116 protein-coding genes and 1 pseudogene (2 of these 117 running past the window's edge) are annotated in these 115343 nt (G+C 38.3%); 61 read left to right on the plus strand and 56 right to left on the minus strand.

The genetic code is table 11. From position 1 onward, the window contains the following. A protein-coding gene (locus CH364_RS16720; RefSeq protein ID WP_100744888.1) for a helix-turn-helix domain-containing protein crosses the window boundary here: on the minus strand, positions 1-934 show its 5' portion. It extends 383 nt beyond the left edge of the window; the window shows 934 of its 1317 coding nt (coding positions 1-934); its start codon is at positions 932-934; its stop codon lies off the left edge, out of view. Positions 935-1163: 229 nt separating this feature from the next. On the opposite strand from CH364_RS16720, the gene CH364_RS16725 reads away from it, so the two are divergent. From CH364_RS16725 to CH364_RS16740, 4 genes are all read left to right on the plus strand, one after another. Continuing rightward, complete coding sequence (locus CH364_RS16725) at positions 1164-1916, plus strand: ParA family protein (RefSeq protein ID WP_100744887.1); 753 nt, start codon at positions 1164-1166, stop codon at positions 1914-1916. Further along, on the plus strand, positions 1900-2721 hold the full coding sequence (locus tag CH364_RS16730; protein WP_100744886.1) for a ParB/RepB/Spo0J family partition protein: 822 nt from the start codon (positions 1900-1902) through the stop codon (positions 2719-2721). The genes CH364_RS16725 and CH364_RS16730 overlap by 17 nt, the downstream gene beginning before the upstream one ends. A gap of 375 nt (positions 2722-3096) precedes the next feature. Further along, positions 3097-3984: a helix-turn-helix domain-containing protein gene (locus CH364_RS16735; protein ID WP_100744885.1), complete on the plus strand. Its 888-nt coding sequence runs from the start codon at positions 3097-3099 to the stop codon at positions 3982-3984. Between the two features lie 50 nt (positions 3985-4034). Continuing rightward, a complete protein-coding gene (locus CH364_RS16740) occupies positions 4035-6545 on the plus strand; it encodes a discoidin domain-containing protein (protein WP_100744884.1) in 2511 nt (836 codons plus the stop codon). On the opposite strand, the gene CH364_RS16745 is transcribed toward CH364_RS16740, so the two are convergent. Further along, a complete protein-coding gene (locus CH364_RS16745; RefSeq protein WP_100744883.1) occupies positions 6531-7355 on the minus strand; it encodes a 1,4-dihydroxy-6-naphtoate synthase in 825 nt (274 codons plus the stop codon). The two genes, CH364_RS16740 and CH364_RS16745, sit on opposite strands and share 15 nt — an antisense overlap. Then, positions 7352-8530, minus strand: a complete 1179-nt coding sequence (locus CH364_RS16750) for an AZOBR_p60025 family cell surface glycopolymer formation protein (protein ID WP_100744882.1) — start codon at positions 8528-8530, stop codon at positions 7352-7354. Before CH364_RS16750 ends, CH364_RS16745 begins: the two co-directional genes overlap by 4 nt. A gap of 76 nt (positions 8531-8606) precedes the next feature. Here CH364_RS16750 and CH364_RS16755 point away from each other — a divergent pair, with 76 nt between their 5' ends. Then, a complete protein-coding gene (locus CH364_RS16755) occupies positions 8607-9410 on the plus strand; it encodes a hypothetical protein (protein ID WP_100744881.1) in 804 nt (267 codons plus the stop codon). Here the strand turns inward: CH364_RS16755 and CH364_RS16760 are convergent. The 11 genes from CH364_RS16760 to CH364_RS16810 are packed head-to-tail and all read right to left on the minus strand — an operon-like array spanning position 9400 to position 23091. Continuing rightward, positions 9400-11724: a sensor histidine kinase gene (locus tag CH364_RS16760; RefSeq protein WP_100744880.1), complete on the minus strand. Its 2325-nt coding sequence runs from the start codon at positions 11722-11724 to the stop codon at positions 9400-9402. The two genes, CH364_RS16755 and CH364_RS16760, sit on opposite strands and share 11 nt — an antisense overlap. 57 nt (positions 11725-11781) lie before the next feature. Further along, positions 11782-13614 (minus strand): molecular chaperone HtpG, encoded by a 1833-nt coding sequence (gene htpG, locus CH364_RS16765; RefSeq protein ID WP_100744879.1) that lies wholly within the window; start codon positions 13612-13614, stop codon positions 11782-11784. A 3-nt stretch (positions 13615-13617) separates the two neighbouring features. Continuing rightward, entirely contained in the window at positions 13618-15189 is a 1572-nt protein-coding gene (locus tag CH364_RS16770) for a BatD family protein (protein ID WP_100744878.1), read from the minus strand. Then, complete coding sequence (gene batB, locus CH364_RS16775; RefSeq protein WP_100744877.1) at positions 15173-16804, minus strand: VWA domain-containing protein BatB; 1632 nt, start codon at positions 16802-16804, stop codon at positions 15173-15175. Before batB ends, CH364_RS16770 begins: the two co-directional genes overlap by 17 nt. Further along, positions 16801-17757, minus strand: a complete 957-nt coding sequence (gene batA / locus CH364_RS16780) for a VWA domain-containing protein BatA (protein WP_100744876.1) — start codon at positions 17755-17757, stop codon at positions 16801-16803. The genes batB and batA overlap by 4 nt, the downstream gene beginning before the upstream one ends. Continuing rightward, positions 17757-18596, minus strand: coding sequence for an LB_053 family protein (locus tag CH364_RS16785; RefSeq protein ID WP_100744875.1), 840 nt, complete (start codon positions 18594-18596; stop codon positions 17757-17759). The genes batA and CH364_RS16785 overlap by 1 nt, the downstream gene beginning before the upstream one ends. After that, positions 18589-19407, minus strand: coding sequence for a DUF58 domain-containing protein (locus tag CH364_RS16790; protein ID WP_100744874.1), 819 nt, complete (start codon positions 19405-19407; stop codon positions 18589-18591). Before CH364_RS16790 ends, CH364_RS16785 begins: the two co-directional genes overlap by 8 nt. After that, positions 19408-20388 carry an AAA family ATPase gene (locus CH364_RS16795; protein ID WP_100744873.1) on the minus strand — a complete coding sequence of 327 codons (981 nt, stop codon included), beginning with the start codon at positions 20386-20388 and terminating at the stop codon, positions 19408-19410. It abuts the gene before it with no gap. Beyond that, positions 20379-21698: an LIC20035 family adhesin gene (locus CH364_RS16800; RefSeq protein ID WP_100744872.1), complete on the minus strand. Its 1320-nt coding sequence runs from the start codon at positions 21696-21698 to the stop codon at positions 20379-20381. Before CH364_RS16800 ends, CH364_RS16795 begins: the two co-directional genes overlap by 10 nt. Then, positions 21695-22237 carry a PaaI family thioesterase gene (locus CH364_RS16805; RefSeq protein WP_100744871.1) on the minus strand — a complete coding sequence of 181 codons (543 nt, stop codon included), beginning with the start codon at positions 22235-22237 and terminating at the stop codon, positions 21695-21697. Before CH364_RS16805 ends, CH364_RS16800 begins: the two co-directional genes overlap by 4 nt. Before the next feature lie 17 nt (positions 22238-22254). Continuing rightward, a complete protein-coding gene (locus tag CH364_RS16810) occupies positions 22255-23091 on the minus strand; it encodes an alpha/beta fold hydrolase (protein WP_100744870.1) in 837 nt (278 codons plus the stop codon). Between the two features lie 91 nt (positions 23092-23182). Here CH364_RS16810 and CH364_RS16815 point away from each other — a divergent pair, with 91 nt between their 5' ends. Together CH364_RS16815 and CH364_RS16820 are read left to right on the plus strand one after the other, a co-directional pair. Next, positions 23183-23611, plus strand: coding sequence for a hypothetical protein (locus CH364_RS16815; RefSeq protein ID WP_100744869.1), 429 nt, complete (start codon positions 23183-23185; stop codon positions 23609-23611). After that, positions 23612-23866, plus strand: coding sequence for a hypothetical protein (locus tag CH364_RS16820; protein ID WP_100744868.1), 255 nt, complete (start codon positions 23612-23614; stop codon positions 23864-23866). Here the strand turns inward: CH364_RS16820 and CH364_RS16825 are convergent. Genes CH364_RS16825 through CH364_RS16840 form a run of 4 tightly spaced genes read right to left on the minus strand, consistent with a single transcriptional unit; the run spans position 23852 to position 27338 of the window. After that, a complete protein-coding gene (locus CH364_RS16825; protein ID WP_100744867.1) occupies positions 23852-25123 on the minus strand; it encodes an NAD(P)/FAD-dependent oxidoreductase in 1272 nt (423 codons plus the stop codon). The two genes, CH364_RS16820 and CH364_RS16825, sit on opposite strands and share 15 nt — an antisense overlap. Then, entirely contained in the window at positions 25111-25599 is a 489-nt protein-coding gene (locus CH364_RS16830; RefSeq protein ID WP_100744866.1) for a low molecular weight protein-tyrosine-phosphatase, read from the minus strand. The genes CH364_RS16825 and CH364_RS16830 overlap by 13 nt, the downstream gene beginning before the upstream one ends. Further along, positions 25600-26274, minus strand: a complete 675-nt coding sequence (locus CH364_RS16835) for a M48 family metallopeptidase (RefSeq protein WP_100744865.1) — start codon at positions 26272-26274, stop codon at positions 25600-25602. A gap of 20 nt (positions 26275-26294) precedes the next feature. Further along, positions 26295-27338 carry a putative porin gene (locus CH364_RS16840; protein WP_100744864.1) on the minus strand — a complete coding sequence of 348 codons (1044 nt, stop codon included), beginning with the start codon at positions 27336-27338 and terminating at the stop codon, positions 26295-26297. A gap of 186 nt (positions 27339-27524) precedes the next feature. Between CH364_RS16840 and CH364_RS16845 the strand changes: the two genes are divergently transcribed. Genes CH364_RS16845 through CH364_RS16860 form a run of 4 tightly spaced genes read left to right on the plus strand, consistent with a single transcriptional unit; the run spans position 27525 to position 30384 of the window. After that, a complete protein-coding gene (locus tag CH364_RS16845; protein WP_100744863.1) occupies positions 27525-28451 on the plus strand; it encodes a ParA family protein in 927 nt (308 codons plus the stop codon). Continuing rightward, the gene (locus CH364_RS16850) at positions 28435-29139 is read left to right on the plus strand and encodes a ParB/RepB/Spo0J family partition protein (RefSeq protein WP_100744862.1); all 705 of its coding nucleotides are present in this window, start codon (positions 28435-28437) and stop codon (positions 29137-29139) included. Before CH364_RS16845 ends, CH364_RS16850 begins: the two co-directional genes overlap by 17 nt. 7 nt (positions 29140-29146) lie before the next feature. After that, positions 29147-29785, plus strand: a complete 639-nt coding sequence (locus CH364_RS16855; RefSeq protein WP_100744861.1) for a DUF1569 domain-containing protein — start codon at positions 29147-29149, stop codon at positions 29783-29785. Further along, entirely contained in the window at positions 29782-30384 is a 603-nt protein-coding gene (locus CH364_RS16860; protein ID WP_100744860.1) for an NADPH-dependent FMN reductase, read from the plus strand. Before CH364_RS16855 ends, CH364_RS16860 begins: the two co-directional genes overlap by 4 nt. Here CH364_RS16860 and CH364_RS16865 read toward each other — a convergent pair. After that, a complete protein-coding gene (locus CH364_RS16865) occupies positions 30326-31405 on the minus strand; it encodes an acyltransferase family protein (RefSeq protein ID WP_100744859.1) in 1080 nt (359 codons plus the stop codon). The two genes, CH364_RS16860 and CH364_RS16865, sit on opposite strands and share 59 nt — an antisense overlap. Before the next feature lie 109 nt (positions 31406-31514). Here CH364_RS16865 and CH364_RS16870 point away from each other — a divergent pair, with 109 nt between their 5' ends. Next, positions 31515-31955, plus strand: coding sequence for a Crp/Fnr family transcriptional regulator (locus tag CH364_RS16870; protein ID WP_002975769.1), 441 nt, complete (start codon positions 31515-31517; stop codon positions 31953-31955). On the opposite strand, the gene CH364_RS16875 is transcribed toward CH364_RS16870, so the two are convergent. Continuing rightward, positions 31956-32207: a hypothetical protein gene (locus tag CH364_RS16875; protein ID WP_100744858.1), complete on the minus strand. Its 252-nt coding sequence runs from the start codon at positions 32205-32207 to the stop codon at positions 31956-31958. A gap of 2 nt (positions 32208-32209) precedes the next feature. Then, the gene (locus tag CH364_RS16880) at positions 32210-33712 is read right to left on the minus strand and encodes an HDOD domain-containing protein (RefSeq protein ID WP_100744857.1); all 1503 of its coding nucleotides are present in this window, start codon (positions 33710-33712) and stop codon (positions 32210-32212) included. An 87-nt stretch (positions 33713-33799) separates the two neighbouring features. Here CH364_RS16880 and CH364_RS16885 point away from each other — a divergent pair, with 87 nt between their 5' ends. Continuing rightward, positions 33800-34327 (plus strand): hypothetical protein, encoded by a 528-nt coding sequence (locus CH364_RS16885; protein WP_243401431.1) that lies wholly within the window; start codon positions 33800-33802, stop codon positions 34325-34327. A gap of 457 nt (positions 34328-34784) precedes the next feature. On the opposite strand, the gene CH364_RS16895 is transcribed toward CH364_RS16885, so the two are convergent. Further along, entirely contained in the window at positions 34785-36062 is a 1278-nt protein-coding gene (locus CH364_RS16895; RefSeq protein WP_100744855.1) for an STAS domain-containing protein, read from the minus strand. Between the two features lie 177 nt (positions 36063-36239). On the opposite strand from CH364_RS16895, the gene CH364_RS16900 reads away from it, so the two are divergent. The 7 genes from CH364_RS16900 to CH364_RS16930 all read left to right on the plus strand — a co-directional run bounded on the left by CH364_RS16900 (position 36240) and on the right by CH364_RS16930 (position 42377). Further along, positions 36240-36545, plus strand: a complete 306-nt coding sequence (locus CH364_RS16900) for an HU family DNA-binding protein (RefSeq protein WP_100744854.1) — start codon at positions 36240-36242, stop codon at positions 36543-36545. 41 nt (positions 36546-36586) lie between these two features. Then, positions 36587-37039, plus strand: coding sequence for a VanZ family protein (locus CH364_RS16905; protein WP_100744853.1), 453 nt, complete (start codon positions 36587-36589; stop codon positions 37037-37039). An 87-nt stretch (positions 37040-37126) separates the two neighbouring features. Then, positions 37127-38743: an FAD-binding oxidoreductase gene (locus CH364_RS16910; RefSeq protein WP_100744852.1), complete on the plus strand. Its 1617-nt coding sequence runs from the start codon at positions 37127-37129 to the stop codon at positions 38741-38743. Next, positions 38743-39384 (plus strand): TetR/AcrR family transcriptional regulator, encoded by a 642-nt coding sequence (locus tag CH364_RS16915; protein ID WP_100744851.1) that lies wholly within the window; start codon positions 38743-38745, stop codon positions 39382-39384. The genes CH364_RS16910 and CH364_RS16915 overlap by 1 nt, the downstream gene beginning before the upstream one ends. Beyond that, positions 39384-40310 carry a diacylglycerol/lipid kinase family protein gene (locus tag CH364_RS16920; protein WP_100744850.1) on the plus strand — a complete coding sequence of 309 codons (927 nt, stop codon included), beginning with the start codon at positions 39384-39386 and terminating at the stop codon, positions 40308-40310. The genes CH364_RS16915 and CH364_RS16920 overlap by 1 nt, the downstream gene beginning before the upstream one ends. A 4-nt stretch (positions 40311-40314) precedes the next feature. Continuing rightward, positions 40315-41955 carry a glycerol-3-phosphate dehydrogenase/oxidase gene (locus CH364_RS16925; protein WP_100745051.1) on the plus strand — a complete coding sequence of 547 codons (1641 nt, stop codon included), beginning with the start codon at positions 40315-40317 and terminating at the stop codon, positions 41953-41955. After that, on the plus strand, positions 41955-42377 hold the full coding sequence (locus CH364_RS16930) for an acyl-CoA thioesterase (RefSeq protein ID WP_100744849.1): 423 nt from the start codon (positions 41955-41957) through the stop codon (positions 42375-42377). Before CH364_RS16925 ends, CH364_RS16930 begins: the two co-directional genes overlap by 1 nt. Here CH364_RS16930 and CH364_RS16935 read toward each other — a convergent pair. Continuing rightward, entirely contained in the window at positions 42370-43359 is a 990-nt protein-coding gene (locus CH364_RS16935; protein ID WP_100744848.1) for a P-loop NTPase family protein, read from the minus strand. The two genes, CH364_RS16930 and CH364_RS16935, sit on opposite strands and share 8 nt — an antisense overlap. Before the next feature lie 102 nt (positions 43360-43461). Beyond that, positions 43462-45480, minus strand: coding sequence for a protein meaA (locus CH364_RS16940; protein ID WP_100744847.1), 2019 nt, complete (start codon positions 45478-45480; stop codon positions 43462-43464). A gap of 224 nt (positions 45481-45704) precedes the next feature. Between CH364_RS16940 and CH364_RS16945 the strand changes: the two genes are divergently transcribed. Continuing rightward, on the plus strand, positions 45705-46913 hold the full coding sequence (locus CH364_RS16945; RefSeq protein WP_244280422.1) for a hypothetical protein: 1209 nt from the start codon (positions 45705-45707) through the stop codon (positions 46911-46913). Between the two features lie 13 nt (positions 46914-46926). Here CH364_RS16945 and CH364_RS16950 read toward each other — a convergent pair whose 3' ends face one another. The 3 genes from CH364_RS16950 to CH364_RS16960 all read right to left on the minus strand — a co-directional run bounded on the left by CH364_RS16950 (position 46927) and on the right by CH364_RS16960 (position 49467). Further along, positions 46927-47562, minus strand: a complete 636-nt coding sequence (locus CH364_RS16950) for a lytic transglycosylase domain-containing protein (RefSeq protein WP_100744845.1) — start codon at positions 47560-47562, stop codon at positions 46927-46929. 51 nt (positions 47563-47613) lie between these two features. Continuing rightward, complete coding sequence (locus CH364_RS16955) at positions 47614-47997, minus strand: response regulator (protein ID WP_100744844.1); 384 nt, start codon at positions 47995-47997, stop codon at positions 47614-47616. Between the two features lie 66 nt (positions 47998-48063). After that, positions 48064-49467, minus strand: a complete 1404-nt coding sequence (locus tag CH364_RS16960; RefSeq protein WP_100744843.1) for an aspartate ammonia-lyase — start codon at positions 49465-49467, stop codon at positions 48064-48066. A gap of 65 nt (positions 49468-49532) precedes the next feature. Between CH364_RS16960 and CH364_RS16965 the strand changes: the two genes are divergently transcribed. The 6 genes from CH364_RS16965 to CH364_RS16995 all read left to right on the plus strand — a co-directional run bounded on the left by CH364_RS16965 (position 49533) and on the right by CH364_RS16995 (position 52833). Further along, on the plus strand, positions 49533-49889 hold the full coding sequence (locus CH364_RS16965) for a hypothetical protein (RefSeq protein WP_207762302.1): 357 nt from the start codon (positions 49533-49535) through the stop codon (positions 49887-49889). Between the two features lie 37 nt (positions 49890-49926). After that, positions 49927-50607 (plus strand): SH3 domain-containing protein, encoded by a 681-nt coding sequence (locus tag CH364_RS16970; RefSeq protein WP_100744841.1) that lies wholly within the window; start codon positions 49927-49929, stop codon positions 50605-50607. 92 nt (positions 50608-50699) lie between these two features. Beyond that, complete coding sequence (locus CH364_RS16975) at positions 50700-51080, plus strand: TIGR04452 family lipoprotein (protein ID WP_100745050.1); 381 nt, start codon at positions 50700-50702, stop codon at positions 51078-51080. Between the two features lie 94 nt (positions 51081-51174). Next, positions 51175-51627: a Spy/CpxP family protein refolding chaperone gene (locus CH364_RS16980; RefSeq protein ID WP_100744840.1), complete on the plus strand. Its 453-nt coding sequence runs from the start codon at positions 51175-51177 to the stop codon at positions 51625-51627. A gap of 3 nt (positions 51628-51630) precedes the next feature. After that, positions 51631-52155: an RNA polymerase sigma factor gene (locus CH364_RS16985; protein ID WP_100744839.1), complete on the plus strand. Its 525-nt coding sequence runs from the start codon at positions 51631-51633 to the stop codon at positions 52153-52155. 390 nt (positions 52156-52545) lie between these two features. Continuing rightward, positions 52546-52833: a hypothetical protein gene (locus tag CH364_RS16995; protein WP_100745049.1), complete on the plus strand. Its 288-nt coding sequence runs from the start codon at positions 52546-52548 to the stop codon at positions 52831-52833. 79 nt (positions 52834-52912) lie between these two features. Here CH364_RS16995 and CH364_RS17000 read toward each other — a convergent pair whose 3' ends face one another. From CH364_RS17000 to CH364_RS17070, 15 genes are all read right to left on the minus strand, one after another. Further along, the gene (locus tag CH364_RS17000) at positions 52913-53599 is read right to left on the minus strand and encodes a sulfite exporter TauE/SafE family protein (RefSeq protein ID WP_100744837.1); all 687 of its coding nucleotides are present in this window, start codon (positions 53597-53599) and stop codon (positions 52913-52915) included. After that, on the minus strand, positions 53577-53774 hold the full coding sequence (locus CH364_RS17005; protein WP_100744836.1) for a cbb3-type cytochrome oxidase assembly protein: 198 nt from the start codon (positions 53772-53774) through the stop codon (positions 53577-53579). The genes CH364_RS17000 and CH364_RS17005 overlap by 23 nt, the downstream gene beginning before the upstream one ends. Beyond that, positions 53756-56218 (minus strand): heavy metal translocating P-type ATPase, encoded by a 2463-nt coding sequence (locus tag CH364_RS17010; protein ID WP_100744835.1) that lies wholly within the window; start codon positions 56216-56218, stop codon positions 53756-53758. Before CH364_RS17010 ends, CH364_RS17005 begins: the two co-directional genes overlap by 19 nt. Beyond that, complete coding sequence (locus tag CH364_RS17015) at positions 56215-56712, minus strand: FixH family protein (protein ID WP_243401430.1); 498 nt, start codon at positions 56710-56712, stop codon at positions 56215-56217. The genes CH364_RS17010 and CH364_RS17015 overlap by 4 nt, the downstream gene beginning before the upstream one ends. Continuing rightward, positions 56712-58031: a cytochrome c oxidase accessory protein CcoG gene (ccoG, locus tag CH364_RS17020; RefSeq protein ID WP_100744833.1), complete on the minus strand. Its 1320-nt coding sequence runs from the start codon at positions 58029-58031 to the stop codon at positions 56712-56714. The genes CH364_RS17015 and ccoG overlap by 1 nt, the downstream gene beginning before the upstream one ends. A 2-nt stretch (positions 58032-58033) precedes the next feature. Beyond that, positions 58034-58564 carry a c-type cytochrome gene (locus tag CH364_RS17025; RefSeq protein WP_004788022.1) on the minus strand — a complete coding sequence of 177 codons (531 nt, stop codon included), beginning with the start codon at positions 58562-58564 and terminating at the stop codon, positions 58034-58036. Positions 58565-58569: 5 nt separating this feature from the next. Further along, positions 58570-58719: a hypothetical protein gene (locus CH364_RS17030; protein WP_002991638.1), complete on the minus strand. Its 150-nt coding sequence runs from the start codon at positions 58717-58719 to the stop codon at positions 58570-58572. A 4-nt stretch (positions 58720-58723) separates the two neighbouring features. Then, the gene (gene ccoO / locus CH364_RS17035; protein ID WP_002975765.1) at positions 58724-59419 is read right to left on the minus strand and encodes a cytochrome-c oxidase, cbb3-type subunit II; all 696 of its coding nucleotides are present in this window, start codon (positions 59417-59419) and stop codon (positions 58724-58726) included. Then, a complete protein-coding gene (gene ccoN, locus CH364_RS17040; RefSeq protein ID WP_100744832.1) occupies positions 59419-60849 on the minus strand; it encodes a cytochrome-c oxidase, cbb3-type subunit I in 1431 nt (476 codons plus the stop codon). The genes ccoO and ccoN overlap by 1 nt, the downstream gene beginning before the upstream one ends. A 193-nt stretch (positions 60850-61042) precedes the next feature. After that, a complete protein-coding gene (locus tag CH364_RS17045; protein WP_425268523.1) occupies positions 61043-62047 on the minus strand; it encodes an LA_0442/LA_0875 N-terminal domain-containing protein in 1005 nt (334 codons plus the stop codon). A 177-nt stretch (positions 62048-62224) separates the two neighbouring features. Then, a complete protein-coding gene (locus CH364_RS17050; RefSeq protein WP_100787878.1) occupies positions 62225-63667 on the minus strand; it encodes a glutamate synthase subunit beta in 1443 nt (480 codons plus the stop codon). Further along, positions 63660-68237: a glutamate synthase large subunit gene (gene gltB, locus CH364_RS17055; RefSeq protein WP_100745047.1), complete on the minus strand. Its 4578-nt coding sequence runs from the start codon at positions 68235-68237 to the stop codon at positions 63660-63662. Before gltB ends, CH364_RS17050 begins: the two co-directional genes overlap by 8 nt. A 396-nt stretch (positions 68238-68633) precedes the next feature. Beyond that, positions 68634-69170: a shikimate kinase gene (locus CH364_RS17060; protein WP_100745046.1), complete on the minus strand. Its 537-nt coding sequence runs from the start codon at positions 69168-69170 to the stop codon at positions 68634-68636. A 39-nt stretch (positions 69171-69209) separates the two neighbouring features. After that, on the minus strand, positions 69210-70064 hold the full coding sequence (locus CH364_RS17065) for an HDOD domain-containing protein (protein ID WP_100745045.1): 855 nt from the start codon (positions 70062-70064) through the stop codon (positions 69210-69212). A 6-nt stretch (positions 70065-70070) separates the two neighbouring features. Then, positions 70071-70574, minus strand: coding sequence for a chemotaxis protein CheD (locus CH364_RS17070; protein WP_100745044.1), 504 nt, complete (start codon positions 70572-70574; stop codon positions 70071-70073). 60 nt (positions 70575-70634) lie between these two features. On the opposite strand from CH364_RS17070, the gene CH364_RS17075 reads away from it, so the two are divergent. From CH364_RS17075 to CH364_RS17085, 3 genes are all read left to right on the plus strand, one after another. Next, positions 70635-71858, plus strand: coding sequence for a TraB/GumN family protein (locus CH364_RS17075; RefSeq protein ID WP_100745043.1), 1224 nt, complete (start codon positions 70635-70637; stop codon positions 71856-71858). Between the two features lie 41 nt (positions 71859-71899). After that, positions 71900-72271 carry a hypothetical protein gene (locus CH364_RS17080; RefSeq protein WP_100745042.1) on the plus strand — a complete coding sequence of 124 codons (372 nt, stop codon included), beginning with the start codon at positions 71900-71902 and terminating at the stop codon, positions 72269-72271. Positions 72272-72349: 78 nt separating this feature from the next. Continuing rightward, the gene (locus CH364_RS17085; RefSeq protein ID WP_100745041.1) at positions 72350-72796 is read left to right on the plus strand and encodes a four-helix bundle copper-binding protein; all 447 of its coding nucleotides are present in this window, start codon (positions 72350-72352) and stop codon (positions 72794-72796) included. 83 nt (positions 72797-72879) lie between these two features. Here the strand turns inward: CH364_RS17085 and CH364_RS17090 are convergent, their stop codons facing one another. Further along, a complete protein-coding gene (locus tag CH364_RS17090) occupies positions 72880-73728 on the minus strand; it encodes an esterase/lipase family protein (RefSeq protein ID WP_100745040.1) in 849 nt (282 codons plus the stop codon). A 114-nt stretch (positions 73729-73842) separates the two neighbouring features. Here CH364_RS17090 and CH364_RS17095 point away from each other — a divergent pair, with 114 nt between their 5' ends. Genes CH364_RS17095 through CH364_RS18955 form a run of 3 tightly spaced genes read left to right on the plus strand, consistent with a single transcriptional unit; the run spans position 73843 to position 75876 of the window. Next, positions 73843-74208 (plus strand): hypothetical protein, encoded by a 366-nt coding sequence (locus CH364_RS17095; protein WP_100745039.1) that lies wholly within the window; start codon positions 73843-73845, stop codon positions 74206-74208. Between the two features lies 1 nt (position 74209). Next, complete coding sequence (locus CH364_RS17100; RefSeq protein WP_100745038.1) at positions 74210-75622, plus strand: UTP--glucose-1-phosphate uridylyltransferase; 1413 nt, start codon at positions 74210-74212, stop codon at positions 75620-75622. Further along, positions 75619-75876 (plus strand): LA_0364 family Cys-rich lipoprotein, encoded by a 258-nt coding sequence (locus tag CH364_RS18955; RefSeq protein ID WP_100745037.1) that lies wholly within the window; start codon positions 75619-75621, stop codon positions 75874-75876. The genes CH364_RS17100 and CH364_RS18955 overlap by 4 nt, the downstream gene beginning before the upstream one ends. 45 nt (positions 75877-75921) lie before the next feature. Here the strand turns inward: CH364_RS18955 and CH364_RS17110 are convergent, their stop codons facing one another. The 3 genes from CH364_RS17110 to CH364_RS17120 are packed head-to-tail and all read right to left on the minus strand — an operon-like array spanning position 75922 to position 79647. After that, positions 75922-78333: a fibronectin type III domain-containing protein gene (locus CH364_RS17110; protein ID WP_100745036.1), complete on the minus strand. Its 2412-nt coding sequence runs from the start codon at positions 78331-78333 to the stop codon at positions 75922-75924. Between the two features lies 1 nt (position 78334). Next, positions 78335-78976 carry an energy transducer TonB gene (locus CH364_RS17115; RefSeq protein WP_100745035.1) on the minus strand — a complete coding sequence of 214 codons (642 nt, stop codon included), beginning with the start codon at positions 78974-78976 and terminating at the stop codon, positions 78335-78337. Positions 78977-78987: 11 nt separating this feature from the next. After that, positions 78988-79647, minus strand: coding sequence for a MotA/TolQ/ExbB proton channel family protein (locus CH364_RS17120; RefSeq protein ID WP_100745034.1), 660 nt, complete (start codon positions 79645-79647; stop codon positions 78988-78990). A 106-nt stretch (positions 79648-79753) separates the two neighbouring features. Here CH364_RS17120 and CH364_RS17125 point away from each other — a divergent pair, with 106 nt between their 5' ends. The 6 genes and pseudogenes from CH364_RS17125 to CH364_RS17155 all read left to right on the plus strand — a co-directional run bounded on the left by CH364_RS17125 (position 79754) and on the right by CH364_RS17155 (position 85198). Beyond that, on the plus strand, positions 79754-81634 hold the full coding sequence (locus CH364_RS17125) for a hypothetical protein (RefSeq protein ID WP_100745033.1): 1881 nt from the start codon (positions 79754-79756) through the stop codon (positions 81632-81634). Between the two features lie 51 nt (positions 81635-81685). Next, a pseudogene (locus tag CH364_RS17130) lies at positions 81686-81928 on the plus strand (efflux RND transporter permease subunit); the annotation flags it as partial. 114 nt (positions 81929-82042) lie between these two features. Then, entirely contained in the window at positions 82043-82405 is a 363-nt protein-coding gene (locus tag CH364_RS17135) for a PilZ domain-containing protein (RefSeq protein WP_100745032.1), read from the plus strand. A 49-nt stretch (positions 82406-82454) separates the two neighbouring features. After that, positions 82455-83696, plus strand: coding sequence for a sensor histidine kinase (locus CH364_RS17140; RefSeq protein WP_100745031.1), 1242 nt, complete (start codon positions 82455-82457; stop codon positions 83694-83696). After that, positions 83693-84334: a response regulator transcription factor gene (locus tag CH364_RS17145; protein WP_100745030.1), complete on the plus strand. Its 642-nt coding sequence runs from the start codon at positions 83693-83695 to the stop codon at positions 84332-84334. Before CH364_RS17140 ends, CH364_RS17145 begins: the two co-directional genes overlap by 4 nt. 585 nt (positions 84335-84919) lie before the next feature. Then, a complete protein-coding gene (locus CH364_RS17155; RefSeq protein ID WP_004788263.1) occupies positions 84920-85198 on the plus strand; it encodes a hypothetical protein in 279 nt (92 codons plus the stop codon). Between the two features lie 32 nt (positions 85199-85230). On the opposite strand, the gene CH364_RS18895 is transcribed toward CH364_RS17155, so the two are convergent. Then, on the minus strand, positions 85231-85356 hold the full coding sequence (locus tag CH364_RS18895) for a hypothetical protein (protein WP_279306207.1): 126 nt from the start codon (positions 85354-85356) through the stop codon (positions 85231-85233). On the opposite strand from CH364_RS18895, the gene CH364_RS17160 reads away from it, so the two are divergent. After that, positions 85346-87175: an Lnb N-terminal periplasmic domain-containing protein gene (locus CH364_RS17160; protein WP_243401446.1), complete on the plus strand. Its 1830-nt coding sequence runs from the start codon at positions 85346-85348 to the stop codon at positions 87173-87175. The genes CH364_RS18895 and CH364_RS17160 overlap by 11 nt on opposite strands. A gap of 19 nt (positions 87176-87194) precedes the next feature. Here CH364_RS17160 and meaB read toward each other — a convergent pair whose 3' ends face one another. The 4 genes from meaB to CH364_RS17180 all read right to left on the minus strand — a co-directional run bounded on the left by meaB (position 87195) and on the right by CH364_RS17180 (position 92669). After that, positions 87195-88307 carry a methylmalonyl Co-A mutase-associated GTPase MeaB gene (gene meaB, locus CH364_RS17165; RefSeq protein ID WP_100745027.1) on the minus strand — a complete coding sequence of 371 codons (1113 nt, stop codon included), beginning with the start codon at positions 88305-88307 and terminating at the stop codon, positions 87195-87197. Between the two features lie 99 nt (positions 88308-88406). After that, positions 88407-90545 carry a methylmalonyl-CoA mutase gene (scpA, locus tag CH364_RS17170; protein WP_100745026.1) on the minus strand — a complete coding sequence of 713 codons (2139 nt, stop codon included), beginning with the start codon at positions 90543-90545 and terminating at the stop codon, positions 88407-88409. 2 nt (positions 90546-90547) lie between these two features. After that, positions 90548-92359: a methylmalonyl-CoA mutase family protein gene (locus CH364_RS17175; protein ID WP_100745025.1), complete on the minus strand. Its 1812-nt coding sequence runs from the start codon at positions 92357-92359 to the stop codon at positions 90548-90550. A 1-nt stretch (position 92360) separates the two neighbouring features. Then, positions 92361-92669, minus strand: coding sequence for a hypothetical protein (locus tag CH364_RS17180; RefSeq protein WP_243401445.1), 309 nt, complete (start codon positions 92667-92669; stop codon positions 92361-92363). Positions 92670-92734: 65 nt separating this feature from the next. Between CH364_RS17180 and CH364_RS17185 the strand changes: the two genes are divergently transcribed. From CH364_RS17185 to CH364_RS17200, 4 genes are all read left to right on the plus strand, one after another. After that, the gene (locus CH364_RS17185; protein WP_100745024.1) at positions 92735-93403 is read left to right on the plus strand and encodes a lysoplasmalogenase; all 669 of its coding nucleotides are present in this window, start codon (positions 92735-92737) and stop codon (positions 93401-93403) included. 58 nt (positions 93404-93461) lie between these two features. Continuing rightward, a complete protein-coding gene (locus tag CH364_RS17190; protein ID WP_100745023.1) occupies positions 93462-94229 on the plus strand; it encodes a ferritin-like domain-containing protein in 768 nt (255 codons plus the stop codon). Next, complete coding sequence (locus CH364_RS17195) at positions 94229-94711, plus strand: DUF2505 family protein (protein WP_100745022.1); 483 nt, start codon at positions 94229-94231, stop codon at positions 94709-94711. The genes CH364_RS17190 and CH364_RS17195 overlap by 1 nt, the downstream gene beginning before the upstream one ends. Before the next feature lie 69 nt (positions 94712-94780). After that, positions 94781-95620, plus strand: coding sequence for a DMT family transporter (locus tag CH364_RS17200; protein ID WP_100745067.1), 840 nt, complete (start codon positions 94781-94783; stop codon positions 95618-95620). 31 nt (positions 95621-95651) lie between these two features. Here the strand turns inward: CH364_RS17200 and CH364_RS17205 are convergent, their stop codons facing one another. Then, entirely contained in the window at positions 95652-96497 is an 846-nt protein-coding gene (locus CH364_RS17205) for an RNA polymerase sigma factor (RefSeq protein ID WP_100745021.1), read from the minus strand. Then, on the minus strand, positions 96497-96850 hold the full coding sequence (locus CH364_RS17210) for an antibiotic biosynthesis monooxygenase family protein (protein ID WP_100745020.1): 354 nt from the start codon (positions 96848-96850) through the stop codon (positions 96497-96499). The genes CH364_RS17205 and CH364_RS17210 overlap by 1 nt, the downstream gene beginning before the upstream one ends. Before the next feature lie 311 nt (positions 96851-97161). Here CH364_RS17210 and CH364_RS17215 point away from each other — a divergent pair, with 311 nt between their 5' ends. Beyond that, positions 97162-97566: a hypothetical protein gene (locus tag CH364_RS17215; RefSeq protein ID WP_100745019.1), complete on the plus strand. Its 405-nt coding sequence runs from the start codon at positions 97162-97164 to the stop codon at positions 97564-97566. A gap of 98 nt (positions 97567-97664) precedes the next feature. On the opposite strand, the gene CH364_RS17220 is transcribed toward CH364_RS17215, so the two are convergent. After that, positions 97665-98054 carry a DUF302 domain-containing protein gene (locus CH364_RS17220; RefSeq protein ID WP_100745018.1) on the minus strand — a complete coding sequence of 130 codons (390 nt, stop codon included), beginning with the start codon at positions 98052-98054 and terminating at the stop codon, positions 97665-97667. An 83-nt stretch (positions 98055-98137) separates the two neighbouring features. Beyond that, positions 98138-98578 (minus strand): hypothetical protein, encoded by a 441-nt coding sequence (locus CH364_RS17225; RefSeq protein WP_100745017.1) that lies wholly within the window; start codon positions 98576-98578, stop codon positions 98138-98140. 141 nt (positions 98579-98719) lie between these two features. Between CH364_RS17225 and speE the strand changes: the two genes are divergently transcribed. The 11 genes from speE (at position 98720) to CH364_RS17280 (ending at position 108729) form a co-directional block, all read left to right on the plus strand. Then, positions 98720-99565, plus strand: coding sequence for a polyamine aminopropyltransferase (gene speE, locus CH364_RS17230; RefSeq protein WP_004787861.1), 846 nt, complete (start codon positions 98720-98722; stop codon positions 99563-99565). Positions 99566-99571: 6 nt separating this feature from the next. Continuing rightward, positions 99572-100828, plus strand: coding sequence for a hypothetical protein (locus tag CH364_RS17235; RefSeq protein ID WP_100745016.1), 1257 nt, complete (start codon positions 99572-99574; stop codon positions 100826-100828). After that, complete coding sequence (locus CH364_RS17240) at positions 100818-101543, plus strand: hypothetical protein (RefSeq protein ID WP_100745015.1); 726 nt, start codon at positions 100818-100820, stop codon at positions 101541-101543. The genes CH364_RS17235 and CH364_RS17240 overlap by 11 nt, the downstream gene beginning before the upstream one ends. Beyond that, positions 101540-102409, plus strand: a complete 870-nt coding sequence (locus CH364_RS17245; RefSeq protein WP_100745014.1) for a hypothetical protein — start codon at positions 101540-101542, stop codon at positions 102407-102409. The genes CH364_RS17240 and CH364_RS17245 overlap by 4 nt, the downstream gene beginning before the upstream one ends. Next, entirely contained in the window at positions 102406-103233 is an 828-nt protein-coding gene (gene pyrF, locus CH364_RS17250) for an orotidine-5'-phosphate decarboxylase (RefSeq protein WP_100745013.1), read from the plus strand. Before CH364_RS17245 ends, pyrF begins: the two co-directional genes overlap by 4 nt. A gap of 26 nt (positions 103234-103259) precedes the next feature. Beyond that, positions 103260-104531, plus strand: a complete 1272-nt coding sequence (locus CH364_RS17255; RefSeq protein WP_100745012.1) for an NAD(P)/FAD-dependent oxidoreductase — start codon at positions 103260-103262, stop codon at positions 104529-104531. A gap of 8 nt (positions 104532-104539) precedes the next feature. Next, positions 104540-105340 carry a DUF1365 domain-containing protein gene (locus tag CH364_RS17260; protein ID WP_100745011.1) on the plus strand — a complete coding sequence of 267 codons (801 nt, stop codon included), beginning with the start codon at positions 104540-104542 and terminating at the stop codon, positions 105338-105340. Further along, positions 105297-106610 (plus strand): SAM-dependent methyltransferase, encoded by a 1314-nt coding sequence (locus CH364_RS17265; RefSeq protein ID WP_100745010.1) that lies wholly within the window; start codon positions 105297-105299, stop codon positions 106608-106610. The genes CH364_RS17260 and CH364_RS17265 overlap by 44 nt, the downstream gene beginning before the upstream one ends. 97 nt (positions 106611-106707) lie before the next feature. Further along, positions 106708-107163, plus strand: coding sequence for an SRPBCC family protein (locus tag CH364_RS17270; protein WP_100745009.1), 456 nt, complete (start codon positions 106708-106710; stop codon positions 107161-107163). Between the two features lie 57 nt (positions 107164-107220). Beyond that, positions 107221-107583 carry a PLU-1-like domain protein gene (locus CH364_RS17275; protein WP_100745008.1) on the plus strand — a complete coding sequence of 121 codons (363 nt, stop codon included), beginning with the start codon at positions 107221-107223 and terminating at the stop codon, positions 107581-107583. An 84-nt stretch (positions 107584-107667) separates the two neighbouring features. After that, on the plus strand, positions 107668-108729 hold the full coding sequence (locus tag CH364_RS17280; protein WP_100745007.1) for a DUF1574 domain-containing protein: 1062 nt from the start codon (positions 107668-107670) through the stop codon (positions 108727-108729). Here CH364_RS17280 and CH364_RS17285 read toward each other — a convergent pair. Continuing rightward, positions 108683-110056 carry a peptidase MA family protein gene (locus CH364_RS17285; RefSeq protein WP_100745066.1) on the minus strand — a complete coding sequence of 458 codons (1374 nt, stop codon included), beginning with the start codon at positions 110054-110056 and terminating at the stop codon, positions 108683-108685. The genes CH364_RS17280 and CH364_RS17285 overlap by 47 nt on opposite strands. A gap of 138 nt (positions 110057-110194) precedes the next feature. Here CH364_RS17285 and CH364_RS17290 point away from each other — a divergent pair, with 138 nt between their 5' ends. The 5 genes in view from CH364_RS17290 to CH364_RS17310 are tightly spaced (at most 34 nt apart) and all read left to right on the plus strand, a layout consistent with a single transcriptional unit that may run on beyond the window. Beyond that, entirely contained in the window at positions 110195-110839 is a 645-nt protein-coding gene (locus tag CH364_RS17290; protein ID WP_100745006.1) for a hypothetical protein, read from the plus strand. Positions 110840-110873: 34 nt separating this feature from the next. Then, positions 110874-112349 carry a nucleotidyltransferase family protein gene (locus tag CH364_RS17295; protein WP_100745005.1) on the plus strand — a complete coding sequence of 492 codons (1476 nt, stop codon included), beginning with the start codon at positions 110874-110876 and terminating at the stop codon, positions 112347-112349. After that, positions 112339-113379 (plus strand): NAD-dependent epimerase/dehydratase family protein, encoded by a 1041-nt coding sequence (locus tag CH364_RS17300; RefSeq protein ID WP_100745004.1) that lies wholly within the window; start codon positions 112339-112341, stop codon positions 113377-113379. The genes CH364_RS17295 and CH364_RS17300 overlap by 11 nt, the downstream gene beginning before the upstream one ends. 1 nt (position 113380) lies before the next feature. Then, the gene (locus CH364_RS17305) at positions 113381-114103 is read left to right on the plus strand and encodes a glycosyltransferase family 2 protein (protein ID WP_100745003.1); all 723 of its coding nucleotides are present in this window, start codon (positions 113381-113383) and stop codon (positions 114101-114103) included. Further along, on the plus strand, positions 114076-115343 hold the 5' portion of the coding sequence (locus CH364_RS17310; RefSeq protein WP_207762311.1) for a hypothetical protein. The gene runs 301 nt beyond the window's last position; the window shows 1268 of its 1569 coding nt (coding positions 1-1268); the start codon lies at positions 114076-114078; its stop codon lies beyond the right edge, outside the window. The genes CH364_RS17305 and CH364_RS17310 overlap by 28 nt, the downstream gene beginning before the upstream one ends.

The raw sequence follows: 115343 nt of genomic DNA on the forward strand, positions 1-115343 counted from the left end.
AAGTTTGCAATTTTAGTTTTGGAAGAAACCTTAGCGATGGTAGTACCAACGAATTTTTTCTCAAAAATCTTTCAAACTCAGGCAATAATTCTTGGCCCATTTCTTCCGGTCCTAACAAAAATAACGACCCGGAATGACCCGACTTGGACCACCAATCGGAGAGAATTTGTTGTTGCCCCAGATTCAAAGTGTGGATCCCTACTAAAACCAAACTCCCATTCCGAGATTCACTCCCCCAAGCAGAAAGAGCTTTTTCCAGTTTTCCAAAATGTTCAGGTAAAGATTCAATAACCAAAAAAGGAGCCCCCGGTAAATGGTTTTGGTGAATCCATTTGGCTAAACTTTTTTTCCCAGACCCGGGAGGACCAAGGATAGAAAGAACCTTCTGTTTAGAAAATTCGGATACTGCCAAATCCAGATTGGGGATTTCTTGGCGATAGAGGGCTTGCGAATTTTCTTGATTATTGAGGACCAACTGCGGTGTTTGAGGTTTTGTCCTTCCCCATTCCTTCCCAATTTTTTCAGAAAAAAGAGAGATAAAAATTCCAGCTGGAACCTCGGAGGATTCTTCAATTTCGACCAGAATAAATCCGATTTCCCTTTGCCCAGAGCGAATGGGAACTGCCATGGCATTAGTTTTTTTTCCAAACAATTCGAACTCAGTTCCAGAAAAAAACACTGGCTCTTGGGAATTCATAAGCTCTTCCCAATGTAAGGAATCTCGATTCAAAAAAGAATAATAAAAGCCGTCTTCGCCATAACCAAAACTGGAAGATTCATAAAAGGAATCTTCGTTCTCAGCTTTCAATACCACTACACCCGACGAAAACCCAAGCTCCGTACATAACCTTTCCCAGAGATTGGGAAGGACAGATTCCATCCAATCCTTGCCCGTAATTTCAGAGGCAAGTAGGGAAATGGCTTGGGAAGGCATGCTATGAAACTGTTTAAATTTAATCACTTTGTCAAGTACGTACCTATTTGAATGTCGGACGTCCGACCAAAAGAAAGGAGATAGTTTTTGCTAATTTTCAGTATGTCGGATGTCCGACAATGAAGGAAGAAAGTTCCGAAAAATCCTTTTTTTGGTGCTTTCTAAAAATACAATTGATCCCAAATTTTCGGCAAGAAAGCATACCATTTGGGAAGGGAAAAAGAGATAGATGATCACCATTGCAGTTGCAAACCAAAAAGGCGGAGAAGGAAAAACAACGACTTCTTTGAATCTTGCCATGGGATTGGCACGTCGAAATCTTAAGACCCTTCTCATCGATATGGATCCTCAGGCAAATTCCACAGGAATATTTCTGAATCCAGAGACGGTCGAAAAAGACCTCGCCCATCTTTTCCAAAACTCAGCCAATCTCAAAGAAATCATCGCACCTGCGTATAACGAGCATTTGTGGATAGCGCCGTCTAGCATGCGTTTGGCGGAAATGGAAACAGTATCCGTCAACTCTGTGGAGGCCCCCTATATTCTCAGAGACTCACTATCCGGAATTAAGGATTTTGACTTTGTCATCATTGATTGTCCCCCTTCTCTTTCCATTTTCACAGTAAACAGTTTAGTGGCTGCCAACTACGTTCTCATCCCTCTCCAAGCCGAAAAGTTTTCAATGGATGGGATCATGGGGCTACAGCAAACGATTTCTTCGATCAAAAAGAGAATCAACCCGGACCTGGAAATCTTGGGAGCTCTCATCACCCAACTAAAACCCCAGACCCTCCTGACAAAAACCATCCTCCCGGTTTTGACAAAATATTTCCGAATTTTCGACCACACCATTTCTGATGGAGTGGCGATCGGAGAAAGCCATCTTGCAAAAAAATCTGTTTTTGATTACAACAAAACTTCAAGGCAATCTCAAGAGTATGAGGGTTTTATCGAGGAGGTCTTAAATGAGCTCAAAAAGTAAACGACTCGGAACTCTTGCCGATATCTACCAAGCGGAAAATTTGGACGGAACCATTCGGACCATTCGAATGGACCGAATCGAACCATCTGAACACCAACCTAGACAAGAAAGAAAAAAGGGAATTGAGGAACTAGCCCAGACCCTTAAGGCCGATGGGCTTCTACAGCCGATCATCGTGTCCAAAGGCGAACGAGAGGGTTCTTACAAAATCATCGCAGGCGAACGAAGATACCATGCTGCAAAATCTTTGGGTTGGTCCGAAATCGAATGCAAAATCTTAAACCGTCCAGATAAAGAAATTTATAAATTAGCTGTCATAGAAAACTTACAAAGGGAAAATCTCTCCCCCTATGAAGAAGTAGATGCCCTTCTCTTTTTAAAAAATTCCCACAACTACACAGATCAAGAGTTAGGTGACCTTTTCGGGAAAAGCCGTAGCTACATGACGGAAGTCCTCTCCATCACCTCTATGTCAAAAGTTGATTTAGAAAAATGCAAAAAAAACGAAATCTACAATAAGAACCTTTTGGTGCAAGCTGCCCAAGCCGCCAAAAAGGGAAGTCTAGACGAATTTTTAACCCTCTTCCACAAGGGAGCTTTGAAGACTGTCCGAGATGCAAAGGACTTTAACAAACAAACAAAATCAAATGAATCCAATCCTACTAAAACTTCCCTACTTTCCGGGTATAAAATAAGAAGGTCTGGAAACGGAATCCAAATCCTTTCGGATGATGAAATCCTCCTTGGAGATATCTATAAATTCATCCGCAAAGAATTGGTCAAAAAATACGGCGACTCGGCATAACCCAAACACGTACTAAGCAGTCAAGTACTTAGGAAAAAAATTTATATGCTGCGAGTGGAAAAATGCTGTACGAACTTGACACCAGCCGGAATCCGACAATAATGTGACATAATAAAAGTGATTTGAGTTTGAGCAAACGTTTCTTGGTGATCAAGAGACGTGGGGTCTGTAGTATCCCAACCCGAAACATAAAAAAATTCCCCTGGTGTTCCAGGGGGTCGGGGTTTCCCGAAGGAATGTTGTTGGATGAGACATAATTAACATTATGTCAGATAATGTCAACTCCTTCGTAAAATTTGCTTAAATTTGGTTTAATTTTTGCAGAAAAGCGGAGGAGCTTTTGTGAGCGACCAGCGGCATCCCTATATCCGACTGATGACCGACATCATAGATTCTGGTGTTTGGGCGGGCCTATCCCATGCCGCCAAAACTCTCTACCCAGTTCTATTAAAATTCAGTGATTACAATTTTAAACCGGTATGGCCTAACACCGAGACATTGATGCGACTCACTGGCTTCAAAACCAAAAAATCCATTGTCTCTGCGAAAAAAGAACTCACGCAGGCGGGCCTACTCTACCAAGTTCCGGGGAGCGGCAGGACCTCAACCAGGTATCATTTTTCCTTCCACTATGAGGGTTCCAGGATTACCCCTCTGGGGGATACAAACTTCACCCCCAGAGATTCCGAGACGGGTACCCCTGAGGGTGCGAAACAGGCAGGTAAGGGGGGTGCAGATGGGACCCCTAACCATATTAATATAACTATATCTAATACAAACAATGTACCGGCAACGCCGGCTGCCTTGGAAATGGAGAGAGAAAAAGAAGGTAAAAAAGGATTCGAAAACCTTGTTGCCCTTTTCGGTCCTGAAATTGCGTTAGAAGCCTATAAAAAAGCAGTTTCATTGCATATGGAATCAGACAACACATACCTCCAGTCCCTCTGCCGAGAGTTGGTCTCTAAACAGCGACAAGAAGTGCTTAAAACTGAGCAAAAAATTCCAATGGAGGATGGCCTGTCTCACCCTGCTTCTTGGGCTGGATTTCTTTCTTGGGCGAGTAAGGAATTGACCCAATCTTCCTGGAACCAATTGGAAAGAATGCAGGTGCAGATGGATGGGAATGTCATTGTCATAGGCTCTCCCCTCCAAGGACATTTGCGCCAAATTGTACAAATGTATTTTACAGAGCGGGTCAAACCAACAGTCCTTGTTGTGTTTTCAGAAAAGGAAGAAGGCTCACGCCTCAGTGAAATTCGATAGACTGGATAGAAAAACGGTATTTTTTGGAAGGAATCAGCATCAAAAAGCGCATGAAAGATCATTTAATTCGCACAAGCCACCCCTACTCTTTACCCATCAAATCAGTATCCACTTCTGGAACCTTTGAAATCAAAAATGAAGAATTTTTATCCTTTTTCGAAGAAAAGGAACAGTCCTCCCTTTCCTCCATCATCTTCAAGTTTGATGACGTTGTGTATTTCAATGGGATAGAGCTTTTGCCAGGGAAAGACGGATTGGATTTTTTCCCTGACTCTTTCCGATTTGAATTGTCCCATGATGGAAAGTATTGGGAACCGATCTTACAAGAGTCTTCTTTTCGAAAATCCTTTAAAACTTCCGCAAAATGGCTATTTTCTCTCACTAGCGCCCGTTATGTGAAGTTTGTATCCAAAATTTCTAGAAAGGCAAGTAACGGAAAAAATCGGATTAGTTTTGGTCAATTGAAGATTCTTATCACTGGGGTTCAATCCATCCAGGCAAGTTCGGAATTGGATAGATTAGCTGTGAAAGAAAATCTTTTTGATACAAGGCCAGATTATGGATGGTCTTCTAAAAAGAAGGAAGAACCAGAAGACGAATATTTGATTTTGGATATGGGTTCCGTGAATCGCATTGAAGAGATGCGAATGCTGACTAAAAATGATCCAACAACAAATTTTCCGGAACGTTTTGTTACTTATTATAGCGAAGATGATATTACTTGGCACCAGTTGCATGAAGAAAATTTCTTTTTGTCGGAACCTGGCACTTGGTATAAATGGAGATTTTCTCCTGTTAACTTACGGTATTTGAAATTAGTTTTTTTTCAAGAGAAACAATCAAATAAAAAAGATTATGTGACAGAAGTCATCGAACTCGAGTTATATTCTAGTCCAGATAAAAAAGATTATGGTGGACCAGCAAGGGAACCTCTTCCTTATGCTTCAGTCCTACGTTCCGGGATCATTCGTTTGGCAGTAGATGGGGAAGTGAAAGAAGGTGTTGTGGTTCAAGCCAACGACAGAAGGTTGCGCGACGCCACTACCGAATACCGAGGAATTGTGGAATTGGCCTCAGACGGGGAAGAAAAACCTGGTGTTGCCGTTCAAGGAAATGATAAACGACTAAAAATCGCCACCGAACTAACACATGGTCTTGTAAGGTTGTCTCGGAGTGGCGAAGCAAGGCCAGGTCTTGTGGTTCAGTCGGACGATGAACGATTGCGGAGTGCCTCCACAGATCATCCAGGAATCGTGGAACTAGCATTAGATGGAGAAACTCGTCCGGGAGTTGCAGTCCAAGGTAATGATTCTAGATTGCGTGTGGCCACTAAAAAATCGGTTGGACTTGTTCAGTTGGCAGATGCAGGTGAAGTTGCTGTAGATAAAGTTGTGACAGGCGATGATCCACGATTAAGAGATGCGACAACCACTGCAAAAGGAATTGTACAACTGGCATCAAACGGTGGAGAAGAGCCAAACACTGTAGTGCAAGGGAACGACAAACGTTTGAAACATGCGAGTACCGAACTTCATGGAATTGTGCAACTCGCTCATTCAGGTGAAACCAAACCAGGCGCTGTGGTTCAAGGGAATGACAAACGTTTGGCGAAGGCTGGGTTTCAGGATGCAGGAATTGTCCTACTTGCGAACCATGGAGAAGCGGTTCCGGGTAAGGTAGTGTTATCTGATGATCCAAGATTGTCAGACAAACGAGATCCAAAACCTCATACTCATTCTTATGCAGAAAAAGAACATGATTTTAATTCTCATACAGGACTACTGAAAATCACAGGAGAGGCAGAAGCCTCCTCCAAAGGATTTGTCCCTCCTCAGGCAAATGATGCGATCATTTTTGGAAAAAATACTAAAGTGGGAGCTGGTGTAGTTGGAGTTTCTGTTGGCACAGGTGTATCTGGATACGGGGAATCTGTGGGAGTCTCGGGAATTTCTAAAGGACAGGCATCCAAAAAATCGGCAGGGATTTTAGGTGCCGGCACGACGGCACCAGGTGGTCGTTTCGTTTCTCAATCCGATTATGCATTGATCGTTGATGGAAAAGGGATTCCTGAAATTGAACTTTCTGGTTCTGGCAAAGCAATTTATGCCAATGGTGAATCTTTGTTTGAAGGGAATCTTCGCATTACAAGAGAAGGTGGCGAAGAGTGTATTGCTCGTTACTTTAGATTGGATGGCAAAGATGTGGTGACGGCTGGAGACTTGCTGATTGCAACAGAGGAACCGGGAGTTTTGGGAAGATCCAAACACCCCTATTCCACCAATGTCATAGGTGTTTGTGTGGCCAATGCACATGTGGTGTTTGGAAAACAAGAAAAGGCTGTGGAATACGTTCTTGTGGCCTTACTAGGAATGACTAAAATCCATGTAGATGCAACACAAGTTCCTATTTATCCGGGAGATCTTTTGGTATCAGGGCTTTCCTCTGGCCATGCTGTGAAAGCAGATCCGGCAAAACTGAAACCAGGAATGCTTGTGGCAAAAGCCATTGAAGCTTGTAAACGAGACAAAGGAAGTATCCTTTGTATGTTAACTTTCTCCTAAGAACAAAGGCTGGGAGGTGGGTTTTTTTATAAAACCTGCCTCAATCGCCCTTCTCAGTAAATACTCTACTGCCCCGTGCCCTTCATTCCCTAAGTTTTTTGTAAAATTATTTACATACAAGTTGATATGGGATTTGATCACCGCATCATCTTTGTTTTGTGAATTTGAGCGAATATAATCCATCATTTCTTTGGGTTCTGAATATGCTGCATTAAGGCTTTCTCTGAGATTGGATTGGAATAAAAGTGCCTCTTTGCGAGGTATATCTCTTCGAATTGCGATAGCCCCTAAAGGGATCGGGTATCCTGTTGATTTTTCCCACCATTCCCCTAGATCTACTACTTTTTCCATTCCTCTTTCTTCGTAGGTGAATCTTTCTTCATGGATGATGACACCAAGACTTTCTTCTTCACTCAAAACCTTTGGAATGATCTCATCGTAACGAAGTGCCGTTGGTTTTTGTGTTCCATTCGTGTATAAAGACAAAAGTAGGTTTGCTGTAGTAAGTAAACCTGGTATATACAATTGTTTGTAATTGTTTAAGTCTGTTTTGGAATTTTTTTTTCTGACAAGGATGGGACCACAACCTCTTCCTAAAGCAGATCCGGTTTCTAATAAAATGTATTTTTCAATGATATGGAAATAAGCAGCAAACGAAAGTTTTGTGACTGGAAATCTCCCTTGGAATGCGAATTCATTTAAGTTTTCCACATCGTATAATTCTTCCCTGACTGGGTAATTCGTGTTTCGAATCAAATGGTAAAAAAGAAATGTATCGTTTGGGCATGGGGAATAAGCTAAAGAAATCATAGGCTAAAAAAGAACTCCTTTGTGGGTGTGATCCAGATGATCCTTACAATTAAAAAAACAAACAAACTAAGAGAAATACTTAAAAATAAAGGTAAAAAAAGGTTTTTAAGCTTATTTTCTAATAACAAGGAAAATGGCAGTATGAGTGTAAACATTCGACTTAGGTTATCAAAGGATCGCCAATAGCCTTGTTCGGCAATAAGAATGACAAACAAACTTCCGAAAATTGGAACAAGTATATATATATCCTTTGAAAAATTGTTTTTTATCGATTGAAGAGAGACAATGGAAATAGAAAAGAATAAGATGAAAAATAAAATTTTTGGAAATTCTTTTAATTTGAACTGAAAAGAACCATGGTCTTGAAAACTTTTAAAAAAACCAAATAAAGGTAAGTCTGTCATGTCTCTGAAACCAAGGGGGTTTGTCCCCAAATGATTTGGCGGATGGATGAGTCCAAAAACTACCAAACATAAAAATGTGATTCCGGGAATTGAATAGGCAAACATATGTTTCCAGTTTTTTTCTATGAATGCTTTATAAATGATCGGAATTAAAAATAAAACCCCTAACTCGCGAGTGATCACCATCAGGAAAAAAAAGAAAACAGACAAACTGTGTTTTTTGTTTTTGAAAAAATAAAATGCAATGATTCCGAAACTAACAAATAGAGAATCGGCAACTAAAAGTAAATTGGCGTTCAGTGAAAATGGAGAAAACAAATAAAAAACAACAAACCACTTTTTGGTTTCTGGAAGTAAGGAATACAAACAAATAACAGAGACCAAAAAAGTAGAAAATAAAATGATGAGTGTGGTGATCGGGTAATAAGCAAACCCCAATAATTTTGAAGCGGCACCTGCAAACAGAGAAAGCCCTAAACGATGAAAGCGGAAATGATAAGAATCTACAATCAAATCCCAATCTGAGGAATCAAACAGATCTTTTGCGAGAAAGTAGAAAAATTGCCCATCATATCCGCCGGATTTGTAGATTACAAAATTTGTATCTACCAGGTTGGGATTGATTTCGTAAAACCCTTCCCAAATTCCAATTAATGCTGAAAGGGAATGGTCATAGGGTGCGATTTTGAAATAAATAAGTATCCCTACTCCCAAAATGTAGAAAACCAATAGAAAACAAAGTTGGTAGAGCTTCACACTTCCATTTTGCAAATTTTAACAGATTCGAAAAGGAATTTCTCTGGAATTTTATGAAGATTCTGACAGTTTGTATCCAAAGTTGGGGTAAATGAAAGAAGTTCTCGTTACAATCCAAAGTGTGTATCAATATTTAGAAAAACTTGGCCCCAAAAAATCCTTCCAGATTTTGAAGAATCTAGGTTATGAGAAGTTGCTTTCTTTGACGGGTAAGGTTCCCAAGGAGAGGTTGATCGTTCTTACTCAAAAATTAAGTGAAGATACGGTTGTGGAACTAGTCAAACAAATCCCTGAGAAGATTCTCGTAGAGATGATTCGAGAGAATGAGGATGATGATTTAGTTTATTTTATTCATTCCCTGCCTATGACAGATTTGGCCCTTGTATCTAGGAGCATTCCTCCTTATGATGTAGGGTTACTTGCAAAAACATTAGGTCGCGAAACAAGTGTTGAAATTCTAAAAACCTTAGGGATTGAAAAATCAATTGCGTTACTCAAAGAAATTCCAATGAAAGATTTCCTTTGGTTGGTAGATGAAATTCAAGTAGGCTCTGTCATTCAACTTGTGAGCGAACTTTCAGTTGCTGATTGTAAAAAATGGATCAAACAACGTGGTTTAGAAGAATTGCCTGTTCTTGTTAAGTTTTTTGGCGTAAACAATGCCATTCAGATTTTTAAAAAGTTGGGTATGAGTAAAGCACTTGAGATGATGTATTTATTGGGAACAAGGGAAATGTTGGAGTTGTCACTTTTACTCTCTGGTATGCAATTAGAAGAAAAAAATATGCCTGCGATTGTGATGTTGAAACCGAATGATTTATCTTCCAAAGCCAAAACAAAAGTAGCGCCGAAGAAAAAACAAATTCCCAAAAAGAAAAAAACTTCTAAACGGTAACGTTTACTTTAGGAAATAAAATTGTAAATTTACTTCCTTCGCCCATTGTGCTTTCGACAAAGATCTCTCCGGACATTTTGTCCACGAGTGATTTGACAATAGATAAACCAAGTCCTGTCCCCCCGATTTTTTTATTATCGGAAGATGGGATTCGAAAGAACCGATCGAAGATTTGATTTTTATAATTTGGATCAATTCCTATACCTGTGTCTTCTACAATGATTTCGATTTTTCCATTGATTTCTCGAATTGAAATTCCAATTTTCCCTTTAGATGTATATTTCAAGGCATTTACATACAAATTGGTTATGATTTGAGAAAATTCAAATTTGATTCCTCGAAGGAAAAAACCTTTTTTGAGTGATAAGTCCCACTCGATGGGTTTACCTTTTGCAAGATGCGAATTCATATGAATGACATCTTCAATTACAGGGACCGGATCAAATATTTCGATGACTTCGTCTTCTTTGTCTTTTTCTCTCGAAGTGGTTAGTTTGAGTAGGTTTTCGATTAAAAAGCTAAGTCTTTTTGCGTTTTTATCAATCACTTCTAACATGTTTTTATGTTCGGTGTTAAAAGGTAATGATGTGTCCGATTTAAAAAATTCCAAGTAACCTCTAATGTTTGTCATGGGGCTTCTGAGTTCATGGCTAACATTGGAGATAAATTCATGTTGTAATCTTTCTTGTTCTTTCTTTTCTGAGTTGGGGCGGAATTGAACCTGGTAACGTTTTTTTGGTGATAGAAGTATGGAAGTAAAACTGATGTCAACTTCTAGTTTGTTGCCATCTTTTAACATGATTTCTGCATCAGGTAAAGATAACATTGTATCAGAGGAAAGATCAGAGCCAAATCGGAGTTGCTTTGATACTTGGTTACCTAAAATTATATCTTCAATACTTAGTTTTGTGATATCGCCACGAGTGTATCCAGTAAGGGATCTAAATTGGTTGTTTGCTTCTAAAATACTCCCTGTGTCAGCATCAACGAGGGCAATGGCTTCTCTTGAAAATTCAAATAAATATCGATATTTTTCTTCTGAGTATTGTAAGTCAACGGCGGATCTATCTAATTTGATTTCTAAAATTGAGATTAAATTTTCAAGTTCTGTAATTTCTTCCCTTTGTAATTCAAGTTTTGCATTGAATGAATCTAACATTGAGTTAACAAGTACTTTAACTCGGTTGTCTAATTGTAATGTCTCATCTGAGTTGAGTCTTGAATTGTAGTTGCCTTGCAAAATATCTAAAACAACGGAGTTAACATCAACAATAAGATGCCGTACAGCATTAAGTTTTCTATAGTTGATTTGTGAAGGAGCATGCAGTTTTGTTTCTGCTGGCTCTTGGAAAGAATTTAACTTTCGAACATCAAAAACTTTTTTTGGTTCTAACGCAGAAAGGATTTCATCAAAATCGAACGCGGCTCTGACCGCATCAGGTTGGATTACCCTTCGTATGAGTCGAAAATATACATCTTTTAGGAGTGGGAATAGTGTAATTGAGTCTCCTTGATAAGAAAAGATTCCTTTTTGAATGAGAGGGTTTGAGTTTAAAAGATTTTTCGTCTCCCCTACTCTAAGATGTGGATAAAAATGAGAGAGTTGCAAGTCTTCCCATAAGTTTCCTGCACTGAGTTGGTTTGTGTTTTGCAAAAGATCAATTGCTTTTTTGACTGCAAGGAGAACGCCAGAAATCTCTCTTCCGGTTTTTAGAACTGCATCGCCGCTGAACGCAAGTAAGGTGGACGGAAAAAATGATTTAGTTTCGAGAATCGGTAGTTCCAGAGTATTTGCAAAGTCTTGAAAGTTTCGAAGAAATGGGCTGGAAAATGGATCAGAGACTAAACCTAAACAAGAAGGTTTTAAAAATTCTTTTTCCTCTAAAAACCCCGGAGTATCAATGTATCTTACTTTAACTGGATTTTTGGGAGCGTATTCTTCTAAAAATTTTTCTGCATAAAGTCTCTCTACTGAATATTGGTGAGGAACGGGAAGTATGTAAGCTTTATTTCTTGTGAGGTCTTCAGGTTTGAATTGGAATCGGGAATAAAATGATAAAGGTGAATGATAAAGATAAATCCCTTTGTAAATTCGTTTGAGTTTTGATTTTTTGAGAAAGCTGTCTTGTAAGTAAGCAATGGTTGGTACTTCTCCCGCTTCCACTCGACCAGCGTCCAGTAATGGCATGATGGCCTTATGGTGGGTATTTACATGGAGAGTGACTTTGACGCCAAATTCTTCGAAGTATCCCTTTTTATAAGCGACGACAACGGGTAATGAACTAAGACGACTTGTTATACAAATCTGGATCACATGGCAACAATCCCAAAAATAGGGATCGTTGCCAAATCTTTCTATTGCGTTTTGTCTTTAAGTAGAAAAAATCTCTTGGAGAAATTCGGTAGTTCTTTTGGTATACTCGGAAACTTCCTTTTCATCCATCACCTTTGCGGAGAGTAAAGCAAGGTCATAAATAGTCCTAGCCAATTTTTTCCCCTTTTCTGGGTTTACTCCTTCAAACACTTGTAAGGCGGATTTTACAAGAGGAGACTTGGAGTTTATCATAAGTGTATGTGATTTAAGAATGTTTTTCATGTCATCGCGGTTTAACATAGAGTTCATTTCCGACATCCTTCTCATAAACTCTGGCAACAGAATGACTCCAGGAACCTCCAAAGATTTGAGGGCTTCTACTTTAATTTCAACTCCTTCGGTTGGTAAGGATGATAAAAATAAATTTTGAATTCGTTCTGATTCCGTTTTGTTATCTTCGTTGACTAAATCTTTGGGAGCTTCTTTATCCACAACTTGGTCTGCTATTTCTGAATCAACTCTTTGGAACTTCCAATCCGGATTTTTCATTTCCAAATGTTGGATAAGATGGGAGTCAATTTTGGAGTCTACAAGTAAGGCTTCTAATCCTTGCGATTTTAAAAGTTCCATATAAACAGATCCCATTTCTGTTTCATTTGCATAAAAGATCTTGTTTTGATTTTTTTCCTTATTCTTTTCCCAATATTCTGAAGTTGTAGAATAACCACCTTCTGAATTTTTAAAAATGAGGTGATCTTTCATTGCCTCAAAAAACTTTTCATCCGTGAGCACACCATATTTTACAAATAGAGAAATGTCATTCCAGTTTGATTCATATTTTGGTCTGTCTTTTTTGAAATCTTCAATCAAACGGTCAGCGACTTTTTTAATGATATGATTTGAGATTTTTTTGACTAAAGGATCGTTCTGAAGGTAAGATCTCGAAACGTTTAAAGGTAGGTCAGGGATGTCTATTGTTCCTTTTAAAATCGTGAGAAATTGAGGGATGAGTTCACTTGCATTATCACTGACAAATACGTGATTACAAAAAAGTTTGATTCCATTTTTTGAAGCTTCTAATTCATGAGTTAACTTTGGAAAATATAATATTCCTTGTAAACGAAACGGATAATCAACGTTTAAATGGATATGGAAAAGTGATTCTCCTGAAAATGGGAATAGGTATGAATAAAAGTCTTTATACTCTTCCTGATTGATTTTGGCAGGTTCTTCCGACCATAATGGTTTTTCGCGGTTTGCTTTTTCGCCTTGGACATAGATTCCCACTGGTAAAAAATCACAATATTTTTTGATTAATTCTTTTAATTTCCATTTGTCTAAATATTCGCCAGACTCGTTGTCCAGATAAAGAGAAATTTTGGTTCCTCTGGTTTCCTTCTCAATGGGTGAAATAGTAAAGTCAGTTCCTGACTCGCTAGACCACAAAACAGCTGTTTGTCCTTTTTTGTATGATTTAGTTTCTATGGTTACTTTTTTAGAAACCATAAACGAGGAATAAAATCCTAGTCCAAAGTGGCCAATGATTTCTGCTTTGTTTTCAGCGTTTTGATATTGTTTTGCAAAATCTGTGGCTCCCGAAAAAGCGATTTGATTGATATATTTTTTGACTTCTTCGGTTGTCATTCCGACACCATTATCTTCGATACTTAGAATTCTCGCATCTACATCGAAGTTTAAATCAATTTTATAATCGTTTCCACCATCGAACTCTTCAGATAATGAGATTTTTTTTAGTTTCGTAATTGCATCACTTGCGTTTGAAACTAATTCTCTTAAGAAAATATCTTTTTCGGAATATAACCATTTTTTGATAATAGGAAAGATATTCTCTGTTTCTACGCTAATTTTTCCCGTTTCTTCAGCTGACATACATTACTCCTTTGTGTTTAATTGTTTTGCTATTTTAAAAACTTTTGTTTTGTCGGTTTTGGACAAAGATAAGAATGTTTTTTTTGGCGTTTCGGTATCCGATTTTTCAACCAGAAATATTAGAAATTGAATACCGTCCTCAGCCAATCCTTGTCTTTTTAGATAATCTGCTAAGAATATATTTCTTTTTTTTCCGAAACTTTGAACCATATCTGCAAATTCCTTTACCTTTTGATTCAATCGATACTTTCTATATCCCAGGTACGAAAGTATGCCAAATACGGCAAGAAAAACTAATACAAAAATTGAAGGTGGGTTCGGAGTTGCAGTGGGTGTAGATTCTTTTTTTAGTTCTTTTTTCTTTTCCGATAGAATCTGCAAAGTTGGGAATTGTATCGAGAGAGTTTTATACGTAGATTCTTTTAAAGAAAAGAAACTAAATCGGTATGGTTCCAATTGGAGTTTATTTGTTTGGTTTACTTGGTATCCATAAGAAAACCTAACAACAGAATAAAAACCATAATCACCAGAATCTAATTTTTTAAATGTTTTGGTTCTTGACTGTGAAATTAATTGGTATTCTGTTTTTGATTCAGGTGAAGGTGCGATTCCTTCATAGCCGCCCTCCCCTTCTATTGTAATTTCGAAATAAGCAGTTTCACCTTTGTTAACTTCTTTTGGAAAATTAGTTAGGTTTAATTGAAAATTTCCTATGGCACCTGAAAAACCAATGGGTGGATTCGGTGGAAGATTTAATACTGTGACTGTCGCTGGCATTGAATTTACGGTTTCTTGTAACGAGTTGAACCTTAAACTATCACCTGCAATGAATTTAGTTTTTCCTATTTTAAATTTCCCAGATTTAATTGGAGTTAATCCGTAGATTTCTTTATCATAAACTAAAGTTTTTTTTAGAACATTTTTTCTTTGGACTTCTGGTTCAATTTGTACGGAAACTTGTCTTAGAGTTTCTGAAAGGAAATAAGGAAATGATATCGATTGGTTTGGATCTCTTTCTAGAAATGGTTGTCTATATCCATTGTAGTAGAGTACAAAATAGCCAACGATGGGTTCTCCTTTGTAAAAAACATTTTTATTAGTGTGAAACACTACTTCTGGAGATCCTTCAGATGGAATTTCGTTTTCTTCGAGTTGGAAAGGATTAAAAAATTGATTTTGTGAATGTTTGCTTCTTTTGCTTACTTTGAATTGTATTGGCGGTGATTGATACTTTCGGTTGTCGTATTCTACTGTTACTTCTGGAAGTTGAAACGTACCTTCCGTCTCTGTATCTACATAAAAGTTAAGTATTTGTGCTTTTGAAACTTTAAAATTGATAATTTGTGTTTCTGTCCCACTTCCTGAAAACCGGATACGAACTCCGTTTTGTTTTATATTTGTTTGAATGGCTCTAAATACTTTATCACCGTGAGCTCTTACTTCTAGTTTAGCATTCTCCCCTAATGAAAATTCGTTTGGATAAAAATGAAATTCTACATCGGAAGGTAAAATAGCAGCAAAAGGAAATAAATAAAAGAGAATTAATATATGGCCTATCTTACCAAAATTTTTCATTATCAAATGAACCTCCTTTTTTATTTTTGAGAATAGAGTCTTGTGAAAAAGGATCTAATATCTTTTCTGCATCCGTTTTTTCTTCTTTTTTGGTTTGTTTTTCCTGTTTAGAAGGAGGCCCTCCTTTTGGTTCTTGTTCTTTTTGGTTTTGTTTATTTTGGTTTTCTGATTTTTTTGTTAAGTGTTCTATATTTTTTTTTGCAGAAAGATAGTTTGGGTCTAGTTCTAACGTTTTTGAATAGGATTTTAGAGCATTTTTTTTATCACCTAATTTTGAATAAATATTTCCTAAATTGAAATTTGTTTTTGCTTTTAGTTCATTGTCTGATTTGGGATTAGTTAATATTTTTTCAGCAATTTCTATTGCTTCTTTGTATTGTCCTAATTGATAAGCTGCGGCAGATTCATTGTATAATAACCTTGGATCGTCATGAATGTATTCTTTTGCTTTTTCAAATTCCTTTTGGCTTTCGTTATAATTTTTGTTTTGATAAGATTTTAACCCTCTTTCGATTGAATTGCCACCAGGATCTAATTCCCACGCATATACTTTTTGTCCCGCTAAGGTTAAAATAATAAATGCGAATGTAAAGATACCTTTGGGACTTTTTTGCAAAAATAGATTTAAGATTCGCTCAAAAAACAAAAAGAAGAATGCAGCAATTAAATATGGATGAGCACCATCTTCATTTTTATAGCGTTCTATTGTTTGGATTTTTCTTTTTTTTGCTGTTTTGACTGTGTCAATCAAAGCGTAAGCCCCGTCTGCTTGGAAGGAAACGTCATAGTAGGTTCCTTTATTTTGGTTTGCTATTGATTGCAACTTAGAGACGTTCATTTGTGAAATTACTAAATTAGGTGATGAGATGGATTCAGAAATCCCGGCATCCATTGTCACATAACCACCTCTTCCAGTGCTGGGATCGCGGTATTCGATGTTTCCTCCATCTTCTGTGCCAATTCCCCAGACTATCACATCGCCATCGATAGGTGGTATAGTTTGGTTTTGGTGGTCTTCACCATCAGAGACAATGATTGTGATTTGAGAAGAGAGGTTATTGTTTTTTTTTCTAATTTGTTTAACTCGGTTTAATGCAACTGAGAGGTCTGTGCCTTTGGCTCCGACCATTTCTACGCCCAATGCCTGAATGTAATCGGACACTGCTGCAATATCAGCGGTGAGTGGGCAAAAGGAAAAGGATTGCCCCGCGAAAACAACAATTCCAATCCTATTTCCTTTAAGGTCCGGAAGAATCCGTAATGCTAAATCCTGAAATCTTTTGAGTCGGTTTGGCCTTACGTCAATTGCGTTCATCGACAAACTAACATCGACAACAAACAAAATGTCAGTCGATTCAAATTCTTTTGTAGATTCTATTTCTGTTGATTTTACTTTAAATAATGAATAAAAAGCCAATAAAAGAGATAAAAGGAAACAAAAGATTCTTAAAGAATACATTCTTGTATTCGCTGTGAATATTCTGTTTTTTAAGTTGGAATGGGTCTCTTTAAAGAAATTGGCTTTAATATTTACGAATAGTTTTCCTGAAAATACAATTGTCCAGATAAAAATCGATATGATTGCAATTGTTGTTATGAGTTTAATATCTGTCATAGCTTTTCTGTTAGTGGGAAAATTAAAAAGAATCCTGCTAATCCTAGCGTGGCAAAAAAAACAACTAGTGCCGAAGGGAAATGTGTTTCGTGAATTTCCATTGGTTTTGAAGGTAGTTCGACAGTTTCTAATCCATTGATTTCGTTTAAAACTTCTTGTAAAACTTCGGGCGATTCTGCACGAAAGAATCTCCCGTTCGTACTTTCGGAGATTGTTTCCAACGATTCATAATTAACTTCATATTGGCCTTGCTCTTTTCCTATCCCTATTGAATATACTTTGATTCCATAGGCCTTCGCAGCAAAAGAAGCAGTTTCTGGATCCAATTTTCCTGTATTGGAAACTCCATCGGTAAGTAAAATAATAATTTTTGATTTAGCTTGTGAATCCTTTAATCGGTATGTGGAAAGTACAAGAGCATCCCCTACAGCTGTTCCTTGTTCCGTGATATCTTCATCTGAAGTTTCTGAAATCAATTCGTCCAATGCATATCGATCACTCGACAAAGGAGACTGTAGGTAAGCTGCTCCTGCAAATAATACGATTCCAATTCGATCATACATTCTTTTTTGAACAAACTCTCGTAATAGTTCTTTTGAGACGGTAAGTCTATTTTTAGGCAAAAAATCATAGGAATTAACCATTGAACCGGAGATGTCAAGTGCGATCATGATATCAATGCCACTGGTAATATCGGGTGTTAGTTTGTATTTTTCTCCGGGTCCAGCTGAGGCAATTACCAAAAATATTCCTGCGATATAAAAAAGTGTTTCTGAAAGTATTAAGAAAATAGTTCTAAGATTTTTGAAAATGAGGGATTGTTGTTTTTGAAATCGATCGGATTGGATGAGCAAAACTCCTCCAAGATTTTTCGTTTTCCATTGGTAAAGTCCCACTAATAGTAATGGGATGATTAAAAGTAAAAGATATGGTCTTTGGAACTGTTCAAACATTATAGTTCTAGTTCCTTTTTGATTTTTTCCCAAATGTCGATGGCTTCAATTCTTTGGAGTTTAGTATGGTTATGGTCGTACTTTGTTTTTCTAAAGTAAATTCTTAGATTTCGTAGTATGGATTCATCAATATGAGTTCTGTCGAAAAGTTCTACCAAAAATTCGGAATCAGTTTTTCCTAATAGGTTTTTGTTTAATCTTTTGGAATAAACCTCTTTCAGATACTCACTAATCTTAAATGCCAGTTCCTTTTCATAGATTAAGTCAGATTCTAGATAGATTTCTATCGTATGAAGGCGTTTAGTTGTTTCTTCTAAAGTTGGTTGTTTTTCCCATAATGCATCCACAATCTTTGGTTTTGACTTCCAGTATAAATAAAGAGCATATAGCAAGTATAAGTTGATCGCCGTGATAAGTAATATGATGGACAATCTAAATAAGTATGGTCCCGAAAAATTGATGGGAGGCTCAATGTCATCGATATCCGTTTCAGTGCCAAGGAGTTGTGATTTGACTTTAATCACTTTTGTGGATTTTTTTTGTTCGCCATTTTCTTCCCAAAACACAGGAAGAATATAATCGCCTGGTTTAAAAAAAAGAATGAACGCGCTGATTTTTGTGTTTTCTTTTTTTAGATTAAAAATTCTGAAAGAAGGCATTGTATCGTCTTCGTAGATTTCTCCTTCTTCCATTTGTAAATTACTATCGCTCTTATCAGTTGATTCTATTTGATAGTGTATTGTATCTCCTACGTAAATATCTTCTTCTAAAATTGTTTCTTTGGGGCTTGCGAGTAAAGAAACAGAAGAAACTAAAATTAGTAGAATGTATTTAGCCATTTCTTTTGATCTTGAATAGTGGTAAGATTTGATTCGAAAGTTTTGTGTTTGGATTAATTTGGATTAGGTTGACACCAAAAAAATTTTTAGCAGCTTTTAAATCATTCGGATACGTGGTATTTTTGTTTCTGAGATTTGGTTTTTCTTGTGAAATCCTTCCGAATATTTTTATCCAAAATGGAAATTGTATTGTATCTATTTCATCTTGAATCCAGATTCCGATTGGTTCCCAAATTTTTATAATTTTGTTTGTGTTCAGATAGTTCGAAAAATCAACAAAATCAGATATCCAATAACAGGTGGCAAATTTTGGGTAGAGTCTAAAAGCATATTGATTTGCATCGGAATAATTAGTTCCACCACCTTTTGATTGTTTTGCTATATTTGCAAATGCTGTAAAAACATCTGCTTCAGTTTTTAGCCATTTCCCTGGAGACTGGCAAGTGTCAGAAAATGTTACAAGTAAGATTCTGTTTCCTAGTTTGATATGAAATAATGCTAAAAATAAAGTAATTTGAAATGCTGTCTCTTTTTTTGAATCGCACATTGAATCACTTCTGTCATAAAAGAGTATAATCGAGGCATCTCGCTCTTCGTAATATTCCTTTGTATAAAGTTCGCCTGTCCTTGAAGTTACATTCCAGTCGATGTAACGAATATCATCTCCAAAATGATAGTTTCGTACTTCTTTGAAATCCAAACCACGACCTCTCTCGGTCATTGGCAGAAAACCTTGCCTAGTTGATGAAAACTTTTTTTTAGTTTCCCACTGCAAAACTTGGAGCATACGTTTCAGTTCTGGCAATAACATCTAAGGAACTTCCGTAACAGATAGGATTCGTTTGATAATTGAATCTGTGCTGATATCCTCGCTTATAGCATCTATGGTTAAGTGGAGTCTATGTTTTACAATTTCGGAAAAAAAGCGTTGGATGTCTTCAGGGATTACAAAATCTCTACCTTCCAAAAGAGCATTGATTCGACTCACTTTTAGCATCGCAAGACTTGCTCTTGGGCTAACTCCACGTTGGATAAAAGTTTTTAATTCATTGTCGATTGTGGTTTGTGGTCGTGTGTTTCTTGTTAAGTTAACTATATAAGCTTGTAGTTTTGGTTCAACGTATACTTGATTTGAAATTTCTGAAATCTTTTGGATTTCTTTAGGTTTCATTACCTTTTTTGTCTTTTTCTTTGCTGAGTTTAAATTTCCATGTTGGTTTAAGATCGCAACTTCATCCTCCATTGATGGATAAGTGACAATTACTTTGAACAAAAAACGATCCAATTGTGCTTCGGGAAGGGGATAAGTTCCTTCCTGGTCGATGGGGTTTTGTGTTGCGATTACAAAAAATGGAGGCTCAAGGTCAAATGTTTCATCCGCTATCGATACTTGTCTTTCTTCCATACACTGTAATAATGCTGATTGAACCTTGGCCGGAGCTCTGTTGATTTCATCAGCTAATAGCACATTGGTGAAAACGGGACCTTTTCTGATTTCAAAGGAAGAGGTTTTCGGGTTAAAGATATTTGTTCCCGTTAGATCTGCTGGCAATAAATCTGGTGTGAACTGCACTCTCGAAAACTTTGCATCAATGATAGAAGCTAAGTTTTTGGCGACCAAGGTCTTTGCAAGTCCGGGCATTCCTTCTAATAGAATATGCCCATTAGCAACAAGTCCTACAAAAAGAGATTGGATGACATGATCCATCCCTGAAATAGATTCTGACAATTCCGACCTAAGTAATTTTACTTGGTCGGATATTTCTGTAATTTGTTCTTTGTTTATTTGCATTGTGATGGAGTCATTTTTGGCATTGGTTTATCAATCATATAGTATTCAGTTTTACCTCCAATGGTCCAACATCCCATTTTTCTTCCTTGAGGTTCCACTGGCCCCTTGCCTATTTCTTTTCCTTCTTCTGAATATTCGGTTGCATCTTCTGTAGATCGAATGACCATACGTTTTTTCCCTGAAGGATAAAAGTATGTATACGGAATGCTTGGTTTATAGTTTAGTTTTAGATCTTGTGTTTCTTCGTCTATCTTTACTAGTGAAAAGAAAAATTTACCATCTCCAAGAATTTTACCAGTATTGTCATATACTCTAGCAGATTCCAACATACTTTCGTTTGCCATAATTCCGTGATAAGCTACTTGTCCATTTTTATAATAGAACTTCCATTCCCCGGTTCTTGTATGTTTTCTTGGACCAGTTCCAAATAGTTTTCCATCCGAGTAGTATTCTTTCCAAATTCCAGTTCTTTCATATTTAATGTCTAAGTTTTCAGAATTTTCTTTTTTGGAATAATTTCCTTCGGCAAGAATGTTTCCTTTTGCACCAAACATTTTCCATAAACCACTTCGGATGTCAGATGAATATGAACCTTGAGATTCCGCAGCCCCGTCTTTGTAATAGTTAATTTCTTGGCCATTCTTTAAGCCATTACTAAAGGAAACTTTTGTTTTTATTCCGTTCCCATCAGCACCAACGAAGTAATATGTCCACTCGCCGTCTTCTTCGTTATCTTTGAAGGATCCTTGTTCGACCCATTCCCCTTTGTTGTTTTTTCGATAATAAGGTCCATTTTTTTTATCATCAACATATGTTGTTTCAGATGTGACTGTTCCTTGTTTGTCAAAAGTTTTGGCAACTCCTTCCTTTTTTCCATCTACCCATGGTGTTTCAGCCAAAAATTTTTGCGGACTATCTGGATCAGGTTTTTTCCAAATACCGTTTTTTTTCCCGTCAACATATTCACCTACTTGGTCAAGTGTAGATTTGTATTTTGGATTTTCCGCTGTGGAACCAGGCTGTTCGAATTGAATGTATTCTTCCCAAGATCCATGTTTTGGGAGTGATTTAATTTTTGCAGGGGCAAACTTTGTTACTTGGTCGTCCGTACACTTTGTCCCTCCACACTCTGCCTTCACTTCACCGATAGCACGAATTCCGCCAGAGTTTTTAAATCTTTCAGTTCTGATCCATTTGCCTTTTGTTAATTTTAACTCAAACTCCTGGTCGCCTGATCCGTCTTTTATGGAAGCACCTGAACATTGTATGAGTAATGTAGTGATGAGTAAGTAAAGAAGTTTCGATTTCATGTTTCTATCCTATCAAAGAGATGTGCACGTTTCAATTTATTTACTGATAATAATTCATTCGCAATCGCAATTTTTCCGCCTGTTAATTTATCAGAAAAAAATCGTGGAGGAAGAATGTGGAAGGCGCCCTCCCCTTTTACGTATAAAATTTCACCGTCAAGTGAAGTGAGTTCACATTCTAAGAATACTTTTCGTTTTGCTTTTTTGATTGGCCAAGCACGTATTAGTAGTTCTTTTTCTACTGGAGTTGCTTTGTGAAATTTAAAACTCATTGTGTCGGTCATAACTATATAACCTAAATGGAAACAAAGCCCACCCATTGCCTCATCTAAAACTGTTGATAATATGCCTCCATGAACAAAGCCGGGTGCACCATTATACATTCTTTTGAAACTATAAGTAAAGTTTACTTCCCCGGTTTCGTCGTGAAATGTAAAATCCGCTACGAGCCCTAATGGATTTTCTTTTCCACATCCGAAGCACGTATCATGATGGATTTCATATCCATGTTTGGAAGGATTTTCTATAGGTTTGTTCATTCATAGTCCTTGGTTTTTTATTTTAAAAAATCGATGATGGCAGCAGAAACTTCTTCAGGAGAATCCATATGCAAATGGTGCCCTCCTGGCAAAATGACTTCCTTTATATTTTTAACAGCATCTTTTCTATTTTTATATTTTTCGGCGATTGGAAATCCTGATCTATCACCTAATATCAGTAAAGTTGGACAGTCGATTCTTTTGCAGAATGATTCAATTTGTTCTTCCGTATAACGAAAGAAAGAATTATAATGTAGTCTTAAATCTCTTCTTGGTTTAAACCCGTTTTGTGTTTTTTCAATCCCTCGTTCCATAAGAATTTCTGCTGATTCTTTTTTCATATCTCCAGCTTTCATTCGAACTCCCACTGCTGACTCCATATCAGGAAAGTAAGTTTCTTTTTTCCCTCTCGGATGAAGTATCTGTTTGATTGCTTCTGTAAGTATTTCTGGCGCAGATTCTGAAAGGTTTGTCAATGGGCCAAGTGATTCGATAAGTACTAATTTTTTGATTTTTAAAAGATTTGTTCCGGCAACTAACGTAGAGACAGCTGCACCCATTGAGTGTGCCATCAAAATAAAATTTTCTAGACCTAGCGCTTGGGCGATGGACACAACTTCCAAAGTGTATTCCGCAAAATAGTAAACTGTGTTTTCTGGTTTGTGACTAGATTTCCCATGTCCTGGAAAATCAATAGATATAAAGCGGTAGTTTGGAAAATATTTTGCAAGAGGCGCAAAACTATTTGCATTATCTAACCAACCGTGAAAAGCAAGGATTGGTATTCCTTGAGGATTCCCCCACTCAACTCCCTCGATGGTGTGGAATTTTGTGCGAATAGATATGGGCAACATAACCTAAGGCTTTTGGATTCCGTCCGATTGTAAACATTTATCTTTTGGATTTAGGCTTGATTCTTTTTTACTTTTTTAATTGAATTTGTTCATGAGTCGTTTTCTTTTTCTAACCTTTGTTTTTTCTTTTGGAATACTGCTAGCTGCAGAAATCAAACCCAAGTCTACTTGTAATAGTTTAACTGATTGTGAAGAAAAGGCGGGATCTACTGAGATTCACAGAAAAAAAATTAGCCTATTGAGTTTTGGTATTTCTGAATATGCCAGCAGTGCTACGATCCGTGACCTAATTCCATTGTATTTAAAACGGGTGAAGTCCATAATTTTGGAAGCTAATGGGGAGACTGGGTATAAAGGAGAAATTGTATTGAAAGTGACTCACAAACCTGAATACAAAATGACTCAACTCAAAAAAGCTGAAGAAGACATTAGTTTTCTTGAAGCCAACCAGAATTATTTATCCAAGGAAGAATCGAAAGAGTTGGAAAATTTAAAAGTTTTGTTAGGTGAATCAAAGTAAATGAGTCGAATTACAGTTGTTTTATTCTTATCTTTTTTAACCTGTGCACAACTCTCTCGTGAAGAACAATTCCGAGTTGAATGCGAAACCACTAGAAAAAGAAGTTACCTCTTTATGTTACCCATTTTAGAAAGACATACAACGGGAGGAAATACGGAACAAAACAGCTTGGTATGGATTGGAAATACTGAAATTGCCTATAAAAAATGTATGTCCGAAGCAGATAAAAATAAATTCAATCTAAGATCGAATTGAAAGTTCATCCATTTCTTCTTGGATTAGTCTTGATCCTGCACGGAACGTTAAGTAACTCCATACCCAACTAAGTAAGGTACTTACTTTGTTTTTAAATCCAACTTGATAAACGAGGTGGACAAACAACCATCCAAGCCAGCCAAAAATTCCTTTTAGTCGAATTTTTCCGAATTCAGCAACTGCATCGGTTCTTCCTATGGTTGCCATATTTCCTTTGTCAAAATAATGAAATGGAGAAATCATTTTCTTTTTTTCAGTTGATTCAATAACTTTTGCAACGTATCTCCCTTGTTGCATGGCTACAGGTGAAACTCCTGGTAATGGCCTAGTTAGTCCTGTGCTGTAATTTGCTGCATCGCCTATAACGAATACTTCTGGATATTCAGAAGTTCTGCAGTATTCATCTACTATAATCCTGTTCGCCTTATCTTTGTTAACTGGTAGATTTTTGGCAAGTTCTGAACCTTCCACTCCAGCTGCCCAAATCACAGTTTTTGATTCGATCGTTCTGTCTTTGAGGACAACACCAGTATCCGTGATGTCTAAAACTGGCGAATTTGTAAGAACTTCCACACCCCTATTCTCTAATTTTTCTTTAGTGAACTTGCTAGATTTTTCACTGAATGCAGTAAGTAGTCTAGGTCCAGCTTCAATGAGTGTCACCTTAGTCATTCCGGAATCAATATTTCTGAAGTCTTTTCTGATAATATTGTGTGATAGTTCTGCTATTGAGCCAGCAAGTTCAACACCCGTAGGACCACCGCCAATGATTACGTAATGCATAAAACTTTTTGCCTTTTCATAATTTCCGATTAATTCGGCTTGTTCAAAGGAAAGTAATATTCTTCTTCGGATAGCCAGTGCATCTTTGAGATTTTTGAGTCCTAGTGTTTTTTCTTTCCAACTATTGTTTCCAAAATAGCTAGTCCTTGCTCCTGTAGCTAAAATTAAATAGTCATAGGATTCTGAATTATTTTGAAATTTGACTTTTCTGTTTTTAAAGTCGACCTCAGTCACATCACCTAATAAAATTTTTACATTTTTATATTTAGTAGTAATAGATCTAGAGGGGATGGCAATGTCAGCTGGCGACAAAACTGCAGTGGCAACTTGGTATAAAAGAGGTTGGAAAAGATGGTGATTTTTTTTATCAACTACGGTAATTTCAAAAGAACTCTTGTTTGCAAGTGATTTGATTACCTGTAATCCGCCAAATCCAGCTCCAATGATTAAGATTTTTTTCTTTATTTGAGGCATTCTTCTACTCCTAAAAAATTTAGAAACCCAATGGAGCAGTCTTCCACAAGATCCTGGACCAACTCAAAAGCTGTTTCGTTTTTATAGTATGGATCTGGGACAATGGGCGGTCCTTTATCGCTTCTAAATTGACCAAACAGAAATAATTTCTCACGGATTCTAAGGTCATTTGTTAGACTGATTACATCTTGAAAGTTGTTCTCGTCCATAACCAATAAATAGTCAAAATAAGTTAAATCTTTCTTATTCAGTTTTCTTGATCTATGTGTTAAGTTGATTCCTCTTTTTTCTGCAATTTTACGCGTTCTAGGGTCAGCTAAGTCACCGTCATGATAACCTGAAGTCCCGCATGAATCTATCTCGAAGAATTCTGTTAAGTTTTTTGATTTTACTAAATTGTTAAATGCACCTTCAGCTGCTGGTGAACGGCAGATATTTCCTAAACATATAAAGAGTATTTTGATTTTTTGTTTCATTTAATTGAGGTAATAGATATATTTTTTCCCAACTTCTTTTAACCACTTCTCAGCCATTTTGTAATTTGGGTTTTGAGATTCTACAATCTTCCAAAATTTCGAAGAATGGTTATGTTCAATTGTATGTGCTATTTCATGTAATACTATATATTCAATGATTTGGTCTGGACAATGTACCAAACTAAGGTTCAATGAAATTTGGTTTCTAGAGTTACAACTTCCCCAAAGTGATCTCATTGGTTTTATCGAAATTTTTGTTACTTTAGTGTTTAAAGATTGGGTTATGCTTTGGACCATGGGTTCGATTTTTTTAAATAACAAGTCTCGAAAAGTCTGTTTTCCTTTTTGTATTTGTGACTTTTCACTGTTCGTTTTCGGAATTAGAATGGTCTCTCCGGGAACGCTAAATTTTCCTTTGGGCGCTAGTTGGATTGTCGTCAAATTTCCGAATAGATGTGTTATTTCGTTATTTTCGAATTTTAACTTTTTGGGGATGTCCTTTGGAAGTTGTTTTAGTTTGGTAAGAATCCATTCTCTTTTTTCTGAAAGGAATTCATCTAATTGTTTTTTGGATACTTTTGCAGGGTGTTTTAGTATAACTTTACCATTTTGATACACTACTAAAGATATATTTCCGCCTTTGCTGGGTTTTCGCTCTATTGTGATTTCTTCCATTATATGTTAAACTAAATTCACTATTCGGTATTTGTTTCTATTTTTTCTGCATTGCTTTTCGTTTGAAGCCAATCTATTTTATTTAAGGCTCCAATCTCAATGCTATAATCTTTGATATTGATATGTGATTTAAAGCCGCTGACTAAATTTGAAGCAATATCTTCGGCAGTTAAGCCACCTTGTGAAGTAAACCTACCTTCTGAAAAAAACCTGCGGTGATTAATTCTTAAGTAACTTAACCAAGTGGAATTAATTTTATATCCGACTTCAACTTTTGAAGCCCAGCCGATGCCATAATTCTCTGAGAAAAAATTGATGGATCTTTGTACGTGAAAATCTCTTGTTTTGATCCTTCCGATTGATGGCATAAAACTTAGATCAAGATAAAAATCACCTGATGAATAACGGTATCCGCCCCCGAAAAAAAACTCCCATAGATCGTTTGAAAAACTAAGACCATTCCCAATCGGGCCATAGAAAACGGGGCTCGTATCTATAAACTGATTTACGTCATAGAATAAATATTTGAAGTATGAGTACCTTGCGCCGGTGGAAAAGAAAAAACCTGACCCATTGGCCCAATAATTAGGATTTGCATTTTGGAAATAATAGCGACCATAAACTTCAGCTTTGTTTTCGTAAACGGTAGATTTTCCTTTGCCATCAGCGAAGTTACGGCTTCCTGAATAGATTGTTGCAGAATCTCTGTAACTCCATTCTCGTGTGGCAATTTTAGTGCCATTTTCTGTTGAAACAGATCCTAGTACAAAATCTTCATCTCTCGCTTCGCCAGATTTTTGATACCAAATAGTGGTTTTTAATGAACCACTGATTTCCCATCGCTCTTTTGTGAAAATTCCTTGGATTCCGAATAAAGGAAATGTTCTTGGAAAGCTGATTCTTGAGCCACCTCGTATTCCCGATAGATTTGGATACTTATTTCCTGTTTCGAAAATATACTCACCGCCTGATCTTTCTACTGTTGGTCCCCAGATTACTTCTGCAGAAACTGAAGAAAGACTCAGGAATAAAAAAAGTGTAGGTATGTGGAAAAATTTAGGCACCAACGTAGGTTCTATTCCACCTATAAGTTGTAAATTCCTAAATTATAACTTCAGGAGGGATCGATTGATGCTTCATTATGATTCGAATTGTCTGACGACTTGTCTCTTAGGGGTGAAATGATTTCACCCCTAAGAGACATAATTAAATTGACACTCTAGACGGAGCTAACATCATTTATGTAGGTTATGGGCAAATCAGATCCAATATTGACTGAAGAAGAAGCGGGTAAGTTTGTTGGTTTGAATTCGGAAGAATTCACTGCCAAGGCATCTGCCCTAAAGATTCCTGGATGGAAATCGGGTGAATTTAGACAATCTGTCCTACTTAAATACTTTGAACCAACTGATTCCGATGGTTTCGATAGTCATGTGATTGCTATTTCGAATCAAAAAGGAGGGGAGGGAAAAACCACGATAAGTTTGTATTTGGCTGAGGCACTTGCTGAAAATCATAAAGTGCTTTTGGTTGATTGGGATCCGCAAGCAAATGCTACTCAACTTTTTTTAAAAGATGATGTTCCTTCGGTTATGGACTATCTAGGGTATAGAGGAAAAAAAGCGCGAAATATTGAACCAGCGATTAAGGCTATTGGGGAAAATTTTGATTTACTACCTTCTACTTTGGAACTTGCAAATTTAACCACGCCATATGAAAGAGATGATTTTGAATTATTGAAAGAAGCCATTCTCCCTCTCCGGTCACGTTATGAGTATATAATTATAGATTGTCCACCATCACTTGGACTTATTCTCGAAAATGCGCTTATTTGTGCTGACTATATACTTGTTCCTATTCAAACACGAGCTTTTAGTTTGCAAGGGATTAAAGATTTGTATGAAACAATTCAAAAGATCCAGAGGAAAGCAAACCAAAGGTTAAAGTTGCTTGGTGCAGTTTTGAATCAGTATGAAGGCCAAAAGGCGCTTGCTGGATTAGCGGAAGGGGTAAAAAAATATTTTCCTGTTTTTGAAACAGTCATTCAGAGGCGCGAAGCAATCCCTCAGGCCCAGGCAAAGATGTCACTTCTTGCTAAAATTGATTTAGCAACTATGAAAAATTTTAGAGAACTTGCAATAGAGGTTAAAAACAAAATCGATGTCCAAAAAAACTGAATTTCAAGCTTTAGATCTAATCTCTGCCTACTCTGAAAAGAAAAAAAATCCGTCTCATTTAGAGTTAAGCCAGATTTTTCCAAATCCAACCCAACCACGGTTGATTGGCCGAGAAGACACAACCGACCTGTTACCTTCAATGGAAAGATTAGGATTGATTGAACCAATACTTGTTCGAAAGGATAAGGGAAAATACCTGATCGTCGCTGGAGAACGCCGATACCGAGCTGCCATCAAATTGGGTTGGAAAGAGATTCCTGCAATCATTACTGATGCAAATGAGGATGTTTGTTATGAAATGTCTCTTGCTGAAAACGAAAAGAGAAAGAATTTAAATCCTTGGGAAGTTGGAAAAGCAATTCAGTTCTTACGTAAAGAAAAACGCAAAACTGCCGAAGAAGTTTCGGAATTGTTGGGTTACAGTGGAAGGTATGTCAAACAACTTAGTAGTATCGCTCGATTGGATCAAAAATCAGTGATGGAACTAATGATTAGTGGAAAACCACTCTCAGTGAAAAATCTAGAAGAATTACTAAAACGTAAAGAAAACAGAGGGGGTGAAATGATTTCACCCCGGATTGGACCAGGCCGTATTAGTATCAATGTAGGCAAACTTAGTGGAAAAGTGAGAGATAACTTTTTGAAAGAACTAACCTTGCTCAAAAAAAAATACGGAATAAACGAATAGAGGAAAAATGAAATCAATTTTAAAACTTAAAACGATAGACGATATCGAGAGAGAGTTATCAATCATTGTTGCCTGTGAAAAAAAACAAAAGGCAGATATTAGTTTAAGTCAGGTGTATGATTTCTTAGCAGAATCAATAGAGTTATCAATTCAGAGAATTGGCACGACAAGTAAGAGGAATACGATCAATAAATTATTGGGTAAATATAAATTTGCAAAACTAATTTCTAAGGGAAATTATACAAAGGCCAATCAAATTCCAGGTTTCCCGTCGAAAGATTTGGGGGATGCTGATTCGGCTCTATTGCGATTAAAAACTTCATTAACTGCTTTTAAACTACATTCAGGACCCTTCGCTGAACATTCGGTTTTTGGTGAATTAGATAAAAAACAATGGGAGCGAGTCCATGGAATTCTTGCCGTTTTTTTATTTGGTTACATTCAGTTATTTGGGGATGAAAAGTTAAGATTTGTCAAAGATAGAGAACAAAGAAAGGAAAAGTCTTTCTCCGAGAAAAAACACCATCATCCCCAGAAGAAAAAGGAAGATCGAGATACGAAGCCGAACGGTCATAATAATCGTAAATGGAAAAACAAAAAAAAACCTCATCACAAGGGAAATAAAAACCAAGGTGGGCCTAAATGAAAATTTGTTTAGTTGCTGGTAGCCATAGAAAGAATTCCCAATCCTTAAAAGTTGGAAAATTTTTAGTTAAATCTTTGGAATCAAAAGGTATCGAAACAATACTTTTAGATTTAGGTGGTAACCCACTTCCTCTTTGGGAACCAGGGATGTGGGAAAAAGACTCTGAAATAAAAAAGTTTTGGACAACGTATAACAATGGATTAGGTAGTGCCGATGCATACGTTTTTCTTTCCCCTGAATATGCAGGTATGGCCAGCCCAGCATTAAAGAATTTTTTTCTCTATTTATCGAGTGGAGACCTTTCACATAAACCTGGACTAATCATCACAGTTTCTAGTGGAATGGGTGGAAGTTATCCAAATGCAGAACTTAGAATGTCAAGTTATAAAAACACTCGTATTGTTTATCTTCCTGATCATGTCATAGTGCGCCATGTTGAATCTGTATTGAACACGGACACACCAGAAGGTAAGGATGATGAATACATCAGGTTGAGACTAAACTATGTGTTAAATGTTCTCTTAGAATATGCGAAGGCTCTTAACCAGGTACGCCAGAGCGGAGTGATCGACTTAAAAACTTACCCTTTTGGATTATAATAGCTGTTAAAATTGGAATACCAACATTTAAAACCAAAGTTACGATATAACCTATAAATGGCCCTCCAAGTGCATAAGGATCTATACTATGCATTGTATGGATGACAAAAGGGTGCAATAAAAAGATAAATAAACTTTGGTTTCCCACAAAACTAATCCAATTAGAAAAGGTTTTGTTAAATTTGGGAATGAGCTCCCAAATTAACAAAAAGAAAAATATTGGATAAACCATATGGTGGTTTTTAAAATCTGAAAAATAAACACCACTAAACAAAGTCAGCAAAAAGAGAAATACTAAAGTAAGTATTCCCAAAAGAAGCGAAACTTCTGCTTTTGCTTTATTTTTTTGCTCATGTGAAAATCCTAACTGAATTCCTAAAACAAAGAAGAAAATATAATTAAAGATTGAGATCGAGTGGTATTCTTTTGGTAAGATAGAGTCAAAGAACCCCAAATTGGATGATAAATTTAGCAAAATTGAAACAATTAATACAGGTTTAGAGATCGCTCGGTTTGTTAGAATTTTTTCAAAAACATAATAAAAAATATAAAATTGAAGTAATAGCGGGACAAAGTAGTAAGGCGCAAATACTTTTCCCAAACTATAAAATTGTAAAAATTCTAAGATATTATAGTTATGATATTTTATGAGATAACCTGCAATTGAGGCCAAAGTATAGGGAAGGAGAAGGTTTTTAACTTTTGAAGTCCAATAACCGGTTTTTTTTCTTAAAAAGATGGCTGAGGTTAATATAAATAATGGAACTGAAAATCGAGATAAATTGGAAAAAAACAAAGTAGTTCTAATGACAACTGAATCATTAGGATGAAAAAACTGAAAGTATGAATGAATATGGATGATTACAATTCCAATCATCGCAAATCCTCGTAGGACATCGAATCGACTTTCTCTTCCTTCGTTGGAAGCAAGTGGATGTGGAAGAGAGTAGGGGATTTGGAAAACCCAAATGTACAAAGCAGCGAGTCCTGTTAGTATGATCCCTAGTAATTCCCATTCCATAAATGTTCTCTCCCTTACGGCATTTTCTTTTCATATTTCCTGGGGGAAAGGAAAATGAATTCAGATTTTAGGCAAAATAGCCAAAAATAGATACAGGAGCTACGAATCAATGAGCAAACTCAACATCCCACCAAATCAGAGAATCTTCAAAGAAGGGGAACTGAATAATGCGATGTACATCATCCTTCAAGGGAACGTTGAGATTTTTTTTACAGTGAACAATAGCCAAACTCGATTGGCACTCATGAAACCAGGAGATTTTTTTGGTGAAATGGCATTGTTTAGTTCCAATCCGAGAAGTGCCACAGCAAGAACTATCACGAACTGTGAAGTTGCTGTGATTGAAAGTAAACAACAGCTTGAAAACTTCCTTGTTAAAAATCCAAAGTTCGCTGCGAAAATGGTTTCGATAATGGCAGATCGTTTGGCACGTACTAATGAGTTACTCATTAGTAGTATGGAAAAATCAGTCGCTAAGAAAATTGAATTTAGTACAGATGTTGGAAAGGAACATCAAATTGGAATTAGTGATGTTCAAGATGTAGAATGACTATCCGTAAATAGTCGGTAAGTTTTTTTTGATTAAGGTAATTTCTAGAATAGGTGCATAACTCAGAAGGTTTTTAATATTAACTGTTTGGCCTTCTGCAATAAGAAACTCGCTTAGAATTTCTAAGGTTTCCTCTGGTGGAAGAGAAGATATACTTGGATATTCAGGATGTCCCACCAGATTAAATTCTTCTGCAAGTTTAGGATCTAATAATTGTTGGTCTTCTAAGTTTAACAAATCTTTCCAGTTCATAACTAAATTAAGAGATTTTGGTATTCTTCTCTATGCTCCTCAAATTGGATTTTAAACCTTTCTTGCATATCGCGAAATTCTTTTTCAGAAGTTATTTCAAAATACTCTAAAACTTCTGGTTCCACAGTAAAATAATTTCCTTTGCCGCGACCAATATTTGCGAAAATATCTGCAAGGTAGATAATCTGGCAGAGGATATTGTTACGACTTTTGCATTGCCAAGGTTTGTGATGATAACGAATGACATCCAAAATTTCTTCTGGGAAATTCCATTTTTCAGACATCAAATAACCAATTTCTGAATGTGTTGTCCCAAGTGTGTATTCTTCTACCCACTCAGAGATTTCGTTATTGTCATCACTTCTTAAAACACGTATCTGGTTTACTTGGCTAAGGTCTAATGAAAGTAATACCATCCTCCCTAAATCATGTAGTAGGGCTGAAATGACCGCCGGTTCCAACAATTTTAAATGTTTTTTCCGGTCTTCTATCAAAAAACGAGCATACATAGAAGTTTTAAAGGAGTGGGTCCATACTAAGACCTGTTTCGCATAACGAGAGTTAAGAACTTTTTTTGCACCTAAAGTTAAAAAAATTGATTCTAAGTTCCGAAGACCAATCCTTTTCAGGCCTTCAATTACTGAGATGATTGGTGTATGTGCTCCAAATAATGGAGAGTTAGCGATTTTTAAAATTTCTGCTGTTATGGCAGGATCTTTTTCAACTTGAGCAGAAATTTCGTGCCAATCTACGTCTTTTTTGTTAGCGATTAAAATCAATTTCTGAATTTGCGAAGGTAGGGGAGGGAGACTGTTTACCTCACGAACCAAAAGATTTTTAATATTAGTTTGGTTTTCTTTTGGAATGAGTTGTTTTGGAATTCTTATGATAACTTCTGTGGAATCTTCTGTTGTAACTAATTGAAAGAATTGGTTGGAAATACCAGAATTTCTAAGTAGGATATGAATTAAGACAATGCCGAGTCCTGAACTTTCTTCATTGTCAACCGATTCACGATAAGCATCATTTATGTTTTTGTATTTTGCCGATGCTTGTACTCTTTTTAAAATTCTATTTTTTTCTTCCGGAAGAATTTTGGCGTTATTCTTAACTTTAAATTCTATATAATCTTCTTTAAAAATTGTGCTTAAAGTAATTTTATATTGGGAATGATCCAATGCTAAAAAAACACGTTTTCTGTTATGACCAAATTCATCCTTATACATAGGAATTCCTCTGGCATAATCTTTTTCATCCCAGAGGTCTAAACCTTGCTCTTTAAAAAAAACACGTTTCCCGTTAGCCTTACATCCGTTTACTAGTAGCTCACTAAGAATTGTAAAAAGGATTTCATGTAGGAATTCTAAGGAAATGCTTCGAACCACTCTTCCAATCCACACGTCGAGTTCTGGGCAGTCGATTTCCGAAAAGTGAACATATTCTTTGGAAATCAGCTTTCCTGAAAGAAAGTCCTCCTGGAAGGTAATGAGTGGGGGAATCGACATGATAAAACTGTTTTGAACCTTGTTTCTCTTTTTGAAAACCGAAAATTTTATTTTGAAATTTGCGTTAGGTTTCCGATAATGAAGACTATGGAACTCTTAAAAAAATCCCTTCCTATTATCCTTGCGTTATTTGTAGCAGTTGCCTCTATTTCTGCTCAGGAAACCAAACCGCAATCTACACCCACCGATGTGAACCAAGAAAATCACGATGCGAAAGAGGGACAAGATAAAGAGTTATTCGAATACTATTATAAAACCCGCCCTGAAAATTTGCCACCTAATAAAGCAAAATTGGAATATAACTTAATTAAGACGCTAAAAAAAGAAATTATGAGTCGTGATTATTCCAAAGAAACAGCGGAAGCCATTAAAAAAATCGACGCTACCAATATTCAATATGAGAGAGTTTACAGAGAAAGTAAGTGGCTTCGTGGATTTATGACTCAAAACATTCATCTGAATTATTCAGAGTTCATGTACATTGTTAAACATGATAAATATATGTGTTTTGTAAGTTTTGATGTTAATCCTGAGACTTATTTACAACAATCTCGTCAATCGCATTTGGTTTTTGCTGCGAAGGATAAGTTTGAGATAGTAATCCCAAAACCCTGAAAAAGAATGTAACCCCAACTAATACTAGTAAATAGATAAATCCATATTGAAAGTATCTTTCTAAGTTTTCCAAGAGGGGGAGTGGTTCTTCATTCCCCTTAATTTGAGAAATTGCCGTTTGTTTCCCAAAAATTTTGATTTCCCTTTTATAAACTTCGATAGTGTCACCTAACCGCAGTCTTTTGTAAATAGAATATGGAATTCGCTCCGTGATTTCAAATAAAGATCCATTACTGAGCCCAAAACTATAATGGCACTGATAAGCAATCGGGAATTGATTTTTGACACGAGAAAGTTCTTGGACAATCGCAAAACTTCGGTTTTTTTCTTCGTTTAAGGTTTTGGTTTCAGATTGTAATTTGGAATTTTCGAAATGGACTAGAGAATAAAATAATGTTATGACTGCAAAAGATACGAAAACCGAGTTGGCGATCCAAACGGAAATTCGTGGAGACATCTAGGACTTAGATGGCTCCTCAAAGGACTTTAATGCTTCTTCACGGTCAGCATAGAATTGAAAAGCATTTGAAAGACCAAGTAAATGAAACACTTGCAAGATGGAACTAGTCACACCAACCAGGGCCATTTCTTTATTTCTTTTCTGTAAGTTCATTTTTACATCCAAAATCATTCGGATTCCTAAACTAGATATGTATCTGAGTTCTGAAAAATCCAAAATCAAATGTTTTCTGTCGGTCCCAACCATTTCATCTAAAATCGTTTGTGTAATGCGGTCGAGTGGGCCCGATTCCATACGACCTTTGATTTGGACGATGACGGTTCCATTGATGCGTTTCTGCTCTATTTCATATGGTAAGTCTTGCATGGATTCCCCTCTCTTTAGCGGAACAATTACAGATAATTTCTCTGGCGATAACCGAATCGTCGCCTTTGCATAAGGTGGAAACGGGTAATGTCTCTCTGTGAGAGAATCAACTGCTAATCCACCGTTCATTTCGGAAATAACTTCCACTTGATCCAAGGCCCTAAAATCTGCCAAGGAAAACTCTGTTTCTCGAGACTTCACTCGTATTTCTCGGGAATAAACATGAAAAAAAGGCTCATGTTTGGAAAAGGGAGAGAATTTCTTTGGAAAACAAGAACTAATCCAACCTGTGGATCCTGCACCCGTGTAGACTAGTAATCCTGAACATTTTTGTTCTTCTTTTTGACCGAGATAGGAGATCCAAAACCGCGATGTGAGGTCTGGACTATTGTTGCGGATGGAAAGTTCACAGATTGCTGGTACAGTTCTAAGTTTGGTCCCATTTGGATACAAGATTTCCGTATCTAAAAGAGACCAAGACTCTACTTGAGTTTCTTTGAAGTTATTTTTGACTGCTGCTTTAAGTTCTTCTGCCGTAAAACCAAGCAAAGCACCCACTGAAGAGTTAGGATCAGAATTACAGCCGATTAAATGAGTATTTCCTGCTAAATGGGCAACAAAAGTGAAATGATTATCTCCACCATGTGCCACGATCAAATCGTATTTGGATCCATCTTCTGGATCAAAGTTTTCCCGAAACACAAAATCAGCGTTAGGAAATACATGCGCTTTTAGAAAGTTTCGAGACTCTATTTGCCTTTCATGTGACTCAAATGTTCTCTGAAAGACTTCTGGATTTTGGCGTGCGACTTCTTTATAGGCCTGAATGGAGCCGTAAGTTTCCAAATCTAATTCGTATTTGGTACGTTTGAAGACCACTACGACCTTTTTATACTTGATGGAAGGCATGAGTTTTGGAAGAAATTCCCATTTTCCTTAGGGAAATAAAGGTTTTTTTGAAAAAACTTAGTTTTTCTTAGGAAATTTGCAGAAAAATTGTATCCAAAATCAATTTAGTCTTGTACCAAATCATGTAGTTTTGTAAATAATGTGTAACCGTTAAATGGTTTAGAGGAAAATCAAAGTATGGCAACAACTCCTACCCCAATGAAGAAGTCCGAAATGCTCAGCGAACTAGCTGAAACAACTGGTATGACCAAAAAGAACGTAGCAGCGTTCCTAGACTCCTTTGTTGAACTCGCCTATAAAGAAACTAAGAAAAACGGAGCATTTGTGATTCCTGGTTTAGGAAAACTTGTTAAACGCAATCGTCCTAAACGTAAAGGTAGAAACCCTGCAACCGGTGAAGCGATTATGATCCCTGCTAAAACTGTTGTTAAATTCACGCTATCTAAGACTTGTAAAGACGCTGTTGTGCCTCCAAAGAAATAATTTAGTTTGTGAACCCAGGAGGACGACCCCCTGGGTATTTTATGGATAAAAAACCTTATCCTTTTTTACCTTTCGACGATTCTCTTGTTGGAGAGAAAATCCTTCTTGTTTGGCAAAAAAGTCATCATTCTGAAAAAAATCTAAAAGAACATTTATTAAAAGCATTGGATCTAACTGAAGATCAGATTGTTTTTACTCCGAATGCCATCAAACAAACGTTAATGGTTTCGTATCCTACTGAAATTCGCAACTACATTGACCAAAAACATCCATCTAAGATCACAGACTTGTTATTGACGATAGCTAAAGGTAAGTCCAATGTTCATCCTGTTCCGGCGCTCGACATTACCTTTGAATTGATTGAATGGATTCTTACTGGATTTGATTTGGATGATGTATTGGTTGAAACCTTATCTGCATTATTCGGAACTTCCCTAACCAACGAATTTATAGACCAAGTGAGAGCTGAGTACATCAAAGAACTCAGAGGATAAAGATTTTTTCGGAGCCCTGTTTATTTTGGTTGTCAAATATTGAACTTGGTTCAAATTTTGGAACAAATAAGGACTTTGGTTACCAATATGCAAACTCGTAATATTTATAAATGGGGATCTCCCGATGTAGAAGAAAAACTTCCTGAACATACTTTAAAATTTTTGGAAGAACAGTTCCCCGTTGATAAAGAGTTCAAAGCATCCTTTCCAAAAGGAGACCTTCCTCTAAATCCCTTAAAAAAATCTAAACTTTCGCAAACAACAATCACAAAGTTAAAACAAATAGTTGGAAAAGATTATGTTTCGTTAGATGATACATCACGAGCAAGCCATTCCATTGGAAAGTTTTATACAGAGATATATAAAGCAAGATTTGGTGAAGTTACAGATGTAGTCGATGTGGTTGTTTCTCCCAAAAATGAAGCGGAAGTAATCGAAATTATCGCACTTGCCAATGCTAATAAAATTCCAGTGATTCCTTATGGAGCTGGATCAACAGTCACAAAAGCATTACAAGCTCCTAAAGGCGGGATTTCTTTAGATTTATCTAGATTAAACCGAATCATCGAATTCAATGCAATTGATTCCACAGTCACTGTAGAAGCAGGAGTTTATGGGCCTGTTTTAGAAAAACATTTAAACGAACGTGGATATACTTGCGGACACTTTCCACAGTCTTTTGAGTTCTCAACCGTTGGAGGTTGGATAGCTGCTAAAGGGGCAGGGCAGGCCTCTACTGGTTATGGAAAAATAGAAGATATACTTCTCAGTTTAACAGCCATTACACCTTCTGGAAAATTTGAATCAAAAGCATACCCAGCCGCATCCATTGGGCCAGATTTATTCCGTTTGTTTCTCGGAACAGAAGGAAGTTTTGGAGTCATTACAAAAGCTACTTTAAAAATTCGGAAATTCCATTCTGAAAATTCTGCTAAAGGTTCCTTTATCTTTAAAAACTTTGAAAAAGCTGTGGAGACAATGAGAGATGTGATGCAAGCGGGATTTGGTAAACCCCACTTCTTTCGAATCCAAGACCCAGAAGAAACAGACATTTCTTTTCATATGAGTGGGCTTCATGGTGGCAAGGAAGATTATTTTCTTAGATTCATTGGTTACAAACCAATGGAAAGATCTCTTATGCACATCATCATAGATGGTGATCCAACTTATACAAAAGAAGTACTGAAAAAAATCAAAAAAATTGCAAAACGGAATGGTGGGTTTTCTACAGGAGAATCTCCAGTAAACAAGTGGTTACATCAAAGATATTCTAGTGCGTATCTCAGAGATTATTTGATGGATGAAGGGATTCGTATCGATACTTTAGAGACGGCTGTTAGTTGGTCGAATTTGCATGGGTTATGGGAAAAGACTAGAGCGTATATTAAAAGCCACGAAAACACATCTTGTATGGTTCATATATCCCATGCTTATGAAAACGGAGCCAATTTGTATTTTATATTTTTGAGCCCAATTGATAAAAAAAACGAAGAAACAAACTTTGTAAAGTTTCATAAAGGAATCATTGATAGCATCCATAAAAATGGAGGTTCGTTATCACACCATCATGGAATTGGACGAATGTTGTCCCCATGGATGGAAAGCGAAGTTGGGAAAGAGGGACTACGTATTTTGTCTTCAATCAAAAAGACATTCGATCCGAAAGGAATTATGAATCCAGGCGGACTCTTAGGACTTAAATAATGGGTGTTTCTGAAAGGAAAAAACGTGAATTTGCACAAAGAGAAACAGATATTCTCAATTGTGCAATTGAACTCTTTAGGACTAAACATCCATCCCTAGTTAAGATGGATGATATTGCCAAACATTTGGAGATAGGGCGGGGGACAATCTATCTCCATTTTAAAAGTAAAGATGATTTGATGGCTAGGATACAATATGAAGATTATGTTCGATTGCGTATCCGTTTGGAAAAAGCATTGGAAGAACATACTGCCATTGAAATGTCTAGAAAAGCTATCAGGGCTTATATTGATCATTGTTTGGGAGATCGCCATATGTATCTTGTTGCCAGACAATGTGGTGTTAACTTAAATATTAATAATGTATCTGAAGATATGAGTAAACTTCTTACGGATGAAAGAACCAATCGGTTAACACTTTTAGAAAAAATCTATAAACAAGCAAAACAAGAGAACCTAATCAATACGCGAGGCACTTACCCTAATGTAGCCGTTGCATGGGGGATGATTCGTGGTGCTGTAGAAGTAATTTTAGACGGGCATTTTCAAAACGAAATCAAAAGTGAAAAAGCTTATTTAGAAACAATTGAACATGTATTATTCTATGGATTATTTTCTGGTGGAAACAAAGGAGAGACTTGATGAGAAAGATGAAGGTGATTATCAATCCTGTATCTGGCGGAGGTCTCTCTGCAAAAGTTTGGAAAAAAGTAGAGCCAGAGCTAATCAAAAAAGGGATTCCATACGAGTTTGAAGCAACAACGAAAGAACGTGCAGCACGTGATATCGCAAGAGATGCCGTCAAACAAGGGTTCCATTGGATACTTGGTATCGGTGGGGATGGAACTTTTTCGAATGTCATTAATGGTCTTTTTGAAAATGGAAAGTTGCTAAACAAAAATGTTATTTTTAGTCCTATCCCTGCGGGCCGAGGAAACGATTTTATAAAAACGGTCAAGGTTCCAAAAAACCCAATCAAGGCATTAGAACAAATTCTAGATGGAAAGGAACGGATCATTGATTTGATTGCTGTGACATATACGAAGGCTGATAAAACAAAAGGTAATTATCTTTGTTTGAATTTGGCTGATTTTGGGATGGGAGGCGAAGTTGTTTATAAGGTAAATCGTTCGAGACTTGCGTCCATCATTGGTGGGAAGGGTGTATTTTTATTATATTCGATTCTTGGTTTATTCACCTATACCAACAAAAAGATAACTCTCACACTTTCCAAATTTGAAAAAATCACAAACAGATGTAGGTTAGTAGTATGTGCTAACGGAGAGTATGCGGGTGGTGGAATGTGGTTCGCACCAAAAGCAAAACTTGAAGACGGCAAAATGGATTTACTCGCGATCCAGGATGTGACTGTGATGGAAACACTTCGCAAATTTGGTTATTTGTATCGAGGTAAGTTGTCAGAAGATTCCAAAGTCATTTCAAAACAGATCACCGAACTGACGGCTGAATCGGATGAAGATGTTTTTATAGATGTAGATGGCGAGAATATGGGACAACTCCCTGCTCATTTCAAAGTGCTGCCGAATGTACTTCCAATCAAATGTTAATCCAATGAAACAAATTACAAAAAACGAAAGTTCAAGACTTAGTCACTTAAAATCTGAATACGACATCATCATTATCGGTGGTGGAATAACAGGCGCGAATGTTCTCTGGGATGCCACCCTTCGCGGATATAATTGTTTACTTGTGGAAAAAAATGATTATGCTTCGGGCACTAGCCAAGCCACTTCTAAACTCATTCACGGCGGACTTAGGTATTTAAAAAATCTTGAGTTTGGACTTGTGCGTGAATCTCTTTCAGAAAGAAGGTACCTTGCTAAAATTTCTCCTCATGCAGTAAGGCCAATGGGATTTATCATTCCCATTCGTTCTTTATTTCAAAGAATCCTTTTGTTTTTTGGGATGGAGTTGTATAATGCTCTTTCTTTCGATCGTAATCGCGAAATTGATGCTGATGTCCAACTTCCTAGATATCGATGGAATTCATTAGGTGAAACCATCTATAAAGTTTTGGGATTAGATAGAAAGTCATTGAAAGGTAGTTTTCAATATTATGATTATGCGAATCCCAATCCTGAAAAACACACAACTGAGTTTATCTTATCAGCTAAAGAAAAAGGTGCTCATGCCTTTAATTACCTTGCGGTTACTACTTTAAAGAAACAAAATAGCGGCGGTTATACGGTTGGACTTACTGATTCTCTAACCGGAAAGAAAGTATTAGTTTCTACTAAGGTCGTTGTGAACTCGGCGGGACCTTGGGCCGATGTGATTGAGTCCATGACTGGAGTTACAGCAGAGAAAAAACTCGTACGTTCTAAAGGGATCCATGCGGTAGTTCGCAATATTTGTGGGAATGAATGTGCTGTGTTATCCAAAAGAGATGGTTCTCATCTTTTTGTCATACCTTGGCGTGGGAAAACCATTGTGGGGACTACAGATACTGCTTACGGCGATGACCCTGATGCATTTAAAGTCAAACAATCGGAAATCGTAGAATTACTAGATGAAGTAAATTACAGTTTTGGATTTGCAAAACTCACTCTGAAGGATGTGGATTATTATTATGGTGGGCTTCGTCCTCTTGTAGAAGACCCAGGGAGTACAGAAGGAACATACTCTGCCTCTAGAAAATCAGAAATCTTTCATTATGAAAACGAAGGGTTCCCCGGATTCTTTTCTGCGTTAGGTGGAAAGTATACAACGAGCCGCGCCGTAGCAGAAAATTTGGTAAATGCAATTGACACTTACACAAAAGGGCAAGAGTCACCCTGTGCAACAAAATTCACACCTCTACTTGGGGGAAGATACCAAAGTTTAAAAGAACTAGTGAATGAGCTTCAATTGAAATATACAAAATCTTCCGGTTCTAAAATAGAAACACTTGCCAGACGTTATGGTAGTGTCACTTGGAAGATTTTATCGATAGAAGGAAAAGAATTTTATCGAATTCCAAACGGTGAAATTTATTATGAAGAAGAAGTGGAATACATGCTGACTCATGAAGATATTTTCCATCTAACTGATTTTTACTTTAGAAGGTCAGGTGTCGGTACTGTTGGTACACTTGATTCCGCTGAAAGGACAAGGCTTGATAAAAAAATAGCTAAAATTTTGGGTTGGAATGCTGATCGATTGAAAATGGAAACGAAGTTAGTTGACGAAAGGTACAAATGGTTTGTTGATTAATGGCGCGAATCTCTATCGAAATTCCCGAAAAACAAATTTATTCTACGGAGTTAAGCGTTCGAATCTCGGATATTAATTTTGCAGGGCATCTTGCACATGATGCCATATTAACCTTAACTCATGAATGTCGGGCCCGGTTTTTTCATTTTCATGGTTGGACGGAAATTAATGTAGAAGGGAAGGGGATAGTGGTATCGGATGTTGCTATTGTTTATAAATCAGAAGCATTTTTTCCTGATGACTTAGTGATGCAACTTTATGTGGACAATGTGTCCAAAAAATCATTGGAAATGGTTTATGTAATTACCCATAAAAATGGGGGAAAAGAAATTGCTCGTGCCAAAACGGCGATCGTTTTCTTTGATTATGCGGAAAGAAAACCCTGCCCCATTCCCGATGTTTTTTTAAAAGTCCTTATTTGATTTTTGTTTGGATGAGGGAAACGATTTTACGTTCTTCTTCTTCATACTTTAGTTTTTGAATTCCGCCCAGTGGATTTCGTTTCACTGCTTGGTTCCATTGCGAAGATTCTATTTTTTCCCAAATCGAAATTCCCCATCTGCCATATTCATTGCGAATCCATTGTGTGAGTTGGGTGAGGGTTTCTGTATTTTTGTCCTTCCGTTTTTGGTAATTTAAAATGTAGTTTAATAGTTCTTCGATACCTTTTCGTTTGGTGACGGATGTTTTGAAAATAGGGGGAAGGGATTGGTCGGGAAGAATGTCTTTAATAAATTCCAAAGTGGATTCTAACATATAATAACTCGAATTAGCCAATGACTCCTCATCACATTTGTTGATGATAAAGGCTTCGGGAACTTCCATAATTCCTGACTTCATAAATTGTACTTGGTCTCCACCAAGAGGTTGCATCACAAGAAAGGATAAATCAGAGATTAGAGAAACTGAGATTTCGTTTTGGCCAATCCCTACTGTTTCTACAAATACATAATCAAAAATGCGTCTTAAGAAACGGATGACATGGTACGTATAAGGATTGAGTCCACCTAGTTCCAATTGCGAAGGTTGGGATCTAAAATAAATTCGTGTGTCCCTTCTGGGAAGGGTGACTCTTGTTCTATCGCCTAAGATGGACCCACCACTTAAATTGGAGGAAGGATCAATGGCAACAATGGCCATTTTTTTATCGGGAGCAAAATCTAGGAAAAGTTTGCATAACTCACCGAGTAACGAGGATTTGCCGGCACCTGGTGTTCCTGTGATACCGATAGTGAGTCCTTCTTTTGAGTTTGGATTTTGGAGGATTAGTTCTTGGAATAAAGATTCTCGAAATTCTAAATTGTTTTCTGTTTCAATTTTAGAAATGATTTTTGCAATCGGATACTTTTCACCGAGAAGTGCCTCCGAAACCAGTTGGGATAAAGATTCTTTGGTATCAATCAAGAGTGGTTGCCATTAAAAAAGATAAGTTAGAGTAGTGGAACTTCCATTGCAGATTTTTCAAAATCCACAATGGAAGATAATTATAAAACCGGCTTTTTGTTCTTAAACGAGAGCGGGTTCTACAGAAACGATGTCGATGATTTTTTCCATAATCGACATAAGATCATAGTCTTTTGGTGTGAAGATTTCCCGAATTCCCATTTTTTTCAGTTCATCAAAATCAGATTCAGGAATGATTCCTCCTATCACGACAGGGATTTTTGCCTTGTAATGAGTTAGTTCATCAAATAACTGTTTTACGATTTCTTTGTGAGAGCCAGAAAGTATCGAAAGTCCGATTACATTGGCATTTTCTTCCACAGCTGACTGTACGATTTCTTCAGGAGAGAGTCGGATCCCTGAATAAATCACGTCAAAACCACTGTGTTTTGCAGATACAGCAATCATCTCAGCACCATTGGAATGGCCATCGAGTCCTGGTTTCCCCACCACAATTTTAGGTCTATGTCCATTTGCCTTTGTGAATGCCTCTACTTTTCCGCGAACTGTAGAAACCTTATCGTCTGACAAAAAGAGTTTTTGTCCATCGACACCCGTTGGTGGGTTGTATTCTCCATACACTTCACGAAGTGCATCCGCCCATTCTCCTGTGGTGACTAGTGCTTTGGCACAAACAATCGAGTAAGGCATTAGGTTTTTTCCGTCTTTTGCAGCTTGTTTTAAATCTTCCAAGGATTTTTTGGCAACATCTGCATTACGACGAGATTTTGCTTCTCCAAGAACATTTAATGTTTGTTCTGCGGATTTTGGGTCAACTTTGAAAATTCCACCATCGGAGTCAGTCATCAGTGGAGATTTGATTCCATCGGTCCATTTGTTTTTTCCAACAATCACTAGTTCGTTGGAGTTGATTTTTGAAAGTCTTTCCGTTTGTGATTTCACAAGTTGGGACTTCATATATCCGTTTTCGATAGCAACGAGAGCTCCACCCATATCGATGATTTTTTGAATTTCGAGTTTGGCTTCTTCTTTGAGAGCTTTTACTTTCGATTCGATGACTTTCGATCCTTCGAAGATGTCTGGGTATTCGAGAAGGTCTGTTTCGTAAGCAAGGACTTGCTGCAAACGAAGTGACCATTGTTGGTCCCAAGGTCTTGGTAAGGATAATGCTTCGTTCCAAGCAGGGAGTTGGAGGGCACGACATCTTGCATTACGCGAGAGTGTCACACCCAGAGATTCAATGAGAATTCTCCACGCATTGTTTTCTGGTTGTTCCTCTGTGAGTCCTAGAGAGTTTACTTGTACTCCATAACGGAACACTCGGTACTTTGCAGTTTTTACTTTGTAACGTTCCGTAGTGATCTCTTGCCACATTTCAGTGAAGGCGCGCATTTTGCACATCTCTTCTACAAAACGAATTCCAGCGTTTACAAAGAATGAAATTCGGCCCACACACTGCTCAAATTCATCGTCAGAAAAACAATTTCTTTCTTTGATGGCATCTAACACAGCAATGGCTGTGGCAAGAGCAAAGGATAGTTCTTGAACCGGAGTGGCACCAGCTTCTTGTAAATGATACGAGCAAATGTTAGATGGGTTCCATTTAGGAATATTGTGCAAGGAATACTCATACATATCCACAATGATTTTCATGGATTCTTTGGGAGGATAAATATAAGTCCCTCTGGCCAAATATTCCTTGATGAGATCGTTTTGAGTGGTTCCGTTTAGTTTTTCGAGAGGAACTCCACGTTCTTCCGCAAGGGCTACATATAGCGAAAGTAACCACATGGATGTCCCATTGATGGTCATGGAAGTGTTCATCTCTTCGATCGGGATTTGGTCGAATAAAATGCGAAAGTCTTCGAGTGAGTTGATGGGAACTCCCACCTTTCCTATTTCGGGGCGTGATACCTCGTGGTCGGAACTATAACCACACTGAGTTGGGAGATCAAATGCAATGGAAAGCCCTGTTTGGCCTTTAGAAAGGTTCTTTCTGTACAACTCATTGGAGGCTTTTGCATTGGTATGCCCAGCATAGGTCCTAAAAATCCACGGTTTGTCAGGTTTTCCCTGTCCATTCTCGTCCACGAGAAGGTATTCTTTTTTTTCGGCGGACATTATTTGCCTCGTTTTATAAATTCTATGTATAATTGAAAATCTTCTGGAATATTTTCACCTAAAAATTTATACAGGACTAGGCAATTTGAGCCTTTTCCAAGATGCGAGACCCAAAACCTTTTTCACCACTTCCTTTCTTTTTTAGCATCTTACTCTTAAGTTTGGGCTTTGCGCTGTTCTCTTATTTTAGACCTTTCCCTACAACAGAAACAGAATGGGAGTTTTTGGCCAATATTAAGGCTGCGGTGGAAGAAGGAGGGCTTATCTCTTCTCGGGAGCCACTGGCCATTTGGTTTGTAGTTGCTTGGAAAAAACTCTTTGGGATGAATTATATTCCATCCTTTCTTGTGTTAGCTGGTCTTTTTTACAGTTTGTTTCTCCACTTGTTTATGTTACTTCTTAGGTCAGAAGAATGGAAACGTAACCATTATCTCTTGGTATATCTTGCTGCTTTTTTACCATTTTCATATGGATTTCCCACTTCCTATTTTACAGAAACACTCTGCCTTGTTTTTTTACTTTTAGTATTTTTAACGTTCCGATTGGAAAAGATGACAGACCTTCTTGTTTTTCCAACATTTACAGCACTTGCTTTCTTTTCTAGTTTCATTATGTTTTATCTGGGATTTACCTTTTTTGTAATCTTTACGGGAATCCGTGGTTCTAGAAAAGCCGCCCAAAAAACATCTGTGTTTTATAAAAAGAAAAATGTACCGTTTTTATTTTTACTTGGGTATTTAGGATTTTTCATCCTTTCCCTCATTTACTTTTCATATTCTGATTTTTTTGGACCAAACTCCATTGGATTTTTATTCAAAACTTGGTACACATCAGCTCTTCTCATCCTTTTGCCACTTGTGGTCCTGGGGATAGGACATGTATTATTAAAAACAGAAAAAGAACTCAACACCATCACTGCGTCAGTTGTCATTGTTGTATCCATTGCAGTTTCCATTTATTTTATATTCAAAAATTTAAATGCTTCTGAAAAAGAACCTTGGGAACTCCAATCCAAAAATCTTACCAAAGCATTTGGACAAGCTCTCATTCTAAAATCAGATCCCATTTATTTACCGAAAGAATTTTCTTTTGCCTTTTATTTTCAAACTGGAACCAAAACTAAATACATGCGAGAAGAAACGGGAACTGATAAATCCTTTTTGTATGTAGATGGAATTTGGAACCAAGACATCCAATTGGTTCAAAAATCTGGACTCTTTCGACGAAGCCAAAGAGCATTTGCCATTGTTCCAATTAGCGAAGATGATGTTCTCATCCAAAGAGCCACTGCAGAAAAAATTAAAAATGAAAAAAGTTTGAATTTTATTGTAAAAAAAGTGGATGAAGCATGGTCTGCTACTCCTACCAAACACCCGTTTGACATTTATACTGCTGGATTACAAAAAAAGTTTGGTTATTTAACTTTCTATTAAGAACTGTTAAATACTACGAACTAAAATCTTTATAGTAACGTTTGACTTTGTTTACGTATTTTTGTGTTTCTTCGTATGGAGGAATGCCTTTGTAACGTTTCACTGCCCCAGGACCTGCATTATAAGCGGCGATTGCTTTTTCTGGGTCTTTGAATTCCTTCATCAGACCTTTTAGAAATTTCACCCCACCACCAATATTTTCTTCCGGATTGAAAGGATCATTCACTCCTAAAGATTCAGCGGTCTCTGGCATAAGTTGCATAAGACCCATGGCTCCTTTCGGAGATACAGCTTTTGGTTTGAACCCTGATTCTGCTTTGACCATCGCCTTTACTAGGTTAGGGTCCAAACCTTGGGATTTGGCGATAGATTCAATCGTTCCAATAATATCATTTGGTTTTAATTTTGTATCTGTTTGCGAAGAAGTGGGCAATTTGAAACCAACTTCTTCAGGGAAGGGAAGCGAAATTCCCTCTGTTTTTGCGTGAGAACCATCAGTTTTGGCGGTTTCTTCTGGTTTAGAACGGTTCCATTCCCTTTCTAAAACATCGGGAAAGGAAACAAGAGATTTGGGATTTTCTGATAATTTGGATAGGGATTCCATCCGGTTCAAAACAGAAGATACAGAAGGGATGTCCGTTAGTCTCACAAAGTAAAGATCGACGGAGAATGAGAAAACTTAAGAAAAAAATATGTCTCATTAGCCCACTTCTGGGTTAATGGATTGTAAATCTTTAAGAGAAAGAGGTTTTACTAAATACCCTTTTACATTTTGGAATTCCTCTGACCGGGCCTTGTCTGTTGGGTCAATGGAGGAAGTAAGGATATAGATGGGGAGTTTGGCGTATTTGGGATGTTTGCTAATTGCTCTGAGAAATTCCCAACCGTCCATTATGGGCATATTCAAATCTAAAAATAACATATCTGGATCGGCTGAACCAGTTAGGAGCGCATTCAATGCGTCTTCCCCATTCTGGAAGCCATGGATTTCGTCCGCAAAAGAAAACTTCTCCATTAAAGTTTTGATGAGAAAGGTTGTAATCACATCATCTTCAACTAGGTATACCATACTTAATTGTTTCATAAATTACGGATAGATCCGAGCGTATTTTTTTAAAAAATTAAAAAGAAAGCAACAAATAAAAGATCCCTAAAGTGTATGTGGTGAAGTGAGAATTTCTGGTCGAAGGATTTCTCTCAGCTTTTTTTCCTCTAACAATCCAAGTTCCAAAACAATGGATTCGACTGACCTATTTTCTAAGAGTGCTTTTTTTGCAACCAGGGTAGCATTTTCATATCCAATGTATGGATTCAAAGCAGTGGCTAGGCCAGCGGAAGTTTTGGCTCGGAATTCAAGTAATTCTCGGTTGGCTGTGATCCCTACGATACAATTGAGTTCTAATGTTTTGCAACCAGCTGTTAGGTGCTCGATACTTTTGAATAAACTATGGGCTATGATCGGTTCAAAAGCATTCAATTGTAACTGACCTGCTTCAGCTGCCAAAGTAATGGTGATGTCGTTCCCAATCACCTCAAAGGCAATTTGATTGACTACTTCAGGTATAATAGGATTAACTTTTCCGGGCATGATCGAAGAGCCAGCAGCTTTTGCAGGTAAATTGATTTCGTTAAACCCTCCTTGGGGGCCACTCGATAGTAAGCGTAAGTCATTACATATTTTGGATAACTTTGTGGAAATACGTTTGAGTACACCAGATAACTGAACAAAGGCGCCAGTGTCCTGAGTTGCTTCGATCAGGTTTGGTGCTGCAATCAAACTCAGTCCAGTTTCATTGGATAGAATATCTGTAACAATTTGTGAATATCGAATGTCAGTATTGATCCCAGTTCCAATGGCTGTGGCACCTAAATTGATTTCTCCTATCAGCGAAGTAGCTTCTTTTAATCTGTTGATATCTTCACCTAACATGACATCGTACGTTGAAAATTCTTGCCCAAGGGTCATAGGAACCGCATCTTGTAATTGTGTTCGCCCAATTTTCAAAATATCTTTAAATTCTTCTGATTTTTTACGAAATGCTAATTGTAAATCTTCCATGGAAGCAAGTAAAGCCTTCATTGCAAAGACAGCCGCTATTTTGATCGAAGTAGGATAAACATCGTTCGTACTTTGTGACATGTTTACTTCATTCAATGGATGTAAATGTGTGTAGTCTCCTTTTGGATAACCCGCCATTTCAAGAGCTATGTTTGTGATTACCTCGTTCGCATTCATATTGGTGGAAGTGCCGGCTCCTCCTTGGATGACATCGACTACAAATTCGGAATGGAATTCTCCGTTTAGGATTCGGTCGCAGGCATCTGTGATCATTTGGGTGGTTTCTTTTGTGAGCTGCCCTAACTCATGGTTGGCTTTGGCAGAGGCTTTTTTGATATAGGCAAGGGCGCGCACTAGGTCGGGGTAGGTTCCGATGGTTTTCCCTGTGATGGGATAATTTTCCAATGCCCGTAGGGTATGGATTCCCCAATAAACATCAGCGGGGAGATCTCGTTCCCCCAAAAGATCGTGTTCTCTGCGTGTTCGTTTTGTCATAAATTTATAAATTCTCTTGGATAGGACGAAAGATACTCGACCAAATCCAAATGGGAAGAAGATTTATGTTGCCAATGTATAAAATCAGATTTTCTCTTCTCCTTTATATTTTCTTAATTTCTCTTTCATCGTTAATTGGAAAGGAAAAACAATTTTCTACAGTTCCCTGCAAACAAAAAGAGGAAACTGTAAAAACGATTTTTCAACTTTTACCTGAATCAGAAAGGTCTTGTGTGGACATTGCCAAATTGGTTTTAACAGAAGAGGATGAGGAAGGTGAAAAATTAGATAAAGAGTATGTGGAACTATTTCTAAAAGTATGTGAACTCAAACGGAAAAAACTTTCCTTGGAAGAAATTCGGGAAAATTTAGGGATCACAAAACAATGTAATATGGCGGTAAACATTTCGAAAAAGAATTGATTCTTTAAGTATTTGGTATATTTTTTTCGCAGGTTTTATGCTAAAATACTATTTCATCCTTTCATTTTTCTTAGTTCCCACCATTCTTTTGCCCTGTGAACCTTTTGCGGCAAAAACACTAACACCTATCGACCATTCGACGAAGGACAAAAGCTTCAGCGAATTCAAAACGAAATTTCAAAAGATTCTAAAATCAAAAGATAGAAAAGCTTTAGAAGACGTAATTGATAAGGACATTCATTTTTCCTTTGGTGCAGAGGCGGGAAAAAAAGATTTTCTAAAATCATTCCAACTAACAGAAAAACCGACCTCTTCAAATTTCTGGGATTTGATGGAGGAAACTATGAAACTGGGTTTCCGTCAAAACAAAGAAGGCCAAATGGTAGCACCTTATTTTTTTGAAACCTTCCCAGGAGATTATGATCCTTTCACTCACTATTTGGTTATTGGAAAAAATGTAAATGTAAGAGAAGATGCTTCTAAAGAATCCAAGTCGATCACTCAACTCAGTTATCAAATCGTAAGAGCAGAAGCTGATGATTTAGATGGGCGCCGACTTGAAAAAGAAAGTAATTGTAATTGGAAAAAGATTTGTACACCGCAGGGGAAACCTGGTTATGTGTGTGACAGGTTTTTACGTAGTCCTCTTGACTACAGGGCTTTCTTCGAAAAAAAGAAAAACAGCTGGGTTCTTACTATATTTATCGTTGGCGATTGACTACTGTTAAATTAACGTTTTGTATAGATTTTTCTTGAATCTTAGATAAGGATGATTTACTTATGGTGAAACCATTGTTCAAGGAAACATTTATGTTAAAAAAATTACTATTTGTTGCTTTAGCGTTTTCGCTAACCAACTGTCTGATCTTAAATCCAGCGGGTGCAACGATCGATCGCGAAAAAGGTTCCGAAGTTGCTTCTCGAATTACTGATGCTGCCATTCAAACGGATTTAATCAATTCAACTTTGTTGGCGGGAAGACCTAGTATTTCGATTTTAAGTTTGTTGGCAGCTGACATTGCGAGCATTGATTCTGCAAAATACTATGTCAAAGCTGATGTTGATCAGTGTGTGAATGACATATCAGGGTTTAAAGGATTTTTACTTGGATCTACAATTACCAATATCATCTCTTGCCAAGATTTAAAAACAGATGGTTATTTAACGGGAGACCCGTTCCCAAGTTTCTAATTTAAAATTTTTTTTCCCTGCCTCTTTTTTTTGGGGTAGGGAACTCTCTCTTCTTCTTTCGGGTCATATTCTCCAAACAAACAAGGAAGGTTTTATGATCTCTCTCAAACAAACATTCAAAATTGTAACAACAATCGGTCTTGTATCGGTGATGGCATTTGCTTTTGGAAATTGCCGTGGACACAAAGATTTCGAAAAAAGAATCGAATGGGTAGCATCTAAACTCACATCTAAGTTAGATTTGGATGAAACACAAAAAGCAAAACTGGAAACCATTAAAGCCGAACTCATTGCCAAACACAAGGAAATGAAACCGAAACATGAATCTTGGGCAAAAGAAATGGCTACTCAGATTCGTGCAGAAAAAATTGATACGAAGTTGTTGGATAAAATGAGTATCGAAAGAGAAACTCGCCACCAAGAAATGCGTAAGTTTTTTCAATCTAAACTCGTAGAATTCCATGCAGTGTTAAAGCCTGAACAAAGGGAAAAATTTGCTGATTTAGTGGAACGATTTGCAAGTCGCCATCAACCACCGGAAGAGTAAACAATGCCTGAGTTTGACTTCGAATCAGTAGTCAAAGAAACCAAATATTTGGTTTTGAAAACGGTCGGTGATACCCTCATCGACCGTTTTGATGATGCAACAGAAGATGTAGTACAAGAAGTGTACTTTCGCGTTTTTAAGTCTTTAGAGAAGGGTGGGTTTGATGGAAGATCCAAAATCTCTACATGGATATACACCATCGCACGAAATGAAGCCCTTCGTATGAATGAAAAACGATTACGCGAAGAAGAAAAGGCAAAAAGGTATTTAGTTAAAAACAAAGTCCAATTGTCTGGGGTGAGAGAAGAGTCCTCTTTTGAAAAAGAAGAATGGATTGAATCCATGTTAGGCCAGATCCCAGAAGTCTATCGACAGACCTTACGTCTCTATTTGGCTGGCAATACCATGGAAGAGATTGCAAAAGAATTAGCAGTAAGACAAGGTACAGTCAAATCACGATTGTTTCGAACAAAGGAATGGATCCGCAATCATATACCAGGAGGAAAAAATGAATTCCAAGAATCCTAAAAAATGGGAACAACTTTTGAATGATTCTGATTTCGAATTGCGTCTGCTGAGACGGACAAAATCCAGAATCCAAAGAGATAAGACAAAACGAAAAGTATATGTTACATTAGCCTTTTCGACCCTTCTCTTTTCCCTAATTTTTTTCAATGAGTTCGTTCTGGAACCGAGTGAATTATCAACTAATGTCCATTATTTGTTGGACGAACTTAGTTCAGAGTCAATCGTTAGTTTGAGTATGGATTGACATTTATCAATGTTGAATGTTGGGAACTTGTACCGGAGGTTTTTTTAAAAAGAGTGTGATTTTATTTTCCTTTGCGTCATAATTTAGTAAGGGAAGTGAAAAATATGAATGCCTGCATCCTATACCTAAACAAAAAGCGAATTGAGATGATTAAGTTTGAATCTGATCAAATGCGATCGAGAACTTGGGAAAAATCGAAAGAGTCGGATGTCTGGGATTTTGAGGAAATCACAAATACTCTTCAATCACCTAACGAAGTGATTTTGGTAGGTGAGTCTGAATTGAATACTCAATACAAAAGATGGTTGGTCAACCATGATAGAAATTTAGCAAAAAAACTCATTGCAGTGATCGGGAACAATAATGATAACAATATAAACCAAGACCTTGTAAGTCATTTTAAAGAAAAATACTTTCGGGGAAGAGGATTTTAGAAGTAAAGATAGGATGAATGTCGCAAAGCCACATAGCTCTAGTTTGATGCAACGAGGATTGGAAAAAGTTGATTACTAACTAAAGTAGATGATCGCAAGATTCTCCATGGGTGTGGAAAAAAAGGCGGTAGAGCAAAAAACTTAGAGATGTTAATATTACAATGGTTCCAAAGGCAGGAATCCATTTTGTAGGGATTTTGTGCCTCCATTTGCTAACAATCCACCCAAGGCCGGTTAATGCGGGTAAAGTTCCTAAATAAAAGAAAAACATAACAAATCCACCGTTTAACAACGTACCTGTGGCAAAAGAAGCAGCATAAGCTGGATATAAAACCCCACAAGGGAGTAGGGCGCTCACTATTCCAATACCAAAACCAAGACCATTTTTACTAAATCGGGACCGAATGGTTTCTAAAAATTTACGAATGCCTTTTGGTAAAGAGCCAAAGGAAGAAGTTGATTTTGTAGAATAAGCGCGGATGGCAAAGACAACTAAAAATAAAAACGTAAGAACACCCGCCACACCTTGGACGGCACTTAATTCTCCTAATGCATTGGCACCTTTTCCCAGAAATCCTAGAACCATACCAAGGAAAGAATAGGAAACCACTCTTCCGAAATGATAGAGATAGATAGGAATTTGTTTTCCTTTCTCTGTTTGTAATAGAGAAACAAATGGACCACACATTACCAAACAATGGAAGCTACTGACAAATCCATACACAAAGATGGAGCCAAAAAAACTAAGATTTGCTAGTTGGTCCATCAGTTGAATTTGATTTAGATTGGTTCTCCTGAGGGTATTCTTCCTCGAAAAACATTCTATATTTTGGAGATTCAATGTCTTCAAATTGACCTTTGCGGAAGGCGGTAATAAAGACATAAAGAAAGAAGGCGGCAATACACATTGCCATGGGGATGGTTAAGTAGAGGGCTTCCATTGGGGGATCCTAAATCTAATAGAAAGAGAATTGAGAAGCACTGTCAAGCTAGAACATGCCATAAACACAGCACAGATCACTGGCAACATTAGTCCGAACATGGCTAGTGGCAACATAATCGAATTATAACAAAAGGAAATGATGATATTTTGTATAATCACCTCTCTTGTTTTTTTGGCGGATAGTAAGGAATGAACGAGACCATTTAAATTTCCAGAAGTCAAAACTACATCTGACTTTTCTAAAGAAAGATCTTCTGCTTCTGTGTGAGAGATGGATACATTGGCCTGTGCCAAAGACAAACTATCATTGATCCCGTCTCCCACCATGATGACTACATTTCCTTTGGTTTGCGCACTTGTTATAATATTTCTTTTGTCTTCAGGAGAAAGATCAGAAATATATTTTTCAATGCCAAGGGAGTCAGCGATAAACTTTACAGCCGCAAAACGATCCCCTGAGAGGATAGAAATATTCGGAACAAAATGTTTGAGTAAGGAAACAAAGGAACGAGCTCCGGGACGGATTTCATCGGCGAGTAAAAAACTCCCTAAATAAGTTCCATTCACAGCAAATAATATTAAAGATCCCTCTCCTTCTGGTAAATTTTCCATAGAGATATTTTCGCTTTCGAGTAAGTTTTTATTTCCTATGAGAACCGAAAATTTTTTCGAATCCCATTCTAAGTTTGCTTTCACTCCTCTTCCTGGAATGTTTTCTAAATTGAGTAAATGGATGGATTCGGCTCGTTTGGTAACAGAACTAAATGGATGCAAATACTTCACAAGAGATTTTGCGAGAGGATGATTCACTTCTTTCTCAATTCGATAAACAAGTGGTAGGTGGTCATCTTTGACAGACACTTGTCTCACTAAAAACTTACCTTCTGTGAGTGTCCCTGTTTTATCTAAGAAGATGGTATTGGCTTTTGCAAGTGCTTCCACAACGGATGGATTCTTTAAAAGTACACCTTTATCCGCATTAAGGATATGATTTGTGACTAGTGCTGTTGGAACAGAAATTCCAAGGGCACAAGGGCAAGCAACAATGAGAACCGAAATGGTAGTGACAAGGCTTTGTTCCAAATTTCCACCTGAAACATAATACCAAACAAAAAAACTAAGAAAGGCCAGTCCAAATACAACAGAAATAAAATACGAGGCGATTCTTTCCGTTAGGATTTGTAATTTTGGTTTGAGATGTAGAGCTTCCTCTAATCTGAGTTTGAGGGAAGAAAGAGTTGATGCATGGTAGTCGGAACCAGCCACAATCAAAGCTGGATTGTCCATTGCAAGGGAACCTGCAAGAATCATATCCCCTTTCTTTTTTCGAATGGGCAATGACTCACCTGTTAAAAAAGATTCATCCACATAAGTCTGTTCCGATACAAGGATGGCATCCACCGGGATTCGTTTTCCTGGAGCCACTCGAATCGTATCGCCAATTTTAATTTCCGAACTCGGGATGGTTTCTTCTCCTGACTCTGTAACTCTCACCGATGTTTCGGGAAGTTTACAAAGAATGGACTCCAATTTGTCGGAAGCAAACACTCTTGCTTTTTCTTCGAAGTACTTCCCAATTAAAATAAAGAAGTAAATCATTGCGACAGAATCAAAATATACTTCACCTACATCAGTCAGTGTTACATAAACTGAATAGAAGTATGCCATTGAGATTCCTAAAAATAATAGGAAGTCCATCGATAAGGTTCTTCGCCTGATGCTTGTTAGGAACCCTGACATAAAAGGATATCCCGAATAGAGATAAGCGGGAGTGGCAAATACCCAAGAAGCATAATGGAAGAGACGTTTGATGTCCAAATCGATCCCAGTGAAATAACCGGAATATAATGCCACACTTAGGATCATGATGTTCCCAAAACAAAACCCAGCCACACCAATGCGTAGGAGTAGTGTCTTTAATTGTTTTGTTTTTTCTAACGTGCCTTCTGTCGGAGAAAATAGTACAGGTTTATAGCCGATGGCACGAATCAGAGATAAAATTTTTGAGATTTTGATTTTGGAACGATCAAACCGGACCCGAGCTCTCCCGGATGCAAAATTAATTTGAGCGGAGATGATTCCTTCTTCTTCGTTTAAAACTTTTTCATTGATCCAAACACAAGCGGAACAATGGATATTTGTGATTTGGATCGAAACTTCAGAAAATTCCCCTGACTTGCGAACAAACTTTTCATAAACAAGTTCGTTTTCGACATCTGCATCAGAATCTTCGATCCGGACTGGATCAAGTTTTGTATTTCCCTTTAAATTGTAGTAATAACTTCCACCGAGTGAGTTAATGATGGAGTATACAGTTTCGCATCCTTCACAACAAAAAACTTTTGTATCCTTTCCGACCTTTGCTTCAATCCTCACCAATCGGATTGGATTTCCGCAGTGGTCACATTCTGTCTTTGTTAGATCAGAAACAGTTTCGTTCATTTAACAGATATTTTTCCTTCTCGTTCGAAAGCCTTACCGCCTATATCAGCAACAAGCCTTAAATTCCAAGTTCCCTTTTCTAAAAGTGGGATTTTCCCAACAAATCCATTGTTAGTTGGCTTTAGATTATATTGTGCTGTATTTTTAGTGGTGGCATTTCTTTCCAAATAAACCGTCATCGATTTTGCGCTAACGTTGGTTACTGCGCCATCTTTTTCTAGTTGGACTGAAATTTCTGATTCACCTGTTGGGAGGAGGGTTTGGGAGTCCCAATTTGTTTTGATCAGATACCCTTGTTTTAAAAGTTCTTTTTGGTTTTCAATGGCTTTTTCATAGTTCAAACCAATTTCGTAATAGTTTTTGTCCATCACAGGTTCGAAGTTTTTATAAGTCAAACGAATGGTATAGAAAGTAGCCGCTACAAGTGCCGTAAAACTAAACAGGACCACATACATGGCATTTCGTAAACTGGGGTGTAATTCTTTAAACATCATTACCTCCTTGGTAATGTTAAGGAGAGTTTTTTCTCCAATCGTTCGTCTGAATCCTCTGCATTTTTTAATACAATGGAACCTGGTAAGTAGCCTTCATTTAATTCTTGTTCTGTGAGAGTTTGTGTCTCTAAAACCACAGAAATACTTTTGATTTCGCCTGATCCTAATTTGAACCTGTTGTTTTCTTCTCCGGAACGAATTAGAATTTCTTTTCCATGTCTTGTGTCAAAGGCAGTAAGCTGGAATTCTTTTTCAATCGGTGCAATGTTTTGAATGCGTAGTGCAACGAAGGCTCTGATTTTATTATCAGGAATTAAGATGGGAGGCATAGATTTGTTTGATGCCGCAATCATTGACATGGGAGTTCTCGTGACAAGTTGGATGATGGCACCAGTGATCACAACTGTGAGTAGGATGGCATAAATCACTGTTCGTGGTCGAATCCATTTGATTTTTGCGCCTGTTTCAATTTGTTTGAGAGAGAAATATCCAATTAAAGTTTTTTTGTTTTCTTTGGCCATGATGGAAGTGCAGGCATCCACACATTTTCCGCAGGCAACACAACCCACTTGTAATCCATCCCGGATATCGATTCCAGTAGGACAAACCACCACACACATGTTGCAGGATATACAATCTCCAATTTTGGTTTTCCCATCTCTTCTAGGTTCCCCGCGTTTAAAATCGTAAGTTACATTCCAAGAGTGTTCATCCATGAGGAGAGTTTGGAATCTTGCGTAAGGACAGGCATAACGACAAAACTGTTCGCGAATGAAACCGATATCGATAAACATCGCCGCTGTAAAAAATAATGTAAAATAAAAGTATGTTTGATTCGCAAAGATTAAACTTTGATAATCTGCCAACATTTCATAAGGACTTACAAAATACGCAATCCAATGAAAGGAAGCGATAAAAGAGACAACAACCCAGAGAAAATAAACTATGAATTTTCCATGGAGGGACGCATCTTTTTTCCCGTATTTAGAATCTAAAACAAACCGACCAATTCGATCGAAAAGATCGGTGTAAATAGTTTGAGGACACCCCCATCCGCACCAAACACGGCCAATGACGGAGGTGAAAAAGAAAAGAGAAAGTCCCATTGTGAGAAGAAAAAACCATAAGATCAGTCCTTCTTGCGGGATAAAAAGACCACCAAACAAGTGAAACACCCTACGCGGGATATCCAATCGAATGAGAGGGCTACCATCCGGTAACACCACCCATGGAGCAATTAAAAATAAACCTACGAGAAAACTCATTACAAAGTTTCTTCGTGTCCTTACCTTTCCTGTCTGTGGTCTTGAAATAATCATCTTTACTTAGCCTTTACCAAACTACTGTTTTTAGTTGCAAGCCATGCCATAACAGCATAAACTTTCTCAGCACCTAAACCTTCCCAAGCAGGCATTCCCCCTCGGTTGAGTTTTTGTCTTTCTGGTCCAATTCCTTTCATGATGTTGTTAAACACTTCTTTATCAGTGTTTCCATGAATCCAATCTTTGTCCACAAGACTTGGTCCTACTGCACCTTCCGCAGTTGGGCCGTGGCAAGCGGAACAAATTTGTTTGTATGTTCCTTCGCCTTCTTTAATTGCCACTGCATCATCACGGTAAGGGTTTGATCCATCTTCTGTGTTCACAACAACTGCTTGTTTTGCAGGAAATTGCGCTTCGTGTTCCGCAACTTCTTTTTCAAATGCAACTTCTTGTGGCCATTCAGAATACCAGTGAAAGTATACAACGTATCCAATGGAAACGATGATACTGATCAGCCAAACCAATTTCCACCAAGTGGGCATGGGATTGTCGGCTTGGAAGATTCCGTCTACTTCTTTTGGTTCTTTCATTCGTATTAATCCTCCTCAAGCATTCTATACTTGGGTTTTTCCATTTCGTCTTTCGTACGTTTTTTATAAACGTAGTAGGTGATGTAAGAGATTGCGATCACGAGGATCGGCAATCTCAAACTTTTATAAACGAGTAGAATATCTGCATCGTTCATGATTTTATTTCATCCCTTTTTGTAACTCGGCTGAATCTCTTCCTAGTTTTTGTAGGTATGCAACAAGTGCTTGTCCTTCGGTTTTGTCCTTTAGAAGAGATGGTGCATTAGCAAAATCTTCTTCAGTATAAGGAACTCCAATGGATTTTAAAGCTTTCATGTTTGATACTACTTGTTCTACATCTACCTTATGAGATTCTTCGAATAACCAAGGATAAGCTGGCATAATCGAGTTAGGTACACCACCCACAGTTCTTGGGTTGATCAAATGGTTTTTATGCCATTCATCAGAACGAAGCATTTGAGATTCATGAGCTAAGTCCGGACCAGTTCTTTTGGATCCCCAAAGGAATGGATGGTCATAAACATATTCTCCACCTTTTGAATATCCAGTTCTTCCGTAAGCTTTTGTTGGATCAAAACGATCTACTTCCCATTTGAATGGTCGAACCATTTGTGTATGGCATCCGATACAACCTTCTCTTTGGTAAGTGTCACGGCCTGCTAGTTCCAATGCGGAATATGGTTTCACTGTTGAAATTGGAGTTACCGTTTTAGTAAGAAAAAACGGCGGGATCAGTTCAAAAAGTCCACCAATCACAACGGCAATCGTTGTATAAAGAGTAAACTTAACACCTTTTGTATCCCAATGGTCAGCAATTTCAGAAAACCAATCTAAGAATTTGTTAAATCCAAACATTATGATTTCACTCCTATACGTAAGTCTTGTTCTACAAACCCACTGTCTTTGTTTTGAATGGTTTTGATAAAGTTATACACCATAAGAATAATTCCTGTAAGATAGAGTGTTCCTCCGATCGCACGGAAAAGTCTGAATGGTTTTAAGAACTCAACAATTTCCACCCAATCTTTATAAACGAGTTCCCCGTTTTCGCCAACTGCTCGCCACATTGAACCTTCAGTGATACCAGATACCCACATGGAGATGATGTAGAGTAGGATCCCAAGAGTTCCAAGCCAGAAGTGTGCATTGGCAAGTTTTTCGCTATAAAGGTTAGAGTTCCAAAGTCTTGGAACTAGGTAGTAGAGTGCTGCGGCTGACATAAATCCAACCCAACCAAGAGTTCCTGAGTGAACGTGACCAATGATCCAGTCAGTGTTGTGTCCAAGAGCGGAAACGGCACGAATCGAAAGAAGTGGACCTTCAAATGTTGACATACCGTAGAAAGTAACGGCAGCTAACATCATTTTGAGGGTAGCATCTACTTTGATTTTGTCTTTTGCTTGGGTCAGTGTTAGGAATCCGTTTAACATACCACCCCAAGAAGGCATCCATAACATGATGGAGAATACCATACCTGTTGTTTGTAACCATTCTGGAATTGGAGAGTAAAGTAAATGGTGAGGACCCGCCCAAATATAGATAAAGATTAACGACCAGAAATGGATGATCGAAAGTCTATGTGAGTAAATGGGTTGTTTGATGTGTTTTGGAAGGTAATAATACATTAGCCCCAAAAACGGAGTCGTAAGAACAAAGGCTACCGCGTTGTGTCCATACCACCATTGGATGTTGGCATCAAACACACCTGCGTATACCGAGTAGGATTTTAAGAGTCCTGCTGGGATGACAATGTTGTTTACGATAAAAAGTAGTGGAACCGTTACAAAGGAAGCAATGTAGAACCAAATTGCCACATACATTTGTTCTTCTTTTCTTTTGATTACCGTCATCAAATAGTTTGCAAAGAAAATTACGTACCATACAACAATCAATAAGTCGATAGGCCATTCTAATTCGGCATATTCTTTTGATTGGCTGTATCCAAGTGGTAAAGTAATTGCTGCAAGGACAATTGTTAGGTTATACAGTGCCAGGTGTATTTTGGAAAGTGTGTCGTTCCACATTCTGGTTCGACACAATCTTTGTACCGTATGGTAGGCTGTGGCGAAGATAACACTCAACGCAAAACCAAAAATGGCCGCATTGGTATGTAGAGGTCGTAACCTTCCGAAGCTCGTCCAAGGTAATTCCATATTCAGCTGTGGATATACAAGCTGGAAGGCAATAATGACACCAAATGTCATTGATGCAACGCCCCAGACTAACGCTGAAATGATAAACCCTTTTACGATAAAATCGTCATATTGAGTTTTTTCCGTAGCCAATGTTTCTCTCCTTAATCTTTATCAGTTCCATTTATATAGAGAACTAATTCCTTTGTCTATAAAGTGACGAAGAAAAGAAAGAAAAACAGAATGCGGTTCTTAGAATCCCCCCTTGATTTTTGTCAAGGGAGGCTTTGAGACTTAGACTGAATCTAATTGAATCAGGTGGAAGGGATGGAATTTCTAACAGTAGTTAGAAAGTAAACTCATATCCTAATTGTGTACGATGTTCGATACCACGATCACCTGCGATGGCTGTGGGATGGTATCCAACTCGATCAATAGAAGAATGCATGAAAAACTTTTCTTTTCTTGTGTCGTCCTGACTTAGTCCAGAACCAGTTGGGTGGAAGTAGTAGGCGTCAAAGATGTTCCAAAAATAAACTAGGAGTGTCGCAATACCAATGTACTGCATATCTTGGTAGTGACGTTCTACAGATTCTCTTTGTCCTTTGAAGGGTCCCAGTTGGCTCGCAACTACCGCTTCCGCAGGGGAAACAGTTGCAGAGGTTTGCGGAGAAAAAGCTGCACGGATGAGACCATTCGTTGTATAAGGATTTTCTAAATTATTATAATCACGTTTGGCGTTTAAATACATACGATGTTTGTCGTATGTGAAAAAGAGTCCAACAGCAATGATCGATGGATACACAATGGCTTGCACTTTTCTACCTTGTTTCCATTGTCCCCAACCAGGAAGGACTGCGGATCTCCAAGCGGCACCTGTCTTTGTTAGGTTTTTGCGATCTGCTTCTGCTAGTTTAGCATCTTCTTCTTGTTTCCGTTTTGCATCGGCTTCAAGAGTAGCATTTTTTGCGGCATTTTCTTTTTCTAATCGAGCTGCTTCCTCTTGTTCTTTTTTGAGTCGGGCAGCATCTTCTTTTTCTTTTTTAATTCTTTCTTTCTCTTCTTCCGCTTTTCTGAGTTTGTCTTCCTCTGCGGCAGTTAGGTGGTCTTTGTAAACCACTTTAAGAATATCAGTTTTGTTCAGAACGATTGTAGTTCCGTCTTCTTTTCGAATTTTTAGCTTGTATTGATCTTGTTCGACTACCTTACCTTGGAGTGTTCCACCTTTTTTGAGGAGGATATTCTCTGCAGAGAGGTTGCTCACGAATAGTACCAAAAGTGTTGCGATTTTAATGAATTGTGTAATAGTCAGTTTCAAGGGTATCTCAAGTGTTGGAATATTATATAACAATCTCTATAGTGTTACTTGCTACATTTCAATTGATCTCTCCAATCATTTTCGCAATTTGGAAGTTAGGCAAGAATTTTTTTGTCAAAGATGGTTCAAAGAAAAGCCCACAATTGGAAATAAATTATCCGTGCTACGATAAGGTATGTTCCAAATGTGGTCCTTAATTTGTAGAGGTTTTTAAACCTCTACGTCTTGCATGAGGAAGTGATGGACTTGGTCAGCGCACTTCCTTCCTTCGGAAATGGCCCAAACGATAAGGGATTGCCCCCGCCTTACGTCCCCACAGGCGTACACTTTCGGTACAGAAGTTGCAAAAGATCCTGGTTTTGTTCCAAAATCTGCTTTTACATTTCCTCGTCCGTCCAGTTCCAATCCTTCTTTTTGTAAATCAGCGAGTAATCCTTCTTTCACGGGATTTACAAATCCCATGGCAAGGAAAACCAAATCGGCTGGCCATTCAAATTCCGTTCCTGGAACTGGAAGAAATTTCCCATTTTCCTCTTTGACTTCGGATCCGTAAATGGCAGTCACTTCCCCTTTTTCGTTGGATTTAAATCCCATAGTGGAAACAGCCCATTTCCGATTCACACCTTCCTCATGTGAGGTGGAGGTGCGAAGCATTTTGGGATAAAGTGGCCAAGGAGTGGATGAATCTCTTTCTTTGGGTGGCTCAGGAAAAAGTTCGATTTGTGTGACAGATTTTGCCCCATGCCTGTTGGAAGTTCCCACACAATCGGATCCAGTATCTCCACCACCAATCACGATGACATGTTTGTCTTTTGCGTCGATGATTTCAATAGCATCACCTGCTACGTGTTTGTTGTTTTTGGATAAAAATTCCATTGCAAAGTAAACACCTTTACTTTTTCTTCCTTCAACAGGTAGGTCTCTTGGAACTTCCGATCCACAAGCAAGAACCACTGAGTCAAAATCAGCTAATAGTTGTTTCGCAGTGATATCTACACCTACATTGACATTGGTTTTAAAGGTAACACCTTCTGCTTCCATTTGTTTCATGCGGCGGTCAATATGTCTTTTTTCCATTTTGAAATCAGGAATTCCATAACGGAGTAACCCGCCAATCCTATCATTTTTTTCAAAAATAGTGACGGTATGACCTGCGCGAGCTAACTGTTGTCCTGCGGCGAGTCCTGCAGGGCCTGAACCAACTACTGCCACTTTTTTCCCAGATTTAGAAACTGGAATTTGTGGAATGACCCATCCTTCTTCCCAAGCACGGTCAATGATGGTTCTTTCAATGGATTTAATAGAAACAGGTGGTTCGATAATTCCTAATGTACAAGCGGACTCACAAGGAGCAGGGCAGAGCCTTCCTGTAAACTCAGGGAAGTTATTGGTTTTTGAAAGATTTTCCCAAGCTTCTTTCCAACGACCTCGGTAAACAAAGTCATTGAATTCGGGGATTAGGTTATCTACGGGACATCCTGTATCACCATGACAGAAAGGAATCCCGCAGTCCATACAACGAGCACCTTGGTCTTTGGCAATCGCTTCAGGAAAAGGTTTTTCGAACTCTTTATAGTTCTTAACACGTTCCTTTGGTTCAATCTTCTGAAGGTATTCTTTTTTAAATTCTAAAAATCCTGTTGGTTTACCCACGAGCTGTTACCCCCTCTTTGTTTGCTTTTCCTGAAGCGTTTTCTTCAGCCATTTTTTCTAGAGCTTTTTTATAATCTCTTGGAATGACTTTGATCATTTGTTTCACAACAGTTTCCCAGTCTTTCAGCACTTCTTCTGCTCGTTTGGAACCTGTATAAGTTTTATGATCCTCGATCATTTTTTTCACTTCTGCAATTTCGGTAGCATCAGTTAACGGATCTAAGTCGACCATCTCTTTGTTGATGAGAGCTTCTTTGTTTTTCTTTGGATCCCAAAGGTAAGCAATACCACCGGACATTCCAGCTGCAAAGTTACGTCCAATGTCTCCAAGGATGATGACCCGTCCACCAGTCATGTATTCACAACCGTGGTCTCCGGTTCCTTCTACGATGACATGAGCACCAGAGTTACGAACACAGAATCTTTCGCCGGCAATCCCATTGACATAAGCGTTTCCACTCGTTGCACCAATGAAACAAGTGTTACCGATGACAATGTTTTCTTCTGCTTTGTAAGGCGCATTTTTCGGAGTTTGGAAAATGAGTTTTCCACCACAAAGTCCTTTTCCTACATAGTCATTTCCTTCACCCACCAGGCGAAGTGTCATTCCTTTTGTTACAAAAGCACCAAACGACTGTCCTGCGGTTCCTGTAAATTCGATATCGATTGTGTCTTCTGACAATCCATCCACACCATATTTTTTAGTCACTTCGTGGCTAAGCATGGTTCCTACAGAACGGTTTAGGTTCACAATGGAAGTTTGGATTTTCACAGGTTGTTTGTGATCAATCGCAGCAAGTGACTTACGAATCAATTCATTATCAATTTGTTCATCCAAGTGGTGGTTTTGTTCTTTGGCTCGATAGAGTCCAGTAGGGAATACAGGAGTTGGTCTATGGAGTACTTTACTAAAATCAAGTCCACGAGCCTTCCAATGGTGGTGAGGACGTTTGAATTTGATTTTTTCCACTTGGCCAATCATTTCTTCAAACGTTCTAAACCCAAGTTTTGCCATAATCTCACGAACTTCTTCCGCAACAAAGGTCATGAAATTTACAACATACTCTGGTTTGCCGGTAAATTTACTTCTTAAGAATTCATCTTGGGTCGCAACTCCTACTGGGCATGTATTGAGATGGCATTTACGCATCATGATACAACCCACAGAGACCAGTGCCGAAGTAGAGAAACCAAATTCTTCTGCACCAAGGAGAGCACCGACAACCACATCTTTTCCAGTGAGGAGCTTTCCATCCACAGCCAGATACACACGGTCACGAAGTCCGTTGGCGACAAGAGTTTGGTGGGTTTCCGAAAGTCCTAGTTCCCAAGGAGTTCCTGCATGGTGGATGGAAGAAATAGGGCTTGCCCCTGTTCCTCCTTCATGACCTGCAATGAGGATGTGATCCGCATGTGCTTTTGCAACACCGGCAGCCACAGTTCCCACACCCGATTCAGAAACAAGTTTCACAGAAACTCGTGCTCTAGGGTTCGAGTTTTTTAAATCAAAGATCAGCTGTTTTAGATCTTCAATGGAATAAATATCATGGTGAGGAGGAGGTGAAATCAAAGTTACACCCGGAGTGGAATAACGAAGCCATCCAATGTATTTGTCTACCTTGTGACCTGGAAGCTGTCCACCTTCTCCTGGTTTGGCGCCCTGTGCCATTTTGATTTGGATGTCATCAGCATTGGTGAGGTATTCCATTGTTACACCAAAACGTGCTGAGGCAACTTGTTTGATCGCCGAACGCATGCTATCGCCATTGGGAAGGGTTTTGAATCGTACTGGATCTTCTCCACCTTCACCCGTGTTCGATTTGGCACCAATTCGGTTCATCGCAATCGCAAGAGTGGTATGTGCTTCCCAAGAAATGGAACCATGACTCATGGCTCCTGTTTGGAAACGTTTGAGAATGGACTTTACCGATTCCACTTCTTCGATCGGAATTGCTTTCGAACCTTCGAAGTCAAGTTGGAACAAACTGCGAAGAGTGATTGCTTTTTCGTTTTGGTTATCGATTAGGCTTGAGAACTCTTTGAATACTTTGTAGTCGTTATCTTGAGTTGCTTTTTGTAATTTGTGAACTGTAATCGGTGTATAAAGATGGCTATCACCATTTTTACGATAGTAGTGGACTCCACCTGGTTCTAGGTTATTTGGGAAAAAAGTAGGATCATAAGCTGCTTTGTGGCGGCGAACTGTTTCCTCTTCCAACATCTCTAAAGAAAGGCCTTCAATTCGAGACTGAGTTCCTGCAAAGTAAGTATTTACTAATTCAGAATCAAGTCCCACGGCTTCAAAAATCTGAGCCCCACAATACGATTGTAATGTGGAAATTCCCATTTTCGAAAATACTTTGAATAATCCTTTTCCGATGGATTTGATGTATTTCTTTTTTGCGTCTTTGTAGTTTGGAACTTCTGGGAGTAAACCTTGTTGGGAAAGATCGGCAATAGTTTCAAAAGCAAGGTATGGATTGATGGCGTTGGCGCCATAACCGCATAACAAAGCAAAGTGAGCCACTTCTCTTGGTTCTCCAGATTCTAATACAATCCCTGCTTTTGTTCGGAGGCCTTCGCGAATCAAATAGTGATGGAGCCCAGCTACCGCAAGTAGGGCAGGGATGGCTGCTTTTTTCTCACCGACACCATGGTCCGTTAAGATGATGAGGTTTACCCCTTGTTCCTTAACAGCTTTCGCTGCATCCACACAAACACGATCGAGAGAATTTCTCATATCATGTTTTTTAGAGGGATCAAAAAGGATTTCAAAAGTTTTTGCTTTGAAATGGCCTTCGCTGATTTGTTTGATCTTTTCAAAATCTTCGTTCGTAAGAATTGGGTGTTCTAATTCCAAACGATGTGCATGTTCCGGTTCTTCCGAAAGAAGGTTTCCTTCAGGACCAATGTAAGTTGTGAGTTCCATCACAAGTTCTTCTCGGATTGGATCAATCGGTGGATTGGTTACTTGCGCAAAGTTTTGTTTGAAATACCGAAATAGAGGTTGTGGTTTTTCACTTAAAACGGCAAGAGAGGAGTCCACACCCATAGAACCAATTGGTTCTTCGCCAGAAACACCCATCGGTTTGATGATGGTAAATACATCTTCATGAGTGTAACCAAAAGCCCTTTGGCGTTCTAAAATAGTTTCATGCTGCGGTTGTTTTACGTTCTCAGGGTCTGGCAAAGATCCGAGACGAATCATATTGTCTTCTACCCATTTGCGATAAGGTTTTTGGGTAGCGATTTGTTTTTTGATTTCTTCATCATCTAGGATTTGGCCTTTTTCCATATCGATCAGAAGCATACGGCCTGGACGAAGTCGATCTTGGATTAATACTTCTTCTGGGGGAAGGTTGAGAACTCCTGCTTCGGAAGACATGATCACTTCATCATCTTTCGTGACAATGAAACGCGCAGGTCTGAGTCCGTTACGATCAAGAGTTGCTCCAATGATTCTACCATCAGTAAACGCAATGGCAGCAGGTCCATCCCAAGGTTCCATAAAAGTTGCATGGTATTCGTAGAACGCTCGTCTGTCGGCATCCATAGCTTTGTTTTTTGACCAAGCTTCTGGAATCATCATCATCACTGAGTGGGGAAGAGATCTTCCTCCCATTACAAGTAATTCAAGGACAGTATCAAAAGTAGCAGTATCGGATTGGCCTTCCATGACAATCGGAAGCATACGGCGCAGTTCATCACCATAAAGTGGAGACTGCATTACCATTTGGCGAGCGGCCATCCAGTTCATGTTCCCACGTAGAGTGTTGATCTCTCCGTTGTGGGCAATTTGACGATAAGGGTGAGCCAAATCCCAAGTAGGGAAGGTGTTCGTCGAAAATCTTGTGTGAGTCAAACAAAACGCAGAAGTTAAGTCAGGTGACTTTAAATCTTCGTAGAATTTTTTAACTTGGTCACCAAGTAACATCCCTTTGTATACAATCGTACGGGATGAAAAACTTGGTACGTAGTACTGGGAACGATCCAGTTTCATCTCTGCACGGATTCGTCTGTCGATGAGGCGACGGATGAGAAATAGTTTTCTTTCGAAGTCGTCAGAAGTTTTGTTTTTTTTGGATTTTTTACCAATGAATACTTGTTTGAAAACAGGAATGGTTTTTGATGCAACGACTCCCGCATATTCTTTGTTAATGGGAACATCGCGGAATCCAAGAAACTCTTCCCCTTCGTCCACGATGATTTTTTCGATTACGTTTTCAACGGCAGTCCGGGCTTCTGCATTTTGTGGAAGGAATAAAAATCCCACAGCATAGTCACCTTCTTTTGGCAAAGTGAAGGGGAGAACCTTTCTAAAAAATGCATCAGGGATATTAATCATGATCCCAGCACCGTCACCGGTTTTTGGATCGGCCCCTTCGGCACCCCTGTGTTCTAAATTACACATGAGGCGAATTCCCTTGTCGACGATGTCACGGGAACGTTTGCCTTTATAATTTGCGATAAAACCAACACCACAGGAATCTTTGTCCATGGCAGGATCATACATACCTTGGGCCTGTGGGCCGAGTGGCGGAAGGATGGGTGGTTGGTTAGATTTTGACATACGTACCCTACTCTAAAGCAATTACTGTACCTTGTTTTTGAATTTGGGTGTACTGTCCAATTATTTTGTTTTCAGCAAAATGATTTATTTTTAGGCAAAATCAAACACTCGAAAATGCACATTATTGGTACAATCGGATTATCTTATGGTCATTAAGCCTTTTATTTGAACATGATCGGATATGGTCTAAAAAATCTTAGAGTACAAGAAACAAGCGAACTGCAAGTTCCATAGGTAAATTGTTTAAATCCCAACGTATCTTTGGGAGAATTCTTGCAGCGGGTTTTGGTTCGTTTTTAGGGCAGGCCAGAGGAATTTTGCGGTATCGTTTCGGAGAATGTCTGAACTACCTTTTCTCTTCCCAATCTGGCTTTTTTTAGTTCGAAAAGAATCTGTTTATTTAGATTTGATCCCTAACCAGTCTAAGATTCGTTCGGCGGCTTCTTCCTTGGTTAGTTTGGATAAGTTTAATTTAAAATGAGCAGCTTCTTGATACACCGGTAATCTTTTTTCTAAAATAGAGCGATAAGATGTCACTTTGGAGAGATCTGGCCTTGTGGAATCACCCTTAACCTTTTCCACAAGTTCCTCAATCCCACGTTCCAAATAGACTATTCGTCCGATGTTTCTTAAGATGTCTAGTTTTCGTTGGCTTGGAATTTCATTTCCTGACTCGTCCAAATCAAACAAAATTCCGCCCCCACAATCCAGTATAATTCCATCAGAGTTTTGTAGCTTTTGTAAAATTGAATATTCCAATTCGCGAAACTTGTTCCATCCGTATTTTTCCACAAATTTAGGAATTGGAGTTCCGCCAGCTTCATACACTGAAATGGAATCTGTGGAAACAACAGGGAAATCGGTTTGTTTGGAAAGAGTTCTTGAGACTTTGGATTTCCCTGCCCCTCTTGCTCCAATAAAGATAATGTTCATAAAATTTGATTAAAATTTTTTCGGCTAATACAAAAACAATTATACGTTTAACAAATCGGCAAGTCCCGCTTGTAAATCAGGAATATGTACAAAGTAGGTTTCAATATCTGCCTCTGTAACACCTGTTTGGCTAAGTGCAAAAGGAGAAATGGGGACAGATTCGCCACCGATGTCGATACCGATTCCAGAAACTACAATGAGAATACTTGCAATATGCACTACGGAGGTGAGGACGGGATTGTTTTTTGAATTTTCGGGTGTGAGGTAATTGGCCACCACATCCGTTAATTCCTGCGGGAAATTCCAACGTTTTAATAGGTTTTCAGATACTTCCATATGGGTGTATCCGAAGTATTTTTTTTCTAAGTTAGGAAAGGGTTCTTGGTTGTCCTTTAGGTCCGTTTTGATTTGCATCATCACTGGGCTAAAGAACTGAGCGAGTACAATTTTGCCAACGCTACAGAGTAGTCCAGAAGTGAATGCAAGGTCTTTATCGATTTTTAGTTTTTTATGTTGTACGATTTTGCTAGAAAGTTCTGCCACAAGCAAAGAGGAAGTCCAGAGTTGGGCTGCATCCAACTGATAACTGTTTAAATCTTGTGATAGGATCCCTTTGGCAGCAGTAAGAAGAACAATTTCTTTTACTGTTTTGATCCCAAGAGTCATAAGAGCTTCCTGAACTGTACGAATGGGTTTGGAAGCTCTGTAGTAAGCAGAATTAGAAAGTTTGATTACGTTTGCAGTAATTGCTGGATCTTTTGAGATTTCTTGCGCTAGGTCGGCAATATTTACGTCTGGCTTTTGGAGTTTTTCCAATACCTTAGACACAACAGCCGAAATGGCAGGCAGTTTATTTACGTCTTGTAGTATTTCATCAACCTTTGATTTTAGCATATTCGCCTAACGCACCTTATAAAGGTATTTTTCCATACCAGCTTTTTTTAACAACACACGCCCGTCGTCACAATAAAGACTGATCGTTCTTCCTTCGTTCCCTGCCACATCTTCCACTATGACAGGGATTTTATTCTCTTCCATAAATTTTTTGACAATAGCAATATTCTGTTCCCCGATGTTTTGTAGGAATTGGGAATTGATTCCTTTAAACATGGAAGCCCCACCGAACATACGACAAGAATAATGTCCAATATTAGAACCTTGTTGTTTCATCATCTCAATGAGGATGGGTAGAGCAGTTTCCCCATACTTGTGAGGAAACTTAGTGGCATCTTTGCCTGTTGGATCTTTGGCAAGCATGATGTGGGAAATAGCTCCCACTTTCTGTTCCGGATCATACAAAACGATTCCAATGCACGAACCCAATGTAGTTCGGAGCACGTCCGTATCTTTTCCGACCTTGATGTCGGCAATTCCCACATTGATGATTTTGGATTTTATAGACATTCTACTTGTTTCTAGAGAGTGGAACCGTTACTTAGGTATTATAGATAGTAAGCTTTCCTTATGCGTTCAATCAAAAAATCAACTCCCCCAAGAAAATCTACCAAAAAAGGTTTCAAAACAACGGAACCTTATCTCTTCCAAACCATCGGAAAAACGGAAGTCCACATCCTTGGAACAGCACATGTTTCCAAACAAAGTGTAGATGAAGTTGAAAAAATGATCCAAATATTAAAACCTGATGTCATTTGTGTAGAGTTATGTGAATCTCGAATGAAGTCAGTGGAAGACCCTGATTATCTCAAAAAATTAGATATATTCAAAGTTTTTAAAGAAAGAAAGATGTGGTTACTTTTATCCAGTCTCATTCTTTCTTCCTTTCAGAAAAAAATCGGAAATAAAGACATCAAACCTGGTGATGAAATGCGAAAGGCAATCACGATGGGAAGAAAATTAAAAAAACCGGTGTTGGCAGTAGACCGCGAAATCCAAACCACACTCAAGAGGTCTTGGGGGAATGTTGGATTTTTTTCAAAGATGTATCTATTTAGCGCATTACTTGCATCTCTTCTTGTCCGGGAAGATGTGTCGGATGACAAAATTGAAGAGATGAAGTCAGATGATATCCTAAAAGACTTATTCTCTCAAATCCCAAAAAAATATGAATCTGTCAAACATGTCATTATTGATGAAAGAGATGTTTACTTGGCTGAAAAAATTCGTCAAGCTGCTGAAGGAAAGTCTGCCAAAAAGGTTTTGGCTGTTGTGGGTGCTGGTCATTTAGCGGGAATCGAAAGGAATATTCAATCAACAAACGACTTAACCGTGTTAGATGAAGTACCTAAACGTAAATGGTGGGATAACATTAGTATCATTCTATATCCAACTTTTTTTGCTGGCCTGATTGGTTATACTACTTGGAGCCAAGGTGGGGAGGCAGGGATGGATCTTTTTTCAAAACTCATTTATATCAAAGGGGGACTTGCTGCCCTTGGTGCTCTCATCGCTTGGGCCCATCCCATTTCGATTTTACTTGCCTTTATTACTGCTCCGATTGGAACCTTTGTTCCCATTTTTAAAGCAGGTTGGGTCAGTGCTCTATCCGAATCCTATTTGCGCAAACCACTTGTGGAAGACTTTGAACACATTGCAGAAGATTCGGAATCATTCGCAGGGTTTTGGAAAAATCGAGTCCTTCATATTTTCCTAGTTTTTTTCCTTCCACAATTCGGATCGACCATTGGTACTTTTATTGTAGCAGGAAAAGGCTTGAAGAATTTATTTTAAGAAGTAAGATTGGATCGTCTAACCACTGAAGCAAATAGAGTATGAAACGGAAATTTACAATTGGATTCATTCTAATTTTTCTGGCCTATCTGGGGTGTAAATCCTCGGTATTTGGTTTTTGTACTTCTGCAGAAAAGTTTGTGGAACGGTCTTCTGTTCCACCTTGCCACCAAACTTCTGAATCGAAAGACAAAGAAACTAACTCTTGTGAATGCCCCATCACACATGAAGAACTACAAACTTCCAGTGGCACTGATTTCCTTATTGGGAAGCAGGTGAAATTGGTGGTTTGGAACGGGTTTACCGTTTCAAAACCTCAGGTCCGTTACAATCCATCCGTAAAGTGGTTGGATTCTGGGATTCGGAATTCACCTTCCTATTTTCCTACCCAAACTGTCCGACTTCTGATTTGAAATGGCCACACCGATTTGGTGTCGGTGAACACATTCCGATTTCAAAACATTTTTAAAACTTAACAGAGGTTATACGATATGAATCGCAAAGAATTATTACAAAAAGCAGGGATGGCCGTTGCTGTTTCTGGAATTTTATCTACACTTTCCGCAGAAGACCATGACCACTCTACCATGACAGCTTCCACTAGTGGAAAATCCAAATATTCCAAAGCAATGATGGCAGCAATGCACTGCCAACTTTCTGCAGAGGATTGCCTAAGTCATTGTCTCACAGAGCTTGGAAAAGGGGATAAGTCCATGGCGGCTTGTGCTTCTAGTACGAGAGAAGTCATTGCCTTATGTGAATCTTTTGTGAAACTTGCAAGCCAATCTTCTCCATATACAAAGAAGTTAGCCAACTTATGTATTGAGGTTTGTGAAGCTTGCGCAAAAGAATGTGACAAACATGCAAACCATCATACAATCTGTAAAGAATGTCGAGACAGTTGCCTTGCTTGTGTGAAGGAATTGAAAAAAGTTTAATCGGTCAATTCAATTGAAATTTTGAATTGTAAGATACTCAACTGTCCGCTGTTTAGCGGGCAGTTGTTTACTATAGGTTGAATCTACCGTTTTTTAGCCTTTTTCTTGGCTTTCGGTTTTGCTACTGGTTTTGTTTTTTGACTCGGTTTGGCTTTTTTTACTGCTGATTTCTTTTTTGAAGCTAATTGTTTTTGGTTCTTTTTATAAACTGATGGCTCATATTTAGAAAAATCCACTTCAATCTTTTTTGGTACTGCAAACTCTGGATTTGCTTTTGGCGAAGGTTGCATCGCAATGCTGTCTTTTGGTGTACCTAAAAATTCTCTGAGTGTACGTATGTTTTCGTTTCTTCTAACTAAGTTATAATTTCCAGGGATGTCAAACCATAGGTCTCTGCCTTGGCCGAACTCTGTACTTTCTTGAGGAGGAAAGGAAAAATCTTCAATGGCAGAAAGAGGTTGGAAGAGAGGAAAAAAAAGTGCATTTTTGTAATTTGTTTTTACCCAATCAGATTCATAACCCCAATAGGATTGTCTCGTGTTCGTAAACCGGTCCGAACCATGAAAGGGAGTTCCTAAAGTGATGAGTCTTTTTACTTTGCGTCTGGCTTCATCGGGTAAAATCAAAACTAGGAGTCCACCTGTATTGTGCGCAATCAAAGTAACTTCGTTAGGTGCTGTTAAGATTTGGCCAGCCAAATACTGAACCGCTTCTTCCAAAGAAAGTGGGTCACGGAGAGTCGAAAGAATTCCGACTTTGAATCCTAAATTGTCTAAATTGGATTTGAGTCTTGAATAATAGGAACGCCCGGCCCGAAACCCAGGAACGATCAATATGTTTTTATCCTTATTATTCTCCACAAACAAATGACTGGGAAGATAAAATGACAACAACGCCCAAAAACGTTCCAGATATTCTATGAATCGAAACATGAATTAAATGATTCTGTCTGACTCAATTCTTGTCTATGAAAATCAATTCAGCTCGAGAAGAATTCCTGAATTGACCGATAACCGTACTTGCTTAGGATTGCCTTTTAGAATCGTATGCGTCATAGTTTCTTAATCATTTTTCTTTTTGGGTTTTTTCCTGCAGTTCTATTGGCAGAACCTGGGAATTATGATGAGGCAGCGAAGCTTTTGCCCCAGATTTGGGAAACCAAATACCCCCTCCCATACGGCAAACTCATCAAAAAGGATCCTTTGAAACAGGGGATTCGACAAGTGACACGTAAAAAGGGAAAGTACTGGATGTACAATTTTGAAGTTTTTATGCCAAAATACGAAAGAAAAGAGACCGTAGCTGTGCCAAAAGAAGACGGCCGGAATATTCTCGTATTTTTTTTATGGAATCCAGGGGTTTCTGAAGAACCCCACCGGATCGAACTAGGGGAACCACACGAAGGGAAATGATATGGATAAACAGAAATCAGACCAACTGATTAGAGAAACAATGAAAGCCGCTGGACTAACAGATGCATTCATCGCCGATTTTATCGCTAAAGTGGATGCTGTAAGAAACGGTGAAACCGGGATGGTGAATTGGGAAGAGGTGGGAGATTTGGATCCCAAAACCGATGAAATTTCCCTAGAATCCATCCATTCCTCTTACCCCACAGACCTAAATCTTCTCTCAAAACTTGTGGTGATTAAATTGAATGGTGGACTTGGAACCAGCATGGGACTCGACAAAGCAAAGTCCCTCATCCCCATCAAAGGTTCAATGTCCTTTCTGGCTGTCATGGCAAAACAAATTGAATTCATTCGTTCCGAGTTTGGGATTGATGTCCCTCTACTTTTTATGGATTCTTATAATACCCAAAAAGATTCGCAAGAGGAATTGGAAAAAAACGGATTCAAACAAACTCTTAGAACCAGTTTTTTGCAAAACAAAGTTCCGAGGTTAGATGCAGAAACTTTTACGCCCGTTCAAAACAAAAATGAAAAAGAAAACTGGTGCCCGCCGGGACACGGTGATATCTATTTTACTATGGTACAAGAAGGGATTTTGGATGAATTACTTTCCAAAGGTTTTGAAATCGCTTTCCTTTCGAATGGTGATAACTTAGGGGCTACAGTTGATCCACATATTGTCAGTTATCTTTTGAAAGAAGACATTCATTTTGCGATGGAGATGACTCCAAAAACGTTAGCAGACAAAAAAGGTGGTGCCATTTATCGCAAAACTGTCGGCGGAAAATTTATCAAGTATGAACTTTTGGAAACTGCTCAAGTACCAAAAGAACATGAAAACGAATTCAGTGGACTTGGAAAATTTAGAACTTTTTCTACTAACAATCTTTGGATTAATCTTCGTGCTTTAAAAGAAAGATTCAACCAGGGAAACTTTTCCTTATCACTCATTGTGAATCCCAAACAGGTAGATGGAAAATCTGTCATTCAATTGGAAACCGCAATGGGAAGTGCTGTTGGTAATTTTCATAAATTCAAAGGAATTATCATTCCTAGAGATCGATTTGCACCTGTGAAAAAAACAGAGGACTATTTGATTCGTAGGTCAGATGCTTATATTTTAAATGAAGATTTTTCTCTTACGATGACCAAGGAGAGAAAGTCAACAGGGCTTGGTGAAGTTTTAGTACAGTTGGATGAAACATATTATAAAAAAATTCACCAATTTGATCACCTATTCCAACAATATCCATCTTTATTGTATTGCGAAGAATTAAAGGTGACTGGCGCGATTTTATTTGATGTGCCAATTTCTGTCAAAGGGAAAGTGACTTTTCTAAACAAATCAGGTGCTTTAAAAAAGATATCTTCGTTGAATAAAACGAAATTTGAAAACGAAACAATTTCTTTATGAAACAGATTTTTATTTTTTGTATACTTCTTGGATTTGTCAATTGCGGCGCTCCCTTTTCCTTCCGATCTGCATGTTATGAGCGTAATAAATGTTCAACGATCGAGGGGGCCTGCTTTTTGCGTAATGATGCCTTTTATAAGGCAGCTACAAACAGTCCAGAATACAGTGCTCAGGATCTCACCGCCATCGTCGGAAGTTGTTTGGGTTTAGAAAAAACCTGTCGAAAAAATTGTGATAGTGGTACTATTTTTTAAATTCAGATCCAAGTAGAACGGAAAAAAACAGATATTCTTTCGGTTCTACTCTCGAATAAATGATAATTGGCTTTTTTCTGGAACCAAAACTCTGTCTTCAAATTCACCTGACAAAGAATCATAGTTAGGTGACAATTTAATTTTCCACTTACCTTTTTCTTCAAGTAAGTCAGAATCCACAATGTTTTTGCCTCTAAAGATTTCATTTTCATTCCATTTCATGATGATGTTTCCTTCTACATCTTCAGCTTCAATGGTCAAACGAACAGGTTTTACTTTGTTTTTCCCATCCCAATACATCGCAGTCCAAGGACCAATAAACTTTTGAATAGCGGATTCTCCAAAGGTTTTTACTTTTTTTACATCAACGACGGTTTCTGAAATCACAGAGGTGATTGGTTTTGAAAATAAACTTTCACCGTTTCCTTTGGAAACTGATTGGATGGCAAAGAAATAAAACTGATTTTTGGTTAGGTTTTGTAATTTAAAATTAGATTCTGACGTTTCTTTGACAAGACTCCATTCAGGATCATTTTTTTTGCGCATATAAATTTTGTAAGAAGTAACTTTGGGAATCAAATTCCAACTAAATAAAAATTCGCTCGTTTTTCGATTCTCTGAAACAATTAGTTCAGGTGATTTGATTCCAGTGGATCTTCCTGCGACGAGAGAAGGAAAACCAATGTCGGGTTCCGAAGGAAGGCTAAACAAATTTCCATCAAATTCTGAAGCAACGGCATAAAAAGATTCTTTTTCAGATGATGTATCATCTTTGTATTGAAGGTCTGTTGTTTTCGCAATTTCTTTCCAAGCCCCATTCGTTTTACGAAAGATATGATAGGTGATGGCACTCGGTGATCCTTCCCATTGCAGAATCGTTGCTCCAGCATACAATCCTTTGGATGCGGTCAGGTTGATTGGCCTTGGTTTTAAAACTTCTGATGGATCCAAATGTGCAGAAACATAATCACTGGATTCTCCAATCAGTTGGTTCCGTTCTGGGATGACTTGGTAGATTTCGCTATCCCCATTTCGACTTGCTTTTAAATCAATATAAGAAGTTTTTTCAGTTTTACCTAAAAATCGATAGATCCTCGCCATCGGATTCCATTTATAAATAGTATAAGTTGTGGAGATAGGTTGCGGATCCCATTCCAATATAATCCGGTCATTTGTGGGCGCCACGGTTGCTCGTAGGTTAGTGACAGGAAGAATCCCTGCAGGTCTTGTTGGCTCTACCGCATAACCATCGTTAGAGTCGAGTGACGCCTTAGAAAGGAAGTTTTCGTCCAAACTTGCTACACGGTAATTGTATGCCGTGTTTTTTTGGATTCCGAAGTCCTCAAAGAATGCTTGTTTGGAAAGTCCTACCAATTGGTATTTGCTATCGATTTTACGTTTTCGGTATATTTCATAACCGATAGCTCTTTTTTCCCTAGACCAACTGATTCGAATGCGATCAGAAAAATCTCCCCGGGAAGCAAATACTTCTCCTGGTGGAAAGAGGTTGTGTTCACCGTAATCAAGTGATTCCAAAGCATCACTCAATTTGTTTTGTGTCAGTAGTTCGTTTTCGGTTTCGGAATCTGCTACATAAACTGATTTCGTGTATTTAGGAAAGGTATCGTATGAAACCCATAAATAACCTTGGTCTCCCCAAGTGGGTCCCCAAGAATTCCAAACTTTAAAGGCTCTTTTTTTATCGTTAAAACCCAAAATGACGAGGGACTGGGCACCTAAAATTTCACCCGTTCCCAATTCAAAAACTGAATCCTGCTTTGGATCACGAAAATTCTCATACACCAAATAACTAATCAACACTGGCCTTTTCTCAATTAATGCTAGTTTGATGGTAGATAGGTCGTGTGGTTCAATTCGGTAAATTCTACGTAACCTAGCCTTTCTACCTGCTTCTACGATATCGGCTTTGGGTCTTGTCCGAAAGCTGGAAGAAGATTCGTTCATTTGTTCTAAAGTGACTGAACCTCGACTTTCGGCAAGAACTAGGGCATCCAATAGAGAAACTGCTTGGTCTTTTCCACTGTTCAATTGGTTGTAAATAAAGTTAGGTGAATATAAAACCTTTTGTCCGTTAGCAGAACTAGGAGCAACAGTGGATAAGTTCTTAATTCCTTTTTTTTTAGATTCTAAATAAGAAATCAGACCATATCCTACCGTATAACCAACATTATCTTTGTAGATCCCTTGGTCGGAAGGAGGTGGGAAGTCGTTAGTAAAATCATAACTTCCAGGTAGGTCTGAACTTGTTTGTTCAGGACGGAATGGTGGGATACTTTGGTAAAGTTCAAAAGGGTCGGGGATTAGGCCTGATTTTCTTGGTGAAGATTTGGATTCTGTTTTTCCGGTAATTGGTTTGGATTGAAACCCAACAATCATAAGGGATAAAGCGATAAAAATGGTTCCTATCGCAATTCGGTGTTTGTTGTTCCGTAACATTTCAGTCCTCTTCTAAATCAAAACTGATAGGGAGTCTATGTGCCATTCGAGTAGGTTTCCCTTTATCATAACCGGGAGAAAAACGTGCTCTTTGGATGATGCGAATGGCAGCTTCATCAAACCCATAACCCGCTCTGCCTGAAACGATTTTGACTCCTTGGAGAATTCCATGTTCATCAACTTGTACCATAACAACAACAGTCTTTTGGCTGATATTTGCGGCCTTAGCAGCTTCAGGGAAATAGGATTTTAAATCGAAGTCAATGATGGGCGTAGGAGGGCGATCTCCATTGAAGGAAAATAAATACCCATCTTTGTCTGTTCCATTTCCAGAAAGTTGGTTGGGATTTAAGTCGGAGTTATCTGGTTTTTCTTCCGCATCTTTGTTTGAACCTTCTACCCATTCTTGTTTTTCAACAGGGGCAGGACTCGAAGTTCCACCGATGAGTTCGGGTGGAATTTCTTCAAAAGAAACATCCATATCTTCTATCGATGTTTCTTGGAAGGCAGCATCACTGGGAAGTGTGAGTATAAAATAAATCAAATAACAAAATAGATGCAATCCCACGGAAGCAAAGAGACTGGCCCGAAAGAGCCCGAACCTTCTTAGTTTGTATTGCAGGTATAAGGTAAATGATTTCATTGAATGATCTTCTAGTGATGGATGTTTGGTGTAGAACTAGAGGATTGGTTGTGTTTTCCACTCGTGATAAAACTCGCATGGATTTCTTTAGAAAGAATTTCTAAATGACCAATGATGAGTTTCATTTTACGTGTGAAGTAGTTATTTGCCATAACCACAGGGATTGCCACTGCAAGTCCCGCTGCTGTTGCCAGTAGGGCGGTAGAGATACTTCGCATCACCACTTCGGCACCTGAGTTGCCAAGAGTTCCAAGGCCATAAAAAGCTTTGATGACCCCGAGAACGGTTCCCAAAAGTCCAATGAAGGGAGTGTTGTTTCCAAGGGTGTTGAGAATCGGAAGTCTTTCTTCCAGACCCAATTTTTCTTTCAAAATTTTCCCTTCCATCAATTCCTCGAGGCCTTTGTGGTTTTCCTTTTCTCGTTCCAAAACAAAATGTATGAACCGAGTGTAGGAATTTTCCATAGGATGGGTTTCCAGGAGTTTTTCTGTTCCCTTTAGATCTCTATGGCGAATGAGAAGAGTGAGTGAATCCAGAAGTGACTCTGATTCTTTGTTAAAATTACGTTTATAAACAATCAACCTTTCGATAAAAACAGCAATTGCGAGGATACTCGCAAATAACATAACGAGGAAGATGATTTTTTCCCCAAGGTCTACGAAATCTTGCATTTTTGGAACCTTCTAACGGACAGAATTCTCTACCTTGGACTGCAATCAAAGAGAAAAATTGCAGAAAAAGAACTTCGGTTGATTCCAAGCCGACCCAGGAGAAAGAATGATTCCAAGGATTGGTATGAAGGCAAAAAACATTCTTCCCAGTGTTTTGGGGTTTATTTTCATCATTTTCGGAGTTTCTCTGGTAGTGTTCTATGCTACAAAATCTTGGGAGACTTTCCTTAATCTCTGTCCCAACAAAGATTTTTTGTCTTGGGATGAAAACATCAGGCTCAATCAAGTTCTGGATCAGTATGTAGATTTTCGGAACGGGAGTTGGTTTCGAGGGATTCTCCCATTTTTGGAAAGTCCCACTTGGCCACCCCTTCGATCACTCCTAACTTTTGTTACACTTTACCTGCCAATTGATGCTTATGAAACCTATCGTGATTCTTTTTTAGGGCTATTCTTTTTAATTTTAGTGTATCCTGGACTGGTTTATATTTCTTTCCGTATCACAAAATCCTTGTTATGGTCTGGGATTTTGTCGGGACTGATATTTATCCTTACCATCCAAACTGGTGAAGTTCCAGCTTATTCACTTTCGTCGATGTTAGAAACACAATCCATGTTTTTTCTTTTGTTTTCAGTATATGCCATTTATCGATTGTACGACGTCGATAACAGAGAATCGGAAATTGATTCTGGTACGAAGTGGCTTGTTTTCTTTTCCTTGTTTGGATTTTATTTTACTAAGTATCCTTATGGGATTTTATTTTTTATGGCATGTTTTGCCTATGAGTTACTTAGGTCCCCCGCTAAATACAAAGAAGCTTTGGTTTATTTGTTAAAAAATTATGCAAAAGGTTTGAGATTAGTATATTTAGTTTTTGTGGTGCTTATGGTTTTTTCTTTGCCTGTGTTAAGGGTGGTTACAAAAATCAATCTCAACCAAAAAAGTTTCAAACAGTTTATGTTTGGGATCACCTTTCTTTTGTTTGTTGATTTGTCCGTTTATTTTTTCCGTAAAAGAGATGAAGTTAAAAAAGTATTTCCAAAAACCGTTGTGGTTCTTTGGATTTATGCAATTTTTCCGGCATTTTTATGGTTATTTATGAACCCAGATCGGGTCAATGCACTCATTGATGCCCAAATGATTGTGAATGCTTACACACGAAGTTTTTTCTTAACACTTTGGACGGAACCCGGCCTTGATCCTTCTGTTCCAGGTGTTTTTGATTTTATTTGGGGATTTCGTACTCTTATTATTTTTTCTGTTTTATCTCTTCTTTATTTTCTTTTCCGATCGGGAACCAAATTCCCAACCAAATTAAGAGATCCTCTTCTTGCGGGGACTTTGATTTTATTTTTGGAACTTCTCATTTTAGAACTGACTACAGGAAATAAACAACCAAGGCATGTGTTGCAGTTTATCCCTGCCATTGGACTTTTAAGTTTTCTCTGGATTTTGCGTTTGTACGAGTTAGCTGAGACAAAAATAGAAAAGTTAGCATCCGTTTCCGTTTTCCTTCTCACTTCTCTTTTTGTATTTTCGAATTCCATGTATTCTCAAGGAATTTTGTCCGGAAAATTTTATGAAACAAAGATGTTTTGTTATCGAGGGATGAATGGGAACGATTTCCAACCGGCAAGAGAGATCGCCGAACAAATAGTACCTGATAAAAAGTACATCCTCATCAATGCATTCCATTTTGAGGAAAAATACGGATCAAAAGGTAGAGTTTTAGCTTCCGATTTCGATCTAGCAATGAAACTGAAGACTTATAAACAAGGTATGGTTAGAAACGATAACAAATATCGCTGGAAGGAATGGACAGATTTTGATTCCGTTCTTTTATTGAGTGATGTTTGCCCGGATAGTTTTGTAGAAGAAAAGTTTGAAAATCGAACGAAAATCTTAAGTAGTAAGTCAACTTTGCTGTCTACTTACAGAGAGAGTTCAGGTATTGCTTGTCTCCAAGAATATAAATTGCTCAAATAGAGAAAATAGTTTATGAGTATTGCTTCTGCCGTGGGACTTCTCGTGGATGATGCCATTGCCTCTGCGTCGGAGGCAGCGACTAAGATATTAAAAGACAAACTCCCTCCACCGCCTGGAATCACCTATTCTTTTGTAGGGCAATCGGAGGACTTTAAGGAGCTTTTACAAAACATAGTTCTTGCATTTGGAATGGCGCTCATATTCATCTATTTGGTGTTAGCTTCTCTATATGAATCCTCTATCACACCAATTACAATTCTATTTGCAATCCCACCAACCATTTCGGGAGCTTTCCGACCCGATTTTGAAATTCGCCCTGAGGATTTAGAGGATTGATTCTAAATTCTTAAATCCTTAGGTATAAATTTAAACTTGCCCAAACTTTGAATTCGGTGTTCCCTTGCTTACATGTCCAGCGAACGCCGAATCTACAAACGAATCTCTGAAAAAGTCCACCTCACCTACCGAGTGATCCAATCGGGAGCAGCTTCGTCTCAGTTTTTACCAAAAGACAAAGGAGAGGGGGATTCCCAAGACATTTCTGAAGGTGGGTTATTATTCCGTACAAAAGAACCAATGCCTCTTGGAACTCGATTGGAATTAGAATTGAGATTCCCTGATGTTAAATACGTTTTGTACCCTAAAGCAAAAGTGGTACGTTTGGAAGAATTTGGTGAAGGTGCATTTTATGAAGTTGGCCTTGAATTCAATCAAATGTTTGATGATGATCAGAAACTTTTATTAGAACATATTAGCCGATTAGAAGTATAATCTGAAGTTTTATTTTTACCTTAGTGGTTCGGGCTCAGGTATCAATCTTATGATTCGTAAGATCTTCGTTTTTTTTCGAGGGATTCCGTTAGATCCTATCTCTTTATTCGCTGTTTATTCGGAAATCATCAGCAAATTGTATTTTTTAGGTTTCGCTTATTGCCTTGCTTACATCCAAAGCGTGTATCTGGAGTGGAACGCATTAGACAATACCAATTGTATCCTTTCCGCAATTCAATTAGTCCTTAGTATCATCCTTGTTTGTACTTCGTTTTTTTATCGAAGTATATTTCCATTGGCGCCAATCATTGTGAGGTTGACTTTTTTTCTTTTGGTATTGGTCGAAATTGAAACCGGTTTTCATGATCCTTCGATTCCCTATTTTGATCCTAGAAATTGGCTTACTATCACAGCTTTACTTGCTACTTCCTCTTTCTTTTATCCAGGCCTTGTCTGGCAGTACATTTTAGAATGGTCGATCGTTCTTTTGCTTTATATACTTCGAGTTTATTTTGCTAACCAAACGGCAATTCCTGAAGAAACATGGCGAGAGATGTCGACAATATTTCCTTTGTTTTTAGTCGCATTTTTTTTAAACCATTGGTGGTTTCGCACCCGATACATTGCGGCTTACCGAGGTATGTTGTTAGAAGAAAAACGTAGAACGTTTTTCCAAGATATCCATGACAGTTTAGGATCTAAGTTAACTGACTTATTTTTACTCACACAAAAATTGGAAAAAAATCCAGAAGAGGTTACTGAAAATCATCTTCAAAAACTAAAACAACTTTCCGAATCAGCTTTACAATCTATGCGAACACAAGTACAAGAAGAAGACCAAAGAGAATTATTCCAAGAATCTTTGTTAGACGGATTAAAACTATTAGTCAAAAAAAGATACAAACTTGTGGGTAGAGCCATTGATCTAAATTTGGTGTCCATAGGAGAAGAAACGATGATAAAAATTCCAGATCCAGAAGTCGCCCATCATCTCCTTCAAATTTTTAAAGAAGTGACTACCAATGATTTGCGGTATGGAAACGGAACATCTGAATGGAAGATTGAAAAAAAAACAGAAAATCTTTTTTTACAATTTGTTACCGAATCTGAAAAATCAGAATTGAAAGAAACGATTTTTGATTCTCAATCCAACAAACCAGTATGGATAGAGTCGGGTATTGGAGAACGAGGACTGTATCAAAGAATCAAATCTCTGAATGGCGAGATTAATATTGTTGAATCACCATATCAGATTCGTATCAAACTCCCTTTGAGTTTATTTCAGATATGAAATCCATTTTGATCGGTATCATAGAAGATAATGTTGATTTTTTACAATCGTTATGCGGTGTCTTAAATCAACATTCAAATTTTAATTTGGTTACTTGGAATTCCGCCGAAGATTTTTGGGCCAAAGGACAATCCAAGGAATTGGATTTATTAATTTTGGACATTGGCCTTCCTGGTATGAGTGGAATAGATGTTCTCAAAACTTATCATACAATGGAATCTAGAAAAAGCTTAGTGATTTCATCCCTACAAACCGATGATGCCATTTTTTCTGCTCTGAGAAATGGAGCCTCAGGGTACATTTGGAAATCAGAACTCGACTCTTTACCCGAGACCATTCAAACTTTACTTGATGGAGGGAGTGTGATTTCACCTTCGATTGCTGCAAAAGTATTGTTAAGTTTTCGTAAACCTCAAATCCATTCTGAACCTTTAGGAGTAGGGGTTGAGGTGCTCACATCAAGAGAAAGACAAATTTTAGATCTTATAGTAGAAGGGGACAGTCCCATTCAAATTGCTTCTTTATTTGGGACAACAGTTGGGACTGTGCGCCAACAAATTAAGGCCATCTATAAAAAACTCCAGGTGAACACTCGGGTACAAATGCTAAAAAAAGCCCGGCAATTCGGAATTTTTTAAAGGAAAAATAACTCTCTAATTTATACCATCTGGTAAATGGACACTGACTGAAAACATGGTTATACTATCTCATCAACTTACCAGAATACAAACAAATGCGACTAGAATCAATTCATTGGATCTCTGCTCTCCTCATCAAACTAAGGCTTGTTTTATGGTTTGGTGTGTACTTAGCCCTTGTATTTCTCATGAATTGGGTTTTATAAAGAGAAATCCAAAAAACAAAAGTATCTATTTGGGAATGTTCCTTTCCTTCCTTTTTATACCATTTGGTAGATAGACAGCGACTCTCGTCTCTGTTAGCATGATCCTAATAATCCCAGTCTGTCCTACCCTGGCTGGCGAATAGCGTAGAATTTCCATTTAACATTCCATTGCTTGGTGCAAGTGCCATCGTGTTCGAGACCACGGTGGTATTTTTTTTGCCCACCGAGTGTGGTCCTTTAAATTTTAGAATGATCATAGGTGGCAAAATCACCTACAAACGATCTAAAAAATTACCATTCTGTAACATCTGTTCCCCGAAAAAATATTGCACCGAGGAAATGGGAAGATAGCCTTGGCTACACTTTCATAGGAGAATTTATGAAGAAAATTTTACTCATGGCAGCAGTTGCAGCTTTCATTGCAAACTGTTACAGCATCGACAAAACTAAAGTGGGCGGAAAAGAAGTAGTAACTGCTACTCAAATGAACCCAGCTATCTTTACACTTTGGGGTGCTCCTGTTACTGCTTGTTTAGATGACCTAAACAAAGAAGGTGTGACTCAAGTTGTTGATGCAAAAGGTCCTGCGACTCACGGATTGTTCACTACAAGCCGTATTTCTACAACTGAAGCTTGCCAAGCAACTGGCGTTAAGTAAGTTTTTTGTTGGGCTGAGGCAACTTTTGTTGCTCAGTCCAACTTCTCTCCTCTTTCATTGAACCGACTCCATACTTTTTTTCTTACAACTTTTTTCTTCTTTTGTTTTTCTGCCTCACCCATACTTTCCCAACCAAACATTCCTGATTTGGATTCCATTGAAAAAGCTTCATTGGAAAGAGATTGGCTCGTCCTACTTCACTACCAAACTTCCAAATGGAAAAAGAAGCATAAAAGTTTGGCAGACGGACCTTCCTTTTTTTTATCTGCGGACGGTCTTACCAATCCTACCTCTGAATTAAAAGCACATTTGGATCTCTTGCAAAAACCGAAAGAAGAATTAATCAAAATGGAATGCAAATTCCCTGCCAGGTTCCATTGGATTCGAAAACGATTTGGATTTCCCGTCGACCCAACTTGGGAAGAACAATGTCCGAAGTGGCCTGAGTTTAAAAACCAAATGCGAGCAAAATCAGTTTCGGTGATTTTTGCTTCCTTCCATCCGGAACATCCAGCTTCATTATTTGGGCATACGATGCTTAAATTTAATGAAGAAAAACCAAATGGAGTTGTTTCTGAAGATTTAATTTTGAATTATGCGGCAACAGTTCCTGGCAACATCGATCCAATTTCATTTGTGATTTATGGGCTTGCAGGTGGATTTCATGGATCATTTGAAATTCAAAAATACTTATATAAAATTCATGAATACAATGAATTTGAAAATAGAAATCTTTGGGAATTCAAACTCAACTTAAACCAAGAAGAAGTGGATCAATTGACTCGTCACCTTTGGGAGATGTCACAAAACCATTTTGATTATTATTTTTTAGATGAAAATTGTTCGTTCCGCATTTTGACTCTTCTCGAAGTAGCAAGACCAAGGCTGAAACTTACGGATCGAATTTCAGTAATGTTACTGCCAACTGAAAGTTTGAAAATTCTTTCCAACCAAACAGGACTCATTGAACAAATTCAGTTTAGACCTTCTATCATCGAAAGATACAGACACAAGTATGGTTATTTAACTTCTTCAGAAAAAACCATTTTAGACAAAATGGTAGATGGGAATATGGATTCTGCATTTGAATTAGACTCAGATAGAAGGACTCTTCTTTTTGATATCTATATCGATCATCTAGTCATTCATAAAATTAAAGCATATGGGAAGATGGAAATCAAAGACCAACAGTTATATGCAGAAGCGGACCAAAAAAGAGGAGATATACAAGTTTTAAATTCGTTACCGGATTATTTCCAGATTGATAAATTGTCCAATCCACTTCTTAGCCATGCTCCATCCCAGGTAACAGTCGCTCATGGAAATTCGACGAATGGAGGTTATAGTGAAATCCAATATCGGCCGGTCTTACGAGACTTTACAGATTCTTATCTAGGTTATTCTCCATACAATCAAATTTCGTTTTTAAGAATGAATGCACGTTTTTATGAAGATACAAAACAAACCGTCATACAAGAGTTTCATGTTTTGGAAATGTCATCGTTAAATCCAATTGGACAAAAAATTTGGAAACCTTCTTGGCGTTTGGATTTAGGTGTTAAGTCATTGTATACCGAGAAAAATTACATAAAACCAATAACGGAATACTACGGTTATGCGAGTGGAGGTTATGGGGTTGCTTGGGAGCCATTTTATCCTTTTTTTAGGTATCAATTTGTTATGTTTTCTTTTTTGGATCTCAGGGTAGACCAATCACCCATTTGGGGGAGTGGATATCGTTTAGGCGGAGTGAGTAGTACTGGCCTTCTCATTCGTATCTATGAATCTGTTGGATTGATTTTTTCAGGAGACTACAGGTCTTACTTTGCGGGAGATAGAGGGAACTTCCCTGAACTTGTCTCTCAGATCAATTGGACATTATTAGAAAATGTATCATTAGAATTAAAATACAAACAAATCCAAACAAAGGAATTGGATTGGAACGAATACCAGGCAGGGTTAAAAATTTTCTTCTGATTTTGGACTTGGTGGAAAATCATTCCACCAATCGTTTGATTTCTTTTAAGAGTGTGGACTGGCCTGACATCAATTTTTTTTCCGATTCCTTAATGGCTTCTTTTTTACCAGGACGTAAAAAAAACTGTTCGAGTACCACTTCTCTCAGTGTTTCTTCAAACCACATCCGAGTTTGGTTCTCTCGATTATTCGCATAATATCCGTTTGTTTTTGTAGTCGAAATATAATCTAAAACTAACTTCCAAATTTCATCAATTCCTTTTCCCCCAATCCCACTGCAAGTAGTGGCCCTAGGTGTCCATTTGGATTCTGGGGCCGGGAAAAGGTGGAGTGCAGATTCATACTCAACACGAGCTCGCATCGCAAAAGGTTCATTAGCTCCGTCCGCTTTATTGATGGCGATGAGGTCTGCCATCTCCATGATCCCTCGTTTGATACCCTGGAGTTCATCTCCCGCACCCGCAAGCATGAGTAACAAAAAAAAGTCTACCATGGAATGGACTTGGGTTTCGGATTGTCCCACACCCACGGTTTCGATGATGATGGTATCAAATCCTGCTGCTTCACAGAGATACATGGACTCGCGAGTTTTTCTAGCGACTCCTCCCAAAGAACCACTGCTAGGTGATGGGCGAATGAAAGCATTTTCTGATTTGGAAAGAATCTCCATTCTGGTTTTGTCACCAAGGATGGAACCTTTGGTTCTTTGGCTACTCGGGTCAATGGCAAGGACTGCAAGTTTGTGGTTTTGTTCCAGGAGGTAACTTCCAAAACTTTCAATAAATGTAGATTTACCAACTCCGGGAACACCTGTGATTCCAATCCGAATGGAATTTCCCACCTTTGGCATCACAAGTTCTAGGATGGCTTGGGCTTTGTCATTATGGACTTCTAAATTACTTTCCACAAGTGTGATGGCTTTGGAGAGGTGGGTGCGGTTTCCCGAAAGAATTCCGTCGGCAAGTTCTGCCACGGAAATTTCTTTGCGACTTAAAGTTTTTCTTTGGTCACGAATGTAAGGAGAAATGGCTGGGGCATCGGCCACACCTGGGTTAACAGAAAGTGCCGATTTTGGATTCACATTACTGGAATCCTGATTCTTTTTGCCAATGTCCTCGTTTGGTGTTTCCATATTGATTTTTTGTGAAAGATCCTAATAGGCACCGATCCACTGTTGGTAAATTCAGTAAATCGGTGTTTGGTGGGAAAAGTCCCTTGTTTAATTTAGAACTTAGGCAGCTCTTCTTTCACCAAGAAGGATGTTCAGAATTTGTTTGGCAGCTTCTGAAATCACAGTTCCCGGTCCAAAAATAGCCGTAGCACCTGATTTGTAGAGAAAGTCGTAGTCTTGGGCAGGAATCACTCCTCCCACAACCACGAGCACATCTTCTGCTCCCAGTTTTTTTAACTCTTCAATCACTTGTGGGACGAGAGTTTTGTGACCAGCAGCAAGGGAAGATACTCCCAAAATATGGCAGTCATTTTCTACTACTTGTTTGGCAACTTCTGCAGGGGTTTGGAAAAGTGGCCCGATATCAACGTCAAAACCCATATCTGCAAAACTAGTGGAAATTACCTTGGCACCACGGTCGTGTCCATCTTGGCCCATTTTGGCAACCATGATCCGTGGACGACGGCCTTCTAATTTGGCAAATTCATCTGCAAGGTCTCTTGCTTCTAAATATCCTTTGTCTTCGGAAATTTCAGAGGAATACACTCCAGAGATAGAACGAATCACAGCTTTGTACCTCCCAAATACTTTTTCCATAGCATAAGAAATTTCACCAAGAGACGCACGTTTTCTAGCGGCATCCACTGCGAGTTCGAGAAGGTTTCCTTCACCGGTTTCGGCACATTTGGTAATGGCATTTAACGCGGCTTCTACGGCAGAACTATCCCTATCTTTTTTCATTTGCTCCAATCGTTTGATTTGGGCAATCCGAACGGCAGTGTTATCAATGTCTAAAATATCAAGCGGAGCTTCCTTATCCAAACGGAACCGGTTGACCCCAACAATCACATCTTTCCCAGAATCGATACGGGCTTGTTTTCTTGCCGATGCTTCTTCAATCCGCATCTTAGGAATTCCCGTTTCGATTGCCTCCGCCATACCACCTAACTTTTGTACTTCGGTGATGAGGGCCCAAGCTTTGTGAACCAAATCGTTTGTGAGTTTTTCTACATAGAAGGAACCACCCCAAGGATCGATGACTCGGTTGATATTGGTTTCTTCTTGGAGATAAATTTGTGTATTTCTTGCAATCCTTGCTGAGAAGTCAGTAGGAAGGGCAATGGCTTCATCGAGTGCGTTAGTATGTAAGGATTGTGTGTGACCTAGGGCTGCGGCCATCGCTTCAATACAAGTCCTTCCTACGTTGTTGAAAGGGTCTTGTTCGGTGAGTGACCAACCAGAGGTTTGGCAGTGTGTTCGTAGTGCCAAAGACTTCGTGGATTTAGGTTGGAACTGGTTCACAATCTTTGCCCAAAGAAGCCTTCCCGCACGCATCTTGGCAATCTCCATAAAATGGTTCATTCCAATCGCCCAGAAGAAGGAAAGGCGAGGAGCAAATTCATCCACGGAAAGTCCAGAAGCAATTCCTGTTTTGATGTATTCCCATCCATCGGCAAGTGTATAAGCAAGTTCTAAGTCTGCCGTAGCACCCGCTTCTTGCATATGGTATCCCGAAATGGAAATCGAATTAAACTTAGGCATATACTTGGAAGTATAACCAAAGATATCAGCAATGATTTTCATGGAATGTTTGGGTGGGTAAATGTAAGTGTTACGCACCATAAACTCTTTCAAAATATCATTTTGGATGGTACCGGAAAGTTTGTCCCGTGTTACCCCTTGTTCTTCTGCCGCAACAATGTAGAAGGCAAGAACTGGGATCACTGCACCATTCATAGTCATGGAAACAGACATTTGGTCGAGAGGGATTTGGTCGAAGAGGATTTTCATATCCAAAACTGAATCGATGGCCACACCAGCCTTTCCCACATCTCCCACCACTCGTTCATGGTCAGAGTCGTAACCTCGGTGAGTAGCCAGGTCAAAGGCCACAGAAAGTCCTTTTTGTCCGGCAGCTAAGTTTCTACGATAAAAGGCATTGGATTCTTCAGCTGTGGAAAACCCAGCATATTGGCGGATGGTCCAAGGTTTATTCACATACATCGTGGAATAAGGGCCACGTAAGTAAGGAGGAATCCCGGCAGCATAGTTTAGATGTTCCATTCCTTCCAAATCCGTTTTCGCATAACGAGATTGGATGGAGATCCCTTCTGCCGTTTGCCAAAGGGCGATGGACTTGGGATCTGGTTTCCCTTCGCTAAAAGAAAGTGGAATATTTGCAAAATTGGGTTTTTTCATGTTTATTTCCCGATCCATTTGGTTTGGGCTTTTTCCATAAATTCCACGATGTTTCGTTTCATATGGATGAAGTCGTCGATTCCGAGTGATTCTGCTTGGGTGATTAAGTCTTTTGGATATCCTGCCAGGAGTTTCCAAGAGTTGGGAAGTTGGGATTTCATTTCCGAAACAAATTCGGTAAGGTATGCCGCATACTCTTCGTCAGACGAACATAAGACAACGATTTCGCATCCCAGTTCTTTGGCCTTTGTTACTCCTTCTTTGATAGAAGCAAATCCTAAATTGTCTACGATTTCATATCCAAGGCAGCCGAGGAAATTGGAACAAAAACCTGCGCGAGCCTTTCTCATAGTCAGATCCCCAATGGTGAGTAAAAAAATCTTCGGAAGTTTTTTACCTGCGGTCACATGGGCATCAGTGAGATTTCTCCATTTATCAAATTCATAGGAAAGACGAACCGGTAGAAGGGGAGAATAAGTGGTTTGTACTTTCGTTGCAATTTGTTTTGAAGTTTCTTCGAGAGAGGTTTTCAATTCTGGATGTCTTTCGGATGCCAGTGGGTATTGGTTGGTCCCAAGTAAAATTTCTTTTTTGCTTGCCAGTGCGTTTCTTTTTTTCTCTGCACGTGCATTGATTTCTTTTTGGATGGTTCCTTGTTTCAGTGCTTTTCCAAACCCACCATCTTTTTCCAAAGTTTGGAATTTGGCCCAAGCGGATTCTGCGAGTTTTTTCGTGAGCACTTCTAAGTAATAAGATCCAGCAGCCGGATCCTCCACTTTATCTAAGAAGGATTCATAACGTAGCAGAAGTTGTGAATTTCTAGCAATTCGTTTGCCTAACTCTTGTTGTGCGGAGTATTCGGAATCAAATGGCAATATTGAAACAAAGTCAGCACCACCTACCACAGCAGACATGGCAGCTGTGGTTCCTCGTAACATATTCACATGTGGATCATAAGCCGTGAATTGAAAGTTGGAAGACCTAGCTACGATGAGTGCAGGGACAGTTTCCCCAAGCCCTGGTTTGTAGGCATTTAGGACTTCTGTCCAAAGGATTCGCATGGTACGAAATTTTGCGATTTCCGTGAAGTAGTCAGAACCAATTCCCATCCAAAACCATATGTTTGAGGCAGAATCCTCGATAGTAACACCAGCATCAATCTGGCGGTTTAAATAATCCACTCCCCATGAAAGAGAATAAGCAAGTTCCTGGCCAATCGAAGCTCCGGCATCACGTAAATAATAACTGTGTATCCCAACACCAGCAAACCCTTTGGTTCCGGAAAGGGAGGCAAATGATTTGTTAATTGTACTTTCTTCGGTACCTAATTCTCCGTTTTTTAAAGCAAAACCATAAGGGTCAAAGTCACCAAGTACGGTGTTATGCGAAGAACTGAGTTTTTTTAATGAGTCTGAGAAGGAAGGCGTTTTTTCTTCTAAAGAAACTACCAAAGGTAGATTTCCAGTAAGTGCTGCCAGTCGTTCTAGGTCAGCTGAAGTATTGATGTTTAATCCAATTGATTTTTCTTTTTCCCTTTTCAAGAGTAATATTACCGCATCTGCACCTTTTTTGGAAAGATCGGTGAGTTCGGATTCGGAGGTTACTGTTTCTGTGACATTCCAACCACTGGTTCGTTTGTACACTCTGGGGAGTTCTGTGATGTCTTCTTTGCGGTAGAAGGGTTCGATTTTGAATCCTTCTTCTGTTTCCCAAGTGACTTTGTCCCAAGGGTTACCTTTTAAATCTTTTAGGATTTGGTTTTTCCAATCCTCAGTGGATACTTCAGGAAAGTCTGAAAATAGAAATTCGTTCAATTTATTCCTCTACGATTTGGTAATCTTCCATATACCCTGGGAAGTCGCCTAACCCACGTGTGAAGGTGAATTTTGCTGGATAAACCACTAGGCGTCTTCCTGACTGTAAAAAAGTTCCGGACAATAATGTGAATGGGGAAGCAACGATGAATGCCGCAGTCCCAAGTACTGTGCCGGCTAGACCCATGGGACGAGCCACAAGCAAATCAATCAACATTTCACCACCAGAGGGAACTTCTCTTGCGGATAATGTCTGGGTCCACAGGAGACAGATTAAGAAAAGGATGGACAAGGGTCGTGTTTGTTTCATAGGCTGATCACTCGGGCTTTCATCTGATGAAATCTCGAGAATGATATCCCTGTAAAGTAAGAAATATGGCTAAAGAAATTGTTTTGTTTGTTCTCTATTCTATTGTGCATCTGTTTGCGATCGCTACGATCACAAAAGAGGATGTCCTCTATCTCCCTTCTAAAATCATTCCGATCCTGATTCTCATCGTAGCACTTTTTCGCTACTTCCCGAGTTTGGAAAAACGTGGGAAATTGGTTGCGGTGGGTCTTGTGTTTTCTCTTTTTGGTGATAGTTTCCTTGCACTTCCCAAGGAAGGATTTTTTGTATTTGGGCTTGGTTCCTTTCTCATTGCTCAGTTGATTTATTCCTATGCTTTCACTTTGGATTCTAAAATCAAACCGATCCTTGCCATTCCGTTTTTATTGTTTGGTTCCTCCTTCTTTCTTGTCCTTGTTCCAAAATTAGGAGCGCTTCTCATTCCAGTGGGAATTTATATTTCTGCGATTTGTCTTATGGGTTGGCGCGCTGCTGCAAGAAATTCCGTGTCTAAGCCATTTTATCTTGGCCTAATTGGAGCCCTTGTATTCATTCTTTCTGATTCCATCATTGCTTATTCCATGTTTCTCAAACCTGAAATGGACAGATTCACAGCTTCCATGGGAATCATGGTAACTTATTACATTGCTCAGGTTCTCATATACTCAGCCACAAAGGCGGAAGAGCTGGATGTACAATCAGTGAAAAATACTTGATTCACTTCTAACTCACGAGTATCGTATCTATGGTTTTGAATAACCGGGGAATGGGATTATGAAATCACTAAAAAAAACATCCTTTATTGAAGCAGTTGCTGCTGCGATTGAACATGAGGTTCAATGTTTCAATTTTTATCTAAAACTTTCTGAAAGTTTACCCGAAGGGCAAATTAGAGAATTGTTCAGCCAACTTGCGTTAGATGGCGATGAGCACATTAAATTTATCAAAGAAATTTATAAAAGTGCGGAAGGGAAAGAACTTCCCAATCTAAAACAACTTTCTCAAATAGAAAAATTTCATTCTTCTACCATCCAGAAAGTGATGGACAGGCTTGATCGAAACAAAAACGAAGAAGTCAAGGCTGACGAAAGAAAAGCAATTGAACTAGCCATCAGGGAAGGGGAAGATGCTCGTAATTTTTACGCTACCATTCGTAACAAATTCCAAGATCCAAAAATCAATTTGTTATTTCAAAAATTGGCTAATTTTAATGAGTCCAATAATTCATTGTTAGAAGCTCAAGCAATGGCAATGGAACAATCGACTCCAGCAGACCAAGTATTCTATTGGGAAGATGATGATCTTTTGGAACAAGTCAATCGTTCTACAAAATCCACGACATCCAAACCAAAAGTTTCGAAACCTGCTCCAAAACCAAATACAGCAAAAACAAAACCTTCTGCTAAAAAAACTTCTAAACCAACTGCGAAACCAGCAAACAAGAAGTCGGCGAAAACAATCGCTAAAAAGGCAGTAAAAAAAGCTGTAAAGAAAGCGGTTAAAAAATCAAAACCTGCAAAAAAGAAAGGTAAGAAAAAATAGTGAAATACCAAGTAACCCATTCATTTCCCGTTTCCCTTGAAAAACTTCTTCATGCTAGAGAGGAAAGATACAAACATCTAGATCAGTTTCCTGATTTAAAAAATGTAACTCTGCTGGAGGAAACGAAAGAGGGGAATATCATTCGCCAAAAACGAAAGGTAAGTTTAGAAGGATCAATGCCCGCTGTACTTTCAGCTGCTTTAAATGACCTTTCACTTTTGGAAGAATCCACTTTTGATATTACAACCAACACTCATGAATTCAAAATCTCTCCTCCAGGGAAAGACAATGTATTCGTGATCAAAGGGAAAAGTAAATACGAAGCGGAAGGATCTGACTCTAAACGGTCTTACGATGTGGATGTGATTTCGGGTCTTCTATTTGTCTCTCCCATTGTAGAAAAGGCCATTGAAGAAATTCACAAACATAGTTTAGAAAAAGACAGAAAATCCATCGCCAAATTTTTGGGGGTTGAATCCTAAGTAGAAGTGAAGTCTTCTTCTCCTACTTTTATACGATCTGTTTTAGAACTCAATTTGACGATCCTCATTATGGGGAACGTCACTTTGTTTGCCAAACTCCTTCCCTTTCCCGCTGTCACGATTATCTCTGGACGCGCACTCTTTTCCGTTCTTATCCTTGGTTTGTTTTTTTGGATTCGTGGGAAGTCAGTCTCCTATCGCAGTTTTAAAGACTTTTTGTTTGTTTTTGGGATTGGGATTTTATTTGCCCTGCATTGGGTTACGTATTTTCACTCCATTCAGGTTTCTACTGTGGCAGTGGGGATGTTGTCACTTTTCACCTATCCTGTGTTTTCTGCCATCTTAGAACCAATGTTTGGTGGAAAACGCCCTGACCCCTTTGCCTTCTTTATCGCTTGTTTCTCTTTTTTTGGGCTTTTTTTAATTGTGCCAGATCTTTCTTGGGACAACCAAATGTTCCAAGGAGTGGTTTGGGGAGTGGTCTCTGCAGTTCTTTATGCCATACGCAATTTGCTCACCAAAGAAATGCATGTGCATTATCCCAGTGCCCAGATTCTTTTTACTCAACTCATTGCCACAAGCCTTGTCCTCCTTCCCTTTGCCGATGGTCTTTTTGTGATGCTCGCAGAACCTAAATACCTGGTATTTCAGGTGGTTCTTGCAGGAGTGTTTACATCCCTTGCTCATACCATTTGGATTCGCAGTTTATCTAATCTGTCAGTGACAACTGCAGGGACCTTATCTACACTGAGCCCCATTTACGGAAGTTTGGCGGCTTGGTATTTTTTAGGAGAGGTACCACCCGATAGGCTTTGGTTAGGTGGTGGAGTGATTCTTTTTTGTGCGATTTTAGAAGTGTTTCGAAAACAAGCGGAGAGTGGAAAAAGAGAGGAGGAGAAGAAGGTTTAAGAATTCTCCTCTGTCCAAAGAGACCAAAAACTTATATCGTGGGACTATATTTTACCAGTAACTCTTCCAAAATTTTGGGAGGAGTTGTAAAATAAGGATGATCCCGAAATATCTCTTGGTACTTATGCTCATTGAAATCTTCATATTCACAATTTAGTTCCTTCACTTGTTCTTTAAGGCGGCGAACGAGAGGCATAGAAAAACGAGGAATTGCCGGATCGATCCAACCATTGTTTTGAAAACTTTTCATTTTTTTGGAACAACGACAGGGATTTTTTTCGTTCATAAGTCCGCATTTATCATCCATAAAGGTGTAGAGGTCTTTTCTGGCTCGACTCAATCGTTTACGAAAAGCTTCATTCGATATATCTAGTAGTTCCGAACTTTCACGATCACTAAGTCCCATTAAGTCGGCAAGGATTAAGGCAATCCGTTGTTCTCTGTCTAAACATAATAACATTCCCAATGTACAAGAGGCCTTTGCTTCTTCTATCAAAACTAAGTTTTCTGGACTAGAAAGTTCGTTTGCCGGTATATCTATATTTGGCATTTTTTCCAATTCATTTGCATATTCAGAAAAGCCTGTTGTTATTTCTTCCAACATTCCTCTTTTTCCATTTAACGCGTGATTTACGGAAATCCTGTAAGCCCATGTTTTAAAGCTGGCACGAGTTGGATCATATGCGGCAAGATTCGTTGCAATTTTTAGCAGCACTTCTTGAGTAAGGTCTTCCGCTTCTTGCGGATTCAACAAGATACGACGAATGACATTATAGATCCAAGTTTGCACCTTTGAAAGTAAAGATTCGAGAGCACGGCGGTCTCCCGTCCGCGCCCTTTCGATGAGTTGTGTTTCCTCTGGTTGGTTTGTTTTCATTACAGTGGTTGCCGTTCGAACATTTCAAAGACCAAAGTCTGTTTCATCAATGCGAAAAATTCTTTTCCTGTTTCATTGTTTTGGAGTGATTCTCCAGCCTTATGGCAATCCTCTACATTTTCCCAGTATAAAAGATCCAAAAGAATCCCTTCTCTCGTTTTCGACCGGAAGGCTCGCCAAGCTAAAAAACCTGGTTGGCTTTGCATTAGAGGTAACATTTGTTTCCTCATATTGTGGTACTTTTCAGAATCCTCAATGGCACATTCAACGATGGCGATTTCGATTGCTGTCGTTTGCGGTAGACTTTCCAGGGTTAATAAATCTTGTCCTTGGCTTTTTAAACTTTCTAACATAATCAGTGTTTCCTTAGAGGATTTTTGCCCTCTATACTGGATACACGCCAAAAGGAGAGTTGTGACAGAAGAGGGGGAAAAAAATGTGTTTCCCGGAAGATTTTTTGTAAAGGAAATAGTTTAGATTTTTCACTTTCAATTTTGTACAATTTTACAGTTTGAAATCTGATTCCGAGAAAACAGGAAACTCACAAAAACGAAACCTAACAAAAATAAATGGAAATTCTCACATTTCTGTTTGACAAACCTCTCGTTTTCTAGTCTTTACTATCCTCTTGTAGAAATAATATATTTCGACAAAGGAGTTCGTTGTGAAGAAAATTATTTTTTTTCTTGTTTTGGCTGTTACCGTTTTTTATTGTCAGTCGGGTGATAAAACATCTCTAGAAGAATCTAAAACGATTTTAGAAGGGAATTGGATATTAACGAATAATTGTGTTCAAAATCCTGGCCCGAGTGCCACAGCTTGGCTCATCATTAGTAACAACCGGGATATCAAATCTTGTTACAAAAGTAGCGGCACTGTTGTAAAGGGATTACTCATGAAACAAAGCGAAGGAAATTATAATATCAACTGGTCTGAAGGTCCTGCATCGACTGCACAATATCCGGTTGGTGGCACTTTGAATTTATTTGGAATGACGACGGAAGGAGTAACCGTCTGTTATACTCGGGTTAAGAGTGCTAAACAGAATCCACCCGCATTCTGTAAGTAAATAAAGATTGGAGCGGACAGCGGGATCGCCTAATGGGAAGTATGTGAAAACTAATTCCCATTGGCGAGGCGCCTGTAAAATTTACGAAAAAGACAAATTCATTCGTGTAAGTGGTGGATGACTTGGATTAGTTTTTCTTGCACTTCTTTGGCAATTTTTTCGAGTTCAGGATTTTGTACCAGTTTGGTCATGGTCATAGGATCAAAGATGGAAACTTTGGTCTCGCCGTTTTTTTCTTCGGTGACCACTACGTTGCAGGGAAGTAATAATCCAATTTCGTCTGCGGTTTGTAAGGCTTTGTGCGCAAAACTTGGGTTACATGCTCCGAGGATAGTGTAACGTTTGAAATCCACTCCAATTTTTTCTTTGAGAGTGTTTTTGACATCGATGGTGGTAAGAACCCCGAAACCTTCTTTTTTTAAGGCTTCGGTTGTGTCGGTGATTGTTTCTTCAAAACTTTTTTTTCTGTGAACGGTGAGTCCTAACATAAATCCTCCGCTGGGTCTATACCCCATAGGGTATATTGAATTTGGGAACTTGCAAGAGAATTTTATTTAAGTGAGGAAAAAGATCATTCCTTTTTGGGAAGTTTTTGCATTTCTTCCACACTGGGAAGTTGTTTTGACATGTGACGGATTTCTCCTGAAGAATTGAGTAGGAAATATTGCGGGAGAGGTTCTGTTTTTAAAGAAACAAACCGATCATCCAAAATCAGCGTTTGGAATTCTTGTTCTCTTGGTGTGTAATTGAGGAGAACATAAGTGCCAAGGTCTGGTTTCCCTTCGCCACATTCCAATCCTTGTAGCATTTCGCAACGGGATTTGGTAACTGCCAGGAGGATGAGTTTTCCTTCACGAGATGCTTGTCCAAAGGCAAAGGATTTGTTATGGCCCCAATGGATTTCTTCACTTACCATTTCATTGATTTTGATATACCCATAAACAAGTAACAAAATGAAGAGGGGCATGGATAAAAAACCAAGCAGGTAAAAAACACGGGAATATTTCTGCATACAAGGCAATGGAACCGAAACACCCAGTTCCCGCCAAGTTGAATTTTTCATAGGCAACAAACAAAGAAACTTTAAAAAAAACTACACCTTCTTATTCCCAAATCAAATCTGGTTTAAAGAGAGAAACCTTAGGAGAAATTAATGGAGATTTGGTATACTGAAAAATTGGAATTAGAAAAAGGGCGTGCGGTCAGTTACCGGGTAACAAAAACAATCGAAAGCCTACAATCTCCCTTCCAAAAAATCGATATTTTTGAAACACAATCCTTTGGCCGAATGTTTACACTTGATGGTGTAACAATGGTTACAAACAAAGACGAACATTCTTATCATGAAATGATTGCACATATTCCTATGATGAGTCATCCCAATCCAGAATCTGTCCTTGTGATTGGTGGGGGAGATGGGGGAACGGTTCGAGAAGTTTTAAAACACCCTTCTGTCAAAGAAGTTGTGTTATGCGAGATTGACAAAGCAGTTGTGGACATTAGTTATAAATATTTTCCTGAATGTGCAGATGCAATGAAAGACCCCAAGGTCATTCACCACTATGATGATGGAGCCAAATTTGCTCGTGACAATAAAGGTCGCTTTGATGTGATTCTTGTGGATTCGAGTGATCCTGTTGGTCCTGCTGAAGTTTTATTCAAAGAACCGTTTTTTCGGGATATGGCAAGTGCCTTAAAACCAACGGGAATCATTGCCACGCAAGCAGAATCTTTTTGGTATCATGGAGATGTAATTTCCTCTCTCTTTGATTTTATTCCTAAAATTTTTCCTGAGTATGGCTACTACTACACAACCATTCCTACTTATCCTTCTGGAATCATTGGTTTTACTTTTTTATCGAATGCCATAGATCCTTATTCGGTAACGCCAGATCCAAAACGAGTTCCTAAAGGTCTCAAATACTATAGTCCTGAAATTCACAAAGCGGCTTTTGTTCTACCAGAATTTGCAAAAGCTTATATCAAACGGAAAGGTTAAAACTTTGTGAAAAAAGTTTCCTCTCTCTTTTTCTTTCTTATTTTTTCTTTCCAGATTGGGTCCAGTTTCCTTTGGGCCCAGGAAACAAAAGCAACAAAGTTGGAATTAGAGGCGGAATCCTATGAAGAAAGAGGATATCCAAAAAAAGCCGAGGAACTTCGGTTAAAAGTAAAACGCCTTCGTTCTGATCAGTTCAATAACAGAGACTATAAAACAAACATTTATCCGATCACTTCCAATATTTCTGCCGCAAATAAAGGTTTCTTGGAATTCCATCAGGGAACTTGGGAAATTGGATTTAGGGTTTTAAGCCAAAGTGGTGTTTTTTCTCCTGGGAAAGAATGGGCCATGGACGATGGTCGAGTAGCTTTCCAAGCAGGAACGCCTTATTACCCCCGGTCGCAGATTGGGTATCAAAATATACGAACTCTTCCTTATCAATATGAACTGGAAAAAAACCCGGTTTCCGGTTCGTTTTCGCCACGAGTGGCATACAAACACAATTCGGCGAAATGGGGATTGGAATATATCTATTTCCAATTTCAAACCACAAACGATTTTATTTCATTAGGTTATTTGGGTGGCAACCAATCGGCTTTCCATTCTGATCGGCTTTATAACGCCGAACATAAGTTAGTTTTTAAAATTTACGAAGAATTTTCCAAAAATATTGGATATAGTTGGGATTTTGGATTAAGAGCTGGTTCCTTCCATACAAATTCTGTTTTTACATCCCAAACTTTGGGACAAACAGGGATTCTGCGAGATTCAATGCGATATCTGGCTCCCAGTACGGGATTTCGATTTTATCATAAATTAGGAGAAGGTTTTTCTTATGAAATGGGTGGAGAGATGTTTTTCACTCCTTTGGGTAAACTTCAATATAGAAGGGATATCTTAACTCAAATGGGTGGTGTGCCACGGTTTGCAGAAGGTGCCACAGTACGTGAAGAAGCCTATTCATTGTTTTCTGAAAAACCATTACAAACCACTATGGTTGGAATTGATTTGTTGGCCCAGGCCAACTGGCAACCATTAGATCATCATAAATTCCATTTGGGATTTCAAATCATCCAGTATATTTGGCGAGCTAATGAATCCTATGCGCCTGCGATTCGTGCTTTGAATGAAGAGTCTTTTATCACAGGGGTTCGAGATTTTTATTTGAGTTCAGCGTTTTATGAGGCAGATGGTCGGGACAAACGCGCTTCCCGAAGTTATTTGATTTCGAATTTTTATCTTGGGTATACTTATGTTTTTTAGGTTTAGATTCCATTACCTCATTTTTTTTCTAGTTTCTTTTTTTTGGTACGGTTGTGGGATTTCTCTTCGAGTGTATCGACCTTTCCCTAAGGAAACAGCCTTTGATTATGTTAAAAAAATGGATCATATCGAAATTTTCGTAAAAGACGAAAATCGAATGAAGATGGGTATTTACGATGGGTACTTTGCGGACCCAGAGGGACTGGCCAATGAATATGGCCCTTTGTCGTATTTGATTCGAAAGGAACTTTCGATTCGAGGGAATCGATTTCCTTTATTACTCGACCGTGGTGGAAAAATTTTTATTGATGAATACCAACTTGTTTCTTTGGACAGGTGTTCCAAAAACATAAGTTTTGTGAGAATGAAAGCCCGGATTCAAATACTTGGAATTCCGGAAGAAACTTTTTCCTATTATGATGAAATCGATTCGCGTGTAACTAATTGTTATTTAACAGGAAGTATCATCACGGTGATTCCTTTGATATGGTATGTTCCTTATAATGGATTTCGAGGAAACAGAGAGGACCAATTAAATCAATTGGGTAGAAATTCATTAACTGAATTTTTTACGACGTTGGAACTTGTGTCGGGATTGAATCAAAGTTCATCAGTCGAACCGTCTCCGGAACAAATTCCATTAAAACCTAAAAGCATTCCGACCAAACAAGAGCCAGTGGATCCGAAATTAAAGGAAATTCTTGATAGTTTATGAAGTTCCATGTATTGTTCATACTCTTTTGGTTGGGTTTTAATCTTTCTTATTGTTATTCGTTAGAAAAACCATACAATTACGGGAACCCATATTTACCGAGTCCTGAATTTTCAGAGGACGATCCTCAATTTGAAGAAGGGGAACCGGTTTGGATTTTGGACCAAACAGGAAATTGGATTTTTTCTCTCCCTTCCAAACTTGTCCTTTGGAATTTAAAGGCAGACAACCATTATATTTCGAAAGAAACCAAAGAGTATTTGATTCGTTATATCAAAGAAAATAATTTAAGGGATGTCAAAGTTCGTTTCAACCAATATGCTCCTCTTTCAGAATGGAAACGACTTCCTAAAAATAAAAATATCAATCCGGTAGTTCGGTATTTTTTTGGATCCATCTCTTTGCTTGCTTATACTTTTTTGCCGGGACGTTTGTTTGCGGGAACGATTGGTGGAGACCATTACAATTCTTTTACGAACACAATCAATGTGTATTCAGATTTACCACCAGTTGTCATTCATGAAGGGGGGCATGCAAAGGACTTTGCACAGAGAGAAAAAAGAACTCTCTACGCTGCGGTTTATGCACTCCCGGTAGTGGGGGCTTTGTATCATGAAGCAAGAGCCTCTGATGATGCTCTTAATTATTTTGCAGAAAAAAATGACAGAGAACAGTTAGATTCATCTTATGAATTACTCACTCCTGCTTACTCAACATATGTAGGAGGTGCCATTGGGGACGTGGTCGCCAATCCCATCACTGCGGTGGCAGTCATTCCTGGTCATATTTATGGTCGTTATAAAAAACGAGACATTGACATGGAATTAGAAAAACGAAAACAAAAGATCCAAATTAAGGAACCCAAGTGAGCCCAAGGTCCAATTTCATTCAAAAATTCAATTCGCGTAGGGATGATTTGCAGTCTTTACTTTGTATTGGTCTCGATCCCGAATTGGAAAAGTTACCAAAAGTCAGTTTGGATTCGAAAGCCCCACTTGTCCATTTTACAGAAACTATCATTCGTTATACACATTCCTATGCGGCGGCATGGAAACCAAATGTAGCTTTTTTTGAAAGGTTAGGAGCTGAAGGGTATTTTGCCTTAGAACATATGGTTCGTTTGATGAAAGAAGTATCACCTGAAGTACCCATAGTGATGGATGCCAAACGTGGTGACCTTGCCAATACTTCCAAAGAGTATGCGAAGTATTTTTTTGATACTCTAGGAGTGGATGCCCTTACCGTCAATCCGTACATGGGCCGGGATAGTTTGGTTCCATACCTCGACTTGGGTGGGTATATTTTTGTACTTGGACTCACATCAAATCCTAGCTCAAAAGACTTTCAAAAACAAAAACTATTGGGAAAGGATATTTATTTGTATGAAGAGGTAAGTGACCAGATGGCAAAACTTGGTGAAGAGTATCCGAACCAAGTAGGCCTTGTGGTGGGTGGTACACATCCATCCGAGATTCAATCATTACGTGCACGTCATCCTGAATTGTATTTTCTCATCCCAGGATTTGGCGCACAAGGTGGAGACTTACAATCCATCATCCAAGCATCGGGAAAACGTTCTTTGATTAATTCTTCTAGGGGGATCACCCTTAGTTCGGTAGAAGAAAATTACGGACAAGTTGCACAAAAGAAAGCAGAGGAAGTGCATAAAGAAATGAACCAACTCTTTCTCTGATGGTCTAATGACCAAAAGGGAAACTAGTGAAAGAATCTTTAGCTATCGTTGGTACAGGAATCGCAGGTCTTGGTTCCGCATATTTTTTAAAAAACGATTTTGAATTAACCATTTTTGACAGTGCCGATTATATCGGTGGTCATACAAATACAGTATTGGTGGAAGAAGATGGGGTATCAATTCCGATTGATACTGGATTTATCGTCTTTAATCATGTGACTTATCCGAACTTACTTAGACTTTTCCAAACATTAAATGTTCCCACTAAAAAATCGGATATGTCTTTTAGTGTCCAACATGATCCCACCAAACTAGAGTTTTGTGGATCGGGGCTTTCTGGGTTATTTGCTCAGAAAAAAAATCTAATTCGCCCTCGGTATTTGAAGATGTTACTTGAGATTGACAGGTTCAACAAATCGGCTCCGAAAATTTTAGACGATCCCAAGTATGATTCCTGGGATTTGGGAAAGTACATGGAGACTTTTGGATATGGGAAAGATATCTTAAATTTTTATTTAATCCCTATGAGTTCTGCGGTTTGGTCGACCCCTCCTGATTTGATGTTAGAATTTCCAGCAAAATCACTCATCCGATTTTTTTACAACCATGGATTTTTAGGTCTGAATACCCAACACCAATGGTATACAGTGGATGGTGGATCTCATGAATATATCAAACGAATCATTCCTCCCATCAAAGACAGGTTTCGACTCAATTCCCCAGTCAAACAAGTAAACCGTACGAGTGAAGGGAAGGTGGAACTTGTGTTTGGTGAAGGAAAAAAGGAAACTTTTGATAAAGTTTTACTTGCCACTCATGGGCATATTTCTGCGAAATTGTTAGGAAATCCTACAAAATTGGAAAGTGAACTTCTCCCTCTATACAAATACCAACACAACACTGCCACCTTACATACAGATGAGAGTGATATGCCAAAAGTATCGTCTTGTTGGTCTAGTTGGAACTATAAAATTGTAGAAGATGAAAAGAGAAAACAAAACCCTTACACAATCTATTGGATGAACCGTCTGCAAAATGTTTCTAAAAAACAAAATTATTTTGTGACCATCAACGACCCGGGTCGTGTGGCAAAAGAAAAAATCATTCAAAAAATAGATTATGAACACCCGCTCTTTTCTGTGGAAGCATCTCTTGGACAAAATCGTTTGCCAGAGTTAAACGAGAATGGTCCGATCTATTATGCAGGTGCTTACTTTCGATATGGATTCCATGAAGATGGGTTTTTATCAGCAGTCAATGTTTCGCGTAGCATTTTAAAAAGGGACCCATGGAATTAAACTCATGTATGTATGCGGCGGATGTGTTCCATACACGTACCGCCCCGAAACCTAACAAATTCAAATACAGGATTTTTAATTTTTATTTGGATCTATCTGAGATAGACCAGTTGGCCTACCAAAGTTTTTGGTTTTCTCGGAATCGTTTCAATTTGTTTTCCTTTTATGACAAAGATCATATTCAATTTGAAAAAGGAACAATTTACGAAAACGTTAAGTCCTTTTTGGAAGCTTCGGGAGTTTCAAACATTGGAAAGATATTTCTTCTCACCAATCTCCGCGTTTTGGGGTATGTTTTTAATCCTGTGAGTTTTTATTTTTGTTATGATACGGAAGGGAATCCACTTATATCCATTGCGGAAGTGGGGAATACCTTTGGTGAGATCAAACCTTATTTGGGTTATTTTAAACAAGCAAAAGGTACCATTGCAAATCCAGAAGTTTATATCAGAGAACCTAAAAATTTTTATGTCTCTCCTTTTATTAGTTTGGATTCTGAATTCGAGTTTCGATTGAACATTCCAAATGATCAATTGCAGATTGGTGTCGACTCTTTTGAAAATGGAAAACGAATTTTAACTACTTCCTTTCTTGGAAAAAAAATTCCATTCCAATCAAAATACTTATTAAAACTTTTTACCCAATTTCCATTCATCACCGTCAAAATAATAACATTGATTCATTGGCAAGCATTCAAACTTTGGATCAAAAAAATTCCGTACATTTCGAAACACCAAAACTTAGAGAAACAAACAGGAGTTCCCCTTGGAAAAATCACAGAACCAGTCCCTCTTACAAGACACGATTGATTCAGAACTTTTTACCGAATTAAAGAACAAGTCTACCTTAGAACAATTTCCCATTTACAGGAAGATATTTTTTAAAGCCATGAGTTCCATGAAACGGGGATCCCTTCGGATGATCCTCCCGAATGGAGAACAGATAACGTTAGGAGATCCGAGTGCAGTAGTGGATTCAAAATTTCATTCTGCACTGATCCATGTAAAAAAACCTGCATTCTTCAAGAAATCAGTGTTATATGGTGATATTGGATTTTCCGAATCCTATTTAACAGGAGATTGGGAAACCGATTCCATTGAAAATGTTATTTCATGGTTTATATTGAATGTGGATGATAGCCCAAGTCTTTCTGGTGCAAAAAAGAAACTTTTTCACTTAGATTTATTCAATTTAGGCAATAAATTCCTGCATTTCCTGAGGAAAAACACCCTAACCGGAAGTAAAAAAAATATAGTAGAACATTATGATTTAGGAAATAAATTTTATAAATTATTTCTCGATCCATCGATGACTTATAGTTCTGCTTATTTTGAATCATTGGAAGATAGTTTGGAAGAAGCACAAACTAGAAAAGTGGACAAACTTTGCCAAAAGTTAAAACTAAATCCTGCGGATCACCTGTTGGAAATTGGAAGTGGTTGGGGTTTTTTATCCATCCATGCCGCAAAAAACTATGGATGTCGTGTGACTACCGTTACACTGTCTGAAGAACAATATGCCTATGCCAAAGAAAGGATCGCAAAAGAAGGCCTTTCTGACAAAATAGAAATTCGAATTGAAGACTATCGAAAGATTGAAGGGCAATTTACAAAAATTGTTTCCGTTGAAATGTTAGAAGCGGTAGGTGATGCTTATTATGAAACTTTCTTTCAAAAGTGCCAAGACCTTTTGACAAGAGACGGGATTATGGCCTTACAAGTCATCACCTGCCCTGACTCTAGATTTACTTCTTTCAAAAATGGAATTGATTTCATTCAAAAACATATCTTCCCTGGTTCTTTGTTACCTTCTATTGGTCGTATGAACCAAGCCATCAATCGTACAGGTGATATGTATTTATTCCATTTGGAAGACATGGGCTTAAGTTATGCGAAGACTCTTCGGTTATGGTTGAAAGCCTTTGAAGAAAATTTGACAGAAGTTAGAAACCAAGGGTATAGCGAAACCTTTATCAGAAAATGGAGATATTATTTGGCTTATTGTGCTGCTGCTTTTCAGATGCGAAACATTAGTGTAGTCCAATCTGTTTATGTTAGACCCAATAACCTAAATCTCTAAATTCGTACAAAACCTGACTACCGATTGGGAAACCTGTCGGTAGTTCCTTCCAAAAAACATCTTGCCAAGGAAAACCCATCTCTTTACTACTCTGTCTATGAGAGAAACTAAGTCCGTATTTACCTTTGATGAACCAATAGAACGATTGTGGTCGGGTGTTACCGTCTATGAAGTGTTAGTCCATTGGTTAGCAGATGAGGTAAGAGGAAGGCCAAAGGTGGGTGGGGATTTCTCTTGGACTTGGAAATTAGGTTTAGAAGGTGATTTCACCACACATGGCATATACAAAAAAATAGAACCATTACGTGAATTGGTGATGGAATGGAAAGATCATCCAGCTGACCCAACCGGTGCCATTTATTTACAATTATTATTTGAATCTAAAGGTGATAAATCATCCCAATTAACAATTGTTAACGGAGGATTCCCTGATGGAGAAAGTTCTGATGTATGGCTAGAAGGTGCCAAAGAGGCATGGGATGGACAAGCTTTACACTTAAAAGACTTCTTAAAACAAAATCCAGACATCACAAAGTTTTTTAAAAAATCTTGATCTCTAAGGCCTTTCTAAAATCCTGGTAAAAGTAGGGTTGTTAAGGAGGGCTGGAAGATGGAATATCCCGAATTGGAAACGTATTTCCAGAAATTAACTGATATAACTGACCGGATCGCAATGATGAACAATCATTTTGATGCGACACCTGAGATCGACATACCACAGTTATCTGAATTTTATGCAGACATTCAGTCAAAGGACTGGGAGAATACAGATAGAGAGTATTATGAACTCTTTACCAGTTATTTTACCTTTCATGTAAAAACTGTGGAAGAAATCATTCAAGAAGCACGTGAGATTTTGAATCCTGAAAACAGGGAATATGTTAAGAAATTGGTGAGCCATGTTCGTAATGCGGATGATTGGTTTATCAATCTGAAAAAGAAACGCAAACTCGCTCGTACACAAGTCGCTTAAACTTTCCTCTCCCTCGACTGAAAGCTTGGGGGAGTTGTCTCAATTCGCTTTACAATTAAATCCGTTTCCTTTCTCCTTTCAGATATGCTCAAGGCACGGTTTCTTTTTTACCCGGTTATCCTTTTACTATTTTTGTTTTTGGTAGATTCCATATTTAGAATCCCCTATATCCAGACAATCGCCAAGATTGATTTAACAGCAGTTAATTACAAAGCTAAATCAGACTTTTTAGAAAAACTAATTGTCGAGAAACCGGGAGTAAACACTCCAAAAACAAAAAAAATCATGATCATTTTGGGTTCTTCTCGCCTTTTATATTTTGATCATGATGAGCTTGTTTCTTTTTATCCAGATTGGGATATTTATAATCTTTCTTCAGCAGTGACAACTCCTGCCTATTATGATTTTCAACTCACGAAAGTTTTGGATGCAGGGATCAAACCAGATTTGGTGGTAATGGAAACTGACCCAAACCAGTTTAATCAAAATTCTGTATTCAAAAGTTCAAATCTGACCTATAGTTTTGATTTATCCTATGTACTTTCAAATCTGAGTTTGTTTGGAAAAGACCATGTATCATTTTATTTAGGGCGCAAACTTTTTGCAGTAGGAACTTATAAACCCTATATAGACCAAATGTGGAAAAATTATAAAAATCCATATTTGGACAATGCCATCGGAATGCACCAGGCAACTTATGATTATATTCTAACCCACAATGGAAATGGACTTTCTCCGATTGATAATTATATGGAGAAAGATTCAAATTCACTTCAGATGACAAGCCATAGAACTTTGGATTGGTTATTTGCATCTTATGTTCGTAGCCCAATGCAATTTGGGTTTTATGAAAAAATTTTGGACCGTTTAAAAGAAGAAAAAATCAAAACCGTGATTATCTGGCCTCTTTCTTCTCCTGATTTTGAAGCCTTGATGGAAAAAGAAGCTTTAGTCAAAACTTGGGAAAAAGAGATCGACCAAATCACAAAAAGTCGAAATTTTTCAATACTGAAACTGAAAAATGATCCATCTTACACTTGTAATGCGTTTGCGGATGGTGGCCACGTAGCAAAAGATTGTTACAGAAGTTTGATGCGTTCTATTCTATTGGAATACTTTCGGAAGTACGAACCAAATCATCTGTAAACTCAATCCCGCAAATGGGAATAGGCCCAGAGGAAGATTCAATCACTGATTTGAGGGATCTTGGTTTTTTAGGTATTGTGAGACTTGTTCCTTCTTCATTAGTTTGAACATACTTCACACTGGCACTGAGACCTGAAGGTGAGTCTGCCCAAAAGAAAACACCTTTTGTATTAGCAGCCACCACTCGCCCATAGTTCTTTCTGGAATTAGCTGGAATGGAAGGGGTTCCCCATGCCGATGTATAAAAGTTTGCAGAACCTTGTTTGATAGAACTACGAAAGCTTGTGGGTGCAACAGGATTTGTAGTGATCCTGTTTAGACTTGTGGAAAGAGGGTACCTCGCCAATGCGGTCGATAAATTAATGTTAGTGGGTGCTGCACCATCACTGGTTACCTGTTGGACGGAGCTGAGGTCACTAAGTTGGAAACTTTGTGCCGTAAGAAGAGTAAAAATTCTAAAGAATACGTCTGAGTTTTGATTCCCGAGTAAGGTGGCATCAAAATTGGGTGCAAACGTTGTATTTCTGAATATACTCATGAGATTCCCTGTAGAATTTGCTCTTGTCCCAGATCCTCCGATTACGGTTTCTCGAAAGAAGGATTGTCTCTGTGGGTCATTGGTACCAGAGATATCATAGAGATAACGCATAAATACATAAGCAAAAGAATACTGTTTTAGAATATCGGAATTACTGCTGTCCCAATCTAAAAGTGAAACCCCGTTGATCCCATCTAAACAACGAGAATCATTCACTCCTGAATAACAATCCAACCGACTGGTTTGAGGCCCATAACCTGCAATATCACTTGCTACTTCGCTTGTGCCTTCGTTAATCCAAAGTTCGTCGGTTTGGTTTGCTGCTCGCATTCGTGGATAACGGAGTAAATGTTGAAATTCATGAGCAGCTGTGGAAGCAAACGCATTTGGATCATGATTAAGAGCTACAATTAGTTCTTTCCCATCCATATACAAGACTTCAGCATAATTGGATCTAACCCTTGAAAATAAATTGTCAGGGAAATAATTAATTGGATCGAAATATCCTGCCACATAAGCGCTGTTTGCTGTGGCTCCATCCTTTATGTCCATCACCAGGATTTTTACTTTACCATCTCCGTCCACATCACTTGGTGTACCAAATGTGTTGATGAGAGTCGGGTAGGTGATTGTATCAAAGTCACGAGCAAACTTTAATAAGTCGTAATTAACCGACAAAGACCTTTCTTTGTAAACTTCAACATAGGTACCTGAACTAACCAAATCAACGCCTACACAAACACTGGTTTGAGTGGTTAGGTCTCTTGCCCAAAGATCAGGACCATTCACACAATTACTCCCTGCCAGCGCATAAGCTCCCAGGAGTAAAACGAGATCGTTATTTTTTTGAACTTGTGGATTAACCAGATTGCAATAGAATGTAAATGATGTTAATAGGAAGAAAGGAAAAAGGATCAATCGTTTCAAATGCATAAATTCCTAATTTTGGGCCTTTTTTCCCTGACTTTCTTTTGGACGAATCCAAACTTTGCAAAGTCACTAGATGGTTTATATTTTTCCGAAAGGCTTCCGACGGAGAATGGCTACCTAATCATAGGAATAGAAATTTTTACGGAAAAGGGAAACTCTTTTTATAACGCCCAGGAACTCCGGTTCCAAAAATCCCGAGGATGGGAAGAGGCTTTGTTTGTAGGAAAAGTGACTCGCGAAGGCCAGGATCTCATTCTCGTACCGGAAGCTTGCCAAATCCGAGCCACAGAGACCTGGGGGAAAAAAATGGCACTGTTGCGGCGATTTGATTGTGACCATTTGGAGTTTCGCCTAGGGCCTCAGGGTTCTGGTTCTCTGGTTCTTTCTGAGTCCTTACTCGGGACTTGGAAGGAGGTACCTTTGCCCTATGTTTTGGACCATCAGCCTGGCAGTCCAGTGGCAGTCCGTTTTGATGCTCCAGAGATCACTTCGGAAGGGATTTGGGGCTTCCATTTGAACGGAATGGGTGGAAACCCAGAGAAGTCCTGGAATCCTTCTAAGCGGGTTTGGGAGCCATTCCAAGGATACAGTTCTCGACCCGGATTACAATTCTACCGATGGAAACGAACCTTTTCTAATTGACCCACTAGTCCATTCCAGGGACTTTCCTTTTACATTGAAAAAGATCAGAATTGGGGTCATTGCGGCTGCCGGAAAAGGAACCCGAGCATATCCCCGAACCAGCTTCATTCCAAAACCCCTCTTCGTCATTGAAGGAAAATCCATCCTCCACCGGAATGTGGAACTGATGGTCAAGACCTTTGGAATTGAAAAGGTCTATGTACTCGTTGGCCATCTCAAAGAACAAATCATTGCGGAGATTGACCACATTCGATCCGTATTACCCAAAGTTGTCATTGAACCAGTGGACTGGACAGAGAGAGGTCTGGCCTCTGATGTAGCAAGTCTTGAAAAAACAATTCATGAACCGTTTTTAACAATCCTTGGGGATGAGTTTTATTACCGAACCGATCACGATATCTTCTTAAAAGTTTTAAAAAAACACCCCAATATGGCTGCATCCATAGGGATAGTCAAAACATCATTACTCTCAAGAATCCGCAAAAACTACTCTGTAGTATTAGAGAATGATAAAATTCTAAATTTAGTTGAAAAACCAGAAAACCCGCCTAATGAACTTTTAGGTTTAGGAAGTTATTTTTTTACTCCAGAGTATTTTGAATTTTTTAAAAAAACCCCCGCCTCACCCAAGTCAGGTGTTATTGAAATTACCGACGTCATTGATAAAATGGCAAAAGAGTCCAAAGGTGGAGTGTATGCAACGATGCTTAGTTGTGAATACTTCAACATCAATTCCATGCAAGATTATTATCATGCAGTTTATGAAGTGAGAAATGATTTATTTCATAAGTTTAAAACAAGTTTGGTGATCCCAACCAACAACAATGAACGATCAATCACCGATGTGATTGTTGACTTTAAAGACAAATTCAATGAAATCATCGTCATTGATAATGAGTCCACTGATGAAACTTTGGCTCTCAGCAAAAAAGAAAAAGTGAAAACTTATACTTTTCCTGGTGAAGGGGATTCTACAAGGTTAGGGGAACAAGTAAGAAGAGGAATTGAATACGCAACAGGTGATATCATTGTTGTTGTTTCGCCTGATGGATCATTCCGGTCCAAAGACTTCCCAAAACTACTGGAATATATGAAAGATTCGGATATGGTGATTGGAACTCGTACCACAAGACAGATGATCGAACAGGGTTCTAATTTAAAACCACTCTATCGTTTGGTAAATCTGCTAATGGGAAAACTGGTAGAAGTATTTTGGTGGGGACAAGAACCAAGATTTACTGATGTAGATTGCCAGTTTTTCTCTGTTTGGCGCGAATCGTATGAAAGAGTTAAACCACAACTTGTTGTTGAAGATCGTAAGTTCATTGTAGAACTGATGATCGATATTGTAAGGTCTCATATGCGTTGTATTGAAATTCCCGTATCATATTTTAAACCAGTAGGTCAGGTGGAATACCGGTTACGTGATATGATTTCTGATTCAATCCATATTATGAAATTAATTTTATCTAAAAAGTTTTACCTAGGAGAAGATCGCGATGGCGAATAAAGTATTGGTAACAGGCGGATGCGGATTTTTAGGATCCCATGTTTGTGAATTATTTCGTAAAGAAGGTTGGGATGTTGTTAGTTTTGACAACATGACAAAATATGAATTAAAACGGACAGGTTATGGATCGGACGCCACTCGTGATTATAACTGGAATTATTTAAAGTCTCTAGGTGTCACAATGGTAAGAGGTGACATTCGGAATTTAGAACATCTGATCGATCGTTCTGCGGATTGCGATTATATCATCCACACAGCTGCACAACCTGCCATGACTATCTCTTGGGAAGATCCTGAACTTGATTTTTCAACCAATGTGATCGGAACGTTTAATGTGATGGAAGCTGCTCGTAAACATAAAATTCCTGTTGTGAATACTTCTTCCATCCATGTGTATGGAAATTCTATTAATGATAGTTTAACGGAAGGAAAAACCTCTTACGAAAGAAATCCTGTAGAGATTTCTGTAGAACAACCAACTATGGTGGGCCAAATTTCTCCCCTTCACGCTTCGAAGATGAGTGCTGAACACTATGTACGTTCTTATACTGATATGTACGGCGTAAAGGCAGCTAGCTTTCGTTTTACTGGAATTTACGGCGAACGTCAGTTTGGTGGTGAAGATCATGGTTGGGTGGCAAACTTTGCTATTCGTTCTGTTTTTGGATTGCCACTTCGTATTTTCGGAACAGGGAAACAAACTCGAGATATTTTACATGCAGAAGATGGTGCTAAATCATATTTAGAATTTTTTAAAAATCCGATTCCCGGCGTATATAATATTGGTGGTGCTAGCCCGCATAAAATTTCCCTTTTAGAATGTATTCATTTGATTGGAGAAATTCTGGGTAAAAAACAGGAAATTCTTTTTGAAGTGGAAAGACCGGGAGACATGCGTTATTTTATTTGCGACATCAAAGAAGCAAAAAAATTCGGATTTAATCCAAAAATTCTACCAAAGGAAGGTGTCACGCGACTTCTCAAATGGATTGAAGCAAACAAGGACGTATTCAATATTACTGGGAAGTAAAATGACAAATAAAACCTTAGTCATCATTCCTGCATACAATGAAGCCGATACCATTGAAGAAGTGGTTCGGGGTGCAATCGTATATGCAGATGTTTCTGTCACGGATGATGCTAGTAAAGATGCGACACCCGCCATTTTGGCAAAATTACAAAAGGAATTTGGCAAACGCCTTCATGTCATTCGCCATGAAAAAAATACTCATATCCCAAAAGGAATCCAAGATGGCATGAAGTATGCTGTACAAAAAGGGTATGATTGGGTGATTACAATGGATGCCGGTCTTTCGCATGATGCGGGATATTTGAAAGATTTCCAATCTTTCCCAAATTGTGATTTAGTCATTGGTTCCAGAACTTCTACCGTAAATGTACCAATGTATCGTAAGTTCATATCCTGGTTAGCTGCGAAAGTGATGAACTATTGTTTATCCAAGGGAATCTTCAATCTTTTTGGTGCAAACTTACGAGACTGCACAAGTGGCTACAGAAGGTATTCAAAACCGATGGTTCAAAAAATTGCAGATTACCCTTTGGAATCTGTAGCTTTTGATTTCCATATGGAAGCTCTTTCAATCGTTGCCAACAATGATGGATCCATTCAGGAATTGTCCATCCGTTATGTTTTTTCCAATAGCAGTTTTAACCGTAAAGTTTTGAAACTAGCCATCCAATTTGCAAAAAAACTTTTGTTACGAAAATGGAAACTGATCCCTCAATATCCGTAAACCAATCTCGTTTCGGTTTGAAATGGAGAGTTTTTCTTATCACCTGTAGTTTGCTTGGTGGGATTTTTTTATTAGATCGCATTTTCTTTTTTGACCTATATTTTATGTTTCCCAATGAGACGGAATGGGACTCTTCTCCTTGGTACAACTTTATACACAAAACAAAAGAGTTACAGTCTACAAAAGACAAACATAGAACCATCATCACTGGAAGTTCGGTGGCGTTATATTCTGTTTTGCCCGATAAACTCAATATAAATGATCGTTCGAAAACAAAATATTCTTTTTTTTCGCATGTGGCAATGACTCCCACAGATCTTTTTTATTATAAGGAAAACCTCCGCGAGTCTCATCCAGATTTAGTTGTATATTTACATAATTTTGCTGACTTACAGTGGGAATATTTAGAACCCAAAGATGGCAAATTTCAATTTAATGAAGATATTTGGATATTACAGTATGGGGATAGATATCCAGCGAAAACTATCTATCCTAAAGATTATTTAAAAGATTATTGGACCAAGTTGCCTAGAAAGATAATTTCTAAACTAGCCACCAAATCTTTGTTTTATGCAAGTAGATTTCGAGTTTTCTTTTGGGATCCGATACTAGTCTATGTAGATAATCATTTTAGAAGTGGAAGAAAATACCATATTTATCAGGGAGAGAAACCTAGAGAAGGTATTTGGTCGAAAGGATGGACGAAAGAGACAGCGACAATAACTTGCTCAGAAAAAAAGAATAAAGAGTCTATTTATTTCGAAAAACCAAACACAAAAATAATATTTCGGTTTTTCGATCGTAAAAATTCACCTATGAATCAAGTCCCTACGTATGAAGTAGAGAAGACATTTCAACAATCTGGATGGAACGATCTACATTGGGATTCGCTAATTGATCAATCGAAACAATGGAGCGATGTACAAATTCAAGTAATAGCTCCGTTACCTACAGCAAAAGAAGTAAATTTAATTCGTTATGGGAAGGATGAACTTGTTGGTGTCCGATTAGCTCATTTTTTCTGCAGGCCGCAAAAGATTGAAAATAGATCTTATTCTCGCGGGGATTATTGGGATGAAGCCAGATATTTGAAAATGTCTGTCGAAGAATTCAAAGCTGATTATTTTGAGAGAATGATTCACCATGCTGAATCCAGAAATGAACTATGGAGATTGCATAAAGTTCGTGAAGCCAAAAAAAATGTTAACAAAGTTTCATTTGAGCCTTGGTTGGAATTCAA

Source organism: Leptospira harrisiae (genome assembly GCF_002811945.1).
In the GTDB taxonomy this organism is placed as follows: domain Bacteria; phylum Spirochaetota; class Leptospiria; order Leptospirales; family Leptospiraceae; genus Leptospira_A; species Leptospira_A harrisiae.

What these genes read in the sequence shown, in the direction of transcription:
- CH364_RS16725 (WP_100744887.1), top strand. Translation starts at nt 1,164, where the DNA reads ATGATCACCATTGCAGTTGCAAACCAAAAAGGCGGAGAAGGAAAAACA.
- CH364_RS16730 (WP_100744886.1), top strand. Translation starts at nt 1,900, where the DNA reads ATGAGCTCAAAAAGTAAACGACTCGGAACTCTTGCCGATATCTACCAA.
- CH364_RS16735 (WP_100744885.1), top strand. Translation starts at nt 3,097, where the DNA reads ATGACCGACATCATAGATTCTGGTGTTTGGGCGGGCCTATCCCATGCC.
- CH364_RS16740 (WP_100744884.1), top strand. Translation starts at nt 4,035, where the DNA reads ATGAAAGATCATTTAATTCGCACAAGCCACCCCTACTCTTTACCCATC.
- CH364_RS16745 (WP_100744883.1), bottom strand. Translation starts at nt 7,355, where the DNA reads ATGATTTCTTTAGCTTATTCCCCATGCCCAAACGATACATTTCTTTTT.
- CH364_RS16755 (WP_100744881.1), top strand. Translation starts at nt 8,607, where the DNA reads ATGAAAGAAGTTCTCGTTACAATCCAAAGTGTGTATCAATATTTAGAA.
- htpG (WP_100744879.1), bottom strand. Translation starts at nt 13,614, where the DNA reads ATGTCAGCTGAAGAAACGGGAAAAATTAGCGTAGAAACAGAGAATATC.
- CH364_RS16770 (WP_100744878.1), bottom strand. Translation starts at nt 15,189, where the DNA reads ATGAAAAATTTTGGTAAGATAGGCCATATATTAATTCTCTTTTATTTA.
- batB (WP_100744877.1), bottom strand. Translation starts at nt 16,804, where the DNA reads ATGACAGATATTAAACTCATAACAACAATTGCAATCATATCGATTTTT.
- batA (WP_100744876.1), bottom strand. Translation starts at nt 17,757, where the DNA reads ATGTTTGAACAGTTCCAAAGACCATATCTTTTACTTTTAATCATCCCA.
- CH364_RS16785 (WP_100744875.1), bottom strand. Translation starts at nt 18,596, where the DNA reads ATGGCTAAATACATTCTACTAATTTTAGTTTCTTCTGTTTCTTTACTC.
- CH364_RS16790 (WP_100744874.1), bottom strand. Translation starts at nt 19,407, where the DNA reads ATGTTATTGCCAGAACTGAAACGTATGCTCCAAGTTTTGCAGTGGGAA.
- CH364_RS16795 (WP_100744873.1), bottom strand. Translation starts at nt 20,388, where the DNA reads ATGCAAATAAACAAAGAACAAATTACAGAAATATCCGACCAAGTAAAA.
- CH364_RS16800 (WP_100744872.1), bottom strand. Translation starts at nt 21,698, where the DNA reads ATGAAATCGAAACTTCTTTACTTACTCATCACTACATTACTCATACAA.
- CH364_RS16805 (WP_100744871.1), bottom strand. Translation starts at nt 22,237, where the DNA reads ATGAACAAACCTATAGAAAATCCTTCCAAACATGGATATGAAATCCAT.
- CH364_RS16810 (WP_100744870.1), bottom strand. Translation starts at nt 23,091, where the DNA reads ATGTTGCCCATATCTATTCGCACAAAATTCCACACCATCGAGGGAGTT.
- CH364_RS16815 (WP_100744869.1), top strand. Translation starts at nt 23,183, where the DNA reads ATGAGTCGTTTTCTTTTTCTAACCTTTGTTTTTTCTTTTGGAATACTG.
- CH364_RS16820 (WP_100744868.1), top strand. Translation starts at nt 23,612, where the DNA reads ATGAGTCGAATTACAGTTGTTTTATTCTTATCTTTTTTAACCTGTGCA.
- CH364_RS16825 (WP_100744867.1), bottom strand. Translation starts at nt 25,123, where the DNA reads ATGCCTCAAATAAAGAAAAAAATCTTAATCATTGGAGCTGGATTTGGC.
- CH364_RS16830 (WP_100744866.1), bottom strand. Translation starts at nt 25,599, where the DNA reads ATGAAACAAAAAATCAAAATACTCTTTATATGTTTAGGAAATATCTGC.
- CH364_RS16835 (WP_100744865.1), bottom strand. Translation starts at nt 26,274, where the DNA reads ATGGAAGAAATCACAATAGAGCGAAAACCCAGCAAAGGCGGAAATATA.
- CH364_RS16845 (WP_100744863.1), top strand. Translation starts at nt 27,525, where the DNA reads ATGGGCAAATCAGATCCAATATTGACTGAAGAAGAAGCGGGTAAGTTT.
- CH364_RS16850 (WP_100744862.1), top strand. Translation starts at nt 28,435, where the DNA reads ATGTCCAAAAAAACTGAATTTCAAGCTTTAGATCTAATCTCTGCCTAC.
- CH364_RS16855 (WP_100744861.1), top strand. Translation starts at nt 29,147, where the DNA reads ATGAAATCAATTTTAAAACTTAAAACGATAGACGATATCGAGAGAGAG.
- CH364_RS16860 (WP_100744860.1), top strand. Translation starts at nt 29,782, where the DNA reads ATGAAAATTTGTTTAGTTGCTGGTAGCCATAGAAAGAATTCCCAATCC.
- CH364_RS16865 (WP_100744859.1), bottom strand. Translation starts at nt 31,405, where the DNA reads ATGGAATGGGAATTACTAGGGATCATACTAACAGGACTCGCTGCTTTG.
- CH364_RS16870 (WP_002975769.1), top strand. Translation starts at nt 31,515, where the DNA reads ATGAGCAAACTCAACATCCCACCAAATCAGAGAATCTTCAAAGAAGGG.
- CH364_RS16875 (WP_100744858.1), bottom strand. Translation starts at nt 32,207, where the DNA reads ATGAACTGGAAAGATTTGTTAAACTTAGAAGACCAACAATTATTAGAT.
- CH364_RS16880 (WP_100744857.1), bottom strand. Translation starts at nt 33,712, where the DNA reads ATGTCGATTCCCCCACTCATTACCTTCCAGGAGGACTTTCTTTCAGGA.
- CH364_RS16885 (WP_243401431.1), top strand. Translation starts at nt 33,800, where the DNA reads ATGGAACTCTTAAAAAAATCCCTTCCTATTATCCTTGCGTTATTTGTA.
- CH364_RS16895 (WP_100744855.1), bottom strand. Translation starts at nt 36,062, where the DNA reads ATGCCTTCCATCAAGTATAAAAAGGTCGTAGTGGTCTTCAAACGTACC.
- CH364_RS16900 (WP_100744854.1), top strand. Translation starts at nt 36,240, where the DNA reads ATGGCAACAACTCCTACCCCAATGAAGAAGTCCGAAATGCTCAGCGAA.
- CH364_RS16905 (WP_100744853.1), top strand. Translation starts at nt 36,587, where the DNA reads ATGGATAAAAAACCTTATCCTTTTTTACCTTTCGACGATTCTCTTGTT.
- CH364_RS16910 (WP_100744852.1), top strand. Translation starts at nt 37,127, where the DNA reads ATGCAAACTCGTAATATTTATAAATGGGGATCTCCCGATGTAGAAGAA.
- CH364_RS16915 (WP_100744851.1), top strand. Translation starts at nt 38,743, where the DNA reads ATGGGTGTTTCTGAAAGGAAAAAACGTGAATTTGCACAAAGAGAAACA.
- CH364_RS16920 (WP_100744850.1), top strand. Translation starts at nt 39,384, where the DNA reads ATGAGAAAGATGAAGGTGATTATCAATCCTGTATCTGGCGGAGGTCTC.
- CH364_RS16925 (WP_100745051.1), top strand. Translation starts at nt 40,315, where the DNA reads ATGAAACAAATTACAAAAAACGAAAGTTCAAGACTTAGTCACTTAAAA.
- CH364_RS16930 (WP_100744849.1), top strand. Translation starts at nt 41,955, where the DNA reads ATGGCGCGAATCTCTATCGAAATTCCCGAAAAACAAATTTATTCTACG.
- CH364_RS16940 (WP_100744847.1), bottom strand. Translation starts at nt 45,480, where the DNA reads ATGTCCGCCGAAAAAAAAGAATACCTTCTCGTGGACGAGAATGGACAG.
- CH364_RS16955 (WP_100744844.1), bottom strand. Translation starts at nt 47,997, where the DNA reads ATGAAACAATTAAGTATGGTATACCTAGTTGAAGATGATGTGATTACA.
- CH364_RS16960 (WP_100744843.1), bottom strand. Translation starts at nt 49,467, where the DNA reads ATGACAAAACGAACACGCAGAGAACACGATCTTTTGGGGGAACGAGAT.
- CH364_RS16965 (WP_207762302.1), top strand. Translation starts at nt 49,533, where the DNA reads ATGTTGCCAATGTATAAAATCAGATTTTCTCTTCTCCTTTATATTTTC.
- CH364_RS16970 (WP_100744841.1), top strand. Translation starts at nt 49,927, where the DNA reads ATGCTAAAATACTATTTCATCCTTTCATTTTTCTTAGTTCCCACCATT.
- CH364_RS16975 (WP_100745050.1), top strand. Translation starts at nt 50,700, where the DNA reads ATGTTAAAAAAATTACTATTTGTTGCTTTAGCGTTTTCGCTAACCAAC.
- CH364_RS16980 (WP_100744840.1), top strand. Translation starts at nt 51,175, where the DNA reads ATGATCTCTCTCAAACAAACATTCAAAATTGTAACAACAATCGGTCTT.
- CH364_RS16985 (WP_100744839.1), top strand. Translation starts at nt 51,631, where the DNA reads ATGCCTGAGTTTGACTTCGAATCAGTAGTCAAAGAAACCAAATATTTG.
- CH364_RS16995 (WP_100745049.1), top strand. Translation starts at nt 52,546, where the DNA reads ATGATTAAGTTTGAATCTGATCAAATGCGATCGAGAACTTGGGAAAAA.
- CH364_RS17000 (WP_100744837.1), bottom strand. Translation starts at nt 53,599, where the DNA reads ATGGACCAACTAGCAAATCTTAGTTTTTTTGGCTCCATCTTTGTGTAT.
- CH364_RS17005 (WP_100744836.1), bottom strand. Translation starts at nt 53,774, where the DNA reads ATGGAAGCCCTCTACTTAACCATCCCCATGGCAATGTGTATTGCCGCC.
- CH364_RS17010 (WP_100744835.1), bottom strand. Translation starts at nt 56,218, where the DNA reads ATGAACGAAACTGTTTCTGATCTAACAAAGACAGAATGTGACCACTGC.
- CH364_RS17015 (WP_243401430.1), bottom strand. Translation starts at nt 56,712, where the DNA reads ATGATGTTTAAAGAATTACACCCCAGTTTACGAAATGCCATGTATGTG.
- ccoG (WP_100744833.1), bottom strand. Translation starts at nt 58,031, where the DNA reads ATGATTATTTCAAGACCACAGACAGGAAAGGTAAGGACACGAAGAAAC.
- CH364_RS17025 (WP_004788022.1), bottom strand. Translation starts at nt 58,564, where the DNA reads ATGAAAGAACCAAAAGAAGTAGACGGAATCTTCCAAGCCGACAATCCC.
- CH364_RS17030 (WP_002991638.1), bottom strand. Translation starts at nt 58,719, where the DNA reads ATGAACGATGCAGATATTCTACTCGTTTATAAAAGTTTGAGATTGCCG.
- ccoO (WP_002975765.1), bottom strand. Translation starts at nt 59,419, where the DNA reads ATGTTTGGATTTAACAAATTCTTAGATTGGTTTTCTGAAATTGCTGAC.
- gltB (WP_100745047.1), bottom strand. Translation starts at nt 68,237, where the DNA reads ATGTCAAAATCTAACCAACCACCCATCCTTCCGCCACTCGGCCCACAG.
- CH364_RS17060 (WP_100745046.1), bottom strand. Translation starts at nt 69,170, where the DNA reads ATGAACATTATCTTTATTGGAGCAAGAGGGGCAGGGAAATCCAAAGTC.
- CH364_RS17065 (WP_100745045.1), bottom strand. Translation starts at nt 70,064, where the DNA reads ATGCTAAAATCAAAGGTTGATGAAATACTACAAGACGTAAATAAACTG.
- CH364_RS17070 (WP_100745044.1), bottom strand. Translation starts at nt 70,574, where the DNA reads ATGTCTATAAAATCCAAAATCATCAATGTGGGAATTGCCGACATCAAG.
- CH364_RS17075 (WP_100745043.1), top strand. Translation starts at nt 70,635, where the DNA reads ATGCGTTCAATCAAAAAATCAACTCCCCCAAGAAAATCTACCAAAAAA.
- CH364_RS17080 (WP_100745042.1), top strand. Translation starts at nt 71,900, where the DNA reads ATGAAACGGAAATTTACAATTGGATTCATTCTAATTTTTCTGGCCTAT.
- CH364_RS17085 (WP_100745041.1), top strand. Translation starts at nt 72,350, where the DNA reads ATGAATCGCAAAGAATTATTACAAAAAGCAGGGATGGCCGTTGCTGTT.
- CH364_RS17090 (WP_100745040.1), bottom strand. Translation starts at nt 73,728, where the DNA reads ATGTTTCGATTCATAGAATATCTGGAACGTTTTTGGGCGTTGTTGTCA.
- CH364_RS17095 (WP_100745039.1), top strand. Translation starts at nt 73,843, where the DNA reads ATGCGTCATAGTTTCTTAATCATTTTTCTTTTTGGGTTTTTTCCTGCA.
- CH364_RS17100 (WP_100745038.1), top strand. Translation starts at nt 74,210, where the DNA reads ATGGATAAACAGAAATCAGACCAACTGATTAGAGAAACAATGAAAGCC.
- CH364_RS18955 (WP_100745037.1), top strand. Translation starts at nt 75,619, where the DNA reads ATGAAACAGATTTTTATTTTTTGTATACTTCTTGGATTTGTCAATTGC.
- CH364_RS17110 (WP_100745036.1), bottom strand. Translation starts at nt 78,333, where the DNA reads ATGTTACGGAACAACAAACACCGAATTGCGATAGGAACCATTTTTATC.
- CH364_RS17115 (WP_100745035.1), bottom strand. Translation starts at nt 78,976, where the DNA reads ATGAAATCATTTACCTTATACCTGCAATACAAACTAAGAAGGTTCGGG.
- CH364_RS17120 (WP_100745034.1), bottom strand. Translation starts at nt 79,647, where the DNA reads ATGCAAGATTTCGTAGACCTTGGGGAAAAAATCATCTTCCTCGTTATG.
- CH364_RS17125 (WP_100745033.1), top strand. Translation starts at nt 79,754, where the DNA reads ATGATTCCAAGGATTGGTATGAAGGCAAAAAACATTCTTCCCAGTGTT.
- CH364_RS17135 (WP_100745032.1), top strand. Translation starts at nt 82,043, where the DNA reads ATGTCCAGCGAACGCCGAATCTACAAACGAATCTCTGAAAAAGTCCAC.
- CH364_RS17140 (WP_100745031.1), top strand. Translation starts at nt 82,455, where the DNA reads ATGATTCGTAAGATCTTCGTTTTTTTTCGAGGGATTCCGTTAGATCCT.
- CH364_RS17145 (WP_100745030.1), top strand. Translation starts at nt 83,693, where the DNA reads ATGAAATCCATTTTGATCGGTATCATAGAAGATAATGTTGATTTTTTA.
- CH364_RS17155 (WP_004788263.1), top strand. Translation starts at nt 84,920, where the DNA reads ATGAAGAAAATTTTACTCATGGCAGCAGTTGCAGCTTTCATTGCAAAC.
- CH364_RS18895 (WP_279306207.1), bottom strand. Translation starts at nt 85,356, where the DNA reads ATGGAATCCAAATCAGGAATGTTTGGTTGGGAAAGTATGGGTGAGGCA.
- meaB (WP_100745027.1), bottom strand. Translation starts at nt 88,307, where the DNA reads ATGGAAACACCAAACGAGGACATTGGCAAAAAGAATCAGGATTCCAGT.
- scpA (WP_100745026.1), bottom strand. Translation starts at nt 90,545, where the DNA reads ATGAAAAAACCCAATTTTGCAAATATTCCACTTTCTTTTAGCGAAGGG.
- CH364_RS17180 (WP_243401445.1), bottom strand. Translation starts at nt 92,669, where the DNA reads ATGAAACAAACACGACCCTTGTCCATCCTTTTCTTAATCTGTCTCCTG.
- CH364_RS17185 (WP_100745024.1), top strand. Translation starts at nt 92,735, where the DNA reads ATGGCTAAAGAAATTGTTTTGTTTGTTCTCTATTCTATTGTGCATCTG.
- CH364_RS17190 (WP_100745023.1), top strand. Translation starts at nt 93,462, where the DNA reads ATGAAATCACTAAAAAAAACATCCTTTATTGAAGCAGTTGCTGCTGCG.
- CH364_RS17200 (WP_100745067.1), top strand. Translation starts at nt 94,781, where the DNA reads ATGGGGAACGTCACTTTGTTTGCCAAACTCCTTCCCTTTCCCGCTGTC.
- CH364_RS17205 (WP_100745021.1), bottom strand. Translation starts at nt 96,497, where the DNA reads ATGAAAACAAACCAACCAGAGGAAACACAACTCATCGAAAGGGCGCGG.
- CH364_RS17210 (WP_100745020.1), bottom strand. Translation starts at nt 96,850, where the DNA reads ATGTTAGAAAGTTTAAAAAGCCAAGGACAAGATTTATTAACCCTGGAA.
- CH364_RS17220 (WP_100745018.1), bottom strand. Translation starts at nt 98,054, where the DNA reads ATGTTAGGACTCACCGTTCACAGAAAAAAAAGTTTTGAAGAAACAATC.
- CH364_RS17225 (WP_100745017.1), bottom strand. Translation starts at nt 98,578, where the DNA reads ATGCAGAAATATTCCCGTGTTTTTTACCTGCTTGGTTTTTTATCCATG.
- speE (WP_004787861.1), top strand. Translation starts at nt 98,720, where the DNA reads ATGGAGATTTGGTATACTGAAAAATTGGAATTAGAAAAAGGGCGTGCG.
- CH364_RS17240 (WP_100745015.1), top strand. Translation starts at nt 100,818, where the DNA reads ATGTTTTTTAGGTTTAGATTCCATTACCTCATTTTTTTTCTAGTTTCT.
- CH364_RS17245 (WP_100745014.1), top strand. Translation starts at nt 101,540, where the DNA reads ATGAAGTTCCATGTATTGTTCATACTCTTTTGGTTGGGTTTTAATCTT.
- CH364_RS17260 (WP_100745011.1), top strand. Translation starts at nt 104,540, where the DNA reads ATGTATGCGGCGGATGTGTTCCATACACGTACCGCCCCGAAACCTAAC.
- CH364_RS17270 (WP_100745009.1), top strand. Translation starts at nt 106,708, where the DNA reads ATGAGAGAAACTAAGTCCGTATTTACCTTTGATGAACCAATAGAACGA.
- CH364_RS17275 (WP_100745008.1), top strand. Translation starts at nt 107,221, where the DNA reads ATGGAATATCCCGAATTGGAAACGTATTTCCAGAAATTAACTGATATA.
- CH364_RS17280 (WP_100745007.1), top strand. Translation starts at nt 107,668, where the DNA reads ATGCTCAAGGCACGGTTTCTTTTTTACCCGGTTATCCTTTTACTATTT.
- CH364_RS17290 (WP_100745006.1), top strand. Translation starts at nt 110,195, where the DNA reads ATGCATAAATTCCTAATTTTGGGCCTTTTTTCCCTGACTTTCTTTTGG.
- CH364_RS17300 (WP_100745004.1), top strand. Translation starts at nt 112,339, where the DNA reads ATGGCGAATAAAGTATTGGTAACAGGCGGATGCGGATTTTTAGGATCC.
- CH364_RS17305 (WP_100745003.1), top strand. Translation starts at nt 113,381, where the DNA reads ATGACAAATAAAACCTTAGTCATCATTCCTGCATACAATGAAGCCGAT.